The sequence below is a fragment of the Nocardia sp. X0981 genome, assembly GCF_977089955.1.
On sequence record NZ_OZ372435.1, the window covers coordinates 5,558,970 to 5,674,312 of the forward strand.

102 protein-coding genes, 2 pseudogenes and 1 riboswitch (2 of these 105 cut by a window edge) are annotated in these 115,343 nt (G+C 68.2%); of the genes and pseudogenes, 53 read left to right on the forward strand and 51 right to left on the reverse strand.

The window, feature by feature from the left end; genetic code table 11:
* Both ACYR7D_RS24530 and ACYR7D_RS24535 read left to right on the forward strand, forming a co-directional pair.
* Window positions 1–1,012 carry the 3' portion of a SulP family inorganic anion transporter gene (locus tag ACYR7D_RS24530; protein ID WP_459546877.1) on the forward strand. 512 nt of this gene lie to the left of the window's left edge, so the window shows 1,012 of its 1,524 coding nt (coding positions 513–1,524); its start codon lies beyond the left edge, outside the window; it ends in the stop codon at window positions 1,010–1,012.
* Between the two features lie 3 nt (window positions 1,013–1,015).
* Window positions 1,016–1,396 (forward strand): annotated as a pseudogene (locus ACYR7D_RS24535) (MerR family transcriptional regulator); the annotation flags it as partial.
* Window positions 1,397–2,009: 613 nt separating this feature from the next.
* Here the strand turns inward: ACYR7D_RS24535 and ACYR7D_RS24540 are convergent.
* The 3 genes from ACYR7D_RS24540 to metH form a co-directional block, all read right to left on the reverse strand.
* Entirely contained in the window at window positions 2,010–2,708 is a 699-nt protein-coding gene (locus ACYR7D_RS24540) for an HAD family hydrolase (protein ID WP_459546878.1), read from the reverse strand.
* A gap of 122 nt (window positions 2,709–2,830) precedes the next feature.
* Window positions 2,831–4,435, reverse strand: a complete 1,605-nt coding sequence (locus ACYR7D_RS24545; protein ID WP_459546879.1) for a serine/threonine-protein kinase — start codon at window positions 4,433–4,435, stop codon at window positions 2,831–2,833.
* Window positions 4,436–4,751: 316 nt separating this feature from the next.
* Complete coding sequence (gene metH, locus ACYR7D_RS24550; RefSeq protein ID WP_459546880.1) at window positions 4,752–8,348, reverse strand: methionine synthase; 3,597 nt, start codon at window positions 8,346–8,348, stop codon at window positions 4,752–4,754.
* Between the two features lie 164 nt (window positions 8,349–8,512).
* Here metH and ACYR7D_RS24555 point away from each other — a divergent pair, with 164 nt between their 5' ends.
* On the forward strand, window positions 8,513–9,400 hold the full coding sequence (locus ACYR7D_RS24555; protein WP_459546881.1) for a PAC2 family protein: 888 nt from the start codon (window positions 8,513–8,515) through the stop codon (window positions 9,398–9,400).
* 30 nt (window positions 9,401–9,430) lie between these two features.
* Here the strand turns inward: ACYR7D_RS24555 and ACYR7D_RS24560 are convergent, their stop codons facing one another.
* Window positions 9,431–9,736 (reverse strand): hypothetical protein, encoded by a 306-nt coding sequence (locus ACYR7D_RS24560; RefSeq protein WP_459546882.1) that lies wholly within the window; start codon window positions 9,734–9,736, stop codon window positions 9,431–9,433.
* A 212-nt stretch (window positions 9,737–9,948) separates the two neighbouring features.
* Here ACYR7D_RS24560 and ACYR7D_RS24565 point away from each other — a divergent pair, with 212 nt between their 5' ends.
* Entirely contained in the window at window positions 9,949–11,181 is a 1,233-nt protein-coding gene (locus tag ACYR7D_RS24565; protein ID WP_459546883.1) for a helix-turn-helix domain-containing protein, read from the forward strand.
* A gap of 20 nt (window positions 11,182–11,201) precedes the next feature.
* On the opposite strand, the gene ACYR7D_RS24570 is transcribed toward ACYR7D_RS24565, so the two are convergent.
* Entirely contained in the window at window positions 11,202–11,723 is a 522-nt protein-coding gene (locus ACYR7D_RS24570; RefSeq protein ID WP_459546884.1) for a M15 family metallopeptidase, read from the reverse strand.
* A 301-nt stretch (window positions 11,724–12,024) separates the two neighbouring features.
* Here ACYR7D_RS24570 and ACYR7D_RS24575 point away from each other — a divergent pair, with 301 nt between their 5' ends.
* Together ACYR7D_RS24575 and ACYR7D_RS24580 are read left to right on the forward strand one after the other, a co-directional pair.
* On the forward strand, window positions 12,025–13,527 hold the full coding sequence (locus tag ACYR7D_RS24575) for an FAD-dependent monooxygenase (protein WP_459546885.1): 1,503 nt from the start codon (window positions 12,025–12,027) through the stop codon (window positions 13,525–13,527).
* Window positions 13,524–14,084, forward strand: a complete 561-nt coding sequence (locus tag ACYR7D_RS24580; protein WP_459546886.1) for a TetR/AcrR family transcriptional regulator — start codon at window positions 13,524–13,526, stop codon at window positions 14,082–14,084. Before ACYR7D_RS24575 ends, ACYR7D_RS24580 begins: the two co-directional genes overlap by 4 nt.
* A 157-nt stretch (window positions 14,085–14,241) precedes the next feature.
* On the opposite strand, the gene ACYR7D_RS24585 is transcribed toward ACYR7D_RS24580, so the two are convergent.
* Together ACYR7D_RS24585 and ACYR7D_RS24590 are read right to left on the reverse strand one after the other, a co-directional pair.
* On the reverse strand, window positions 14,242–14,577 hold the full coding sequence (locus tag ACYR7D_RS24585) for a hypothetical protein (RefSeq protein WP_459546887.1): 336 nt from the start codon (window positions 14,575–14,577) through the stop codon (window positions 14,242–14,244).
* On the reverse strand, window positions 14,564–14,761 hold the full coding sequence (locus ACYR7D_RS24590) for a hypothetical protein (RefSeq protein WP_459546888.1): 198 nt from the start codon (window positions 14,759–14,761) through the stop codon (window positions 14,564–14,566). The genes ACYR7D_RS24585 and ACYR7D_RS24590 overlap by 14 nt, the downstream gene beginning before the upstream one ends.
* Window positions 14,762–15,079: 318 nt before the next feature.
* On the opposite strand from ACYR7D_RS24590, the gene ACYR7D_RS24595 reads away from it, so the two are divergent.
* The 4 genes from ACYR7D_RS24595 (at window position 15,080) to ACYR7D_RS24610 (ending at window position 17,797) form a co-directional block, all read left to right on the forward strand.
* A complete protein-coding gene (locus ACYR7D_RS24595) occupies window positions 15,080–15,967 on the forward strand; it encodes a helix-turn-helix domain-containing protein (protein ID WP_459546889.1) in 888 nt (295 codons plus the stop codon).
* Complete coding sequence (locus tag ACYR7D_RS24600) at window positions 15,954–16,163, forward strand: DUF397 domain-containing protein (protein ID WP_459546890.1); 210 nt, start codon at window positions 15,954–15,956, stop codon at window positions 16,161–16,163. The genes ACYR7D_RS24595 and ACYR7D_RS24600 overlap by 14 nt, the downstream gene beginning before the upstream one ends.
* A gap of 212 nt (window positions 16,164–16,375) precedes the next feature.
* A complete protein-coding gene (locus ACYR7D_RS24605) occupies window positions 16,376–17,377 on the forward strand; it encodes an Rpn family recombination-promoting nuclease/putative transposase (protein ID WP_459546891.1) in 1,002 nt (333 codons plus the stop codon).
* Window positions 17,378–17,575: 198 nt separating this feature from the next.
* Window positions 17,576–17,797: a hypothetical protein gene (locus tag ACYR7D_RS24610; protein ID WP_459546892.1), complete on the forward strand. Its 222-nt coding sequence runs from the start codon at window positions 17,576–17,578 to the stop codon at window positions 17,795–17,797.
* A gap of 370 nt (window positions 17,798–18,167) precedes the next feature.
* Here ACYR7D_RS24610 and ACYR7D_RS24615 read toward each other — a convergent pair whose 3' ends face one another.
* Window positions 18,168–19,652 (reverse strand): aminotransferase class V-fold PLP-dependent enzyme, encoded by a 1,485-nt coding sequence (locus ACYR7D_RS24615; protein WP_459546893.1) that lies wholly within the window; start codon window positions 19,650–19,652, stop codon window positions 18,168–18,170.
* 272 nt (window positions 19,653–19,924) lie between these two features.
* On the opposite strand from ACYR7D_RS24615, the gene rph reads away from it, so the two are divergent.
* Window positions 19,925–22,531, forward strand: a complete 2,607-nt coding sequence (gene rph / locus ACYR7D_RS24620; RefSeq protein ID WP_459546894.1) for a rifamycin-inactivating phosphotransferase — start codon at window positions 19,925–19,927, stop codon at window positions 22,529–22,531.
* A gap of 107 nt (window positions 22,532–22,638) precedes the next feature.
* On the opposite strand, the gene ACYR7D_RS24625 is transcribed toward rph, so the two are convergent.
* From ACYR7D_RS24625 to mftE, 3 genes are all read right to left on the reverse strand, one after another.
* Window positions 22,639–24,315: a fumarate hydratase gene (locus tag ACYR7D_RS24625; RefSeq protein ID WP_459546895.1), complete on the reverse strand. Its 1,677-nt coding sequence runs from the start codon at window positions 24,313–24,315 to the stop codon at window positions 22,639–22,641.
* 216 nt (window positions 24,316–24,531) lie between these two features.
* Window positions 24,532–25,758, reverse strand: coding sequence for a pre-mycofactocin synthase MftD (mftD, locus tag ACYR7D_RS24630; RefSeq protein WP_459546896.1), 1,227 nt, complete (start codon window positions 25,756–25,758; stop codon window positions 24,532–24,534).
* Window positions 25,755–26,453: a mycofactocin biosynthesis peptidyl-dipeptidase MftE gene (gene mftE, locus ACYR7D_RS24635; RefSeq protein WP_459550273.1), complete on the reverse strand. Its 699-nt coding sequence runs from the start codon at window positions 26,451–26,453 to the stop codon at window positions 25,755–25,757. Before mftE ends, mftD begins: the two co-directional genes overlap by 4 nt.
* A 330-nt stretch (window positions 26,454–26,783) precedes the next feature.
* On the opposite strand from mftE, the gene mftR reads away from it, so the two are divergent.
* From mftR to ACYR7D_RS24670, 7 genes are all read left to right on the forward strand, one after another.
* Window positions 26,784–27,401: a mycofactocin system transcriptional regulator gene (gene mftR, locus ACYR7D_RS24640; protein WP_459546897.1), complete on the forward strand. Its 618-nt coding sequence runs from the start codon at window positions 26,784–26,786 to the stop codon at window positions 27,399–27,401.
* A gap of 115 nt (window positions 27,402–27,516) precedes the next feature.
* Entirely contained in the window at window positions 27,517–28,419 is a 903-nt protein-coding gene (locus ACYR7D_RS24645; RefSeq protein ID WP_157107340.1) for an STAS domain-containing protein, read from the forward strand.
* A gap of 10 nt (window positions 28,420–28,429) precedes the next feature.
* Window positions 28,430–28,816: an STAS domain-containing protein gene (locus tag ACYR7D_RS24650; RefSeq protein ID WP_459546898.1), complete on the forward strand. Its 387-nt coding sequence runs from the start codon at window positions 28,430–28,432 to the stop codon at window positions 28,814–28,816.
* The gene (locus tag ACYR7D_RS24655) at window positions 28,794–29,219 is read left to right on the forward strand and encodes an anti-sigma regulatory factor (RefSeq protein ID WP_459546899.1); all 426 of its coding nucleotides are present in this window, start codon (window positions 28,794–28,796) and stop codon (window positions 29,217–29,219) included. Before ACYR7D_RS24650 ends, ACYR7D_RS24655 begins: the two co-directional genes overlap by 23 nt.
* The gene (locus tag ACYR7D_RS24660) at window positions 29,212–29,856 is read left to right on the forward strand and encodes a SpoIIE family protein phosphatase (RefSeq protein ID WP_459546900.1); all 645 of its coding nucleotides are present in this window, start codon (window positions 29,212–29,214) and stop codon (window positions 29,854–29,856) included. Before ACYR7D_RS24655 ends, ACYR7D_RS24660 begins: the two co-directional genes overlap by 8 nt.
* Before the next feature lie 16 nt (window positions 29,857–29,872).
* Window positions 29,873–32,206: a SpoIIE family protein phosphatase gene (locus ACYR7D_RS24665; protein WP_459546901.1), complete on the forward strand. Its 2,334-nt coding sequence runs from the start codon at window positions 29,873–29,875 to the stop codon at window positions 32,204–32,206.
* Window positions 32,207–32,252: 46 nt separating this feature from the next.
* A complete protein-coding gene (locus ACYR7D_RS24670; protein WP_459546902.1) occupies window positions 32,253–32,591 on the forward strand; it encodes an STAS domain-containing protein in 339 nt (112 codons plus the stop codon).
* A gap of 72 nt (window positions 32,592–32,663) precedes the next feature.
* On the opposite strand, the gene ACYR7D_RS24675 is transcribed toward ACYR7D_RS24670, so the two are convergent.
* Window positions 32,664–33,704, reverse strand: coding sequence for an LLM class F420-dependent oxidoreductase (locus tag ACYR7D_RS24675; protein WP_459546903.1), 1,041 nt, complete (start codon window positions 33,702–33,704; stop codon window positions 32,664–32,666).
* A gap of 130 nt (window positions 33,705–33,834) precedes the next feature.
* Between ACYR7D_RS24675 and ACYR7D_RS24680 the strand changes: the two genes are divergently transcribed.
* The 9 genes from ACYR7D_RS24680 to ACYR7D_RS24720 all read left to right on the forward strand — a co-directional run bounded on the left by ACYR7D_RS24680 (window position 33,835) and on the right by ACYR7D_RS24720 (window position 44,219).
* Complete coding sequence (locus ACYR7D_RS24680) at window positions 33,835–34,494, forward strand: cyclodeaminase/cyclohydrolase family protein (protein WP_459546904.1); 660 nt, start codon at window positions 33,835–33,837, stop codon at window positions 34,492–34,494.
* 219 nt (window positions 34,495–34,713) lie between these two features.
* Window positions 34,714–34,980, forward strand: a complete 267-nt coding sequence (locus ACYR7D_RS24685; RefSeq protein ID WP_459546905.1) for a hypothetical protein — start codon at window positions 34,714–34,716, stop codon at window positions 34,978–34,980.
* 273 nt (window positions 34,981–35,253) lie between these two features.
* Window positions 35,254–36,405: a glycosyltransferase family 4 protein gene (locus tag ACYR7D_RS24690; protein WP_459550274.1), complete on the forward strand. Its 1,152-nt coding sequence runs from the start codon at window positions 35,254–35,256 to the stop codon at window positions 36,403–36,405.
* Window positions 36,402–38,513 (forward strand): amylo-alpha-1,6-glucosidase, encoded by a 2,112-nt coding sequence (locus ACYR7D_RS24695; protein ID WP_459546906.1) that lies wholly within the window; start codon window positions 36,402–36,404, stop codon window positions 38,511–38,513. Before ACYR7D_RS24690 ends, ACYR7D_RS24695 begins: the two co-directional genes overlap by 4 nt.
* A 120-nt stretch (window positions 38,514–38,633) precedes the next feature.
* On the forward strand, window positions 38,634–39,386 hold the full coding sequence (locus ACYR7D_RS24700; protein WP_459546907.1) for a L,D-transpeptidase: 753 nt from the start codon (window positions 38,634–38,636) through the stop codon (window positions 39,384–39,386).
* Between the two features lie 78 nt (window positions 39,387–39,464).
* A complete protein-coding gene (locus ACYR7D_RS24705; RefSeq protein ID WP_459546908.1) occupies window positions 39,465–40,562 on the forward strand; it encodes a hypothetical protein in 1,098 nt (365 codons plus the stop codon).
* 58 nt (window positions 40,563–40,620) lie between these two features.
* Entirely contained in the window at window positions 40,621–41,613 is a 993-nt protein-coding gene (locus ACYR7D_RS24710; protein WP_459546909.1) for an Acg family FMN-binding oxidoreductase, read from the forward strand.
* Between the two features lie 87 nt (window positions 41,614–41,700).
* Entirely contained in the window at window positions 41,701–42,612 is a 912-nt protein-coding gene (locus tag ACYR7D_RS24715) for an ABC transporter ATP-binding protein (RefSeq protein WP_459546910.1), read from the forward strand.
* Window positions 42,609–44,219, forward strand: a complete 1,611-nt coding sequence (locus ACYR7D_RS24720; protein WP_459546911.1) for an ABC transporter permease — start codon at window positions 42,609–42,611, stop codon at window positions 44,217–44,219. The genes ACYR7D_RS24715 and ACYR7D_RS24720 overlap by 4 nt, the downstream gene beginning before the upstream one ends.
* A 33-nt stretch (window positions 44,220–44,252) precedes the next feature.
* Here ACYR7D_RS24720 and ACYR7D_RS24725 read toward each other — a convergent pair whose 3' ends face one another.
* From ACYR7D_RS24725 to ACYR7D_RS24795, 15 genes are all read right to left on the reverse strand, one after another.
* Window positions 44,253–45,494, reverse strand: a complete 1,242-nt coding sequence (locus tag ACYR7D_RS24725) for a cytochrome P450 (RefSeq protein WP_459546912.1) — start codon at window positions 45,492–45,494, stop codon at window positions 44,253–44,255.
* Between the two features lie 307 nt (window positions 45,495–45,801).
* A complete protein-coding gene (locus tag ACYR7D_RS24730; protein ID WP_459546913.1) occupies window positions 45,802–47,073 on the reverse strand; it encodes a cytochrome P450 family protein in 1,272 nt (423 codons plus the stop codon).
* A gap of 146 nt (window positions 47,074–47,219) precedes the next feature.
* Window positions 47,220–48,440, reverse strand: coding sequence for a cytochrome P450 family protein (locus ACYR7D_RS24735; protein ID WP_459546914.1), 1,221 nt, complete (start codon window positions 48,438–48,440; stop codon window positions 47,220–47,222).
* 11 nt (window positions 48,441–48,451) lie between these two features.
* Window positions 48,452–49,723, reverse strand: coding sequence for a cytochrome P450 (locus tag ACYR7D_RS24740; protein ID WP_459546915.1), 1,272 nt, complete (start codon window positions 49,721–49,723; stop codon window positions 48,452–48,454).
* Window positions 49,720–50,343, reverse strand: a complete 624-nt coding sequence (locus ACYR7D_RS24745; protein ID WP_459546916.1) for a GTP-binding protein — start codon at window positions 50,341–50,343, stop codon at window positions 49,720–49,722. Before ACYR7D_RS24745 ends, ACYR7D_RS24740 begins: the two co-directional genes overlap by 4 nt.
* Window positions 50,318–50,665 carry a DUF742 domain-containing protein gene (locus ACYR7D_RS24750; protein WP_459546917.1) on the reverse strand — a complete coding sequence of 116 codons (348 nt, stop codon included), beginning with the start codon at window positions 50,663–50,665 and terminating at the stop codon, window positions 50,318–50,320. Before ACYR7D_RS24750 ends, ACYR7D_RS24745 begins: the two co-directional genes overlap by 26 nt.
* Window positions 50,662–51,096, reverse strand: coding sequence for a roadblock/LC7 domain-containing protein (locus ACYR7D_RS24755; RefSeq protein WP_459546918.1), 435 nt, complete (start codon window positions 51,094–51,096; stop codon window positions 50,662–50,664). The genes ACYR7D_RS24750 and ACYR7D_RS24755 overlap by 4 nt, the downstream gene beginning before the upstream one ends.
* Window positions 51,096–52,661: an ATP-binding protein gene (locus tag ACYR7D_RS24760; protein WP_459546919.1), complete on the reverse strand. Its 1,566-nt coding sequence runs from the start codon at window positions 52,659–52,661 to the stop codon at window positions 51,096–51,098. Before ACYR7D_RS24760 ends, ACYR7D_RS24755 begins: the two co-directional genes overlap by 1 nt.
* An 814-nt stretch (window positions 52,662–53,475) precedes the next feature.
* Entirely contained in the window at window positions 53,476–53,862 is a 387-nt protein-coding gene (locus ACYR7D_RS24765; protein WP_459546920.1) for a metal-sulfur cluster assembly factor, read from the reverse strand.
* The gene (gene sufU, locus ACYR7D_RS24770; protein WP_459546921.1) at window positions 53,859–54,356 is read right to left on the reverse strand and encodes a Fe-S cluster assembly sulfur transfer protein SufU; all 498 of its coding nucleotides are present in this window, start codon (window positions 54,354–54,356) and stop codon (window positions 53,859–53,861) included. The genes ACYR7D_RS24765 and sufU overlap by 4 nt, the downstream gene beginning before the upstream one ends.
* A 3-nt stretch (window positions 54,357–54,359) precedes the next feature.
* Window positions 54,360–55,613: a cysteine desulfurase gene (locus ACYR7D_RS24775; protein WP_459546922.1), complete on the reverse strand. Its 1,254-nt coding sequence runs from the start codon at window positions 55,611–55,613 to the stop codon at window positions 54,360–54,362.
* Window position 55,614: 1 nt separating this feature from the next.
* Window positions 55,615–56,385, reverse strand: coding sequence for a Fe-S cluster assembly ATPase SufC (gene sufC, locus ACYR7D_RS24780; RefSeq protein ID WP_459546923.1), 771 nt, complete (start codon window positions 56,383–56,385; stop codon window positions 55,615–55,617).
* Between the two features lie 42 nt (window positions 56,386–56,427).
* Window positions 56,428–57,585, reverse strand: coding sequence for a Fe-S cluster assembly protein SufD (gene sufD / locus ACYR7D_RS24785; protein ID WP_459550275.1), 1,158 nt, complete (start codon window positions 57,583–57,585; stop codon window positions 56,428–56,430).
* A gap of 56 nt (window positions 57,586–57,641) precedes the next feature.
* Window positions 57,642–59,078 carry a Fe-S cluster assembly protein SufB gene (gene sufB / locus ACYR7D_RS24790; protein WP_459546924.1) on the reverse strand — a complete coding sequence of 479 codons (1,437 nt, stop codon included), beginning with the start codon at window positions 59,076–59,078 and terminating at the stop codon, window positions 57,642–57,644.
* On the reverse strand, window positions 59,075–59,923 hold the full coding sequence (locus ACYR7D_RS24795; protein ID WP_459550276.1) for a helix-turn-helix transcriptional regulator: 849 nt from the start codon (window positions 59,921–59,923) through the stop codon (window positions 59,075–59,077). The genes sufB and ACYR7D_RS24795 overlap by 4 nt, the downstream gene beginning before the upstream one ends.
* A 515-nt stretch (window positions 59,924–60,438) precedes the next feature.
* Between ACYR7D_RS24795 and mptB the strand changes: the two genes are divergently transcribed.
* From mptB to ACYR7D_RS24815, 4 genes are all read left to right on the forward strand, one after another.
* Window positions 60,439–62,097 (forward strand): polyprenol phosphomannose-dependent alpha 1,6 mannosyltransferase MptB, encoded by a 1,659-nt coding sequence (mptB, locus tag ACYR7D_RS24800; RefSeq protein WP_459550277.1) that lies wholly within the window; start codon window positions 60,439–60,441, stop codon window positions 62,095–62,097.
* A complete protein-coding gene (locus ACYR7D_RS24805; protein ID WP_459546925.1) occupies window positions 62,094–63,026 on the forward strand; it encodes an ABC transporter ATP-binding protein in 933 nt (310 codons plus the stop codon). The genes mptB and ACYR7D_RS24805 overlap by 4 nt, the downstream gene beginning before the upstream one ends.
* A 197-nt stretch (window positions 63,027–63,223) precedes the next feature.
* Window positions 63,224–64,015, forward strand: coding sequence for an ABC transporter permease (locus ACYR7D_RS24810; protein ID WP_459546926.1), 792 nt, complete (start codon window positions 63,224–63,226; stop codon window positions 64,013–64,015).
* 64 nt (window positions 64,016–64,079) lie between these two features.
* Window positions 64,080–65,048 carry a COX15/CtaA family protein gene (locus ACYR7D_RS24815; RefSeq protein ID WP_459546927.1) on the forward strand — a complete coding sequence of 323 codons (969 nt, stop codon included), beginning with the start codon at window positions 64,080–64,082 and terminating at the stop codon, window positions 65,046–65,048.
* 75 nt (window positions 65,049–65,123) lie between these two features.
* Here ACYR7D_RS24815 and ACYR7D_RS24820 read toward each other — a convergent pair whose 3' ends face one another.
* On the reverse strand, window positions 65,124–66,389 hold the full coding sequence (locus ACYR7D_RS24820) for a PucR family transcriptional regulator (RefSeq protein WP_459546928.1): 1,266 nt from the start codon (window positions 66,387–66,389) through the stop codon (window positions 65,124–65,126).
* A gap of 148 nt (window positions 66,390–66,537) precedes the next feature.
* A complete protein-coding gene (locus ACYR7D_RS24825) occupies window positions 66,538–66,888 on the reverse strand; it encodes a hypothetical protein (protein ID WP_459546929.1) in 351 nt (116 codons plus the stop codon).
* Between the two features lie 122 nt (window positions 66,889–67,010).
* Here ACYR7D_RS24825 and ACYR7D_RS24830 point away from each other — a divergent pair, with 122 nt between their 5' ends.
* Window positions 67,011–67,976, forward strand: a complete 966-nt coding sequence (locus ACYR7D_RS24830) for a quinone oxidoreductase family protein (RefSeq protein WP_459546930.1) — start codon at window positions 67,011–67,013, stop codon at window positions 67,974–67,976.
* An 8-nt stretch (window positions 67,977–67,984) separates the two neighbouring features.
* Here the strand turns inward: ACYR7D_RS24830 and ACYR7D_RS24835 are convergent, their stop codons facing one another.
* A complete protein-coding gene (locus tag ACYR7D_RS24835) occupies window positions 67,985–68,587 on the reverse strand; it encodes a TetR/AcrR family transcriptional regulator (protein WP_459546931.1) in 603 nt (200 codons plus the stop codon).
* 92 nt (window positions 68,588–68,679) lie between these two features.
* On the opposite strand from ACYR7D_RS24835, the gene ACYR7D_RS24840 reads away from it, so the two are divergent.
* Complete coding sequence (locus tag ACYR7D_RS24840; protein WP_459546932.1) at window positions 68,680–70,110, forward strand: FAD-dependent monooxygenase; 1,431 nt, start codon at window positions 68,680–68,682, stop codon at window positions 70,108–70,110.
* An 83-nt stretch (window positions 70,111–70,193) separates the two neighbouring features.
* Here the strand turns inward: ACYR7D_RS24840 and ACYR7D_RS24845 are convergent, their stop codons facing one another.
* A complete protein-coding gene (locus ACYR7D_RS24845) occupies window positions 70,194–71,183 on the reverse strand; it encodes a heme o synthase (protein WP_459546933.1) in 990 nt (329 codons plus the stop codon).
* 338 nt (window positions 71,184–71,521) lie between these two features.
* Here ACYR7D_RS24845 and tkt point away from each other — a divergent pair, with 338 nt between their 5' ends.
* The 9 genes from tkt to ACYR7D_RS24890 all read left to right on the forward strand — a co-directional run bounded on the left by tkt (window position 71,522) and on the right by ACYR7D_RS24890 (window position 82,390).
* Entirely contained in the window at window positions 71,522–73,663 is a 2,142-nt protein-coding gene (gene tkt, locus ACYR7D_RS24850) for a transketolase (protein WP_459546934.1), read from the forward strand.
* Between the two features lie 6 nt (window positions 73,664–73,669).
* On the forward strand, window positions 73,670–74,818 hold the full coding sequence (tal, locus tag ACYR7D_RS24855; protein WP_459546935.1) for a transaldolase: 1,149 nt from the start codon (window positions 73,670–73,672) through the stop codon (window positions 74,816–74,818).
* Window positions 74,819–74,847: 29 nt separating this feature from the next.
* On the forward strand, window positions 74,848–76,398 hold the full coding sequence (zwf, locus tag ACYR7D_RS24860; protein ID WP_459546936.1) for a glucose-6-phosphate dehydrogenase: 1,551 nt from the start codon (window positions 74,848–74,850) through the stop codon (window positions 76,396–76,398).
* A complete protein-coding gene (gene opcA / locus ACYR7D_RS24865; RefSeq protein ID WP_459550278.1) occupies window positions 76,395–77,306 on the forward strand; it encodes a glucose-6-phosphate dehydrogenase assembly protein OpcA in 912 nt (303 codons plus the stop codon). Before zwf ends, opcA begins: the two co-directional genes overlap by 4 nt.
* Window positions 77,296–78,051, forward strand: a complete 756-nt coding sequence (gene pgl / locus ACYR7D_RS24870; protein ID WP_459546937.1) for a 6-phosphogluconolactonase — start codon at window positions 77,296–77,298, stop codon at window positions 78,049–78,051. Before opcA ends, pgl begins: the two co-directional genes overlap by 11 nt.
* Window positions 78,052–78,114: 63 nt before the next feature.
* Window positions 78,115–78,573 carry a VOC family protein gene (locus tag ACYR7D_RS24875; RefSeq protein ID WP_459546938.1) on the forward strand — a complete coding sequence of 153 codons (459 nt, stop codon included), beginning with the start codon at window positions 78,115–78,117 and terminating at the stop codon, window positions 78,571–78,573.
* A gap of 89 nt (window positions 78,574–78,662) precedes the next feature.
* Window positions 78,663–80,864: a thiamine pyrophosphate-dependent enzyme gene (locus tag ACYR7D_RS24880; protein WP_459546939.1), complete on the forward strand. Its 2,202-nt coding sequence runs from the start codon at window positions 78,663–78,665 to the stop codon at window positions 80,862–80,864.
* Window positions 80,865–80,935: 71 nt separating this feature from the next.
* On the forward strand, window positions 80,936–81,337 hold the full coding sequence (locus tag ACYR7D_RS24885; RefSeq protein ID WP_459546940.1) for a hypothetical protein: 402 nt from the start codon (window positions 80,936–80,938) through the stop codon (window positions 81,335–81,337).
* Between the two features lie 174 nt (window positions 81,338–81,511).
* Window positions 81,512–82,390, forward strand: a complete 879-nt coding sequence (locus ACYR7D_RS24890; RefSeq protein WP_459546941.1) for a phosphotransferase enzyme family protein — start codon at window positions 81,512–81,514, stop codon at window positions 82,388–82,390.
* A gap of 202 nt (window positions 82,391–82,592) precedes the next feature.
* Here the strand turns inward: ACYR7D_RS24890 and ACYR7D_RS24895 are convergent, their stop codons facing one another.
* Window positions 82,593–83,567: an alpha/beta fold hydrolase gene (locus ACYR7D_RS24895; RefSeq protein WP_459546942.1), complete on the reverse strand. Its 975-nt coding sequence runs from the start codon at window positions 83,565–83,567 to the stop codon at window positions 82,593–82,595.
* A 54-nt stretch (window positions 83,568–83,621) separates the two neighbouring features.
* On the opposite strand from ACYR7D_RS24895, the gene ACYR7D_RS24900 reads away from it, so the two are divergent.
* Complete coding sequence (locus ACYR7D_RS24900) at window positions 83,622–84,470, forward strand: SDR family NAD(P)-dependent oxidoreductase (protein ID WP_459546943.1); 849 nt, start codon at window positions 83,622–83,624, stop codon at window positions 84,468–84,470.
* 8 nt (window positions 84,471–84,478) lie between these two features.
* On the opposite strand, the gene secG is transcribed toward ACYR7D_RS24900, so the two are convergent.
* The 3 genes from secG to ACYR7D_RS24915 form a co-directional block, all read right to left on the reverse strand.
* A complete protein-coding gene (gene secG, locus ACYR7D_RS24905) occupies window positions 84,479–84,712 on the reverse strand; it encodes a preprotein translocase subunit SecG (RefSeq protein ID WP_459546944.1) in 234 nt (77 codons plus the stop codon).
* A gap of 14 nt (window positions 84,713–84,726) precedes the next feature.
* Window positions 84,727–86,334, reverse strand: a complete 1,608-nt coding sequence (locus tag ACYR7D_RS24910) for an MFS transporter (protein ID WP_459546945.1) — start codon at window positions 86,332–86,334, stop codon at window positions 84,727–84,729.
* A 133-nt stretch (window positions 86,335–86,467) separates the two neighbouring features.
* On the reverse strand, window positions 86,468–87,817 hold the full coding sequence (locus ACYR7D_RS24915; RefSeq protein ID WP_459546946.1) for an MFS transporter: 1,350 nt from the start codon (window positions 87,815–87,817) through the stop codon (window positions 86,468–86,470).
* Window positions 87,818–87,952: 135 nt separating this feature from the next.
* Here ACYR7D_RS24915 and ACYR7D_RS24920 point away from each other — a divergent pair, with 135 nt between their 5' ends.
* Window positions 87,953–88,744 (forward strand): META domain-containing protein, encoded by a 792-nt coding sequence (locus ACYR7D_RS24920; RefSeq protein WP_459546947.1) that lies wholly within the window; start codon window positions 87,953–87,955, stop codon window positions 88,742–88,744.
* Between the two features lie 104 nt (window positions 88,745–88,848).
* Window positions 88,849–89,313 (forward strand): hypothetical protein, encoded by a 465-nt coding sequence (locus ACYR7D_RS24925; RefSeq protein ID WP_459546948.1) that lies wholly within the window; start codon window positions 88,849–88,851, stop codon window positions 89,311–89,313.
* A gap of 128 nt (window positions 89,314–89,441) precedes the next feature.
* On the opposite strand, the gene tpiA is transcribed toward ACYR7D_RS24925, so the two are convergent.
* From tpiA to gap, 3 genes are read right to left on the reverse strand one after another with little or no spacing between them, the layout of a single operon-like run.
* Window positions 89,442–90,227 carry a triose-phosphate isomerase gene (gene tpiA, locus ACYR7D_RS24930; RefSeq protein WP_459546949.1) on the reverse strand — a complete coding sequence of 262 codons (786 nt, stop codon included), beginning with the start codon at window positions 90,225–90,227 and terminating at the stop codon, window positions 89,442–89,444.
* Complete coding sequence (locus ACYR7D_RS24935) at window positions 90,228–91,451, reverse strand: phosphoglycerate kinase (RefSeq protein ID WP_459546950.1); 1,224 nt, start codon at window positions 91,449–91,451, stop codon at window positions 90,228–90,230. It lies immediately after the preceding gene.
* 8 nt (window positions 91,452–91,459) lie between these two features.
* Window positions 91,460–92,479 (reverse strand): type I glyceraldehyde-3-phosphate dehydrogenase, encoded by a 1,020-nt coding sequence (gap, locus tag ACYR7D_RS24940; RefSeq protein ID WP_459546951.1) that lies wholly within the window; start codon window positions 92,477–92,479, stop codon window positions 91,460–91,462.
* 128 nt (window positions 92,480–92,607) lie between these two features.
* On the opposite strand from gap, the gene ACYR7D_RS24945 reads away from it, so the two are divergent.
* Window positions 92,608–93,222, forward strand: coding sequence for a GNAT family N-acetyltransferase (locus ACYR7D_RS24945; RefSeq protein ID WP_459546952.1), 615 nt, complete (start codon window positions 92,608–92,610; stop codon window positions 93,220–93,222).
* 252 nt (window positions 93,223–93,474) lie between these two features.
* Here the strand turns inward: ACYR7D_RS24945 and whiA are convergent, their stop codons facing one another.
* From whiA to uvrC, 4 genes are all read right to left on the reverse strand, one after another.
* A complete protein-coding gene (gene whiA, locus ACYR7D_RS24950) occupies window positions 93,475–94,452 on the reverse strand; it encodes a DNA-binding protein WhiA (protein WP_459546953.1) in 978 nt (325 codons plus the stop codon).
* The gene (locus ACYR7D_RS24955) at window positions 94,449–95,504 is read right to left on the reverse strand and encodes a gluconeogenesis factor YvcK family protein (RefSeq protein ID WP_459546954.1); all 1,056 of its coding nucleotides are present in this window, start codon (window positions 95,502–95,504) and stop codon (window positions 94,449–94,451) included. The genes whiA and ACYR7D_RS24955 overlap by 4 nt, the downstream gene beginning before the upstream one ends.
* Window positions 95,501–96,376, reverse strand: coding sequence for an RNase adapter RapZ (rapZ, locus tag ACYR7D_RS24960; RefSeq protein WP_459550279.1), 876 nt, complete (start codon window positions 96,374–96,376; stop codon window positions 95,501–95,503). The genes ACYR7D_RS24955 and rapZ overlap by 4 nt, the downstream gene beginning before the upstream one ends.
* Window positions 96,377–96,600: 224 nt before the next feature.
* Entirely contained in the window at window positions 96,601–98,679 is a 2,079-nt protein-coding gene (uvrC, locus tag ACYR7D_RS24965) for an excinuclease ABC subunit UvrC (protein WP_459546955.1), read from the reverse strand.
* Window positions 98,680–98,803: 124 nt separating this feature from the next.
* Between uvrC and ACYR7D_RS24970 the strand changes: the two genes are divergently transcribed.
* The 3 genes from ACYR7D_RS24970 (at window position 98,804) to ACYR7D_RS24980 (ending at window position 102,711) form a co-directional block, all read left to right on the forward strand.
* Complete coding sequence (locus tag ACYR7D_RS24970; protein ID WP_459546956.1) at window positions 98,804–100,750, forward strand: gamma-glutamyltransferase family protein; 1,947 nt, start codon at window positions 98,804–98,806, stop codon at window positions 100,748–100,750.
* A 105-nt stretch (window positions 100,751–100,855) separates the two neighbouring features.
* Window positions 100,856–100,922, forward strand: a riboswitch (guanidine-III (ykkC-III) riboswitch).
* Between the two features lie 15 nt (window positions 100,923–100,937).
* Window positions 100,938–101,252, forward strand: coding sequence for a DMT family transporter (locus ACYR7D_RS24975; RefSeq protein WP_459550280.1), 315 nt, complete (start codon window positions 100,938–100,940; stop codon window positions 101,250–101,252).
* Window positions 101,253–101,352: 100 nt separating this feature from the next.
* Window positions 101,353–102,711, forward strand: a complete 1,359-nt coding sequence (locus ACYR7D_RS24980) for a DUF1254 domain-containing protein (protein ID WP_459546957.1) — start codon at window positions 101,353–101,355, stop codon at window positions 102,709–102,711.
* 23 nt (window positions 102,712–102,734) lie between these two features.
* Here ACYR7D_RS24980 and ACYR7D_RS24985 read toward each other — a convergent pair whose 3' ends face one another.
* From ACYR7D_RS24985 to ACYR7D_RS25000, 4 genes are all read right to left on the reverse strand, one after another.
* Entirely contained in the window at window positions 102,735–103,244 is a 510-nt protein-coding gene (locus tag ACYR7D_RS24985; protein WP_459546958.1) for a PH domain-containing protein, read from the reverse strand.
* Window positions 103,245–103,247: 3 nt separating this feature from the next.
* Window positions 103,248–103,727, reverse strand: coding sequence for a 6,7-dimethyl-8-ribityllumazine synthase (ribH, locus tag ACYR7D_RS24990; protein ID WP_459546959.1), 480 nt, complete (start codon window positions 103,725–103,727; stop codon window positions 103,248–103,250).
* Window positions 103,728–103,755: 28 nt separating this feature from the next.
* On the reverse strand, window positions 103,756–105,000 hold the full coding sequence (locus ACYR7D_RS24995) for a bifunctional 3,4-dihydroxy-2-butanone-4-phosphate synthase/GTP cyclohydrolase II (protein WP_459546960.1): 1,245 nt from the start codon (window positions 104,998–105,000) through the stop codon (window positions 103,756–103,758).
* 77 nt (window positions 105,001–105,077) lie between these two features.
* Window positions 105,078–105,698 carry a riboflavin synthase gene (locus ACYR7D_RS25000; RefSeq protein WP_459546961.1) on the reverse strand — a complete coding sequence of 207 codons (621 nt, stop codon included), beginning with the start codon at window positions 105,696–105,698 and terminating at the stop codon, window positions 105,078–105,080.
* Between the two features lie 641 nt (window positions 105,699–106,339).
* Between ACYR7D_RS25000 and ACYR7D_RS25005 the strand changes: the two genes are divergently transcribed.
* A complete protein-coding gene (locus tag ACYR7D_RS25005) occupies window positions 106,340–106,795 on the forward strand; it encodes a hypothetical protein (RefSeq protein WP_459546962.1) in 456 nt (151 codons plus the stop codon).
* 36 nt (window positions 106,796–106,831) lie between these two features.
* Here the strand turns inward: ACYR7D_RS25005 and rpe are convergent, their stop codons facing one another.
* On the reverse strand, window positions 106,832–107,503 hold the full coding sequence (rpe, locus tag ACYR7D_RS25010; RefSeq protein WP_459550281.1) for a ribulose-phosphate 3-epimerase: 672 nt from the start codon (window positions 107,501–107,503) through the stop codon (window positions 106,832–106,834).
* A gap of 192 nt (window positions 107,504–107,695) precedes the next feature.
* On the opposite strand from rpe, the gene ACYR7D_RS25015 reads away from it, so the two are divergent.
* The 3 genes from ACYR7D_RS25015 to ACYR7D_RS25025 all read left to right on the forward strand — a co-directional run bounded on the left by ACYR7D_RS25015 (window position 107,696) and on the right by ACYR7D_RS25025 (window position 111,334).
* Complete coding sequence (locus tag ACYR7D_RS25015) at window positions 107,696–108,118, forward strand: ATP-binding protein (RefSeq protein WP_459546963.1); 423 nt, start codon at window positions 107,696–107,698, stop codon at window positions 108,116–108,118.
* Between the two features lie 65 nt (window positions 108,119–108,183).
* A complete protein-coding gene (locus ACYR7D_RS25020) occupies window positions 108,184–108,957 on the forward strand; it encodes a SigB/SigF/SigG family RNA polymerase sigma factor (RefSeq protein WP_459550282.1) in 774 nt (257 codons plus the stop codon).
* A 205-nt stretch (window positions 108,958–109,162) separates the two neighbouring features.
* Entirely contained in the window at window positions 109,163–111,334 is a 2,172-nt protein-coding gene (locus tag ACYR7D_RS25025) for a molybdopterin oxidoreductase family protein (RefSeq protein ID WP_459546964.1), read from the forward strand.
* A gap of 61 nt (window positions 111,335–111,395) precedes the next feature.
* On the opposite strand, the pseudogene ACYR7D_RS25030 reads toward ACYR7D_RS25025, so the two are convergent.
* The 4 genes and pseudogenes from ACYR7D_RS25030 to ACYR7D_RS25045 all read right to left on the reverse strand — a co-directional run.
* Window positions 111,396–112,829, reverse strand: a pseudogene (locus ACYR7D_RS25030) (RsmB/NOP family class I SAM-dependent RNA methyltransferase); the annotation flags it as partial.
* A gap of 572 nt (window positions 112,830–113,401) precedes the next feature.
* Window positions 113,402–114,322, reverse strand: coding sequence for a methionyl-tRNA formyltransferase (gene fmt / locus ACYR7D_RS25035; protein ID WP_459546965.1), 921 nt, complete (start codon window positions 114,320–114,322; stop codon window positions 113,402–113,404).
* Window positions 114,322–114,864 carry a peptide deformylase gene (def, locus tag ACYR7D_RS25040; RefSeq protein ID WP_459546966.1) on the reverse strand — a complete coding sequence of 181 codons (543 nt, stop codon included), beginning with the start codon at window positions 114,862–114,864 and terminating at the stop codon, window positions 114,322–114,324. Before def ends, fmt begins: the two co-directional genes overlap by 1 nt.
* Window positions 114,865–114,980: 116 nt before the next feature.
* Window positions 114,981–115,343: the end of an esterase/lipase family protein gene (locus ACYR7D_RS25045; RefSeq protein ID WP_459546967.1), read on the reverse strand. The gene runs 660 nt beyond the window's last position; the window shows 363 of its 1,023 coding nt (coding positions 661–1,023); its start codon lies off the right edge, out of view — the gene reads right to left on this strand; the stop codon is at window positions 114,981–114,983.

Sequence of the window (115,343 nt, forward strand, 5' to 3'; positions counted from 1 at the left end):
CCTGCCGAAACTGACCACCGCGGTGCCGGCACCGCTGGTGGCGATCGTGGCACTGACGGCGGTGACGATGGGATTCGCACTGGACGTACCCGACGTCGGTGACGAAGGCGAGCTGCCCTCGAGCCTGCCCGCGTTCCTCATCCCGGATGTGCCCTTCACCCTGGACACCCTGTGCATCATCGGACCGTACGCGCTGGCGATGGCGCTGGTCGGGCTGCTGGAATCGCTGATGACCGCGAAATTGGTCGACGACATCACCGACACCCACTCCGACAAGACCCGTGAAGGCTGGGGGCAAGGGGTGGCCAACCTCGTCACCGGCCTGTTCGGCGGTATGGGTGGCTGCGCGATGATCGGGCAGACCATGATCAACGTCAAGGTTTCCGGCGCCCGCACCCGCATCTCCACCTTCCTGGCCGGGGTGTTCCTGCTGATCCTGGTCGTCGGCCTCGGCGATCTGGTCGCGCAGATCCCGATGGCCGCATTGGTGGCGGTGATGATCATGGTCTCGGTGGGCACGCTGGACTGGCATTCCCTCGCCCCGAAGACGCTGCGTCGCATGCCGATCGCCGAGACCACCGTCATGCTGATCACTGTCGCGGTCACGGTGGTCACCCACAACCTGGCCTACGGCGTGATCACCGGCGTGCTGGTCGCGATGATCGCCTTCGCCCACCGCGTCGCGCATTTCACCCAGGTGACCGCCTTCGACGACCCGCGTATCACCGAGGACGGAGTGCTGCGGGGGCGGCGGGTGTACAAAGTGCGCGGGGAGTTGTTCTTCGCCTCCAGCAACGATCTGGTCTACCAGTTCGCCTACACCACCGACCCGGACCATATCGTCATCGATATGTCCGAAGCCCATATCTGGGACGCTTCCACCGTCGCCGCCCTCGACGCCATCACCACCAAATACGCCGCCAAGGGCAGAACCGTGGAGATCGTCGGCCTCAACCCCGCCTCCGAAGCTCGCCGTGACCGGCTCTCCGGCTACCTGACCGGAGCACACTGACCGGTGAACGAACCTCGCGCGGAGGGTTTCCTGCGGATCGGGCAGGTCGCCGAGCGCACCGAGTTGTCGATCAAAACGATCCGCCACTACGAAGAAGTCGGGCTGGTCGACCCGGCGGCGCGCTCGGCCGGCGGCTTCCGCCTCTACAGCGGCGCCGATGTGGACCGGCTGCTGGTGATCCGGCGGATGAAACCGCTCGGATTCGGCTTGGCGGAAATGAAAGAACTGCTCGACGCCCTGGAAATCCTCGACGACCCCACCGCCACGGCCGAACAGCGCGCCCTGGCAAGCGAATACCTCCGGCGATGCCGGGACAAGGCCCGTGACAGCACTGAACGGCTACGGCGGCACCTGGCCTACGCCACCGAATTCGGTGATCTGCTCGCCCGTCATGCCGGGGTGAGCGATTGCCTCAGCTCCGGCGCGACCGGGTTCGCCGACGCTCCAGCACGAACCACAGGAAGCCACCGACGATCAGCTCGAACGGGAGGAACATCCAGCGCAGGTTTCCGGTCTGCCCGCCCAGGATGACACCCACCCCACTGATCAATCCCACCGGCAGTATGTACGAAAACAATTGTTTCCATTGCTGTAGGGGCTCCTCCACCGGCGACCGGGGTACGACGCCACCTGCCTTCCATACCCACTGCAACCAGGCCGTGAGACCGAAGACCAGGAGCGTCAACGTTATTCCGGCAGCGAAAGGCCGGGTGTCGATCCCCTCGGGAGCGAACAGGCCCATATAGACCAGGCTGATAGCACCGCCGCCCAGCACTCCCACCGCGGGTGGAAACCAGCGGGGCATGACCGGTGCCCGGCGCCGCTACCCACCCTGTCTCCGGCCACGACCGCCGCGCCCGTGCCGGAGCCCGGCGCTCCGGGGTCGCGCGGGACGCGCTCGAGCTCATGGGGTGCGGACAGAACCAGCACCGGCGGCTCCAGCGCGTACAGTGGCAGCGCCGCCACGGAACCGGCGGTGATGGCGGCCGATCCGGAATCAGGAAGCGGAAACCTGCCCCGGAACGAAGGCACGGCAGAGGTTCAGCACGCGATCGAGATCCGCGCGGGTGAGACCGGCGAGGCTCTCCCGGTGCACGCGGGAGGGGTGCGGCGGTACGGGGATCTCACAGGGCACCACCAGCACCGCGCATCCCGCGGCCGCGGCGGCCGCCACCCCGGTCACCGAATCCTCGACCGCGACACAATCGCCCGGATCGAGGCCGAGCAGCTGGGCCGCGCGCAGATAGACAGCGGGGTCGGGCTTACCGTGCGGCACCTCGTCACCGCAGACGGAGATATCGAACCGGTCGCGTCCCAGCGTTTCCAGCGCGAGCTCGGTGAGCGAACGTTTGGTGTTGGTCACGAGCGCGCAGGGCAGGCCGGCGGCGCGCACCATATCCAGCGCCTCCACCGCCCCCGGCCGCCAGGGAATCGGACCGGTCATCAACTCGGTGACCCGCTGCTCCAGGAAGCGGCCGGCCGCCGCGACCGCCTCGGGTTCCGGTGGCACGCCGAGTTCGGTGAAGATGATCCGCAGCGCGTTCGTCCCGGAGGCACCGATCAGCGCGTGCCGGATCTCCTGGGTCATCTCCCGGCCCAGCTCCCGCGCCAGTTCCCGGACACCGATATCCCACAGTTTCTCGGAATCGAGCAGCGTACCGTCCATATCCCAGAGCACTCCGGCGAGCTCGGCCATAGATGACGACCTTTCGTCGCGATGGATCATCTCGGTACCGGCGGATTCCCGGTACGGCGCCGCCCCCTCCCGGTGACGGTAGCCATATCGAGCGAGCCGGGGCAAACCGGGCGGGAGCGGGTTCACACCACCTGCGAGGCCGTGATGACCAACGCGCCACCGACCGGCGCCACCTGGAACGACCGGCTCTCCGACTGCACCGACCCGTTGCTCATGGTGTAGGTGAGCGTGGCGACGGCGGCACCGGTGCCGGTGGGGCTGACGGAGCCGATACTGACCGCGGAGATGGTCGACCAGAAGCGCGTGTACTCGCCGTACCCGCCGGTGGTTGCCTGGTATTCAGGGGAAAGCTGCGCCCAGGCGGCGGACGGGTTGCCGGGCAGCAGACCGTAGTAGCCGCGGACGAACTGCTCCACCCGGGCGGCCGAGGGCGGGCCGGTTTCGGCCGAGGTGGTGGTCGCCGGCGCCGCGCTGGGGCTTGCGGCCGACGGGCTGCCGGGGGCGGTCTCGCCGGAATCCGCCTCGTCGTCCGGGGCCATCGCCTGGCTGCTGTCCGGCCCCTGCGCGACCGGATTCTCGGTATCACCGCCATTGGCCAGGAGCAACCCGATGGCCACCACCAGGACCAGGGCCGCGGCCCCGGCCAGTACCGCCGTCCGGGTGCGGGAACCGCCATCCCCGGTATCCCCGGACGGGCGCTGCGGCGCGGGCGGCGCCGGAGGTGGCGCGGCGGGCGGCGCGGCCACCGGGGCAGCGCCGGACCGGCGCCCGGGATCACGGAAGGCGGGTGGGGTACCGGCTCCTCCGGCGGACGGGGCGGGCTCGGGGTCCTCGGCGGGCAGCGCCGCGGCGGCGCCGAGACCGGCGGGCAGAACCTTCGTGGCGGACGGCACCGCGGCGACCGGAGCCCGTCCGGCGGCCACCTCCTCGAGCATGACGCGGGCCTCGTCCATGGTGGGCCGGGTCGCGGGCTCGTTCTCCAGCAGCCGCATCAGCACCGGTCCCAGCGCGCCCGCACCCTCGGGCGGTTCGACCTGACCGCCGGCGACCGCGTGCAGGACGGCCAGCGGGTTGTCGCCGTCGCCGAACGGAGGACGGCCGGTGAGGGCGTGGTAGAGCGTCGATCCGAGTGCGAACACATCCGAGGCGGGGATCGGCTGCTCACCGCGGGCGACCTCGGGAGCCAGATAGGCGGGGGTGCCCGCCAGGAAACCGGTGGCGGTGACGGTGACATCGCCTGTGGCGCGCGAAATCCCGAAATCGGTGATCTTCACCGTCCCGTCGTCGCCCACCAGCAGATTCGCCGGTTTCACATCGCGGTGCACGATACCGGCGTCGTGCGCGGCGGCGAGCGCGGCGGCGGCCTGGGCACCCAGTTCGGCCACCTGCACCGGACCGAGGGTGCCGTCGAGATTGAGCCGGCTGGCCAGGCTCGGCGCGTTCATGTACTCCATGACCAGCCACGGCTGGCCGTCCTCGTCGGCGACGTCGAAGACCGAGATGGCATTCGGGTGGTGCAGACGCGCGGCGATCCGGCCTTCACGCAGGGCGCGTTTACGCGCCTCGGCGGTCTGCTGTTCGGTCAGGTTCGGGCCCAGCAGAACCTGTTTGACCGCGACGGTGCGCTGCAGGCGGATATCGAGCGCCCGCCACACCACGCCCATGGCGCCGGTGCCGATGGGATCCGTGAGCCGATACCGCCCGGAGATCAGCCGATCCTTGGTCATCTCTGTCGTGGCCCCTTCTGCTAGCCGCCGAGTCTCCAGCACTGCGCGCGTCACAGGCGACTGCCTACGGCTCCGCCACGGTCCGGCGCGGCCAACGCACCCGAGGAGCGCCGTCCGGACTTCTGGCTCGGCGGGAACCTCGGCGGAATTCCCGGAAATCCTAGCCTCCGGTACCTGGAAGCCGCGCGGGCAGTATGCGTTTGCCGGCCCCACCGGAGCCCGGCTACCTGCGTTTTCGATCACCGCTGCCGGTGCCGGAGCCACCCACCACAAGAGGAGGTGACCACAATCACACTGGCGGCAGGTTTATTCCGCCTCAGACACTGAAGTATTTGGCCTCCGGATGGAGCAGAACGAAAGCGTCCGTGGATTGCTCGGGATGCAGCTGCAGTTCCTCGGAAAGGGTCACCCCCAGGCGGCCGGCGTCGAGCAGGTCCACCAGCTTGGCACGGTCCTCGAGCTCGGGGCAGGCACCGTAACCGAACGAGTAGCGCGCGCCCCGGTATCCGAGTTTGAAGTACTCGGCGACCTCCGCCGGATCGGATTCGGCGATGGCGTGACCGTCGAGGGTGAGTTCCTCGCGGATCCGCCGGTGCCAGTACTCGGCCAGCGCCTCGGTCAGCTGGACGCCTATCCCGTGCACTTCCAGGTAATCCCGGTAGTTGTCCGCGGCGAACAGCTGGTTGGCGAAATCGGCGATCGGCTGCCCCATCGTGACCAACTGGAACGGCAGCACATCCACCCGGCCGGTCTCCCGGGCGTACTCCCGCGACCGGATGAAATCGGCGACGCAGAGGAACCGGTCCCGCTGCTGACGCGGGAAGGTGAAGCGATGACGTTGCGGCGCGTCGGGTTCCGGTTCGGTGAGCACCACGACATCGTCGCCCTCGGAAACCGCCGGGAAGTAGCCGTAGACCACCGCGGCATGCTGGAGTACCCCTTCGGTACTCAACCGGTCCAGCCAGGCCCGCAGGCGGGGCCGGCCGTCGGATTCCACGAGTTCCTCGTAGCTGGGCCCGTCGCCGCCGCGCTGCCCCCGCAACCCCCACTGCCCCAGGAACAGTGCCCGCTCGTCCAGCAGGCCCGCGTACTCGTGCACCGCCAGGCCCTTGACCACGCGGGTTCCCCAGAAGGGCGGAACCGGAACCGGGATATCCGCGGCCACATCCGAGCGGACCGGCACCTCCACCGGCTTTTCGGCCGCGCGGCGCTGCTCGGCGATCCGCCGTGAACGTTCGTGCCGCGCCTTGCGTTCGGCCGCCTTCTGCCGGGCGGCCACCGCCTCGGGGCTGTCCGGGTCGGCGGCTTCCCCGCGTTTGCGCGCCATGATCTCGTCCATCAGCCGCAGGCCTTCGAAGGCGTCCCGGGCGTAGTGCACATCGCCCTCGTAGACGTCGGTGAGATCGTTCTCCACATACGAGCGGGTGAGGGCCGCACCGCCGAGCAGTACCGGGAACTGCCCGGCCACCCCGCGGGAGTTCAGTTCTTCCAGGTTCTCCTTCATCACCACGGTGGATTTCACCAGCAGACCGGACATGCCGATGACATCGGCCTTCTTGTCCAGCGCGGCGTCGAGAATGCTCGCGATGGGTTGTTTGATCCCGAGGTTCACCACCTCGTAGCCGTTGTTGGACAGGATGATGTCGACCAGGTTCTTGCCGATATCGTGCACATCGCCCTTGACCGTGGCCAGGACGACGCGCCCCTTGCCACTGTCGTCGGTGGCCTCCATATGCGGTTCCAGATGGGCCACCGCGGCCTTCATGACCTCGGCCGACTGGAGCACGAAGGGCAACTGCATCTGCCCCGAACCGAACAGCTCACCCACGGTTTTCATACCGGACAGCAGCGTCTCGTTGATGATCCGCAGCGGCGGCACCTCGGTCATGGCCGCGTCGAGATCGGCTTCCATCCCGGCCCGTTCCCCGTCGACGATGCGTCGTTCCAGCCGCTCGAACAGGGGTAGCGCCGCCAGTTCGTCGGCGCGCGAGGCCCGGGAATCGGCCGTCGAGACGCCTTCGAAGAGCTGCATGAGTTTCTGCAGCGGGTCGTAACCCTCGCGGCGGCGGTCGTAGAGCAGATCCAGGGCGGTTTCGCGCTGCTCCTCGGGAATCCGGCTCATCGGCAGGATCTTCGAGGCGTGCACGATGGCGCTGTCCAGGCCTGCCTGGACGCATTCGTGCATGAACACCGAGTTCAGCACCTGGCGGGCGGCGGGATTGAGGCCGAAGGAGATATTGGACAGGCCCAGGGTGGTCTGCACCTCGGGGTAGCGGCGTTTGAGCTCCCGGATGGCCTCGATGGTTTCCAGGCCGTCCCGGCGCGATTCCTCCTGGCCTGTGCCGAGGGTGAAGGTCAGCGTGTCGATGATGATATCGCTGACCCGCAGCCCCCAGTTGCCGGTGATATCGGCGATGAGCCGCTCCGCGATGGCGACCTTGTGTTCCGCGGTCCGGGCCTGGCCCTCCTCGTCGATGGTCAGCGCCACCACCGCGGCGCCGTGCTCGGCGACCAGCCGCATGATCTGCTGGAAGCGCGAATCCGGGCCGTCACCGTCCTCGTAGTTCACCGAGTTGACCGCGCAGCGCCCGCCCAGATGCTCCAGTCCGGCGCGCAGCACCGGCGGCTCGGTGGAGTCGAGCATGATCGGCAGGGTGGAGGCGGTGGCCAGCCGGGAGGCCAGTTCCGACATATCGGCGCTGCCGTCGCGACCGACGTAGTCGACGCACAGATCGAGCACATGGGCGCCGTCACGGGTCTGGTCCTTGGCGATATCGAGGCATTTCGACCAGTCCTGGGCCAGCATCGCCTCCCGGAACGCTTTCGAACCGTTGGCGTTGGTGCGCTCGCCGATCATGAGCACACTGGCATCCTGCTCGAACGGTACCGCGGTGTACATACTGGACACGCTGGGCTCGGGGGCGGGCGAGCGGCGCTGCCCGATCGGGGGCAGGCCCGGTTCGACCTCGCGGACGGCCGCGGTGACCTGGCGGATGTGCTCCGGGGTGGTACCACAGCAGCCCCCGACCAGGGCCAAACCGTAGTCGGCGACGAACCCGCGCAGCGCCGCGGCCAGCTCCTCGGGAGTCAGCGGGTACTCGGCCCCGTGGGCGCCGAGTACCGGCAGCCCGGCGTTGGGCATCACCGAAACGGGGATCCGCGCATGCTGGGAGAGGTAGCGCAGGTGTTCGCTCATCTCGTCCGGGCCGGTGGCGCAGTTCAGGCCGATCACATCGATACCCAGCGGTTCCAGCGCGGTGAGGGCGGCACCGATCTCACTGCCCACCAGCATGGTGCCGGTGGTCTCCACGGTGACGTGGGTGATGATCGGGATCCGGCGGCCCGCCCGCTCCATGGCCCGGCGGGTGCCGTTGACGGCGGCTTTCACCTGCAGCAGGTCCTGGCAGGTCTCGATGAGTACCGCGTCGGCACCGCCGTCGAGCATGCCGAGCGCGGCCTCGGTGTAGGCGTCGCGCAGGGTGGCGTAGGGCGCGTGGCCGAGGGTGGGCAGTTTGGTGCCGGGTCCCATCGAGCCGAGTACGTAGCGGGCCACACCGTCGGGGCCGGGACCCATCTCGTCGGCGACCTCGCGGGCCAGCCGGGTGCCCTTTTCCGAGAGCTCCCGGATACGGTCGGCGATCTCGTAATCGCCGAGGTTGGGCAGGTTGCAGCCGAACGTATTGGTTTCCACGGCGTCGGCGCCGGCCTCGAAATAGGACCGGTGGATATGCCGCAGCAGGTCGGGACGGGTGTCGTTGAGGATCTCGTTGCAGCCTTCGAGGCCGCGGAAATCGTCCAGTGTGAGATCCGCGGCCTGCAGCATCGTGCCCATCGCACCGTCGCCGATCACAACACGCCGGCTGAGGGTGTCGAGCAAGGTGGTATCGAACTCGGCGGAACGAGAGGCAGACATGGATCCAGACTAGTGGGCGCGCCCGCTGAGCTGTTCGGCTAGCTCGCGCCCTGTGTGGGCGGCCACAGCCCGGGTCGCGGAACATACCCGCCCGGCCGCGTGCGACAGGCGTGGCGGCACCGATACTGCGCGCCGGTGGCGGCCCGCCCCGTAGGCTGGCAGAGGTGAGCTCGAGTGAATCTGCGGTGGATCGGGAACTGCCCGTCTTGCGCGACCCGGTGCTCGTTGCTGCCTTCGAGGGCTGGAACGATGCCGGGGACGCGGCCAGTGGCGCGGTGGAGCACCTGGAACTGATCTGGGACGCGCGGCCGCTGGCCGAACTCGATTCCGAGGACTACTACGACTACCAGGTGAACCGGCCGATGGTCCGGCAGGTGGAGGGTGTGACCCGGGAGATCGTCTGGCCCGCGACCGTCCTTTCGGTCTGCTCACCGCCCGGCAGCGACCGCGATGTGGTGCTGCTGCGTGGTATCGAGCCGAATATGCGCTGGCGGCGGTTCTGCGCCGATCTGCTGGAGTTCATCGATCAGCTCGGCGTACAGACCGTGGTCATCCTGGGCGCCCTGCTGGCCGATACGCCGCATACCCGCCCCGTTCCGGTGACCGGTTCCGCCTACAGCAAGGAGGCGGCCGAACGGTTCAACCTGGAGCAGACCCGGTACGAGGGCCCCACCGGTATCACCGGGGTGCTGCAGGACCAGTGTGTGAAGGCGGGAGTACCGGCGGTCTCGTTCTGGGCCGCGGTTCCGCACTACGTCTCGCAGCCGCCGAACCCGAAGGCGACGATCGCCCTGCTGCACCGGGTCGAGGAGGTCCTCGATATCGAGGTGCCGTTGCGGGAGCTACCGCAGCAGGCCGAGGAGTGGGAGTCGACGGTGAACGAGATGACGGTCGCCGACGAGGAGATCGCCGAGTACGTGCGTTCGCTGGAGGAGCGCGGCGATGCCGCGATCGATGTCAACGAGGCGATGGCCAAGATCGACGGGGATACCATCGCGGCCGAGTTCGAGAAATATCTGCGCCGGCGGGGGCCCGGCGGCTTCGGGCGCTGAGGGGGACGCCGCGCCGCCGGGCCCGGCGGTTCAGCCGGCCACCGACCAGATACGGGCGGCGGCGTCACTGGCCAGTTTCGCGATGAGCAGCTCGCGAGGGATCGTCTGGCCGGTGAGGTGATCGAGCGAAGGCACCACCACGTGGTGGGCATCCGCCCGGAGGAGTTCCCGGGTCAGTTCGGCGAACGCCGTACCGTCGCCGGCATGGGATTCGTGGAAGGTCGCGGCGAAGCACCATCCTTGGGCATCGGCCAGTTCGCGTAGCGCGGCTTCCATATCGTCGCCGTCGTCCGCGGCCAGATCGTCGCGTAAATACCCGTATACCAATGCTTCCACCCGAACCTCCTGAATTTCTTCCCCGCCTCGGCGGGGAACCATTTCCTGCTCCGGGATCTCCTCCCGCATTCGCGGGTGTGTTGCTCGAACCGGCACGGGACCGGCTCGATTTCAGCATGACCGAAGATGCCCGGGGACAGAAGAGGTCATGTGGGGGACATGCCGATGCCCTCTTCGGCTCCCGGGAAGTTTGCTGGTGCAATACTGGCGGCGTGACTGCTGCTGAAGATCGTCCGCTGTGGGCCATCCGGATGCGCTCGGAACGCGATGCGCGTGGGTGGTCACAGGCCGAGGCCGTACGGGCCCTGCGCGCCAAGTCTTCCCAGAACTTGCCGACCGACAGCACTCTGCTACGTAATTGGCGGCGTTGGGAATCGGGCGAATCGCGGCCGGACGATTTCTACGCTCCCCTGATCGCCGCCGCCTTCGACAGTGTGACCGCCGCTTTCTTCCCCAAGGTCCGGCCGAGCCGCGACGACGAATTGCTCACGGCCACCGGTATGGACACATTGGAATTCATGGGCCGGCTGCGGATGTCGGATGTCTCTACCGCGACCCTGGACGCGGTGCGGATCACCGCCCAGCGACTGTGTTGCGATTACGCCTCCGCCGATCCGCACACCCTGCACCGCGAGGCCGCCGGCTGGCTGCGCCGGATCGCCGCGCTGCTCGACAGCCGGCTCACCCTCGCCCAGCACAAGGAGGTGCTGGAACTGGCGGGCTGGGTGGCGCTGCTGCTCGGCTGCCTGGAATACGATCTGGGCCGGCGCAGCAACGCCGAGGCCACCCGCCGGGCGGCCCGTTCCCTCGGCCAGGAAGCCGAACATCCCGAGATCATCGGCTGGAGCGCGGAATTGGCCGCCTGGTTCGCCCTCACCCAGGGCAATCACCGCGGTGTCATCCAGGCCGCCGAGGCGGTGCCGTCGGAATGCGCGTCCAGTGGTGTGGGGGTGCAGCTCGCGGCCCAGCGCGCGAAGGCCTGGGCCCGCCTGGGCGATCGCGGCGCGGTCGACGCCGCCCTGCTCGAGGGCCGTACCCTGATGAATCGCCTCGGCCACCCCGACGATCTGGACAACCATTTCGTGGTGGACCCGCAGAAATTCGATTTCTACGCCATGGACTGCTGCCGGGTCGTCGGCGACGACGCGCAGGCGGAGGCCTACGCCCGTGCGGTCCTGGCCGATTCGGTCGGCCTGGACGGTGTGGTACGCAACCCGATGCGGGTCGCGGAGGCCCGTCTGACGCTGGCCGTGGTGGCCGCGCGGGGCCGGGATCTGGAACTGGCGGTGGCCGAGGCTGGGCGCGCGTTCGAGGCGAAACGACGTTCTCTGCCCTCACTGCTGTGTATCGGCAGCGAAGTGGCCCACGAACTGGTCACGAATTTCCCGGGCGATCCGCGCACCCGCGCCTATCTCGACGAACTGCGATCGCTGTCCGGGGCCTGAAGCCGCCGGGGGCGCTGGTCTCAGCGGTGCGTGGCGTCCGGTACGCGGGGCGGGCACGGCGTACCGGGCACCGTGACCAACTCGAAATGCCACCATTCGTTGTCGAAGGTCCGGCACAGCCCCCACCGATGGCCCTCGGCCTCCAGCCATGCGGCGCCCTCCCGTGGCGCGATATCCACCGCCCGGCCCGTGACGTGCGTGGATTCCTCGGGCGGCAGGACCCAGCGCCGGGCTTCCTCGGGCGTACCGTAAGTACGCAGCCCGTCCTCCCACAGCGCCTGCTGTTCACCCGGAGTGCGATAACCGGAATTGATCCGCATCGGCACCCCGGCGGCGTGGGCCTCCTGCTCGGCCATGGTGTAGGCGAGCGCCAGCAGCGGGTCCAGTCCCTCGGTCGCGGCGGCGGCCGTCTCGGTGAGCGGCGGGACCGGGAAGGGCGATGCGGCGGCTTCGGCGGCGCCGGAGAGGAGCACACCCACCGTCGTGAGTATCGCCGCCACGGTACCGGTGCTGCGGGACAATGCGCCTACGCGGTGGAGCATGCGGATGATCTTATCCGGGCCGCCGCCGCCGGACCGGCGCGTTGCACTCGAGCTGCATAAATGTGATCGCCCTCCGATCCGGAAGCGGTCACGTCCCGCCCCGGCACTCCACACGGAGCCGGGCCACGCCCTGCGCGTCATCCCCCGAGCGGACCACACACCACAGCGGTAGCCATCGCGCGCAGGTCTCCGTCGGTACCGCCTCACCCACTTTCGTATGTACCATTTGGTACATGTGGAAATTCCGACGGTCGCTCACGGCCGCATCCGATACAACGGCCTACATCCGAAGGAGCGCGCGGTGAGTGTTCTCGTGGCCGGCGCCGGGCCGACCGGGATGGTGGCAGCGCTGGTGCTGGCGGCCAATGGCGTACCGTGCCGGGTTCTGGAACGTCGTCCGCGACCGAGTTCCGGCTCGAAAGCGCTCGGTCTACAGGCCAGATCGATGGAACTGCTCGCCGGAGCAGGGCTGACCGAGGAGATCGAGCGGGCCGCCTATCCCCTCTCCGGGGCTTCCATCATGCGCGGCGACGCGGAACTGTCCCGGCTGGCGTGGGTCCCGCCGCAGAGCCCGTACCCCTACACGTATGTGCTGCCGCAAACGGGCCTGGAGGCGATCCTCCGCAACCGGCTACGCACGCTGGGGGTCGAGATCGAATACGACGCACAGGTAGCGACGATCACCCGCAACGACGAGCGTGTCGGCGTGCGACTCACCGACGGACGCGGCCTCGAGGCCGACTGGCTGATCGGTGCCGACGGGTCGCGCAGCCGAGTGCGCACGGCCCTGGACATCGCCTTCACCGGAGAAGCGACCGGCGAAACCTACTACCTCGCCGATATCGTGCTGGAAGCCGCGGCCCCGTTCCAGGACAGCGCGCTGTGGCTCGGTGCCGACGGCCCCTTCATGATGATGCGCCTGCCGGGCGACGGCGAACTCTGGCGAGTGTTCGTCGATATGACCGACCGAGCGCGGCGAGAAGAGCTGTCCGATCCCGGCCCCGCGGAACTCCAGCGTCTCCTCGACGAACGCGGCACCCCCGGTATGCGGATCACGCAGGTCTGCTGGACGTCGATATTCCGGACCCAGGTACGCCTGGCCGAGCGGTACCGCCGCGGCCGGGTGTTCCTGGCCGGTGACGCCGCCCATGTCTTCCCGCCGTTCGGGGGGCAGGGGATGAACCTCGGTATCCAGGACGCGGTGGGCCTGGCGTGGCGAATCGCGCGGGTGGAATCGGGCGCCCCGGCCGAAGTGCTGGACGACTACGAAATCGAGCGCCGGCCCGTCGCCGCGGCGACCATCCGAGATGTCGAGGGCCGACGGCGCCTGTATGCGTTGCGCGGGCCGCGGGCCCGAGCGCTGCGCGACGCCGTTCTCCGGCTCGGTGCGCGGATTCCGGGTGCCGCGCGCCGAGCCAGTCTGCAGAATTCCCAGCTCGCGATCGGCTACCCCGGCCGGTCACGGTGGCCGTTCTCGCGGCGGCCCGGCATCGGTGACCGCGCGCCCGATGCCACCCTCGCCGAGGGAACCGTGCACGACCGGCTGGGTTTCGACCACTTCACCCTGTTGCGCTTCGGCACCCCGAAGGGCGAAGTGCGCGCGCTTCCCCACCACGCCCCGAGCCCGGCCGTGGTGCGGATCGACCCCACGACGGACCCGGCAGGCGAGGCACGGGAGCGGTACCGTATGCGCCACGACGGATACGTCCTGATCCGCCCCGACGGCTATGTGGCCTACCGTGGTGACGACCCCGCCGCACTGCACCGAGTGCTCGCACGATTCACCGGAACCGGCCGCCCATGATGACGAATCCCCGCGAAGCCCTGCTCGAACGGGCGGTCGGCTGGTTCGCCGTCCACGGTGTGGGCGATACCAGCCTCCGGACGATAGCCCAGGAGATCGGCACCAGTCATCGAATGCTGCACTACCACTTCGGTTCCTGGGACGGGCTCCTGGCGGCCGTCGTCACCGCGTCCTGGGGACAACAGCATCGCTCCCTGGCAGCGCTGCTCGATACCTCCGCGGACCCCTACACCGCGGCCTACACGCTCTGGGAGCGAATGGCCGACGAGGCGTCCCGGCTGGGTCCGCTGTTCTTCGAGATCGCGGCCGCCGCCATGCAGCGCAAGCCGTGGGCGGTGCCGCTCGCCGAGTGGATCCAGGAATGGAAGACCGTACTGACCACCCTGTTCACGCGGGCCGGTTACGACCGGGAACGGGCTGAACTGCTGGCACAGACCACCCTGGCGACCGCCCGCGGCCTCCTGTTCGAACTCGCGCTTTCCGGGGACCACACGCGCGCCGCGGCGGATGCGGCCCTGCGACTGGTCCTCGAATCGACCCGCGCGGCCGGCCCCTGAACCCATGCCCCGCGGGGTCAGCCGTGCCGTGACGTACGGCGGACCCCGCGGCGCCGACCAGGTGGACGACCCCGGCGGTGTTCAGTGCCCGCCGCCGGGCCACCACAGCGCGACCGTCAACCCGAGCAGACCCAGCGCCAGTTGCACCAGCACCACATCAGCCATCCACCGGCCGATCCCAGCGGTGACCGGCCCCGGCCCAGCGGTGCCCGCGCGGATAGAGCCGCATCGGGGTGATGAGTGCCGCGATATCGGTGACCAGGTGCCGGACCACCTCGGCATGCTCGAATCCGGGTACGACGACCGCCCGGGCATCCCACTCCTGCGCGTGCCGGGCCAGCGCCAGCGCGGTCACCCGCGGACCCGCGTCCGTGACGACGGTGAACACCAGCCGGTATCCGTGCCGCGCCGCCAGTTCGTGCAGGTCCACGGCGGGTGCCGGGACATCACACCGGACCAGGGCGATAGCGGCGGGACGGTCACCGGTGACCATCGGGGCCGTCCGTCTCCGCACACCAGCGGCGAACGGCGTGCGCGAGGTATTCCAGCCGTTCGATGGACGGCAGCACCGCCACCGGCCCGTCCGGTATCCCGGTCGCCCCCGGCACGCGGGCGGGTAACCGCGCCGGACCCGAGGCGCCCGGTCTGTACTGGTTCGGCAATCCATTGACACGCATGAGGAATCACCTGCTCCTGGCATAGTGTTGGCGAGCACCCGGCGCAGGGTCCAACAGGGCATCAGCGACCAAACTGTGAATGCTGGACCACCAGTTCGCGGCGCTCCTGGCGTTGACCTGGTGTCCCCCAGGGTTTCTGGAGGTGGCCTGCGCCGGGTGCTTCCTCAGTAGACAAGGACGGCAACGGGTTCGGAAGCTTCCGGTGCGTCAATTCCTGAGAAAATTTGCAACATTCCAGTTTTTGCCCTCCGCGCATTCCAGTTCGAGGCAGACTGCGTTCCAGTGCGGGATGTGGAGGCCCGCGCAAAGGGGAGTGGGATGACAGACAGGGAGACCGACAGCACTTTCGCGCGACGGATGCTGGGGAGACAACTACGAAACCTGCGCGAGACTTCGGGAGTCAGTGTCCAAGCGGCCAGGAAGGCCATCGGCGTAGGGCATCAGACCCTATGGCGCTTGGAGACCGGACAGTCCACACGCATCTCGGCCTTACAGGTGCGGGAGCTGTGCCGGATCTACAAGGCGCCTAAGGAGGTTACAGATGTCCTGCTGGACCTTCTGAGTGGACTGTCGTACAAATCGTGGTGGCACGCCTACCGCGAGGCGGTACCGAAGGACTTCGACCTGTACCTGGGTTTGGAGGTCGCGGCCAGCCGATTCCTGACCTATGCCCCGACGCTACTTCCCGGACTGGTCCAGACACAGCCGTACCGGCGGGCGATGATCTGGACATCGAATCCAGGGATGCGCACTGTAGAGGTAGAGCAACACATCGAGATCGCGACCCGGCGGCAGTCGCGGTTACACGACGACCCCAACCTGGAAGTGGAGATCCTGGTAAGCGAGGCTGCGTTACGGCACCAGGTCGGAGGCCCTGCGGTAATGGCCGAACAGCTGGAGTATCTCGCCGAGTTGAGCGAGCTCCCCAAGGTATCAATCAAGGCTGTCCCCTTCACTGCTACTCACGTCGGCCTCGACGCGGGATTGTTCGTCCTGCTGGAGTTCCCACCGCATCGAACAGCATGGTTGTCAGAGCCGCCGGTTGTGTACGTTCAGGGCTACACCAGTGACCAGTACCTCGAGCGGCCAGAGGAAATCGACCGATACCAGATGGCAGCCGCCGGCATCAGGCGTGTGGCGCTCGACGAAGACCGAACCCGAGATCTGGTGAAGAAGATAGCGAAGGAGCACCATGAACAGCGCTGACCTAACCGGGGCACAGTGGTTCAAGAGCAGCCGAAGTTCCGGCACCAAAGAGTGCGTCGAGACGGCGCACCTGGACGGAGGGCTCGTCGGCGTGCGCGACTCCAAGAATCCGACCGGCCCGGCCCTGGTCTTCACACCCGGCGAGTGGGATGCCTTCTTGGCCGGTGCCAAGTCCGGAGAATTCGACCGACCGTAGTCCCTGAGTACAGGCCCCTGCCCGGAGGCGAGTCCCTCGGTCGCCGCGCCCCTCGAGAGGAGGCGGTGACGGCGACCGAGTTTCGCTTCCGGCCGGCGCCCCCGTATACGCTCCGCTCCTTCACTCACCAGCCGACGACAGGCGCGGCTCTTGAACCTGCGAACCACGATGCGCCAGTGAGGAAGTCGGAGCCTGCGGGTAGTTTCGCGGTCATGCCAGCCCAACCGTCGAACCCGCACGACGCGTACTTCCGGCACGTCCTGGCTCGCCCCGCCGACGCAGCCTCGGAGCTACGCGCCGCCCTCCCGGAGGCTCTCACCCGGCGGATCGACTGGAACCGGTTACAGCTACAACCGGGCAGCTTCGTCTCCACCGAACTACGTTCCCGTTACAGCGACCTGCTCTACCGCACCCACCTCGACGGCCACACCGCCTACCTCTATCTCCTCATCGAACACCAGAGCAGCAGTGACCGGTTCATGCCGCTGCGTATCCTCGAGTACCTGGTCAACATCTGGAACCAGCACCGCGACCATCACCCGAAGGCCCGCACCCTGCCCGCCGTCATCCCCCTGGTCGTCCACAGCAACAGCACCGGCCAGGCCTGGAACGCCCCCACCGAGATATCGGACCTCATCGACCTCGACCCCGGCACCCGGGACATCCTGCAGCCGCATCTGCCCCGGCTCAGATTCCTCCTCGACGATATCGCCGCCACCGACCTGGCCGCGCTGCGCGCCCGCGACCTCACCCCCGCTACCCGCGTCATGCTGGCCCTGCACAAGATCGCCCCCCGCAATACCGACCTCGGTTCCGATATGCTGGACCTGGTCGACGACCTGCGAGCCCTTGCCACGGGACCGCACCCGATCAGCGAACTCCAGGCCGTCATGACCTACATCCTCATAGTCGGCGACACCACCGAAGACGACCTCGACCCATTGATCGAGCAACTCGGTCCCCGAGCCAAGGAGGCCATCATGACCACAGCCGAACGGCTCCGCGCGGAAGGCCGCGCCGAGGGCCGCGCCGAGGGCCGCGCCGAGGGCCGCGCCGAGGGACTCGCCGAAACCTTGGTCAAACTGCTGACCATCAAATTCGGCTCGCTACCCGATACAACCATCAGCACAATCCGCACAGCCACCCCCGATACTGTCGACACCTGGCTGCAACGCCTCATCACAGCCTCCACCCTCGACCAGGTCTTCGCCTGACGACCCCACGAAACGCTCGGACCCTTCCAACCGCCGAGCGTTTCGTCGTCCGTGTATCGGACATGTCCGCAAAGTGGTTCGAGAAAGGCCGTTGCGGCGGCCGAGTCGTTTCGTCCCCAGCCGACGCAGCTGTGTACACGCCCCGGCGACCTCGACCCATTGATCGAGCAACTCGGTCCCCGAGCCAAGGAGGCCATCATGACCACAGCCGAACGGCTCCGCGCGGAAGGCCGCGCCGAGGGCCGCGCCGAGGGCCGCGCCGAGGGACTCGCCGAAACCTTGGTCAAACTGCTGACCATCAAATTCGGCTCGCTACCCGATACAACCATCAGCACAATCCGCACAGCCACCCCCGATACTGTCGACACCTGGCTGCAACGCCTCATCACAGCCTCCACCCTCGACCAGGTCTTCGCCTGACGACCCCACGAAATGCCCGGTCTCTCCGCTCGGCCGGGCGTTTCGCTCTCAGCTGGGTCGGCCCGGCGGCAGAATGCTCCGCTCAGCGCGGACCGCGGGGCCGCCACCGGCCGAAGCCACCTTCGGTGCAGATGACCTGTCCGGTGATCCAGGCGCCTCCTCGAACCGACCGTCACCTTCGCGGCCGCATACGCGACGAAGAGCAGGGGGCCCGACCCGTCCAGAGCATGCTCGGGCCCTGGTGGCCCTCCCGCGTAGGCCTTCACCACCGCACTGCAGCGCGGCACACCAGCCCACATTTCGGCATCGCGGCACGCGGGAAAGCAGCAGAGACCTCGACCGCACGCAGTCTCGGCCGTTCGCCGATTCCTCAGCATCGCTGCCTGGGCGGAAGGCGATCGAGGGTGGCGAACCGGTTCCGGTAGTTCGTCTCCGCGAAGGCGAGAAAACGCTGCACATCATCGATATTCGACGGTGTCCCGAAGGAGACGCGGACAGCGCCGCCGGTCGGCAGCCCCAGCGCCCGAAGGTATTCGTCGATGGTGTCGAAGCGGGTTCCGGCCAGACGACGAAGCAGGGACACATCGATATCGAAGGCGCGTTCACCCGCACCCGGGTTACAGAAGCAGCCGGTGCGCAGCGAAAACCCCGCCGCCGCGAACTCGTGTGCCACCAGGCGTTCGTCGACGAGGACACCATTCGGGTCGAGGAAGTTGAACGCCACTGTGCCCCCGCGCCGGACGGTGTCTCGGGGACCGTAGATCCGGGCCATCGGCGCCCCGTTGTCATGTGTCAGCGAGCCCAGCCGATCCAGTAGCCAGCCGGTGAGACAGCGGACTCGGCGGCGCACCAGATCGATGCCGATATCGTTGAGCCAGCGAATACCGAAGGTGACATCGGGAATCGACAAAAAGTTCAGTGTGCCGTCCTCGAAGGCGCTTTCGTCATCGGTGGGGGCATGCCAATCGCCGAGCGCGCTCACGGCTGTGACCGTGCCGCCGGCGAACCACGGCCTGCTCAGCCGGGCAAGCGCTTCCTTGCGCGCGACCAGGCATCCGACTCCGGTGGGATATCCGAACACCTTGTACCAGCTGATGGGTACGAAATCGGGCTGCACCACGGACAGATCGAGCCGATTGGTGGGCAGATAAGCCGCCGCGTCCAGCAGGACGTCGTATCCGTATTCGTGCGCGATATCCACCCATTCCAGGGGGTGCTGCACCCCGGTGAAATTGCTCTGCGCGGGATAGGCGAATACACCCTGGGGAGAAGGCGTGTCCTGGCGCGAAGCCGGGTGCGGGGTCCGCGCGTGCACGCTCAGCGCGGCGCGTACCGCGTCGTCGGTCGTGCGCAGGTCCGAGGTCGTGATCGGCACAGTCGCCACCGCGGAACCTCTCGCTCTGGCGAATTCCCGTATTCCGGTGACGGAGTTGTGATTGTCTGCGGTGAATACGAAACGGGTGCCCTCGGTGAACGGATAGGATTCGCCGAGGATCCGGCAGGCGGCGCTGGCGTTGGCGGTGAAGATCACCCGATATTCGCCGGCCGGTGCATGAAGATGATCGAGAACCGCCCGACGTGCCTGTTCGATCAGATCGGTGGCGGCCCGCGAAGTCGGATTCTCCGAATGCGGATTGCCGAAACAGCTCTGCGATATCCGGGCCAGGTGCGCGCGGTGTTGTGCCGTCGCGGCCAACCCGGATCCGGCGAAGTCGAGGTAGACCTGGTCACTGTGGTTCAGGTACGAATACTCCGTCAGGCGTAACCGGTCGAGCGCGCCCGTGGATTCGTAGTCCGGGTAGGCGGTGCGGAAGCTGTCCGGAACGCCACTCGGCGCAGTGACCTGCCTGCTCATAACTCGATCCCTTCTGCCGGGCAGCCGACCCTGTTCCTCTCGAACCTCCCGGAGGAGCGCAACCCGGGGGGTGTACGCCGGGTCCGGTCGAGACGATGAGGCCGCGGTAGCTCGGCGAGGCCGATGAGCAGATCGACACCGTCGCGTACCACCTCGGGCGCCGCTTCCCATCCCCCTTTTACGTTATACCCGATCCGGGCCCCTCATGAGGCTGCGAATTATCGCCCATAATCGCCCCCTGACGCGGGAACCTACAGGTCAGGAGCAGTGGAATGGGTTACGTATTGGGTTTCGAGGAGATCGATCGGACACGGGTTCCGGAGGTAGGCGGCAAGGGTGCGAACCTCGGAGAGCTTTCACGGATCGACGGTATCCGGGTGCCGGACGGCTTCTGTGTGACGACAGCGGCCTTCCGGCGGGCCGTGGCCGAAGTGCCCTCGCTCGACGAGCGGCTCGATCGATTGTCCGCTCTCGAACCGGAGGACCGCGAGTCGATCCGGGCGCTGAGCGCGGAAATCCGTTGTGCGATCGAGGCAGTCGCCGTTCCCAGCGATATGGCGACCGAAATTCTCGGCTCGCTCGTCCGGCTCGGTGAACACGACGCCTATGCCGTGCGATCCAGCGCGACGGCCGAGGACCTGCCGGCCGCGTCCTTCGCCGGTCAGCAGGACAGCTATGTGAACATCGCGGGACCGGCGGCGATCCTCCGGCACATCGGCCGGTGCTGGGGTTCGCTGTTCACCGAGCGGGCCGTCACTTACCGGCTGCGCAACGGCTTCGACCACCGCATGATCGATATGGCGGTGGTGGTGCAGCGGATGGTTTTTCCACGGGCCTCCGGGATCCTGGTCACCGCCGACCCCGTCACCTCCGATCGCAGGGTCGTATCCGTGGACGCCGGATTCGGTCTCGGCGAAGCCCTGGTTTCCGGCCTGGTGAACGCGGATGTGTACAAGGTGCGCGACGGCGCCGTCACCGACAAGACGATCGCCACCAAGAAGGTCGCTGCGCAGGCCGCGCCGGGGGGCGGCACACATATCCGCGAGATCGAACCCGGCCGGCGGGATCAGCCGGTGCTGACCGATGCGCAGATCGTGCGCCTCGCGCAGATCGGCCGGTGCATCGAGGCACACTTCGGCAGCCCGCAGGACATCGAATGGTGTTCGGCCGGCGACGAATTCCATATCGTGCAGAGCCGGCCGGTCACCACGCTCTTTCCGATTCCCGAGGCCGAGGACAGCGAGAACCGCGTCTACGTTTCCGTCGGCCACCAGCAGATGATGACCGACCCCATGAAACCGCTGGGAATCTCGGTGTGGCAGCTGACGAGCCCCGGGCCCATGCGCCACGCGGGCGGCCGATTGTTCCTCGACGTCACCCAGCGCCTGTCCTCCCCGGCGGCCCGCGAGGGCCTGATCGAAACCCTGGGCACATCCGATCCGCTCATCGGGGACGCGCTGCGGACCGTTCTCGAACGTGACGACTTCGTCCGGCCGGGCGCGGACGAGGCACCCGGCGGCCCACCGGCCGGCGCCACCGCACCGATCGCGACCGATCCGGCGATCGTGGCCGAACTGATCGCGCACGGCCGGGCCTCCCTCGACGCGTTGAAGCGCGATATCGCGACCAGATCCGGACCGGAGCTGCTCGACTTCATCCTGGCCGATATCCAGGAGCTGCGGCGAAACCTGATGGGACCACGCGGGCACCAGGTACTCATGGCGGGTATGGAGGCCGCCTGGTGGCTCAACGAGCGGCTCCAGGAGTGGCTGGGCGAGAAGAACACGGCCGATACGCTCACCCGATCGGTCCCCCACAATGTCACATCCGAGATGGGCCTGGCGCTGCTGGACGTCGCCGATGCGATCCGGCCGCACCCGGATATCGTGGCCTTCCTACGGGAGGTCGAGCATTCGGGAGCCGCGGGAAGGGATTTCCTGGACGAGCTGGTGCGGCTGCCGGGCGGGCGGGAGGCGCGGGCAGCCATCGACGCCTATCTCGAGGAATACGGTATGCGCTGTGTCGGCGAGATCGATATCACGAGGCCACGCTGGAGCGAGCACCCCGCCGCACTCGTGCCGGCGCTGCTCGTCGATATCGAGAACTTCGAGCCGGGCGCCGGCACGCGGCGCTTCGTGGACGGCCGGCGCGAAGCCGAGCAGAAGAAACACGAACTGCTCGAACGTCTCCGTGCCCTGCCGGACGGGGAACGGAAAGCCGAAGAGACCGAACGGATGATCGACCGCGTCCGTGCCTTCTCCGGCTATCGGGAGTATCCGAAATACAGCATGGTCAGCCGCTACTTCGTCTACAAACAAGCCCTGTCGGAGGAAGCCGATCGACTCGTGCGCGAGCACGTGCTGCGCGGGGAAGAAGATATCTTCTACCTGACCTTCGAAGAGCTCCACGAGGTCGTTCGCACGCGCCGGGTGTCCTACCGGCTCATCGACGAACGGAAGGCCGCTTTCCGCTCGTATGGAGCGCTCACACCGCCCCGGGTGCTCACCTCGGACGGCGAAGCGGTCATCGGAACGTACCGGCGCACAGACCTACCAGCCGCGGCGCTGGCCGGAATACCGGTGTGCGCCGGAATCGTCGAAGGGAGAGCCCGCGTCGTATCGGATATCGGGCAGGCCGAACTCGCGGCGGGCGATATCCTGGTCACCGCCTATACCGACCCGAGCTGGACTCCCCTGTTCGTCGCGATCGCGGGCCTGGTGACGGAGGTGGGCGGCCTGATGACCCACGGCGCGGTGATCGCCCGGGAATACGGCCTCCCGGCCGTTGTCGGTGTGGAGCACGCCACCCGGCGAATCCGCGACGGGCAGCGGATCCGCGTGCACGGTACGGACGGCTACGTCGAGATCCTGTCCTCCTGAGCCGAGTGCGGCAGCGTTTCGGTCCCGGCCCCTCGCTGGAGCCGAAACGCGGCCCGGCCGCTTCCAGCGTGCGGAGGCGCGGACGGATCGCCTCATCGGCGAGAAGTTCAGACCCGCTCTTTGGACCTCGTGCGCACGCGCAGCGCGATCGGTTTCTGGGTTTCGGCGAAGAAGTCGTTGCCCTTGTCGTCCACCACGATGAACGCCGGGAAATCCTCCACCTCGATCTTCCAGACCGCTTCCATACCCAGCTCGGGGTATTCGAGGACCTCCACCGATTTGATGCAGTCCAGGGCCAGCCGGGCGGCCGGGCCGCCGATCGAACCGAGATAGAAACCGCCGTGTTCCTTGCACGCCCTGGTGACCTGAGCGGAACGGTTGCCCTTGGCCAGCATGACGAACGAGCCGCCCGCCGCCTGGAACTGGTCCACATAGGAGTCCATCCGGCCCGCGGTCGTGGGGCCGAAGGAACCCGAGGCGTATCCGTCGGGGGTTTTCGCCGGACCGGCGTAGTAGACGGCCATATCGCGCAGGTACTGCGGCATCTCCTCGCCCGCGTCGAGCCGCTCCTTGATCTTGGCGTGCGCGATGTCACGGGCCACCACCAGCGGGCCGGACAGCGAGAGGCGGGTCTTCACCGGGTATTTCGACAGTTCCGCGCGGATCTCGTCCATCGGCCGGTTCAGGTCGATCTTCACGACGTCCCCGCCGAGGATCTCGTCGGTCTGCTCGGGCAGGTACTGCGCGGGTTCGCGCTCGAGCTGCTCCAGGAACACACCCTCGGGGGTGATCTTGGCCAGCGCCTGCCGGTCCGCGGAACAGGAAACCGCCAGGGCCACCGGGCAACTGGCACCGTGCCGGGGCAGCCGCACCACACGGACATCGTGGCAGAAGTACTTACCACCGAACTGGGCGCCGATCCCGAACGACTGGGTCAGCTTGAACACTTCCTGCTCGAGTTCGAGATCTCGGAAGGCGTGCCCGGTCATCGACCCTTCGGTGGGCAGATTGTCCAGATAGTGCGCGGACGCGTATTTGGCGGTTTTCAACGCGAATTCGGCGCTGGTACCGCCGATCACGACGGCGAGGTGATAGGGCGGGCAGGCCGCGGTACCCAGCGAGCGGATCTTCTCGTCCAGGAATTCCAGCATCCGGGTGGGATTCAGGATGGCCTTGGTCTCCTGGTACAGGAAGGATTTGTTCGCCGAACCCCCGCCCTTGGCCATGTACAGGAATTTGTAGGACGGGTGCGCCGGATCGCCGGGCGCGGAGTACAGCTCGACCTGAGCGGGCAGATTGGAGCCGGTGTTCTTCTCGTCCCACATGGTGAGCGGCGCCAGCTGCGAATACCGCAGGTTCAGTTTCGTATAGGCGTCGAACACACCGCGACTGATCCATTCGGCGTCGTCCACACCCGTGAGCACGCCCTCGGATTTCTTACCCATCACGATCGCGGTACCGGTGTCCTGGCACATGGGCAGGATGCCGCCCGCGGAGATGTTGACGTTCTTCAGCAGATCCAGGGCGACGAAACGGTCGTTGCCACTGGCTTCGGGATCGTCGATGATCCGCCGCAGCTGCGCCAGATGCGCGGGCCGCAGATAGTGGCTGATGTCGTGCATCGCCTCGGCGGTCAGCAGGCGCAGCACCTCGGGGTCGACCTGCAGGAAGGTGCGGCCACCGGACTCGAAGGTGCGTACGCCCTCCGTGGTGAGCAGCCGGTACGGGGTGTCGTCGGCGCCGATCGGGAGCAGGTCTGAATAACGGAACTCGGGAGCGGTCACCGATCGCACTCCTTCGGAGGTGGGCTGCGGGTAGAACAGATACAGCCACGGTGAACGCCGCTGTACCGGGGGTCGAGCACAGCGAGCTTAGCGGCCGAGCACCCCACCGCCGTTAGTAAGGCAAACCTAAATCGTAATCCGGTGAGCGCGTTCACACCCTCTGTTACGTACGAGGTTCCAGCGGCGGGTACGCGGCCGAGAACAGCCCGTGGGTGATCATCCCGCCGTGGTTCGTACCGCTTCGGCCGCCGAGCCCCCGACCCGCACCGGGGCCTCGGCCCCCAGCCGGCGTTCGAAACCCTCCGGAATCACGATATCGGAGCGGTCGAGTTCGGTGACCCTGGTCTTTCGCAGGCCGAGCAGCGCGGAATCTATACCGCCCCGCAGGATGTCGAGAACGTTCTCCACCCCGGCCTGCCCGTTGGCCGCCAGACCCCACAGGTACGCACGGCCGATCATCACCGCCCGCGCACCGAGCGCGACGGCCTTGACCACATCGCTACCCCGCCGGATACCGCCGTCGAGCAGGATCTCGATCTCCTGACCCACCGCGTCGGCGATCACCGGCAGCGCACGGATGGACGCCGGGGTGCCGTCGAGATTGTTCCCGCCGTGATTGGATACCGAGATCGCGGCCACACCGGCGTCGACCGCCCGCCGGGCGTCGTCCACCCGCATCACACCCTTGAGCATCACCGGCCCGTCCCACTGCTCGCAGACCCAGGCCACATCGGCCCAATCCGGCGGGGTGGTGCCCATCCATTCGCCGTAGGCCCCGAAGAAGCCGGGTGCGGGCGCCTCACCGAGCGCCATATTGGGCGCGGTGAGGTCGGGCAGGGTGCCCGATTTCAGATAGCGGGCCAGCCAGCGGGGTTTCGTCATCACCTGCGGGGCGAAACTCGCCATGGTGCGCAGATCCAGTTTTTCCGGAATCACCGGTGAGCCCCAGTCGCGGCCGTGCGAGAACGACCAGTCGAGGGTGAGGATGAGCCCGACCACACCGGCGGCCTTCGCCCGCGCCATCCGCGCGGAGATATCGTCCTTGCTGCCACACCAGTAGAGCTGGAAGAACGTGGCGGGGTTGGCGGCGACGACCTCTTCCACCGATTTGCTCGCGAACGACGACAGGCCCATGGCGGTTCCGCGGGCGGCGGCGGCCCGCGCCACCGCGACCTCTCCGTCGGGATGGACGGCCTGCACCCCGGTCGGCGAGATGAGCACCGGCATCGAGATCTGCTGCCCCAGGACGGTCGTGGACTGGTCGCGCTCCCCGATCGGGCCGGCCACATGCGGAGCGAATCCCAGTTCGGCGAACGCCGCCTGGTTGTCATCGATGGTCTGGCCACGCTCCGAGCCGGCGACGAGGGCGCCGTATACCGATTTCGGCAGCCGCTTCTTCGCCCGGCGATGCGCCTCGGCGACGGTTTCGAACCACGGGTTCATGGTCGGATCCTTTCCACTGGTTCCGGCCACCAGCGCCGGACCTGCTCGAACAACTGGGTGACGAGATCGGCGAGCAGCCGCGCGCCCTCCCCGGCATCGGCGCCGGTGGGATCACCGAGGACTCCGTTGGCGCTGACGGCGCGCACTCCACCCGTCCGCAACTGCGGCAGCACTTCGGCCAGCGGGCGGGTATCGCCGGGCCGGGCCCGGTCGCCGCGCACACGCTCCGGGGAAAGGCTCAGCTGTAGCGAGGTCTCGGTGCGGCCGGCATGGGCGTCGCCGGAGTAGCGCGGCAGGAACAGCTGGATATCGCGGGATTCGCTGCGCAACAGGGTCACCGCCCGGCGTAGCGGTTCCACATTTCCGCCGTGCCCGTTGACCAGCACGATCCGCTCGAAGGTATCGGTGGCCGACCGGCACAGTTCGACGATCAGCAATTCCAGCGCCGCCTGCCCGATCGAGAACGTGCCCGGGAATCCACGATGCTCGCCGCTGGCGCCGTACGCGACGGCCGGGGCGACCACCACGTCCGGGCGGCGAGCGGCCAGACCCGTGCACAACGCGATCGCCAGATCGGTATCGGTGGATATGGGCAGATGGGGACCGTGCTGCTCGGTGGACCCCACGGGCACCACGAGCAGCGCCCCGCTGTTGCCCAGATCACCCACCTCGGGCCATGTGAGGTCCGCCACCATCATGCCGCCGACATTAACGTCAGTCACTGACACAATCAACCCACTCCCGGAGGGGAACCCGGAAACCGCATGCAGCGACACCACCGGGCTCGGATCGACGGCCCTCGGTCTCGACGCAACCCGCAATTATTCGAAGGGCCTCTTCTACGGGTGGAATTCGTTGGGAGAAATTCGTTATTCGGCAGGATGTGGTCGCCGATCGACAGGCTCACTCGAAGGCCTGCCCCGGATGCCTTGTGGGATATGACGAACAGTGCCACCCGAGTTCATCGGCACCGCGAAAACGGCCCCGGACTCCCGCCCTGCCAAAGTGGGCGGCAAAATCGCACCGTGACGGCACAGCATCCGCGAGGACGCCCCCGGGGCACCACCAAACGCGAACTCGAACTGATCGCCATGCAGATGTTCAGCGAACAGGGGTTCGACGAGACGACGGTCGAGCAGATCGCGGCGGCGGCGGGGATCAGCGGACGCACCTTCTTCCGTTATTTCCCCGGTAAGGCCGAGGTGCTGTGGTACTCGTTCGACGACGAGGTCGCCGAGTTGCGCGCCGCCTTCGCGACCGTGGCACCGGACGAGCCGATGATGACGGCGGTGCGGCGGGTAGTGGTGAACGCCAACCGCTACCGCGCCGAGGACGTCGCGGAACTGCGTACCCGGATGAAACTGGTGGCCGATGTCCCCGCCCTGGCCGCCACCGCCGGCGCCCACTACGACGCCTGGGAACGCGCCGTGGGCGAGTTCGCGGCGTCCCGGCTGGGAGAACCCGCGGATTCACTGATCCCGATGGCTGTGGGCCGGACCACCCTGGCCGCCGCCCGTGCCGCCTTCGACGCATGGCTGGCCCGCGCCGATACCGATCTGACCGTATATCTCGATCGCGCCCTCGCGGCATTGGAGCGCGGCTTCGCCGGATCGGACGCGTCGCCGATCACAACCGAGGAGTAACCGGACCCACAGGTTTCACCGGCATAGCAGCGGGGGTATGACTAGGCTCGGTATCGGCACGACCGCCGAAGTCACTACGATGTACCGGACCGCCGTCGAAAGGGGCACAAGTTACATGTCCGAGGTGTCCATGGGCCTTTCGGCGGACTCATTGGCCGAGGTTTCCGTCGACAAGCTGCTTCCGCAGCTCGTCGAACACCTGCGCCAGAACCGCACCGCACTGCGGGAGGAGTGGGCACGGCGCATCAGCGAAGCACGGTTGCTCACGGCGATGACGCCCGAGGAGGTTTTCTCCGAGGCGACCTCCACGTACGACTATTACGTGGAAGTGCTCGAAACCGGCAGCGTCGAAGCGTTGCAGGGTTACGCCCGCGACCTGTCCGAGCGCATCATACCGAGAGGGGTGGAAACCGACGAGATCCTCGGCATGGTGCTGCTGTTGCGGGACGTATTGGCCCGCTCCCTGTTCGAGAAGTACCAGTCCAACTTCGACCTCCTCAACGCTGTCCTCGACGCGTACGAACCGGCCGCGAATCGAATCGCCAACACGGTGGCCATTTCTTTCGTACAAGAGCGCGAGCGTGTGATACGCCAGCAGCAGGAAGCGATCCGCGAGCTGTCCACCCCCGTGCTCCAGGTGCGCGAGCAGTTGCTGATCCTGCCGATAATCGGCGTTCTCGACAGCCAGCGGGCCCGGCAGCTCACCGAACAGCTACTGAGGGCGATACGCGACAATCGCGCCAAAGTCGTGGTCATCGATATAACCGGTGTGCCCGATATCGACTCCACCGTCGCCAACCACCTGGTACAGACCGTGGACGCCTCCGGTTTGATGGGTGCGAGCGTGATCATGACCGGGTTGTCCTCGGAGATCGCGCTGACCCTCGTGACCATCGGCTTGGACCTGTCCAAGGTGAACGCGGTCGGCGACCTCCAGGGCGGTATCGAAGAAGCGGAGCGGTTGCTGGGCTACGAAGTATCCCGGGCGACCGAGCGCAGCGAACGCGATTCGCGCTGACGGAATCGATATGCCGGTACCGATCCTCAAACAGGGCACATATCTGATCGCGTCGGTACAGTCCGCGCTGACCGACGCCGATACCGAGCGCCTGCAGGCCGACCTGATGAACCAGGTCAGCAAGTATCGCGCCCAGGGCATCATCGTCGACGTGACAGCCATCGATGTGATGGACTCCTTCGCCGCCAGATCGTTGCGCACCATCGCGCATATGACGCAGCTGCGCGGCGCGGAGACCGTTATCGTCGGCCTGCAGCCCGAGGTCGCATTCGCTATGGTTCAACTCGGCCTCACCTTCGAGGACATGCACACCGCACTGGACCTCGAGGAGGGCTTGGCTTGGCTGAACCGGAAGGCTTCGGCCCGGCACCGAGATGGTCGTGACAGTGGCCGCTGAGCAGGTGGTTATCGCGGTGAAGATGTCGAACGACATCGTGACCGCACGTCAGGCCGGGCGGGAGCTGGCCGAGGAACTCGGCTTCACACTCACCGACCGGACGATGATCTCCACAGCGATCTCCGAGGTCGCGCGGAATATCACCAGTTACGCCGGGAGCGGCGAGATCCGGTTGCAGGTGGACGAGCGCGACGGCCGCCGCGCGCTCGTGGTCCAGGCCAAGGACCAGGGGCCGGGGATCATCGATATCCCCCGCGCCATGGAAGACGGTTATTCCACCGGTCTCGGCCTGGGTCTGGGGCTACCCGGGGCCAAACGCCTGATGGACGGTATGGCCATCGAATCCGCGCCCGGCCAGGGCACCCTGGTGGAAATGTGGAAGTGGGTACCCAACGGTGCATGAGGACGGGTTCATCGGCCGGATCGAATGGGCGATGGCCGGCCGCGCCCTCCCCGGCCAGGATGTGTCCGGGGACCGCTGTGTCGTCCTCGATACCGGTACCGGAGCCGTACTGTTCGCGGTACTCGACGGCCTCGGCCACGGCGCCGCCGCGGCGGCCGCGGTCGATCGCGCCAGCCGGGTGCTCGCGGAGAACCGCGGCGAACCGCTGGACGTGCTCATGGTGCTGTGCCACCGGGCCATGTCGAACACCCGGGGCGCCGCGGTGACCCTGACACTCTTCGGCGCCGAGGAGGCACAGTGGCTGGGGGTGGGCAATGTGGAATCGCAGGTGCTCACCGCGGGCCCCACCGGACCGAAGGTCAGCGCCACCGCGCTGCAGAGCGGCGGAATCGTGGGGTATCGGTTGCCCTCCACCCTGCAGTCGCAGACCGTACCGGTCCGTCCGGGCGATCTGCTGCTGATGTCCACCGACGGGGTGGAGGTGAAGCCGGGTAAGAGCATCGACCTGGCCAAATCGACCGCGGATATCGCGCAGGGCCTGCTGGAACGGCACGCGAAGGACACCGATGACGCACTGGTCCTCGCCGCCCGGGTACGGGGTGTCTCCAGCGGGACCCCGCAGCGAGCAGTGTCGTGATGCGCCGGAGCCGGCGATGAGTGAGATCTTGGCGGCGTTCCTGGACGCCTACGCCGGTGCGCTACGCCGTCATCTCGCCGCGCCCGAAGGCGACGGTCTGGCCGAAGGCCACGAGCTCGGCCGGCGCGCGCTGGTGGAAGGCATCAGCCTGCTGGATCTCACCGAGCACCACTTCCGGGTGGTGGAACAGGTGAAAGCCGAGAACGCCCGTGCCGGACGCGCCCCGGAGGCCACATCGGTCCCGGGCGCCGGGACCACGGATCACACTGCCGAAGACGCGCTCGAATTCCTGCTACAGACCCTGATCACGCTCGATGTGGCCACCCGCGGTTACCTCGACGGCACCCGGCGCTACGAACAGCAGCGTTCCCGTGCCGACGATCTCGCCGGCCGCGACGCGTTCCGCACCGCGCTGGTCGAATCGCTGCAGGACGGTTTCTTCGTCGCCGACGCGCGCGGCACGCTCATCGAGGTCAACAAGGCGTTCGGAGAGCTCACCGGTTACGGTGCGGCCGGGGTGCCCTATCCGATCCCGCACCCGTGGTCGATTCCGGAGGGGCCCCGCTACCCGGATCTGGGCACCGAAGCCTCCCGTTTCGTGGTTCCCATCCAGCACCGGGACGGTCGGCGCCGCTGGATCGCGGTGAGTACCAGTGCCCTGGTGAAACCGGATGGCGAGGAGCACATCTTCGTCGGCACGGTGCGCGATGTCACCGCCGAACACGATGCCCAGGCCCGCGATCAGGCTGCCAACCGGCTGGCCACCGCGCTCGCCGCGGCCACCACGGTGGCGGAGGTCCTGGAGGTGGGTCTCGACGAACTGCGGCGTACCGTCGGCGCCGAAACCGCGGTGGTCGCGGTCTGGGCGGGTCACGCGGCGCCCGAGCTGTACGTTTCCGGGACGCCGGCCGAGACGGCGCAACTCGAGCCGGGCACGGAGGCCCTGCTCAAACGGGCACGGGTGCGCCCCGGGCGCACCCTCATCGCGGTTCCGGAGGGCGCGGGCAGCGCGGAGGGGATCGTCGCCCCACTCGGCGAGAAGAGCGATGCCGCGCTGTGGTTGCGCTTCGCCGTGCCGCGGGTGGTCGATGCCGCGGATTGGACGCTGTTCTCACTGCTCATCGGACATCTGAGCCTTGCCGTACAGCGCGCCCGCAACTTCGACCAGGCCCGGTCCACCTCGCTCACCCTGCAGCGGGCCATGCTGGGCCCGATCGAACTGCCACCGCGGTTCTCGGTGCACTACGAACCGGCCCTGCCGCCCCTCGAGATCGGCGGCGACTGGTACGACGTGGTACCGCTACCGGACGGAACCATCGGCGTCGTGGTCGGCGACTGTGTGGGTCGTGGATTGTCCGCCGCCGTCGTGATGGGACAGTTGCGGACCGCGGCGCGCGCGCTGCTGCTCCGCGGCGCCGGTCCGGCCCAGCTGCTCACCGAACTCGATCCGGTGGCCGCCCGGATACCGGGCGCCCTGTGCACCACCGTATGCGCGGCGGTGCTGGACCCGGTGCGCGGACTGGTGCGGTACAGCAATGCCGGCCATATGCCACCCATCCTCGCCGATGTGGACCGTAGCGGCCGACTGCTGGAGGGCGGCAGATCGGTGCCGCTGGCGACCTTCGACACGCCGCGCCGCCCGGAGGCCACCACTCCCCTGCCGCCGGGTTCGACCCTGGTGCTGTTCACCGACGGCCTGGTGGAGCGGCGGGGCGAGGATATCGACGAAGGTTTCGCCAAGATCGCCACCGTGCTGGCCGATACGGCCGAGAAGCTGCCCCGCGAGGTCGCCGACGCGGTGCTGTCGGCCCTGCGCCCGGAGGGTGGGTACGACGACGATATCGCCATGGTCGTCTACCGGCAGCCGCCGGCACCGCTACGGTTGGATGTTCCGGCCCGGCCGGATCGCCTGGCGATGCTGCGCCGTACCCTGACGGCATGGTTGTCCGCCGCGGCGGTACCGCACAATCTGACCGCGGATCTGGTGGCGGCCACCAACGAGGCGTGCAGCAACAGTATCGAGCACGCCTACCCGGAGCGGACCGGGGAGACGGAGCGGGTGGTACTCACGGCCGAATGTGTCGGCGGCCGGGTGGTCATCGAGACCACGGATACCGGGACCTGGCGGCCACGACCGGCCGACCCGGGCCCACGGGGCCGGGGTATCGATATGATGCGGGCACTCACCGAAGAACTCGAAATAGATCACGCCGGGCCGGGTACGCGGGTGCGGATGTCGGTGACCCTGCCGGCCATCACGTTCCCGGTGGCCGGTGCCCTCCGCGGGACACAGAAACCAGCCGGTGGCGAGACGATGCAGCGAGATCGAGGGACTCATGGCAGATTGTAATGATGTGACCAACACTTCTCCAGACGCGAATCCGCTCACGGATACGATGACGACTTCGGTCGCCGATCACGACGGTGTCACCGTGCTCACGGTGACCGGGGAGATCGATCTGGCCACGGCCCCAGCCCTGGAGACCGCGATCGACGCGGCGCTCGAGACGGGTCCGGCCGCCCTGGTCGTCGATCTGGCGGCGGTGAGTTTCCTGGCGTCGGCGGGTATGGCCGCGCTGGTCGCCGCGCATCAGCGAGCCGGGGACAAGACCACCATCGCTCTGGTCGCCGAGGGCCCGGCCACCAGCCGGCAGCTCAAGATGACGGCACTGGATCAGGTCTTCGCCCTGCACTCCACCCTGGATGCCGCTCTGGCGAGCTTACGGAACGGCTGAGCGAGGCCCCAGCACGGCGATGGGCCGGGTGCGGTGGAAGTCCCACCGCACCCGTCCCATCGCCTACCCCGGTCAGTCGCAGAGCGCGCGGAACTGTTCGATGAGTTTCACCCGCTCGGCCGGAGTGGCCGCCAGTGGCGCGACATTGAGCACGGTGACCCCGGCTTCGGCGAAGGCGGCGATCCGCTCCTTCACATATCCCGCGGGACCGATCAGCGAGATATCCCGTACCAGTGCGTCCGGAACCGCCTGGGTCGCCTCGTCTTTCCTACCGGCCAGGTACAGCTCCTGGATGCGGTCGGCTTCGGCACCGTAGCCGTAGCGGGTGGCGAGGGTGTGATAGAAGTTCTTGCCTTTGGCTCCCATTCCGCCGATGTAGAGCGCCAGCATCGGTTTGACGAACCCCAGCAGCGGTTCCACGTTCTCGCCGATGGCCAGGGCCGGCCCGGCGTAGACCTCGAGGGGGCCGAGTTCCGGATCCCGCCGCTGTTTCCCGGCGCGCAACGCGTCCCCGAAGACGGCATCGGCGCGTTCGGGCAGGAAGAAGATCGGCTGCCATCCTTCGGCGACCTCCGCCGCGAGCTGGACGTTCTTCGGCCCCAGCGCGGCCAGCAGCACGGGAATACGTTCGCGCACCGGATGATTGATGAGCTTCAGCGGTTTACCGAGCCCGGTGCCCTCCCCCTCGGGTAGCGGGATCCGGTAGTACTTGCCCTGGTAGTCCAGCCGCTCGCGGCGCCAGACCTTCCGGCAGATCTCCACGAGTTCCCGGGTCCGTCCGATCGGCGCGTCGTAGGGCACTCCGTGGAAGCCTTCGATCACCTGCGGCCCGGAAGCGCCCAGGCCGAGGACGAACCGGCCGTCGGAGACGAAATCCAGGCCGGCGGCGGTCATCGCGGTGAGCGTGGGTGTCCGGGTGTAGAGCTGCATGATGCCCGAGGCCAGTTGCAGCCGGGTCGTTTTCGCGGCCAGGTATCCCAGCGCGCTGACCGCGTCGAACGAGTACGCCTCGGGCACGAACACGATGTCCAGGCCGGCTCGTTCCAAATCGGCCACTTCGGCCGCCGCCTCGGTGAAGCCACCCGAGTAGTTGATGCTCAATCCGATCCGCATGCCCTCAACATAATCCCGGTTACGGGGTGGCCCGGCACCGGCCACGCCGGTCGAGGCGGTAGGTTGAAACCTGCAGTGCGATGAGCAGTGCAGCTAACTTCGAGCAATTATGATCGAGAAAGGCCGAACCGTGTCGCAGCCCACCCAATCGCCACAGCACACCGCCACCGGATTCAGCGGTTCACCGATCGGCGACTACCTGGGCGAACTCGCGGCGAAGGTGCCCGCCCCCGGCGGCGGCGCGGTAGCCGCGCTGCATGCCGCCCAAGGGGCCGCACTGGTCGCCATGGTCGCGCGCTACACCACCCGGGCCAAAGACGCCGAGCATCGTCCGGCGATCGACCGGATCATCGAAGCCGCCGACGCGGCGCGGGAGCGGGCGCTCGCCCTCGCCGATGCCGACGCCGCGGCCTTCACCGCGGTCGGCACGGCCTACAAACTGCCCAAGGACACCGAAGACGCGGCCACAGCCCGGTCCGCGGCCATCGGCGAAGCGTTGCTGGAAGCCGCCCGGGTACCCGCGGCCGTGGTCGACGAAGCCGACGAAATACTCTCCCTGGCAACCGAATTACTGCCCATCGGAAACCCGAATGTGGTCACCGATATCGGCGCCGCGGGCGCGGCCGCCCGGGCGGCCGCGGTGACCTCACAGCTCAATATCGAGGTCAATCTGGTATCGCTCCCTCCCGAACGAGGCGCCACGTTCGCCGGCGTGCTGGGACGCATCGAGGAAATCACCGCACGGGCGGATTCACTGCACCAAGAGGTTCTCCACGCGGTCCGCACCTGATCAGCGTGTACATATCAGCACGCGGCATTTGACCAGGTATATGCCGAACTGGGATTTTTCGAGATCAGACGAACAAGGGAGCGCGCGTAGAATGGGCGGCGTTCCTGATATTCACACTGCTCCACCGCTCGACCCAGGCTTCATCAGCTAGACCGGCCGGCGGGGGCACCGGCGGCCGGGGAACTGTTTGCCCCAGCTCGACGAGTGCAGGAGGTAACGGTGAGGATCGGGTACACATCGGCGCCGGCCGCGGCGGAAGCCCTCGAGCCGGGTATCGATGTCATCACCGAACACGGAGTCGTCTCCAATATCGCCGACTGCTCGGCCGATCCCGGAACGTTGACGCTCGGCCAGGCCCGGCGCGCACACGATATCCACCGACTTTGTTCTCCCGAATGCCTGGTCCGCAGACGGGCCGGTCTCACCTTGGCTATTGCCGCACCACCGGACCGGTCCCCTTTCGGTATTTCGCCCGGCCGGGAGTGACCGATTCCCGCAGTGGGTAAGAACAGTGTGACCGCAGCGTAACTTTCCCTGCCGGTTATTCCGGCGTGCTTTCGATAGCACCACCGCTCTTACGACGAATGGTTCTTGATCGGCTCCACCCCATTGGCCGGGCGGCGATTGCCCCATGCCGGACGGCCACAAAACGAGGAGGAAAAGTTGAGCACCATAATCACGAATGCGGATACCGAATCGGATACTCCGGCGCGAAAACCCGGGCGGGCCCGATTCGGCGGCGCGGGACGCAATAACCCCCTGAACATCGTGCTCGTCGCGCCACCGTATTTCGATGTCCCCCCGGTCGGCTACGGCGGTGTGGAGGCCGTGGTGGCCGAACTCGCCGACACCCTGGTGGCACGCGGGCACCGGGTGACGCTACTGGGCGCCGGAAAGCCCGGAACCGAGGCGGAGTTCGTCCCGGTCTGGGAATCCACCCAGGCCGAGCGGTTGGGCGATCCCTTCCCCGAGGTGGTCAATGCGCTCAAGGTGCGGCGCACGGTGGAGAAACTGGCACGCTCCCGGCATATCGACATCATCCACGATCACACCTTCGCCGGACCTCTCAACGCCCCCGCCTACGAGGCGCTGGGCATCCCCACCGCGGTCACCGTGCACGGTCCGGTGGACAACGATATGTGGGAGTACTACGGCGCGCTCGACGAGCACACCCGTCTCGTGGCGATCAGTGATCGGCAGCGGGAACTGGCACCGAGTTTCAACTGGATCGGCCGCGTGCACAACGCGCTGCGCCCCAGTGAATGGCCGTTCCGGACCGAGAAGCAGGACTACGCGCTGTTCCTGGGCCGCTACGCCTCGTACAAGGGCCCGCATCTCGCGTTGCGCGCCGCCCACGAGGCCGGGATAAAGCTCGTCCTCGCCGGTAAATGCAACGAACCGCCGGAAAAGGCCTTCTTCGCGCAAGAGATCGAGCCGCTGCTCACCGATAACGACCACGTCTTCGGTGAAGCCGACGCGGTGGCCAAACGAGAGCTGCTCGCGGGCGCACGCTGCCTGCTGTTCCCGATCCGCTGGGAGGAACCGTTCGGCATCGTGATGATCGAGGCCATGGCCTGCGGCACGCCGGTGGTCGCCCTGCGCGGCGGCGCGGTCGAGGAGGTGATCGAGGACGGGGTCACCGGCTTCATCTGCGATCACCCCGACGAACTACCTGCCGCCATAGCGCGGGTGGGCGAACTCGATCCGCATGCCTGCCGACGGCGTGTCGAGGATTATTTCGGCGTGGATCAGCTGGGTGCCGGGTACGAGGCGGCCTATTACCGCATACTCGATGCGTGGGACGAATCCCACAGCAGGGGCCAGACCTTTTCCGCCGTCGGTATGCGCCGCAATGCGGTACCCGCGATACGTGGCGACGCCGGCACGACACCGGTATGGAGCAGGGCATGAGTATACCGCCGAGAATTCTCAACTCCGGCCAGCCCGCCGCCGTCAACGGCGGCGGGGGGACGGTCACCCTGGTCGAGGCGAGCACCTTCTGCCTGTCCGACCCCCTCGGCGATATCCATTCCGGCACTTCCCAGGGCCTGTTCTACCGCGACTCCCGGGTGATCTCCCGCTGGGAACTGCGGATGGACGGTCAACCCACCGAACATCTCACGGTCGTGACGCCGGAGGCCTTCAAAGGCCGGTTCATCCTGCGTAAACCCCCGCGAGCCGGGGTGGCCGACAGCACCGTACTGGTGGTGCGCCGCCGGTTCATCAACAACGGCCTCAAAGAGGCCATCACCGTGCACAATCTCGGTCACGAGGACACGGGGATCACCATAACCCTTTTCGTCGACGCCGATTTCGCCGATCTATTCGCGGTCAAGGAGGGCCGCAACCACGGCGGGGGCGCCGAACACAATGCGGTGGACGGCGATCTGCATCTCACCGACCACAACGAACCCGGCCGTGGCCTGACCATCAGCGCCACGGCCGGGGCCGTTATGTTGCCCGGCACCATCACCTGGCAGGTGGTGGTGCCGGCGCGCGGCCGGTGGGATACCGAGATCCTGGCCCAGCCGGTACTCGCGCACCGCCGGGTACAGATGGCCTTCGGCGAGCACGAGGACAGCCCGATCAGCCGGCTCAAACGGTGGCGGGCCACCGCGACCGATCTCACCGCCTCCGATCCGGCCCTGTCGGAAATACTGCAACGCACCGAAAGCGATCTCGGCGCGCTCCGCATCGACGGTACCGGCGACGGCGCGCCGGCCTACGTCGCCGCCGGGGCGCCCTGGTTCATGGCCCTGTTCGGCCGGGACAGTCTGCTCACCTCGTGGATGGCGCTCCCCCTGGATTCCGAGCTGGCGGTCGGCACCCTGCGGCGGCTGGCGGAACTGCAGGGCAGAAAGGTCAATCCGATCACCGAGGAGGAACCGGGCCGCATCATGCACGAGATGCGGCACGGCCCGGCCAGCGGACAGGTACTCGGTGGAACGGTGTACTACGGGTCGGTCGACGCCACCCCGCTGTTCGTCATGCTGCTCGCCGAATGCTGGCGCTGGGGCGCCGGGGAATCGGTGGTCGAGGAGCTGCTGCCCGCCGCCGACGCCGCGCTGGCCTGGATCGACGAGTACGGCGACGCGGACGGGGACGGTTTCGTCGAATACCGGCGCAAAACCGATCGCGGACTGAGCAACCAGGGGTGGAAGGACAGTTTCGACGCCATCAACGACGCCATCGGGCACCACGCGGAGCCCCCCATCGCGTTGTGCGAGGTCCAGGGCTATGTCTACGCGGCGCGGCTGGCCCGAGCCCAGCTGGCCGAACATTTCGGTGACGCCGGTACCGCGCAGCGGCTGCGCGAGCAGGCCGAGAACCTCAAGGACCGGTTCGACGAAGCGTTCTGGGTCGCCAAGAACGGCTGGTACGCCGTGGCGCTGGACGGGCAGAAGAACCAGGTCGACTCGCTGACCAGTAATGCCGCGCAATGCCTGTGGACCGGTATCGTCTCCGACGAGCGCGCCGCCGAGCTGATCGAGCGCCTCGCCGACCCGGCGATGGACAGTGGTTTCGGTTTGCGCACACTGGCCGCCACCATGGGCGCCTTCAACCCGATGAGCTACCACAACGGATCGGTGTGGCCGCACGATACGGCCATCGCGGTGGCGGGTCTGCTGCGGTACCGGCATATCGCCGGTGCGAGCGAATTGGCCGAACGGCTCACCACCGGCCTGCTCGACGCGGCCGGCGAGTTCGGCAGCCGGCTCCCGGAGCTCTTCTGCGGTTTCGCGCGCACCGATTTCCGTTCCCCGGTCCCCTACCCCACCTCGTGCTCCCCGCAGGCGTGGGCGAGCGCGGCACCGCTGCTGCTGGTGCGTTCGTTCCTGGGGCTGTCCCCCTGTGCACCGCACCGCATCCTGCGCGTGACCCCCCAGTTACCGCGGGAATGGGGCGAGGTGGGCCTGACCGATCTGCGGCTCGGCCCGGCCACCGTGAGCATCTACGCGGAGGGCTCGACCATGCAGGTACACGGACTACCCGACGAGTGGACGCTCGTCACCGAATAGCGATCGCCCGGTGTGTCGATATCGCGAACAGATGCCGGGACGATATCCTGACTGGTTCAGTTGATCATGGCCCCTTAGGATGGACATCTGTCCACCAGTCCGTCCACAAGGGGTGGAACCATGAATATCGTTGCCCGGCATCTCTTCCTGGTGATCGCGATCGCGCTCTCGGTGATTTTCGTCCCCGCCGGGGCGAACGCCATGACGATCGGCGGCCCCCGCCTCGTACCCGTTTCCTCGGTGACCCCGTCCGACGGCGCCGTGGTGGGTATCGCCCATCCGGTCACCATCCGGTTCTCGTCCCCGGTCACCGATCGGGCCGGCGCGGAGCAGTCGCTGTCGGTCACCGCCGGCGATCCGCTGCCCGGCACCTATTCCTGGCGCGACGACCGGGAACTGACCTGGACACCCCGCGGCTATCTGCCCGCGAACAGCACTGTCGCCGTGAACTTCGGAGACCGCCGCACCCAGTTCGAGACCAACCCGGGAGTAGTGGCCGACGCGAACATGTCCGCCCACACCTTCACCGTCAGTATCGGCGGCATAGTGGTGCGCACCATGCCCGCCTCCATGGGCAAACCCGGCTGGGAGACCCCGGTCGGCACGTTTCCCGTCCTGGAGAAGTTCCGCAACATCATCTTCGATTCCCGCACGATCGGGATACCGCTCGATTCGCCGGAGGGTTATCTCATCGACGGTGAATGGGCGGAGCGGCTCACCTGGGGCGGCGTCTTCGTACACTCGGCGCCCTGGTCGGTGGACCAGCAGGGTAATTCCAACGTCAGCCACGGTTGTATCAACCTGTCCCCGGAGGACGCGGCCTGGTACTACGAGACCGTCAGTATCGGCGATCCGGTGAACATACACTGGTGATCGGTGTGGGCGCGACGCACCGTCCGCGCCCGGGAGAGGCCCCTCCGGCTGCGCGCCGTCGGCCGATCCACTAGAACAGTGGACAGCGACCGCGCGCCGGGAACCGATGAAGGGGGACGCGCCATGGACCGACCGGCCCCGGGTCCCTCCGGTGGGGAGCCGCCCCGATGGGACCCGACCCGCCCGCCGCGGATACCCGGCGGCACCGTACCGCCGGGCCCGCCATCCGGCGGTACCGGCCCGCAGGCTCCACCGCAGGCCGACCCGTACCGGCCCGCCCCGAATACCGGCGAGGAGTACACGGTCCCCGCCGACCCGACACCCACCGAGCCGATCCCCCGGCTCCCACCCGCGGGGCACGCCGGTTACGAGGGCGAATGGTCGGACTGGGTCGCGCGTACCGATGCGGACACGGACGCGACCGGCCACACGCGACCGGCCACACCGCACCCGGCCCAGGACGCCCGTTCCGGCCCCGACCCGCTCCCGGAGCCACCCCCACACCCGGACGACAGCGGCCCGGCCGAGACGAACGCGGTACCGGAACCCGAAGCACCCACCACCGCCCGGGAACGCCTGCGCCGGCGGCTCGCGCCAACCGCCGACACCACGCCCCCGCCGGTTCGGGCCGCACGCGGGCCCGCCCGCAACCGCGTCCTCCCCGTCCTGCTGGGCACAGCCGGTGCCGCCGCGCTGGCCGCCGCCGCCTATGTCCAGTTCGCGGTGATCGGTGGGGACGAGGCGTCCCCGCCGGTGGCCGCCGCACCCGCCACCACCGCATCGGCCGCTCCCACCGCGGACCCGCACTGTCCGGCCGAACGCACCGGCAGCACCGTACAGGGCAACGGGTCCGGGGGCACCGATTCCGGACCCGACGCGATCTTCGGGTTCCAGCACGCCTACTACGTCGCCCGCTCCGGTGAGCAGGCCCGGGCCCTGGTGGCTCCCGATGCCGCAGTGCCGCCGGCTCCCGATATCCAGCGCGGTATCGACACCATCCCCGCCGGGACCACCCACTGTGTCCGCATCACCCCGGGCGCGTTCGTCGGGCAGTACACCGTGGTCGTCACCGAGCACCGGCCCGGCTCGGCGCCACTGGCCTACAATCCGCAACTGGTCACGACGATACGAATCGGTAACCGAACCTTGATCACCGGTATCGGCCCCATGCCCTGACCGCCACGATTCGGTCCGGAAGGTGGTCCGGCGCGGTCGCGGAGCGCAGACTCGGAAGATGGACGCTATCGGCACGGTACGGGTCCCCGACCATCCGACGGTGCAGGCCGCGTTGTCGCTGGCCCGGCGGGCACCGTCGGTGCACAACACCCAGCCCTGGCGCTGGGTGTTCGACGGCCACCGGCTGCATCTCCACCGCGACACCTACCGGCAGCTGTCCTCGGCCGATCCGCAGGGCCGGCAGCTGGTGATCAGCTGCGGGGCCGTGCTCGACCATGTGGTCACCGCCTTCGCCGCGGCAGGCTGGGATACCACGGTGACCCGGTTCCCGGACACCGTCACCGATCATCTCGCCTCGATCGAGTTCGCGCCGGCGCATAGGGTCTCCGATACCGACCGGGCGCGCGCGGCGGCGATCGAACGGCGCTACACCGACCGGCTGCCCATGCTGCCGCCCCGGGATTGGGACCGCGTGGCGCCCGGGCTGTATACAACCGCGCTGCGCCACGGCACCCTCCTGGAAGTCCTCGACGATTCCGCCCGCCTACGGCTCGCGGCAGCTTCGGCCAGATCGGCCGCGCTGCGCGAATACGACCCGCAGTATCTGAACGAACTGCACTGGTGGGCCGGTAACGACTCACCCGCCGATGGGGTACCCCTCTCCGCGCTGGTCTCCGCGGCGGAACTGGCGCAGGTCGGGGTGGGCCGCGCGTTCCCGATCGCCCCGCCGTCGCTGCGGCGCGGCGAGCTCACCGATTCCTCCCGCCTGCTGGTTCTCGGTTCCACCACGGACAGCCCCCTGGACTGGTTGCGTACCGGGGAAGCGCTGTCGGCGGTGCTGCTCGATTGCACGGCCGCCGGACTGGCCACCTGCCCGCTCACCCATATCACCGAGATACCGGTCAGCCGCCGCGCCATCGCGAATCTGCTGCGCGAGCCCGCCGCACCGCAGGTGGTGGTGCGGGTGGGCACCGCGCCGGCCACTCCCGCCCAGCCGCCGACACCGCGCCGAGCCGTCGGCGATTTCCTGGAGGTGCATCGTGGCGGTTGAACCCGCGGCCCCCGTCCGCTCCCGAAGTCCCGGAAGTCCGGTGCGGGAAGACCCACGAGCCCACCGGAATCGGAATACTGTTCTCCCATGACTGCCGCGATCGATATATCCGGCCTGGTGAAGACATTCGGCCGCACCCGCGCGCTGGACGGACTGGATCTGCGGGTCGCCGCCGGAGAAGTGCACGGTTTCCTGGGCCCCAACGGGGCCGGTAAATCCACTACGCTGCGTGTACTGCTCGGGCTGCTGCGCGCGGACGGCGGCCGGATCCGGCTGCTCGGCGGCGACCCCTGGTCCCAGGCCTCGGCACTGCACCGCCGGCTGGCCTATGTGCCCGGCGATGTGAGTCTGTGGCCCGGCCTCACCGGTGGTGAGGTGATCGACCTGCTCGGCCGGCTCCGCGGCGGCCTGGACGAAAGCAGACGACGCGAGCTACTGGAACGTTTCGATCTGGACCCGACGAAGAAGGGCCGGACCTACTCCAAGGGCAACCGGCAGAAGGTGGCTCTGGTCGCGGCCCTGGCCTCCGATGTGGAACTGCTCCTGCTCGACGAACCCACCGCGGGACTGGATCCGCTGATGGAGGCGGTGTTCCAGGAATGCGTCGAGGAAATGCGATACGCCGGGCGCACGGTTCTGCTCTCCAGCCATATCCTGGCCCAGGTGGAGGCGCTGTGCGACCGGGTGACCATCATCCGGCACGGCAGGAGCGTGGAATCCGGCACCCTGGCCGAGCTGCGGCATCTCACCCGGACCTCGATCGACGCCGAAACCGAGCGCCCCGTGACGGGCCTGACCGAACTGCGTGGTGTCCACGACCTGGTGGACGACGGTACCCGGGTCCGGTTCCAGGTGGACACGGTCGAACTCGATGCGGCGGTGCGGCACCTGACCTCGTTCGGTATCCGCACCCTGGCCAGCCGGCCCCCGACGCTCGAGGAACTGTTCCTGCGCCACTACGGCGACGAACTCGCCGCCGCGGGGGTGCCGGAATCGTGACCGCGACACGCACTGCCCGGGAGCCGGGCACCTTCACCGGTACCGATGTACTGGCCCGGTTCGCACTGCGCCGCGAACGGCTGCCGTTGGTGGCCTGGCTCGTGGGCGGCACCCTGATCTACTGGTCCCAGGCGGTGGGGCTGGACGCCGCCTACCCGACCCAGGCCGAATTGGACGCACTCGCCCGGAGCCTGGGCAGTAATGCCGCCATGATCGCCATGGCCGGCCCGCCCCGCGTACTGGACACCGTGGCCGGCCAGGTGGCGTTCCAGTCCAGTGCGTTCGGGATGCTGGTGGCCGGGCTGATGAGTATGTTCCTCATCGGCCGGCACACGCGTTCCAACGAGGAAACCGGCCGCGACGAACTCATCCGGTCCGGAGTGGTCGGCCGCTATGCCCCGGCCACCGCGGCGGCCTCGCTCACGGTGGCCGCGAACGTTCTCCTGGGCTCGGCCATCGCGCTGAGCCTGATCGGGTACGGGCTGCCGGTGCCGGGCTCGGTCGCGCTGGGCGTCGGAGCGGGCTGCGCCGGACTGGTCTTCGGGGCGATCGCGCTGCTCGCCGCGCAGCTCAGCGCCAATACCCGCACCTGCTATGCCATCACCGGTACCGCGCTGGCCGTGGCATACCTGCTGCGCGCGGTCGGCGATGTGGGCGATGGGGTGCTGTCGTGGTTCTCCCCGCTGGGCTGGGGACAGGCGATGCGCCCCTATGACCACGAGATCTGGTGGCCGGCCCTGTTGTCGGTGGCGGTGGCGCTCGCCATCGGCGTGCTGGCAGCGCGGCTGCTGGACCACCGGGATTTCGGCGCCGGCCTTTTCCCATCGCGTCCGGGCCCACCGCGGGCCGCCGAATCCTTGTACGGCACGTTCGGCCTGGCCTGGCGCCTCCAGCGGGGCTCGCTACTCGGCTGGTCGCTGGGGATGTTCATCGGTGGATCGTCCTTCGGCACCATCGGCGACGATGTCGAGGGACTGCTCGGTGATATCGACTTGAACGAGGTACTCGGCCAGAATACGACCAGCCTCACCGACGCGTTCTACGCCATGGCGGTCGCGATCCTGGCGGTCATCGCCTCGGCGTATACGATTTCGGCCGGTCTCCGCCCGCGGGCGGAGGAAGCAGCCGGGCATATCGAACCGCTGCTCTCCACGAAACTGACCCGGATCCGCTGGCTGGCCGGGCATGCGGTGATCGTTCTGGCCGGTTCCGCCGTGGTGGTGGCGCTGAGCGGGTTCGGGATGGGGGTCACCTATGGTCTCCTGACCGGTGACCCCTCCCGCATCAGTGTCTTGACCGGAGCCGCGGTGGCCTATCTGCCCGCGGTCTGGGTGCTCGCCGGGGTGACACTGTTCCTGTTCGGGTTCGTGCCCCGGGCGACCGCGGCCGCCTGGGGCGCTATGGCGTTCTGTGGGGTGGTACTGATGCTCGGTGCCACGCTGAAATTCCCGGAGTGGCTGCGAAGCCTGTCCCCGTTCGACAACATTCCACTGGTACCGGCGCAACCCTTCGAACCGGCTCCGGTGCTCATCACCCTGCTGGTAGCGCTGGTGCTGTGCGCGGCGGGCGCCTTCGGGTTCCGGCAGCGGGACCTGCGGACCAGCTGAGTACCGGGGCACCATCCCTCCACTACCGGAGCATCACATATCGAACACCGGGATCGGCGGGCTCTTGGGAAACGTCACCGGTAGCGAGAACAGGGCGCGGTGGAAGGGGCCCGGCCGCCACCGCAGCTCCGCTCGGGGGACGGCCAGTTGCATTTCCGGCAGTGCGTCCAGCAGCTGATCGATCGCGTCCTGCACCATCAGCAGCGCCGCGGGACGGACGGGGCACGCGTGCGGTCCCGTACCGAAGGCCAGATGCGACCGGTTGTCGGTGAACCCCGCGGCGCGGATGGCCGGATCGTTGTTGCAGGCAGCCATGCTGATCAAAACCGGCTGGTGCGCGGGCAACCAGAAATCCTCGATGAGGATGGGCTGACGCGGATAACTGATGCAGTAGTTCTGCATCGGTGGATCGTTGAAGAGCACCTCGTCCAAGGCGTCCCGGGTCGACAGGCTGCCGCCGAGGACATTTCCGCCGAACCGTTCGTCGGTCAGCATCAGCAGCAGGGTGTTCGCGATCAGGTTCTGCGGCGGCGAGATCCCGGCACCGTACAGCGTTACCAGCTGGTGCAGCATCTCCTCGTCGTCCAGCTGCACCGGATGCTGTGCCAGCCAGCTGGTCACATCCTCGCCGGGGTCCGAGCGTTTGGTCCGGATGAGCTCCATCAATGCCTCGGACAGCATGCGGTTGCCCTCGGCGGCGTCGACGGTATCGAACAGGGCCAGCATTCCGGTCGCCGCCCGCTGGCCGATCTCGGGTGAGCAGCCGAGCAGCTCGTTGAGGGTCGAGAAGATGACGGGGAGCGCGTACTGGCCGAGGATATCGCAGTGTCCGTCCTCGCAGAACGAGTTGATCAGTGGGACCGCGATCCGTTCGATGGTGCTGTGCAAACGGTGCAGATCGATCTTGCCGAGCGCGCCCGCGGCCGCTGCCCGGTATCGCTTGTGTTCGTTTCCGGCACTGCGGAGGGGGTTGGGCCGCCACTCCATCATGGGCCGAATCGGGGAATCGGCGGGAATGTTCTTCTCCCAGGACCGCGGATCGGCCGGGAAATGGTCCGGATCGTTGAGGATCCGGACGGCCGCGTAGTAGCCGATCACCAGGGTTGCCGGTACGCCGGGTGCCAGCTCCACCGGAGCCAGTGAACCGAAACGGCTTCGCATCTCCCGGTAGATCCGGTGTGGATCGGCCGCGTACTCCTCCGTGTACAGAGGAACACGCGGCCCGTCGAAATCACTGGGTGCCGCGTTCGGTAGGGGTGCGCTGTCGATATGCAACTTCTGCTTGTTCCTGCGGGTGTGGTTCGGGGGGCCGGGGACCGGCCGCGGGCTGAGTTGGCGACTCTACCCGCAAACGTTTCGCGGCGTTCCGATATTACCGAGCCACAATATTTTCGAGGGACTCTTCGACCGGGCCGGATCGGCACCGAACCCGGCCGATGACGCCACGGCGACCTACCTTCTCCGCGCTCCCCGGCCCGAGCGCGCAAACCCACGGCATGCCGGTATCAGTGGCCGGGGCCCCCGAGGTGGCACCGAACATCTTCCGGCGGAATCGGCAGGGATATTCGAATGCCCCGATCCATCAGTGCTTCCCGATCCGGATGGGGGGGCTCTCCGGAAAGGTGACCGGCAGCGAGACCAGGGCACGATGGAACGGGCCCGGACGCCATCGCAATTCCCCCGGCGGTACCGCCAGGACCATCTCCGGTATCGCGTCCAGCAGCTGGTCGAGCGCGTCCTGCACGATCAGCAGAGCCACCGAACGCGCCGGGCAGCTGTGCGGACCGGCGCTGAACGCCAGATGCGACCGGTTGGCGGTCAGCCCCCCGGTATTGACGGCCGGATCGCTGTTACAGGCGGCCATGCTGATCAGTACCGGTTGATGTGCGGGCAGCCAGACACCGTCGATCAGAATCGGCTGCCGCGGGTAGCTGGCGCAGTAGTTGGCCAGCGGAGGATCGTTGAACAGCACCTCGTCCAAGGCATCCCGGGTGGACAGACTGCCGTCGAGCACCGTGGCCGCGAACCGTTCGTCGGTCAGCATCAGCAGCAGCGTGTTCACGATCAGATTCTGCGGCGGCTCGGTTCCCGCGCCGTACAGCAGCGCCAACTGCTGACGGACCTCCTCGTCGCTGAGCTGGGCCGGATGCTGTACGAGGCGAGTGGTGATGTCCTCGGACGGCTCGGCCCGTTTGAGGCGGGCCAGCTCGAGCAGGGCGTCTGCCTGGATGGCATTGCCCTCGGCGGCATCGACGGTATCGAACATGGCCGCCAACCCACGGGCGGCCCGGTGCCCGAGTTCCGGAGGACAACCCAGCATGACGTTGAGCGTGGCGAAGACCAGCGGCGCCGCGTACTGCCCGAGCACATCGCAGTAGCCGTCCGAGCAGAACGAGTTGATCAGGGGGATCGCGATCTCCTCGATGATGCCGTGCAACTCGTGCATATCCACACCGTTGAGGGCTGCCACCGCGGCCGAACGGTAGCGAACGCGGTCGTCACCGACGGTGCGCAGCGGATTCGGCCGGTACTCCAGCATGGGCAGTACGGGGCAATCCTCGGGTACCCCGCGCTGCCAGACGCGGGGATCGGCCGGGAACCGCTCCGGATCGTTGAGGATTCGTACCGCCGTGCGATAACCGATCACCAGGGTCGCCGGAACCCCCGGCGCCAATTCCACCGGGGCCAGCGAGCCGAAACGGCGCCGCATCTCCTGGTACACCCGGTGCGGGTCGGCGGCGAACTCTTCTGTGTACAACGGGATTCGCGGACCGGCGGCGGTGTCCACGGGGGAACCGTGGAAGACGAAACGCTTATCTGCCGCGAGGTACTGATCGGGTCGTGCTGTGGTCAAGGCGTCACACTCCGAGGTTCGTATGAATCGGTGGACAGTGCGTTTTCGCAGACCTATCCGCCGACCCATACATCCCGTTCAGCGACGTCCGCGACGAGCCATCAGCAATGAAGTTGTAGTAACCGGGTCTTCGTACGGTACCGGTCTCAGCCGAGATACACAGGCAATTCCTGGTGACCGTTGGAAACGAAACTCACGACCGGCTTCAGTTCGCTCACCTCGACCGCCAGCCGTATGTCCGGGAAGCGCCGGAACAGCGCGGGCAGCGCCAGTTCGCCTTCCATCCGCGCCAGCGGTGCGCCGATGCAGTGGTGTGCGCCGTAGCCGAAGGACACATGGTCCTTGACGGCCCGGGTGATATCGAAGGTATCGGTGGACGACCCGTGCACCTTCGGGTCACGGCTGGCCGCGGCGTAGGAGGCGAGAATGGCTTCGCCCTTGCCGATTCGCGGACCGCCCTCGATCTCGATGTCCTCCACCGCGAAACGCAGCGGCAGATGCGCGACCGGCGCCTCGTAACGCAGCGTCTCCTCCACCACATCCGCCCAGCTCGCCTGCCCCGTCAGGGCCGCGACCCGCTGCTGCGGATGGGTGAGCAGAGCGACGATCGCCTGATCCAGCAGATTGACCGTCGTCTCGTGGCCGGCGTTGATGACCAGCATCAGGGTTTCGATGATCTGCTTCTCGGTGAGCTGCGTACCGTCGTCGTCCCGGCTGCCGAGCATCACGCTGGTGATATCGTCGCCGGGGTTGTCGCGCCGGTATCGGACGAGTTCGGCTACCAGGCCGTACATTTCGACGAAGTTGGCCTGCGCGTCCTCCTGGCTGATGGTGGTATCGAAATACCGGTCCACACAGACCCGCAGCCCCGGCCCGAGCGAATCCGGGACACCGAGCAGCTCGGTGATCACCTGGATCGGCACCGGATAGGCGTAGCTCTCGCGCAGATCCACGACCTGCCCGGCGGGCGCGGCCGCCAACTGGTCCAGCAGCTCGGCGATCAGCGCCTCCACGCGGGGTCGTAGCGCGGCGGTCCGCCGGTGGGTGAACGCCGGCGACACCAGTTTGCGCAGTCGGCGATGATCCGCGCCGTAGGCGGTGAACATGTTCTCCACCGCGATCCACGGCAGCAGCGGCCAATCCTCGGTGATCTCCCCGTTCACGAACGCCGTCCAGTGCTGGCGCGGATCCTTGGACACCCGCGGATCGGCCAGCAGGCTTTTCAGTACCGCGGCGTCGGTGATCGACCAGGCGGGCACCCCGCCGGGTAACTCCACCAACGCGGCCGGGCCCTGGGCACGCAGCCGGACCGATTCACCTTGGATATCGGCGCCGGCCATATCCAGGACGATGGGTTCGCGTTGCAACGAGCATCTCCTTACACGAGATTCAACGGAGGAGAAGGCGGGAAGGCCACCGGAAGCGCCGCCAGTGCCCGGTGGAAGGGCCCGGGACGCCAGACGAGGTCTTCCACCGGAACCGCCAGCTCCAATTCCGGAAGCGCATCGAGGAGCAGGTCGATCGCCCCCTGGACCACCACGAGCGCCGGAGATTGCGCGGGGCAGGCGTGTGGTCCGATACTCCAGGCCAGATGCGAACGGTTACCGGTGTGGTCCCCGCCGCGCACGGCCGGATCGTTGTTACATGCCGACAAGCTGATCAGCACCGGCTGATGCGCGGGCAGCCAGGTGTTCTCGACCAGGATCGGCTGACGCGGGTAGGTGGTGCAGAAATTCGCCATCGGCGGGTCGTTGAACAGCACCTCGTCCAACGCGTCACGGGTGGACAGCGCGCCGCCGAGCATACTTCCGCCGAACCGGTCGTCGGTCATCATCAGCAGCAGCGTGTTGTTGATCAGGTTCTGCTGCGGTTCCACGCCCGCCCCGTAGAAGCTGATCAGATTGGACAGCAGTTCTTCGTCGTTCAGATTCGCCGGGTGGTGCACGAGCCGTGAAGTGACATCCTCACCGGGCTCGGACCGCTTCTGGAAGATGAGTTCCATCAACGCCTCGCTGAGGTGGTTCATCCCCCATTCGGCGTTGACGGTGTCGAACAGCGCGGCCATCCCGTTGGCCACCCGTTCTCCCAGTTCCGGTGTGCACCCGACCATTCGGTTGAGCACCTCGAACACCAGCGGGAAGGCGTACTGGGTGACGAGGTCGGCCTTACCCGATTCGCAGAAGGAGTTGATCAGCGGCACCGCGATCTGCTCGATTGTCTGGTGCAGTTCGTGCAGATCGATACCGTCGATCGCGTGCACATAGGCCTGGCGATACCGCTGGTGCAGCTCACCGCTGTTGCGCAGCGCGTTCGGATACCACTCCATCATCGGCCGGACCGGCGAATCCTGCGGGATACTGGTCTGCCAGGTGCGCGGATCGGCCGGGAACCGCTCGGGATCGTTCAGGATGCGAACGGCGGCTTCGTAACCGATCACCAGGGTGGCCGGCACATCCGGGGCCAGATCGATGGGTACCAGCGAGCCGTACCGGCTACGCATGGCCGCGTAGGCACGGTGTGGATCGTTGGCGAATTCTTCGGTGTAGAGGGTGAAACGTGGGCCAACGCCTCCGGTGGGTTCTCCGTGGATCACCGGGCAACCGGTGAAAGGAGGTTGTTGTTGCGGAACCGGAGAGAACTGCGTGGTCAAAGACGAGACTCCAATCGATGGAACAAATATTCGACCAGCGTGATCAGCGATTGGAGGCAGGTACGCCGATCACGCGCGTCGAGAGCGACCAGCGGAGTGTCTTCTGTCAGATCGAGTGCTTCCCGGATTTCCGAGAGCGGGAAGCGGTTGGCACCCTCGAATTCGTTGACCCCGACCGCGTACGGGACCCCGCGCTCCTCGAGCACGGCCAGCACTTCGTCGGCCTTCTCGATACGCCGGGTGTCGACCAGGACCAGGGCCCCGAGCGCGCCCTTGGCCAGCTCTTCCCACAGCGGAATGAACCGCTGCTGACCGGGGGTACCGAAAAGGTACAGCGCCAGTTCGGGGTTGAGCGTGATACGGCCGAAGTCCATCGCGACCGTGGTCTGGGTCTTCGATCCCAATCCACCGAGATCGTCGATCCCCACGCTGGCCTCGGTGATGGTTTCCTCGGTGCGCAGCGGTTTGATCTCGGAAACACTGCTCACGAAGGTGGTCTTGCCGACACCGAAATTACCGGCGACCAGCAATTTCACCGATCGGGTCACCGTCTCCGCCACATAGTCGACCGCGCGGCCGTATTCCGCGGGCCGATCAGGCCGGGAGAGCACGGAGCCCATTGAGTACCTCCTCGAGCAGGGCGATCTCCGGCATGATTTCCGCCGGGGTCGGGATATTCAGATGTCCGCTGTCCAGCAGATCGGAGACGACGATGGTCACCACCGAAGGCGGGAGGTCGAGATAGGCCGCGACCTCCGCGATCGATAGGGCGCCCCGGGCACAGACGTCGACCACCCGGCGCGCGTCCGGAGTGGCGCCGGGAGCCGGGTCACCGACGGCGACGACCAGCGTCACCAGACCGAGCTCACGTGTCGGACGGGAGCGTCCGCCGGTCCGCACATACGCGCGGACCAGGTCTGGATCACGCCGCGACCGGCTCATTGCAGATCGCCGCCGTGTGCGTTTCTGCGGGGTTCGCTACCGAGCTCGTGACCGACGCGCCCTGCCAGCTCGTTCATCCGGTGCGCGATCAGACCCACATCGATATCGGTCATGGTCGCCACCCCCAGCAGCGCTCCCTCGCCGGCCGCGGTGATCATGATCATGCCCTGGTCGTATTCGGTCATGTTCTGCCGCACATCGTTTCCGTTGCTACCGCAGAATTCGCCGAGCGCCTTACCGAGCGAACGCAGACCGGAGGCGGCGGCTGCGAATCGTTCGGCATCGTCTTTCGCGATGCTCGCCGAATGTGCGATGCGCAGCCCGTCCTCGGACAGCAGGACGGCGAATCGGACGCCGGGAACCTCGAGATCGTCCAGTAACCAGCCCAATTTGTTGGTGCTGTCGGATACCACTGTCCTCGGTGAACCCATCAGGATGTCATCCCTTCGGTGTGTTCGGATGCGGCGGCACGGCCGCTCTTGGAGCCGCTCTGCCAGGCGGCGGCGATATCGGGGCGGGCCTGCCCCGGTTCGGTCCTGGATTGTCCGGACACGCGATCGTTGATATCTGCTGGGACGGCCGCGGCCCGGCGCCGACGCCGGGGCAGACCGCCGCTGGTGATGTCGTGGACTGTCGTACGCTGCTCGCTCTCATTCTCATCCGCATATGCCGGACCACCCGGCACGGAGGCCTCGGCCGGAGCCGGGACCGCGGCGTGGGCACCGGTAACGGGGGCGGAATGCGCTCCGCCGACCGATGATACGGAGTTGCCGGTCAGGGGGTGGCCGGTGGCGGTCGAGATCGACGGGGCCTGCCCGCCCGGCACCGCGGCGAGCTCCCGCTGGGCCGGGACACCGTTGGGCGCGGCGTCGTTGTCCTGGTCGGCCTTGGGTGCTACCAGCAGTGCCTCCGGGATGTAGACCATGGCGCGCATACCACCATAGGCGTTGGGACCATCGATGTAGACGGTGAACCCGTAGCGGCGGGCGAGCGCGGCGATACCGGGGAAACCGACTTTGGGGGCCGGGCCGAGCTGGTGGATGTCCACCGAACGTTCGTTGGCCAGGACCTGCCGGGCCTCTTCCATCTGCTCGGCGTTCATCCGCACGCCGGCATCGTCGACGATCACGGTCACCCCGTGGTGACCTTCCTGGAAGGTGACGTCCACGAAGGAGGTCGGCGGGGAGTAGCGCAGCGCGTTGTCGATGAGCGAGGCGAGGGTGTGCACCAGCGGTTCCACCGCACGGCTGATGACGACCCGGTCCAGCTGAGAGGCCCGGACGCGCAGGTAGTCACGGACACGCCCGGTCGCGCCGCCGACCACGTCGGTCAGCGACTGGGCGGGCCACCGGCGGCCGGGAAGACCGCCACAGACGATCACGTAGGACTGCGCCTGACGGATCATCTGCTGCACGGTGTGGTCGATACGGATGAGGGTTTCGTAAACGCGGTCGTCCCGGTGCTCACGCAGCGCGGAGCTCACCACCTGGCTCACGTCCGCGCCCAGGCTGACCACCGAGGTACCGAACGAACGCACGGCGGCGCTGGTCGCTTCCCGCGACAGGCTCTCCGCGCGCTCCCGGGCGGAATCGGCTTCGGAACGCACACTGTGCTCGGCGGCCGCGACCGCGGTGCGGATCCGTTCTTCGGTTTCCTGGGTGACGGTTTCCCGGGTTTCGCTCTGAACCGCGCGCAGATCCTCCGATACCCGATCGATGATCCAGCGCAGACCTTGCGCGAAACGTGAGTTCTCCAGCCCCGGCGGCACTTCGGGGGCGACGGCGGTCTGTTCGGCTCGGCGCACCGAGTCCGAGACCGCGGGGAGCGTGCTGGCGACCAGATGCTCGAGCGCATCGTCACGCACAGCCAGTTCCCGCTCGAGCACGTCCAGACGGCTCTGTTGTTCTCGCACGGCCCGAACGGCGTACCACGCCACGCCGAGCACCAGTATGGGGGCGAGGATCCAAGGAAGCAGCACGGCGGTATTCAGATTCATCAGCTTTCTCGTCGTTGACGGGGCTCGAGGCGCGCCACGCGGTGCCGTGGCATGCCACGGCGCTTCGTCTCGCCTTCCTCGCGACGCCGACCATGTTTGCCCCTGGCCGGATGAGGTCCCTGTCGGGTACCGGCAGCTACGGTCGGTGACATATCCCTTAGTTACTTTCGCCTACTCGAAAGTAACTAAGGGACAAGTCATTCGGCCGATCGCTGGCGTCGGAGCACATCCTCCGACGGCCGGGAACCCGACGACTCGCTCACAGTAGCAGCATTGTCGTGAAGTCTCTCAATAACCACCGATAATCGATTGTCACCGTTCCGTGATAGGGCCGCGACCTCGTTGAATGCGGAAGGTATTGCGCGGGCGAAGATCACGGCGGCGAGAACCGGCCGGACACCGTCGCGGACCGCGGCGTGCTTCAGCGCACAGCCGCCCGGCATCCCCTATCACCAGCAAAGGAACCCGAGTACGAACCGGACGGTCGGCGATTGGCGATGGGACCGAAAAATTGATAACAAGGTGGATCGAATGTCTCCACACCACCCGGCCCTAACCACTCGGGCCGACGGCCGAAATCCCTGAAACACGGATGCGCGAACCTCGTTCGGCCCGCTTCGGCCGGTATGTGAAATGGCCGCAATACCGAACCACTCCGGCAATAGGGATGGAATACCACCGGAACACCACATCGGTCCGTACCAACAGTCTGCTTCGCGGTCGCCGGCGGAGCAATTCGACGACAGACCGATCGCGGCGGCGACCCGATGGTCGCCGCCGCGATCGATACCCGGCCCGGAAGAACTACCGGTTGCTACACGGTGAAACCGAGAGCCCGCAACTGTTCCCGGCCGTCCTCGGTGATCTTGTCCGGACCCCACGGCGGCATCCAGACCCAATTGATCTTCAGATCGTCCACCAGGCCGCTGCGCACGAGGGCGTTACGCGACTGATCCTCGATCACATCGGTGAGCGGACAGGCCGCGGAGGTCAGCGTCATATCCAGCACCGCGGTGGTCTCCTCGACCCGCATACCGTAGACCAGCCCCAGATCCACGACATTGATACCGAGTTCGGGGTCGACGACATCACGCATCGCCTCCTCGATATCGGCGAGCTGCGCGAGCTCATCGGCCGACAGTTCGTTCTCGGCGGTGCCCGCCGCGGCCGCGGCGGATTCGGTGGCAGGAGTATCGGTCATGCTGTTTCCCCGTTCCGTGCTCGGTCGGTATCGGGCCCGGAGGTCACGGCATCGGCCGCACCATCGATCCGGAGCACCGCGTCCTTGAACGCCATCCAGCCCAGCAGCGCGCATTTCACGCGGGCCGGGTACTTGGCGACACCGGCGAAAGCGATTCCGTCACCGATGACTTCCTCGTCGCCCTCGACGGTCCCCCGGCTGCCGATCATCTCGTTGAACGAATCGACGACGCCCAGCGCCTCGGCGACCGGCAGGCCGATCACCTGCTCGGTCAGCACCGAGATCGATGCCTGGCTGATCGAACACCCCTGGCCGTCGTAGGAGACATCGGCGACATCACCGGCGTCGCCGATATGCACCCGCAGGGTCACCTCGTCACCGCAGGTGGGGTTGACATGGTGCACCTCGGCGCCGAACGGCTCGCGCAGCCCGCGGTTGTGCGGATGCTTGTAGTGATCCAGGATCACTTCCTGGTACATCTGCTCCATACGCATGTGCTAGCCGACCCCGAAGAAGTTCTGGGCTTTTCGCACCGCGGCCACCAGTTTGTCCACCTCGTCCACGGTGTTGTAGAGGGCGAACGAGGCACGTGCGGTGGCGGCGACACCGAAACGCCGGTGCAGCGGCCAGGCGCAGTGGTGACCCACCCGGATCGCGACACCCTCGTCGTCGAGGATCTGCCCCAGATCGTGCGCGTGGATACCTTCGGCGAGAAACGCTACCGCGCCCCCGCGATCGACATTCTCGGTGGGACCGATGATCCGGATCCCCGGTACCGCCCCGAGCCCCGCGAGCGCAGCCTCGACGAGGGTGTGCTCGTGCGCGGCCACCGCCTCCATACCGAGCTTACGCAGATAGCGCACCGCGGCACCGAGGCCCACCACCTGAGACGTCATCGGCACGCCGGCCTCGAACCGCTGCGGCGGTGGGGCGTAAGTGGTCTGCTCCATGGTGACGGTCTCGATCATGGAGCCGCCGGTGATGAAGGGCGGGGTATCGGCCAGGATCGCCGCTTTCCCGTACAGCACACCCACTCCGGAGGGACCGAGCATCTTGTGCCCGGAGAACGCCGCGTAGTCCACGTCCAGGGCCCGGAAGTCGACCGGCATGTGCGGAACCGACTGGCAGGCGTCCAGCACCACCACGGCACCGACAGCGCGGGCCCGGCGCACCAGTTCGGCGACGGGCGCCACCGCCCCGGTGACATTGGACTGGTGGGTGAAGGCCACGACCTTGGTGGCCGGGGACAATTCCAGCGATTCCAGATCGATACGGCCGTCCTCGGTCACCCCGTACCAGCGCAGCGTGGCGCCGGTACGACGGGCGAGTTCCTGCCAGGGCACCAGATTCGCGTGGTGTTCGAGTTCGGTGATCACGATCTCGTCGCCCGGGCCCACATGATGCGGGAACCGGTCGTCGGCGAAGGCGTAGGTCACCAGGTTCAGTGATTCGGTCGCGTTCTTGGTGAACACGATCTCCTCGGCGGCGACGCCGACGAAATCCGCGATCTCGGCGCGGGCGTCCTCATAGGCGTCGGTGGCTTCCTCGGCGAGCTGGTGTGCGCCCCGGTGCACCGCGGAATTACGTTCGAGCAGGAAATCGCGTTCGGCGTCCAGCACCGCCAGCGGCCGCTGGGCGGTGGCCCCGGAATCCAGGTACACCAGCGGCTTCCCGTCCCGGACCGTACGGTTCAGGATCGGGAAGTCGGCCCGGATCCGGGCGACATCGAAGGCGGGGAGGATCGCTGTCATATCAGGCTCCGGCCCCCGCGGTCCGGGTGAATTTCACATAGCCGTTGGCGTCGAGTTCCTCGGCGAGTTCCGGGCCGCCCTCGGCGACGATGCGCCCGTTCACGAACACGTGCACGAACTGCGGCTGGATATAGCGCAGGATACGGGTGTAATGGGTGATCAGCAGGACTCCGCCGTTCTCCCGCTCCCGATAACGATTGACACCGTCGGAGACGATACGCAGCGCGTCCACGTCCAGGCCGGAGTCGGTTTCGTCGAGGATGGCGATCTTCGGCTTCAGCAGCCCCAGCTGCAAGATCTCGTGCCGCTTCTTCTCACCGCCGGAGAAGCCTTCGTTCACACTGCGTTCGGCGAAGGCGGCGTCGATATCGAGTTCGTTCATCGACTCCTTCACCTCCTTGACCCAGTGCCGCAGCTTCGGCGCCTCGCCACGTACCGCCGTGGCGGCGGTACGCAGGAAATTGGACATGGACACACCGGGGACCTCGACCGGGTACTGCATGGCCAGGAACAGTCCGGCCCGCGCCCGCTCGTCCACCGACATCTCCAGTACGTCTTCGCCGTCGAGGGTGATCGAACCCGAGGTGACGGTGTACTTGGGGTGGCCGGCGATGGCGTAGGACAGGGTGGACTTACCCGAGCCGTTGGGTCCCATGATGGCGTGCGTCTCACCGGAGTTCACGGTGAGGTTCACGCCCTTGAGGATCTTGACGGTGTCCCCGTCCGGGGTGGCGACCTCGGCGTGCAGGTCCTTGATTTCCAGGGTGGTCATAGGATGCTGTTTTCCTCTTCGGGGCTGGGGGCTGGAGGGCGGTCAGACACCGATGGCGGCGAGTTCGGCCTCGATGGCCGCCTCCAGCCGCTCGGCGACCTCACGGACCGCGATCTTCTGGATGATCTCGTGGAAGAAGCCGCGTACCACCAGGCGGCGGGCGGCGTCCTCCGGGATACCGCGGGCACGCAGGTAGAACAGCTGCTCGTCGTCGAACCGGCCGGTGGCCGAGGCGTGCCCGGCACCGACGATCTCACCGGTTTCGATCTCGAGGTTGGGCACCGAATCGGCGCGAGCGCCGTCGGTGAGCACGAGATTGCGATTGATCTCGAAGGTATCGGTGCCCTCCGCGGCGGCGCGGATGAGCACATCGCCGACCCATACCGTGCGGGCATCGCCCTTGGGGGATGCGGGGTCACCCTGCAGGGCGCCCTTGTACAGCACATTCGATTTGCAGTGGGGGACGGCATGGTCCACCAGTAGCCGCTGTTCGAAATGCTGACCGGCGTCGGCGAAATAGAGACCGAGCAGTTCGGCGTCGCCTCCCGGCCCCGCGTAGCGCACGTTGCCGGTGAGCCGCACCAGATCACCGCCGAGAGTGACCGCGGTGTGCCGCAGTACCGCGTCACGGCCGAGAGTGGCGTGGTGCGCGGTGGTGTGTACCGCGTCGTCGGCCCAGTCCTGCACCGCGACCACGGTGAGCCGGGAGCTGTCGCCGAGTACGAATTCCACGTTCTCGGCGTAGGTTCCGCTGCCACGCTGATCGATCACCACGGTGGCCGCGGCGAATTCCGCGAGCCGCACCTGCAGGTGCCCGTAGGCGGTCTTCCCCACCCCGGGACCGGTGATCCGCACGACCACCGGTTCGGCGACCTCGGTCTCCTTGCCCACCGAGACGATCGTCGCCTGCTCGAACCCGGAGTACGCCTGGGCGGCGACCCGGTCGGACGGGGTACCACCGGCGCCCAGCCGGGCGTCGTCGCGGCCCACCGTCTCCACGGTGACTCCGGCCGCCTCGGCGATCTCGACACCGGCCTGTCCGTCGCGGGTGGCGGTGCCGTTGTGCAGACCACGCAACCGGCGCAGCGGGGTGAACCGCCACGCCTCGTCCTTACCGGAGGGGATCTCGAAGGCGTTCACATCGAAGGAGGTGAACACCTCGCCCTTGTTGATCGCCGGCGTACGAGCCTCGGCGGCCACGGCGACATTCGTCGGACCACCTGCGGTATTCCTCTGTTCGCTCGCGAGCTCGCTCACTAGCCGACGGCTCCTTCCATCTGCAGTTCGATCAGGCGGTTGAGCTCCAGCGCGTATTCCATCGGGAGCTCCTTGGCGATGGGCTCGACGAACCCGCGCACCACCATCGCCATGGCCTCGTCCTCGGTGAGGCCGCGGCTCATCAGGTAGAACAGCTGGTCCTCGGAAACCTTCGACACGGTCGCCTCGTGCCCCATCGTCACGTCGTCCTCGCGGATATCGACATAGGGGTAGGTGTCGGAACGGCTGACGGTATCGACGAGCAGCGCATCGCACTTCACCGTCGACTTCGAGCCGTGCGCGCCCTTGTTCACCTGGACCAGGCCGCGATAGGAGGCCCGGCCGCCGCCGCGCGCGACCGATTTGGACACGATGGTCGAGGAGGTGTGCGGGGCCAGGTGCACCATCTTGGCGCCGGTGTCCTGATGCTGGCCCTCACCGGCGAAGGCGACCGAGAGCACCTCACCCTTGGCGTGCTCACCGGTCATCCACACGGCCGGGTACTTCATGGTGACCTTGGAGCCGATATTGCCGTCGATCCACTCCATGGTCGCGCCCGCCTCGGCCTTGGCCCGCTTGGTGACCAGGTTGTAGACGTTGTTGGACCAGTTCTGGATGGTGGTGTAGCGGCAGCGGCCGCCCTTCTTCACGATGATCTCGACCACGGCCGAGTGCAACGAATCCGATTTGTAGATCGGCGCGGTACAACCCTCGACGTAGTGCACGTAGGCGTCCTCGTCGACGATGATCAGGGTGCGCTCGAACTGGCCCATGTTCTCGGTGTTGATCCGGAAGTAGGCCTGCAGCGGGATGTCCACGTGCACACCCGGCGGCACATAGATGAACGAACCACCCGACCACACCGCGGTGTTCAGGGCGGAGAACTTGTTGTCCCCGGCCGGGATGACACTGCCGAAGTACTCCTGGAAGATCTCCGGATGCTCACGCAGCCCGGTATCGGTGTCCAGGAAGATCACGCCCTGGGCCTCCAGATCCTCGCGGATCTGGTGGTAGACGACCTCCGACTCGTACTGGGCGGCGACACCGGCGACCAGCCGCTGCTTCTCCGCCTCCGGGATACCCAGCTTGTCGTAGGTGTTCTTGATGTCCTCGGGCAGGTCCTCCCAGCTCTCGGCCTGCTTCTCGGTCGAGCGCACGAAGTACTTGATGTTGTCGAAATCGATACCGTCGAGGTTCGAGCCCCAGTTCGGCATCGGTTTGCGATCGAAGATCCGCAACGCCTTGAGCCGGTTCTCCAGCATCCAGGCCGGTTCGTCCTTCTTGGCCGAGATATCGCGGACGACCTCCTCGGACAGACCCCGCTGCGCACTGGCTCCCGCCACGTCCGAGTCGGCCCAGCCGTAGCCGTATTTACCCAGTGAGGCGATCGCCTCCTCCTGGGTGAGCGGTGGCACCTGGTCGGTGGTGGTCGTCATTCGGCACTCCTTCCGGAGTCGTTCGTTACGTCCGTTGCGGGCTGTGCAACGGCTGATGGTGACGTGTCGTCGGTTCGGGCGACCGCCGGGGTCGGCAGCACCGTCAGGGGTACGTGCGTGGTGCAGGCGCAATCACCGTTGGCGATGGTGGCCAGCCGCTGCACATGGGTACCCAGTACCTCCCGGAAGACCTCGAGTTCGGCCTCGCACAGCTCCGGGAATTCCTCGGCCACATGGGAGACCGGACAGTGGTGCTGGCAGATCTGCACCCCGGCACCGACCCGGCGGGTACTCGCCGCGAAGCCCGCGCCGGACAGCGCCGTGGCGATCTCCTCGGCTTTGGCCGCCGTCCCGGACCGCGCGGCCTCGTCCCCGGGGGCCACGACATCCGCGGCGGGCTCGTCCCGCTGGGTGGGCAGCGCTTCGATGCCGTCCACCAGGGTGCGCGCCCGTTTCCGCGCGAACGCGGTGACCGCCTCTTCGCCACCGATCTCCCGGAGCTGCCGGATGGCCGCACCGGCCAGATCGTCGTAGGCGTGCCCCAGCATGCCGCGTCCGGCAGCCGTGAGCTGGTACTGCTTGGCCGGCCGGCCGCGGCCCTTCTGTTGCCAGGGCGCGGAACGGCCCGCGCGCGCCTGCCCGGATTCGATGAGCGCGTCGAGATGCCGGCGCACCCCCGCGGGGGCCAGCCCCAGCGCACGCCCGATCGCGGTAGCGGTGATCGGCCCCTCTTCCAGCAGCAGCCGTACGATCGCGGCCCGGGTATGGCCCTCGGTGACGGGGACGCCGACAGACCCGGTACCGGCCCGGTGACCAGCCCTTTCGTCTACATTCGGCAAACCCACAGTTTTCACAACATCAGTGTGGCGGAATTCGTTCCCGAAATCTAATAAGGGTGCCCTGAGCAGGCGGGGAGCGCCGGTGCGGCGATTCGTGCGCCGATACCGGAAATGCCCTGCTCCGACGCCGGAGAAGGCGAGCGCCGGCGAGCGCGCCGAAGCCGGTAGTGATGTGCTTCACCGCACGTCTCGTCGGCGGTACCGCCTGACCCGTACGAGAGGATTTGCTGTCCGGCTGCACCGGCGCTGCGGCCGAGCCGCCGCCCGAGGGCGTTCCGGCCGACCGCGCGCGGCGGACACCGCAAAAGCGCGGACGGGACGGCGGGAGCCGGGCGGGAAGCCGCCACGGAGACCGGTAGCCGGGTGGTGGCCGCAGTCGGCGGTCGGCGCGGCCACCGCCCCGCGGATGCGCGCCGCGCTGTGGCCGGGAGGCCATCGGCACGTCCGGCGAACTAGTGTCGGAGACCGTGGCAGGACAGGTAGGCGCGTCGGTGTCGCTCGAGCAGCGGGCGCGGAAACTGATGCGGCGCGCTCTCGGACTGGACGTCCCGCCCTCGGATCACACCATCGCGGTACTGCACAGCGACGAATCCGAGGTCCCCGGGCTCGACCGCCGGGAACGCAGACAACTCGACCGGATCCGTCTGATGGGGGCCACCGGCACCGTATTGATGGCCATCAGCGCACTCGGTATCGGCGCGCAACCGGTGCACCAGAATCCGACTTCCGGGATGCGCGTCCTCGGGATCTTCGCGCGGGCCCATACCGGGTCGCTGGCCATGTGCATGGTCGGCACGGTGACCGTGGTGCTGGCATGGCTGTTGCTGGGACGGTTCGCGGTCGGCGGCCTGGGCGGTTCACCCCGGCACCGGCTCACCCGGCGCCAATTGGACCGCACCCTGCTGCTGTGGATCGTTCCGCTGTGCGTGGCGCCCCCGATGTTCAGCAACGATGTCTACTCCTACCTGGCGCAGAGCGAGATCGCCGCACGCGGTATCGACCCCTACCAAGAGGGCCCGGTCGCGGGGCTGGGCATAGACAACGTTCTCACCAACAACGTTCCCAATATCTGGCGCGAGACCCCGGCCCCCTACGGCCCGCTCTTCCTCTGGATCGGCCACGGGATCGCCGAGATCACCGGGGACAACATCCTGGCCGGAGTGTGGGTGCACCGAGTGCTGGCGCTGGCGGGAGTGGCGTTGATCGTCTGGGCGCTGCCGCGGCTGTCGATCCGCTGCGGGGTGGCGCCGGTGAGCGCGTTGTGGCTGGGCGTAGCGAACCCGCTGGTGTTGTTCCACCTGGTCGGCGGGGTACACAACGACGCGCTGATGCTGGGGCTGATGCTCGCGGGCCTGGAGTTCGCGCTGCGCGCGATCCACGGAGTGCCCGGCAACGGCGGACCGCCCCCACTGGACGCCCGCGGGTGGTCCCTGCTGATCGCGGGAGCGGTCATCATCAGCCTGTCCTCGTCGGTCAAGATCACCTCGATCATCGCCCTCGGTTTCGCGGGAATGGCGTTGGCGCGGCGCTGGGGCCCGGGTCTGCGGCCGGTTCTCGCCGCCGCGGCACTGCTCGGTGTCATCGCTGCGCTCACCACCCTGGTGATCAGTACGGTGAGCGGACTCGGTTTCGGCTGGATGAACACCCTCGGCACCGCCAACGCGGTGCGCAGCTGGATGTCGCTGCCGACCGCGCTGGGCATCATCACCGGATTCGGTGGCGTCCTTCTCGGCCTCGGCGACCACACCACCGCGCTGCTGAGCATCACCCGGCCCATCGCCGCGGTGGTGGCGGGTTTCCTCACGGTACGGATGCTGGCGGCCACCTGGACCGGACGGGTGCACCCGGTGGGAGCGCTGGGGGTGTCCCTCGCCGCGATCGTGCTGCTGTTCCCCGTAGTGCAGCCCTGGTACCTGCTGTGGGCGATCGTGCCGTTGGCGGCTTGGGCCACCCGGCCGGCGTTCCGCGCACCGGCCGTCGGTATCTCCGCGGTGGTCAGTGTGATCCTGATGCCGCGCGGCGCCGACCTCGAGGTGTTCCAGATCGTGGGGTCGGCCGTGGCGACGGTGATCGTCTCGGTGCTGTTCATCGTGGTCACCCGGAATGCGCTGCCCTGGCGTGCCGAGCAGGGGGTGTCGGCCTCGTCACAGCCGGCCGGGGCCTACGGTGTGACCTCGTGACCTCTTCCCGGGTACCCGCCGTCCAGGTGGACGCTGTCGCCAAACGATACGGCGAGACGACCGCGGTGGACGGTATCGGTTTCACCATCGAACCGGCGCAGGTGTTCGCCCTGCTCGGACCCAACGGCGCCGGTAAGACCACCACGGTCGAGATGTGCGAGGGGTTCGTCCGGCCGGATACCGGCAGTGTCCGGGTGCTCGGCCTCGATCCGATCGCCGATTCCGAGCGGCTGCGGCCCCGGATCGGCGTCATGCTGCAGGGCGGCGGCGCCTATCCGGGCGCCCGCGCCGGGGAGATGCTCGACCTGGTGGCCTCCTATTCGGCGAATCCGCTGGACCCTGATTGGCTCCTGGGCGTACTCGGGCTCGCCGACAGCCGCCGGACCCCCTACCGCCGGCTGTCCGGCGGCCAACAGCAGCGGCTCTCCCTGGCCTGCGCCCTGGTGGGGCGGCCCGAGATCGTCTTCCTGGACGAGCCCACCGCGGGAATGGATGCCCAGGCCCGCATCCTGGTGTGGGAGTTGATCGCCGCGCTGCGCCGCGACGGAGTGAGCGTCCTGCTCACCACCCATCTCATGGACGAGGCCGAGGAACTGGCCGACCATCTGGTGATCATCGATCACGGGCGGATCGTCGCCTCCGGGACACCGGCCGAGGTAACCGCGCACGGCGCCGCCGGGCAGCTGCGTTTCGCCGCGCCGCCGAAATTGGATCTGGAGCTGCTGCAGCGAGCGCTACCGGAGGGCTTCACACCCAGGGAGGTCGGGCCCGGCTCGTATCTGGTGGAGGGTGAGATCAACCCGCAGGTGCTGGCGACCGTGACGGCCTGGTGCGCCCGGGTGAACGTGCTCGCGACCGATATCCGGATAGATCAGCGCCGGCTCGAGGACGTCTTCCTGGAACTGACCGGACGGGATCTGCGCGCATGATGCGATACCTCCGCCTTCGCTGCGGCCTCCGCGGACCACAGCCACCAGGTCCTAAGGAGCACACCCCGTGATGCGATACCTCCGCCTTCGCTGCGGCCTCCGCGGACCACAGCCACCAGGTCCTAAGGAGCACACCCCGTGATGCGATACCTCCGCCGCCGCGGACCGCGTCCATCAGGCCCGAAGGAGCACACTCGGTGAGCGAACCCGATCCGACGGCCAACCGGTTCGAACCGGGTACGTTCGCGCCGGGGCCGCGGCCCGCCGCGCGCGGCGCCATGCTGCTGGCGCAGACCCGCCTCGACCTGGTGCTGCTGCTGCGCAACGGGGAGCAGCTGCTGCTCACCATGTTCATTCCGATCACCCTGCTGGTCGGCCTGGCGTTGCTGCCGTTCGGCGATATGGGTCCGGACAAGATCGACAAGATCGTGCCGGCGGTGATGATGGTGGCCGTCATGTCGACCGCGTTCACCGGCCAGGCCATCGCCATCGGGTTCGACCGCCGCTACGGCGCGCTCAAACGGCTGGGCGCCACACCCCTGCCACGCTGGGGGATCGTGGCCGGTAAGAGCGGCGCGGTACTGCTCGTGGTGATCCTGCAGGCGGTGCTGCTCGGGTTGCTCGGGGTGGCTCTGGGCTGGCGGCCGGGCCCGGCCGGGCTGGTTCTGGGCGCGGTACTGATCGCGCTGGGCACCGCCACTTTCGCGGCGATGGGCCTACTGCTGGGCGGCACCTTGAAGGCCGAGATCGTTCTGGCGCTGGCGAATATCCTCTGGTTCGTCCTACTCGGTATCGCCAGTGTGGTGTTCGCCTCCGATGAGCTACCCGAGGTGGTGCACACGCTGGTCCGTCTGGTGCCTTCGGGAGCGTTGGCGGTGGCTCTGGAACGGGCACTCGACGGCGGGGTGGACTGGCTCGGTATCGCGGTGCTGGCGGTATGGGGCACCGTGGCGGGGCTGCTGGCCGCCCGCTGGTTCCGTTTCGAATGAGCCCCACGACGACTTGTAGTAGTCCGGTCGCGGGTGGTATCGATCCGCCCGCTACCATCGTGACGTGCTCTATCGCGCGTTCCTGCGACTCGTCGACCGGTTGCCGTTGCCGTCCCGGCGCACCCAGCTACTGATCGCCCTGGCGGTTATCGCCTCCCAGGCCGGCATCTCGGTGACCGGCGCGATCGTCCGGGTCACCGCCTCGGGCCTGGGGTGTCCCACCTGGCCGCAATGCTTCCCCGGTAGTTTCACCCCCATCGGGGTCTCCGAGGTGCCGGTGCTCCACCAAGCCGTGGAGTTCGGCAACCGGTTGCTCACCATCGTGGTCACTCTGTTCGCCGCGCTCATCGTGCTCGCGGTCACCCGGGCCCGCCGCCGCCGTGAGGTACTGATCTACGCGTGGCTGATGCCGGCCGGCACCCTCCTGCAGGGGATCATCGGTGGTATCACGGTCCTGTCCGGGCTGATCTGGTGGACCGTGGCGCTGCACCTGCTGGCCTCGATGCTGATGGTGTGGCTGGCCGCTGTGATGTACGCGAAGGTCGCGGCACCCGACGACGGGGTGGAGACCGTCCGTGCCCCGGCGCCACTGCGGTGGCTCACGGTCCTCAGCGGAGTGGCGCTGGCGGGAGTCCTGGTCGCCGGCACTCTCGTCACCGCCGCCGGACCGCACGCCGGGGACAAGAGCATCGACCGGCCGGTGGCCCGGCTCGAGGTGGAAATCGTCACGCTGGTGCACCTGCATTCGCAGCTGCTGGTCGGCTATCTGGCCCTGCTGATAGGTCTCGGTTTCGGCCTGTACGCCATCGGGATCACCACACCGGTCCGCAACCGCCTGTTCGTCCTGCTCGGACTCGTCGTCGCCCAATCGCTGGTCGGTATCGTCCAGTACTTCACCGATGTACCCGCCGCCCTGGTCGCCATCCACGTGGGCGGGGCGGCCCTGTGCACCGCCGCCACCGCCGCCCTGTGGGCGTCATTGCGTACACGGGAAACACTGCCCGCCACGGCTGTGGACCCCCAGCCCGCCTGAGGTCGCTTCTCGGCTCCGCACGCCGGGCGGCTCGGCTGCCCGGCGCGCGGCCGACGAAACCGTCGCGCGGCCACCCTATCGGGCGACTGCGGTTCCCGGCCGCGCAGATGAGCTTCCGGGCGTGCCCGTCCGATAACTCCGGGCCACCAGCGCCGAGGTCAGGTACCACAGGCCGGTGGGAACCGCCGGGTCGAAGCCGGTGAGCAGCCGAACCCGCTTGAGCCGGTAATCCAGCGTATTGGTGTGCATATGCATGAGCCGGGCGGTGCGCTGACGGTTGAAATTGTTCGCGATGTGCTGCCGCAGGGTTTCCAGCAGTTCCGGATGTTCGTCCAGCGGATCCAGGATGGCGCTCAGATGTTCCCGTGCCGGGCCCGGCCGCGTGATCTGGAATTCCAGGGCCAGATCCGTGAAGCGGTACAGCCCACCGCCCTCGGTGATGCGTTGCACGGTGTCGAGGAGTTCGTGGGCGCGGTCGGTGGCGTCCGGGATATCGGCGGTGGCCGCGGTGATCACGGTGCCGGTCACCTGGACCTGCGCGGCATGCGAGAGCCGTGCGATCAGATCGTCGAGGGTGTCGTCGGGGAAGAGATCCGCGGGTAGCAGCACGGTGCCGCCGTCGACGCTGAGCAGCGACAGCGCGCGCTCACCGCAGCGATGGGCGAGTTCGGCCTGTACCCGGCGGAGTTTGCGGCGGGCCACGATCCGGCCGTCGACCTGCGGCGCGGATTCGTCGGGATGCGGCGGCAGCGCCAATGCCAGCACCTGGTACGACTCGGAGATCTCGATACCGCATTCGCGGGCCATGGTGGCGGTGCTGTGCCCGCCGAGCAGCGCCGAAGTGAGGGTGTGCACGGCGGTGTGGTGCTCGGAGACCACGCCCCGGTACTCCCCCACGTAGGCCAGGGCGACCTCCGAGGTGATCGTGTCCAGTATTTCCAGCATCCGCCGCGCGGTGGCGACCAGGGTCGCCGAATCCGACGGCCCGGCCGTGGCCATGATGCGGTCGAAACCGAGTTTGAACCCCTCGTGGATGGCGTGGTTGATGGTGTCGATGGGGATACCTTCGCGCGCCCATTCGGCGGCGGCTTCGCGAACCTGCTCGATCTTCTCCGGGAGTTCCCGCCCGTCGAGCCGGCTCAGCGTGAGTTCGAGACACAGCCGGGTCACCGCGGTCACATCCCCCTGCAGAGCATCGCCCGGTAACGTCCCGCACGGCGCGACATTCTCCACGAAATGACCGACCATCTGGCGCGACAATGTCGATACATCCCGTAGATGGTTGGAAATCGGACGGCCGGACACCGTGAGTCTTGAACGGGTCGGACTACTGACCGTCATATCGGCTCCTTCTACCCCGGAGTGACGCTCGAGGCACCAACGGTAGCGCGAAGTGGTTACTCGTCAGTAGTTTTTGCCCACGAAACTGTTCGGAACACCCGAAGTCCGCGGCGGTGGCCTGTGAGCGCCCACAGGCCGCGCGGCGGGTTCACCTCTCGTTGCGGGCCTTGGGAAAACGGGTCTGACCAGCCACCCAACCGGCCATCTTCGCCCAGTGCCCGGTACGCGGCTCGGTCTTCGCCACCAGATCACGCCCCCAGCCGTCGGCCGTGGTCAATTCGGCGACTCCGGCCACCACGGCCTGCGCGGTGGCGATATCGGCGACCATCCGGTCCCCGAGCACACCGTCCGCGCCGACGAGGGTGAGCCGGACACCCCGCCGGCCCACCGGCTGCAAGACGGCCTGGGCCGAACCCCCGTGCGCGGCGACGAACTTCCGCACCGAGTCGACGGTTTCCTTCGGCGCGCGAACAGTGGCGGTGGCGGTATCTGCACTCATGATCCGGAGTTTACCGGCGAGTAGGACCGTGTCCACCGCCCCGGCCCGGGCGCCGGCCCGCGGCACTCCGCGCCGACCGGACCCGGGTATCGCAGGCCGCTGCGCCGGTGTAGAACTGGACCATGCGCGCCATCCAGGTAGACCGGCACGGCGGTCCGGAAGTGCTGACCCTCGCCGAGGTTCCCGATCCGGAACCGGGCCCGGGCCAGCTACTGGTCGATATCGATGCCGTGGGCGTCAACTACATCGACACCTACTTCCGCACCGGCACCTACCCGCGCCCCGTTCCCTACATCCCGGGATCCGAGGGCACCGGCGTGGTGGCCGAAACCGGTTCGGGCGTCACCGGGTTCGCGGTCGGCGATCGGGTGGCCTGGGCCGCCGGGCCCAGCAGCTACGCACCGCGCACCGTGGTGGACGAAGCGGTCGCGGTGGCCGTACCCGAGAATATCGATCCGGCGGTGGCCGCCTCGGCGCTACTGCAGGGTATGACGGCCCATTACCTGATCGAATCGGTCTACCGGCCCGAACCCGGCGAGACCGTCCTGGTCCATGCCGGCGCGGGCGGGGTGGGGCTACTGCTCACCCAGCTCGCCGCCGCCCGGGATATCCGGGTGATCACCACGGTGTCCTCCGACGAGAAGGAGACCCTGTCCCGGAGCGCGGGCGCATGGGAGGTGCTGCGCTACGGTCCGGACCTCGCCGACCGAGTCCGTGAACTGACCGGGGGCGCCGGGGTGGCCGCGGTGTACGACGGTGTCGGCGCGGCGACCTTCGACGCCAGCCTCGCCTCGCTGCGGGTACGCGGCATGCTGGCACTGTTCGGAGCCGCCAGCGGCCCGGTGCCACCGGTCGACCTGCAGCGTCTCAACGCGGCGGGTTCGGTGTTCGTCACCCGCCCGAATATCGCCCACTACACCCGTGACCGCGCCGAATTGGACTGGCGGGCCGGCGATGTTCTCGAGGCGATCGCCGACGGTTCTCTCACCGTCCGGATCGGTGCGACCTACCCCCTCGCCGAGGCCGCCCGGGCCCATCGCGATCTGGAGAGCCGGAAGACGACCGGCTCTATCGTCCTGTTGCCCTGACCGGCACGTCAGTAGTCGCGTCCGGTGAGTCCGCGGTAGACGAAACGCGTCAGGCCCTCCACGGCCTCGGCGTCGGTCAGCTCCACCGCCCCGTCCTCGACCGCCGCGAAAATACTCTGCGCCAGAGAGAACATCATCGCCAGGCTGGCGTCGGGCGTACTGGGTAATCGCAGGCCCTTGTCGACCACTCCGTCGAGATGGTCGGCGATATCGGCACGCTGTTCGATACCGAATCGCGTCATGAGCGCGGCGAAATCCTCGTTGACCATCGCCGCCTGCCCCATGGCCCGCAGCACCGGTGCGTGGTCGCGGGCGAACCGCCAGTAGGCGGCGATATGGAAGCGCACCGCTTCGGGGTCGCTGAAATCCGGGTTGTGCCCGGCTTGTTCGGCCCCCGCGTCGCCGGCTTCGCCCAGATCGACCAGCAGCGCCTGGAGAAGTTCCTCTTTCCCGGCGAAATGGTTGTAGAACGATCCCGCCGCCCGGCCCGCCGCCGCGGTGATGTCGGTGATCTTGGTGTTGAGATAGCCGCGCTCCGCGAAGACCCGCCGCGCGGCGGCCTTGAGCGCCTGTTCCGTTTCTTCCGCCCGTTCCCGACGGCTCGATACCACCGACCTCACCTCCTTGACAGGGCAACCTACCAATCGGATACTGAATTCATATTCACTGAATATAGATTCAGCATTTTTCGACAGGAGCGTCCATGTCTCCCCTGGTCCTCATCGCGGGTGCCGGCCCCACCGGTCTCACCCTCGCCATCGACCTGGCCCGCCGGAACATCCCCGTGCGCGTCATCGACAAAGCCACCACGTTCGGTATCGGCTCGCGCGGTGACGGCATCCAGCCCCGCACGCTCGAGGTCTTCGACGATCTGGGTGTCCTCGAGGCGGTGCGCGCCGCCGGCCGTGCGGTACCGGTGATGCGGGCGTATCTGGATGGGCAGTTCGTCGGCGAACAGCGGATGAGCGAGCCCGTGGCCCCGACCCCGGCCGTCCCCTACCCCAACCCGTGGGTCCTCGGCCAGGCACAGACCGAGGCGATCCTGCGTACCCGCCTGGCGGAGTTCGGTATCCCGGTCGAACTCGGCACGGCGCTGATGTCCTTCGAACAGGACGATGCCGGGGTCACCGCGCGATTGACCGGCCCGGACGGAACCGAAACCGTACGGACCAGCTACCTCGTCGGCGCGGACGGCGGTCACAGCACCGTGCGCCGGGCGGCGGGGATCGCATTCGAGGGAAGCACCGACGAATCACTGCGTATGTTGCTCGGGGACGTCCGCGCCGACCTGCTCGACCACGATTTCGGTTACTGGTTCGCCGCGGCAGCGGATCCGATGCGCGGCATCGCGCTCTCCCCGCTACCCGGTGGCCGCCTGTTCCAGTTCGCCACCCCCGCCGAGGAGACCACCGAACCGACCCTGGCGGCCCTGCAGGCCGCCGCGGACCGCTACTCCGGTCCGACGGGCCTCACCCTCACCGATCTCACCTGGGTCACCGTGTGGCGGCCCAATATCCGGCTGGCCGCACGGTTCCGGGCCGACCGGGTGTTCCTGGCCGGAGACGCCGCCCACGTCCATCCACCCACGGGCGGGCAGGGTATGAACACCGGCATCCAAGATGCCTACAACCTGGGCTGGAAGCTCGCGGCCGCGCTGGGCGGCGACGAGGAACCGCTGCGGACCTACGAGCCGGAACGACGGGCGGTGGCGGCGCGCGTACTCGGAATCAGCACCGAACTGCTCGACAAACTGTCCGAGGGCGCCGAGGACGCGATGGAGCGCGGCGCACAGACCCGGCAGCTCGATATCAGCTATCGCGATCCTGCCGATCCTCGCCGGCTCGCAGCCGGCGACCGCGCACCCGATGCCCCACTGAAGGATTCCGGTGGTCGTCCCGTACGGCTGTTCGATCTCTTCCGCGGCCCGCACTCCACCCTGCTGTGCTTCGGGGCCACCGGCGACCTGCCCACGCTACCGGGGGGCCGGGCCCACGCCGTGCTCCGGCCGGGCAGCGCGGCGGGCACCCCGGCGGCACTGGTGGATGTCGACGGTCACGCCTACGCGGCGTACGACGCGAACGACGGCACCCGGGTCCTGGTGCGGCCGGACGGCTATATCGGCCGGCTCGACTGACGCCGAGATCCACAACCCGGCGATCGGTGCGGCACCATCCGGGGAACGGCGGCCGGGGCAGGGCCGGTATCGCCGCGGCGGGCTCAGCCGAAGAAGACCTCACCGAGGGTGGTCCAACCGAGTACCGAATCGACGGCCAGACCGCAGAAGATCACCGCGAGATAGTTGTTGGACTGCAGGAACAACCGCAGCGGCTTCACCGATTCCCCGCGGCGGACCCCGGCGTAGAGCTGATGCGCCATCAGCAGGAACCAGGCACCCGCCACCAGCGCCACCGCCGTGTAGATCACCCCGGTGGCCGGGACCAGGGCCAGGGTGGTCAGCACCGTCAACCAGGTGTAGATCACGATCTGTTTGGTGACGACCTGTTCGGTGGCCACCACCGGCAGCATCGGCACCCCGGCCACGCGGTAGTCCTCCTTGTACCGCATGGCCAGTGCCCAGGTGTGCGGCGGAGTCCAGAAGAAGATCACCCCGAACAGCGCCAGCGCCGGCCAGCCGATCGTGCCGGTCACCGCCGACCATCCCACGAGCGCGGGCATACAGCCGGCCGCCCCACCCCACACCACGTTCTGCGAGGTACGCCGCTTCAGCCCCAGGGTGTAGACGAAGACATAGAACAGGATGGTGGCCACCACCAGCGCGCCGCTGAGCAGATTCGCCTGCCACCACAGCCAGGCGAACGAACCGATCCCCAGGGTGACGCCGAACACGAACGCATGAGAGGTCGGAACGGCCTCGCGGGCCAGCGGCCGTTTGGCGGTCCGCTTCATCACCTTGTCGATATCGGCGTCCGCGACACAGTTGAGCGTGTTCGCGCTCGCCGCACCCATCCAGCCGCCGAACAGGGTGGCCAGAATGAGCCCGATATCGACCTGCCCGCGGTCGGCCAGCAGCATGGTCGGAATCGTGGCCACCAGCAGCAGCTCGATCACGCGGGGTTTGGTGAGCGCGATATAGGCCAGGGGCCGGCGGGCGATCCGGGCGAGCGTCACGCTGCCGAGGACGCGGTCCGCAGGCGCCGGGGCGGAATCGTGGGCGCCGCCGACCCCCGGGTCATGACCGATCCGCACTATCTCTCCTCGCACGCTGTGCTTCGCATCCGGCTGTAGGACGAGCAGCGCGCGGCTGCGACGCGGCTACTACTACAGACGATGGTAGACCCACGCTCGCCGCTCGCCGCCGCTCACCCCCGCGCGCACGGGCACACCGGGCGGCACGTCCCGTCACACCGTAGCCTCGGTCATGCCGGGAAACACGGGCTCAACGGACTTGCCGGGGGGCGTGCACGGGGGCGGCCGGACGCAATTAGGGTAGGGGGTGTATGCGGCGCCACAGTCACCGTGCCGCACCGGTTCGCCGCCTTGCCCGCCACCTTTCGACGCCCCGAAATGTCAGGAGAAACACGGTCGTGTCAGTGACAGACGACATCCGCGCCCTCACTCAGCCGAATCTGCCGGACGACTGGACGGATCTGGACACCAAGGCCGTCGACACCGTCCGGGTCCTCGCCGCCGATGCCGTGCAGACCGCGGGCAACGGCCACCCCGGCACCGCCATGAGCCTGGCGCCACTGGCCTACACACTCTTCCAGCGCACCATGCGCCACGATCCCGCGGACCCCGAATGGGTCGGCCGCGACCGTTTCGTCCTCTCCTGCGGCCATTCCAGCCTCACCCTCTACATCCAGCTGTACCTGGCGGGTTTCGGTCTCGAACTCGACGATCTGCGTAATCTGCGCAAATGGGGTTCGCTGACCCCGGGCCACCCGGAGTACCGGCACACCAAGGGCGTCGAGATCACCACCGGCCCGCTGGGTCAGGGGCTGGCGTCGGCCGTGGGTATGGCCATGGCCGCCCGGCGGGAACGTGGTCTGTTCGATCCGGAGGCCGCGCCCGGTACGAGCCCGTTCGACCACCACATCTACGTGATCGCCTCGGACGGCGATATGGAGGAGGGCGTCACCTCCGAGGCCTCCTCGCTCGCCGGGACCCAGCAGCTGGGCAACCTGGTGGTGATCTACGACGACAACAAGATCTCCATCGAGGACGACACCACCATCGCCTTCACCGAGGATGTGGCGGCCCGCTACGCGGCCTACGGCTGGCATGTACAGGTGGTGGAGGGCGGCGAGGACGTCGTGGCGATCGAGGCCGCGCTGGCCGCCGCCAAGGCCGAAACCGGTAAGCCGTCGCTGATCCTGCTGCGCACCATCATCGGCTACCCGGCGCCGAACAAGATGAACACCGGCGCCTCGCACGGCGCGGCGCTCGGAGCCGAGGAGGTGGCCGCCACCAAGCGCGCCCTGGGTTTCGATCCCGAGCAGAGCTTCCAGGTCGACGAGGACGTCATCGCGCACACCCGGAAGGCCGCCGAGCGCGGCGCCCGGGCGCACGCGGAGTGGACCGTAGAGTTCGACGCCTGGGCCCAGCGCTCCCCCGAGAACAAGGTTCTGTTCGACCGGTTGTTCAACGGGCAGCTGCCGGAGGGCTGGGCCGACGATCTGCCCACCTGGGAAGTGGACGCCAAGGGCCTGGCCACCCGTAAGGCCTCGGCCAAGGTGCTCGCCACCCTCGGCCCGGTACTGCCGGAGCTGTGGGGCGGCTCGGCCGACCTCGCCGAATCCAACAACACCACCATCCCCGATTCGCTGAGCTTCGGGCCCGAAACCATTTCGACCGGTATGTGGAAGGCGAGCCCGTACGGCCGCACCCTGCATTTCGGTGTGCGCGAGCATGCGATGGGCTCGATCCTCAACGGTATCGCCCTGCACGGGCCCACCCGCCCCTACGGCGGCACCTTCCTGGTGTTCAGCGATTACATGCGCCCGGCGGTGCGGCTGGCCGCACTGATGCGGGTCCCGGTGACCTACGTCTGGACCCACGATTCGATCGGTCTCGGCGAGGACGGCCCCACCCACCAGCCGATCGAACATCTGGCCGCACTGCGCGCCATCCCCGGGTTGTCGGTGGTACGGCCCGGCGACGCCAACGAAACCGCCTATGCCTGGCGCGCGGTGATCGAGAAGCACAGCGGTAAGCACAATTCGCCGTTCGTCTCCAGCGACGCCGTGGGTACCGGTGGGCCGGCGGCACTGGCGCTGACCCGCCAGAACCTGCCGGTACTGGCGGGCACCAGCCAGGAGGGCGTCGCGAAGGGCGGCTACATCCTGGCGGAGGCGTCCACCGGCGTACCGCAGGTGATCCTGATCGGCACGGGCTCGGAGCTCCAGCTCGCCGTCGCCGCCCGCACTACGCTGGAGGAGCAGGGCATCGGTACCCGGGTGGTCTCGATGCCGTGCGTGGAGTGGTTCGACGCACAGGACAGGGCCTACCGCGACGAGGTGCTTCCCCCGGCCGTCGCCGCCCGGGTGGTCGTCGAGGCCGGTATCGCCATGCCGTGGTACCGGTTCACCGGCGACGCGGGTGAGATCGTGTCGATCGAGCATTTCGGCGCCTCGGCCGACTACCAGACCTTGTTCCGCGAGTTCGGCTTCACGCCGGAGGCCGTCGTGGCCGCCGCGCAGCGCACGCTCGACAACGTGAAGGGATAGGGGCTCATGGCACAGAACGAGAACATCGCCGCCCTGGCCGCGGCCGGCGTATCGGTGTGGCTGGACGATCTGTCACGCGACCGGATCGACTCCGGTAACCTCGCCGAACTGATCGAGACCCGCGGGGTCGTCGGGGTCACCACCAACCCGACCATTTTCCAGGGCGCCCTCAGCAAGGGCCACGCCTACGACGAGCAGGTTCGCGCGCTGGCCGCCCAGGGCGCCGATACCGAGGCCGCCATCCGCACCATCACCACCGACGATGTGCGCTCGGCATGCGATGTCCTGACCCCGGTTTTCGAGCGGACCGGCGGAGTGGACGGCCGGGTCTCCATCGAGGTCGATCCACGGCTGGCCTTCGACACGGACAAAACCGTGGCGCAGGCGGTCGAATTGTGGAAGATCGTCGACCGGCCGAATCTGTTCATCAAGATCCCGGCCACCGAGGAGGGCCTGCCCGCGATAACCTCGGTGATCGAGCAGGGCATCAGCGTGAACGTCACGCTGATCTTCTCGGTACAGCGCTATCGCTCCGTGATGGGCGCCTATCTGGACGGCCTGCGCAAGGCACGCGTCGCCGGCCAGGACCTGGCCCGGATCCACTCGGTCGCCTCGTTCTTCGTCTCCCGGGTGGACACCGAGATCGATAAGCGGCTCGAGGCGATCGGCACCCCCGAGGCCCTGGCGCTGCGCGGTAAGGCGGGTGTCGCCAACGCCCGGCTGGCCTACGCCGAGTACGAGGATGTCTTCGCCGCCGACGGCAAACACGCCTCCACCTACAAGCATCTGGCCTCCGCCGGCGCCAACCGGCAGCGACCGCTGTGGGCTTCCACGGGCGTGAAGAACCCCGAATACCCGGACACGCTCTATGTCACCGAACTGGTCGCGGCGAATACGGTGAACACGCTGCCGGAGAAGACTCTCGAGGCCGTCGCCGATCACGGTGCGGTCCGCGGGGATACGGTTTCCGGTACCGCCGCCGAGGCCGCGCAGGTGTTCGAGCAGCTGCGCGCGGTCGGTATCGACCTCGACGATGTCTTCGTCGTGCTCGAACGCGAGGGCGTGGACAAGTTCGAGAAATCCTGGGCGGAGCTGCTGGAGGCCACGACGGCCGAACTGCGCGCGGCCGGCTCCGCGGACACCGGAGGTAACTGACCCCGATGGCCGGCGCTCCGGAGAGCACAGTGACGGCATCCGGCACCCCGTGGCGTAACCCGCTGCGCGACAGCCGGGACAAACGGATTCCGCGGATCGCGGGCCCGTGCAGCATGGTGATCTTCGGGGTCACCGGGGATCTGTCCCGGCGTAAACTCATGCCGGCCATCTACGATCTGGCGAACCGGGGGCTGTTGCCCCCGGGTTTCGCGCTGGTCGGTTTCGCCCGGCGTGATATGTCGGATCAGGATTTCGGCGAGATCGTCCACGACGCCGTACGCGCGAATGCGCGGACCCCGTTCCGCCAGGAGGTCTGGGACCATTTGGCGGAGGGGTTCCGGTTCGTCCGGGGGACCTTCGAGGACGACGCCGCGTTCGCCCGTCTCGCCGAGACCCTGGCCCGGCTGGACGCCGAGCGGGGAACCGGCGGTAATCACGCCTTCTACCTCTCCATACCGCCCGATACCTTCCCCGTGGTGCTGGACCAGCTGCACCGGCACCGGCTCACCAGCCGGACCGGCGGCCACGGGCGGGCGCCGTGGCGGCGGGTGGTGATCGAGAAACCGTTCGGGCACGACCTGGACAGCGCACGGGAGCTCAACGCCCTGGTGAACCGGGTGTTCCCGGAGGAGACGGTGTTCCGGATCGACCACTATCTCGGTAAGGAGACGGTGCAGAACATCCTGGCCCTGCGCTTCGCCAACCAGCTGTTCGATCCGATCTGGAACGCCAATTATGTCGACCATGTGCAGATCACCATGGCCGAGGACATCGGTCTCGGTGGCCGGGCCGGATACTACGACGGTATCGGCGCGGCCCGGGACGTGATCCAGAACCATCTGCTGCAGTTGCTCGCGCTCACCGCCATGGAGGAGCCGATCAGCTTCGAACCCCGGCAGCTGCAGATGGAGAAGATCAAGGTCCTGTCCGCCACCAAACTCGTCGAACCGCTCGACGAGACCACCGCGCGCGGCCAGTACGCGGCCGGCTGGCAGGGTGGCCAGGAGGTCGTGGGCCTGCTCGACGAGGAGGGTTTCGATCCGCAGTCGCGCACCGAAACCTATGCCGCGCTCACCCTCGAGGTCGATACCCGGCGCTGGGCGGGGGTGCCGTTCTATCTGCGCACCGGTAAACGCCTGGGCCGGCGGGTCACCGAGATCGCCGTGGTGTTCAAACGCGCCCCGCATCTGCCCTTCGACCAGACCATGACCGCGGAACTCGGAGAGAACGCCCTGGTCATCCGGGTACAGCCGGACGAGGGCATCACCATGCGGTTCGGCTCCAAGGTGCCCGGATCGTCCATGGAGGTGCGCGATGTGAACATGGACTTCAGTTACGGCGAGGCGTTCACCGAATCGTCCCCGGAAGCCTACGAACGGCTCATCCTGGATGTGCTGCTCGGCGAGCCCTCGCTGTTCCCGGTCAATGCGGAGGTCGAATTGTCCTGGCGCATCCTGGATCCGGTCCTGGCCCACTGGGCCGCCGACGGAAAGCCCGAACAGTACGAGGCCGGGACCTGGGGCCCAGATTCCGCCGATGCGATGCTGGCCCGCACCGGCCGGGAATGGCGGCGACCGTGATCATCGATATTCCGGACACCACCACCGGCGCCGTGACCAAACGCCTGGTGACCCTGCGCGAGAGCAACGGGGTGATCACCATGGGCCGGGTGCTCACGCTGGTGGTGTGCACCCTGGACAGTTCCGAGGCCGAGGACGCCATCGACGCCGCCAACGACGCCAGCCGCGAACATCCGTGCCGAGTGGTGGTATTGGCCCGCGGCGACCGCTCGGCCGCCACCCGGCTGGACGCGCAGATCAGGGTGGGCGGGGACGCCGGTGCCGCCGAGGTGATCGTGCTGCGTTTGCAGGGGCAGCTGGTGAACCACGAGAGCAGCGTGGTGATCCCGTTCCTCCTGCCCGACACCCCGGTGGTGGCGTGGTGGCCGCGCGGCGCCCCGGCGTTTCCGTCCAAGGATTCGGTGGGCCGGTTGGCGACCCGCCGTATCACCGACGCCACTTTCGCCGCTGATCCGCAGGCGACGATCAGGAAGCGCCACGGCTCCTATGCCCCCGGTGATTCCGATCTGGCGTGGAGCCGTATCACCTACTGGCGGGCGCTGCTGGCGGCGGCGCTGGACGAGCCCCCGTACGAACCGGTGGAATCGGTGACCGTATCCGGGCTGCGCACCGAGCCCGCCCTCGATATCCTCGCGGGCTGGCTCGCCGCGCGCCTGGACTGCCCGGTACACCGCCGGACCGGGGAGCTGCGGGTGGAGCTGCACCGCCCGTCGGTTTCCGTGGCCATCGCCCGCCCGCAGACCGGCGTCACCGCGACACTGACCCGCACCGGCGACCCCGAGCAGCGGATCGCGCTGGCGCGCCGGGAAACCCGTGACTGTCTGGCCGAGGAACTGCGCCGGCTGGACGCGGACGAGATCTACGCCGAGGCCCTGGCCGGAATCGAAAGGGTGACCTATGACCACTAGCTCCGACACGGCGGTACCGGAACCCACCGTGGAGGTCCACACCGACGCCGACGCCCTGACCACCGCCGCCGCCCGCCGGTTCACCGAGATACTGGCCGCCGCCCAGGCCGAGCGCGGTTCCGCGTCGGTGGTGGTGACCGGCGGCGGCACCGGTATCACGCTGCTGGAGAAGGTACGCGCGGATTCCGGGGCCCTCGACTGGTCGAAGCTGGATGTGTTCTGGGGCGACGAACGTTTCGTCCCGGCCGGTGATCCCGAGCGCAACGAACTGCAGGCGCACCGGGCGCTGCTGGATCACGTTCCGGTGGACCCGGCCCGGATCCACACGGTCGCGACCTCCGATGGCGAATACCCGGATCCGGTGGAGGCCGCGGCCGAATACGCCACCGCGGTCCGTGCCTATCTCGCCGCGCACGGCGCCTTCGATCTGCACCTGCTCGGAATGGGCCCGGACGGGCATATCAATTCGCTGTTCCCGCGGGCCGCGGCCCTCGGCGAGGACAGCGAACTGGCTGTCGCGGTCACCGACTCCCCCAAACCGCCGCCGGTGCGGGTGACGCTCACCTTCCCCGCGATCCGCCGGTCCCGGCATGTGGTGCTGGTGGTCTCCGGCGCGGGCAAGGCCGATCCGGTGGCCGCCGCGTTGGAGGGCGCCGCCCCGCACGAGATCCCGGCGGCGGGTGCGCACGGTATCGAGTCCACGACCTGGCTGCTGGATCACGGCGCGGCTTCCGGCCTGCGCTGAGACCCTGCCCGAAGCTTCCCTGGCCGGCCTGGTACTGCACATACAACAGAACGGAGCCATCCGGTGAGCCGCCATATCCAGATCACTTTCGACGCCCGGGATCCGCTGGCCCTGTCCACCTTCTGGCGCGAGGCACTGGGGTATATCCATCCCGGCCCGCCCGGGGTCGAGCTGCCCGCCGATGCCGACCCGCTGGCCGCGTGGGACGAGTTCCTCGACCGGATCGGTGTACCGCCGGAGCAGCGCACGATGGCGGCCATCGAGGATCCGGAGGGCCACGGTCCACGGGTGTTCTTCCAGCAGGTGCCGGAGGACAAGGTGGCCAAGAATCGCGTCCATCTCGACGTCCGTGCGGCTCCTGACCTCCAGGGGGAGGAACGGATGGCGGCATTGGAGGCCGAAGGCGATCGGCTCGTCCGGCTGGGCGCGACCCGGGTGCGCCGCTACGAACCGGATCCCCCGCTGGGCACCGGTTTCCTCGTGATGACCGACCCCGAGGGCAACGAGTTCTGCCTGGACTGACCGATCCGGCGCGACCCGCCGTAGCACGGTACGCGCCTTTCACCGATTGTCACCGCAGCTCCGCTTAGGCTGGTGGCGGTGATGATCCGGTGAACGTTCGGGAGGCCGATCAGCGACTACGCGCGGAGATCGCGGGACTGCGGGCGCCGGACGCCGCGCTCCCGCTTCCTCCGGGCCGCACCGGTGAGGACTGCCTGGCGCTGTTCGAATCCCAGCTGCTGAGCCGGCTCGCCGACCTCGCCGCCCGGGAACTGGGCGCCGCCGGGCGTGGGTTCTACAGCATCGGCTCCGCCGGCCACGAGGGCAATGTGGCGCTGGCCGCGGCGAGCCGAGTCACCGATCCCGTTCTCCCGCATTACCGGTCCGGCGCGTTGTTCCTGCATCGGGCCCGGCGGGCCGGTATCGGCGATCCGGTCCGGGATCTCCTGCTGGGGGTGGTCGCCGCCGCGGCCGATCCCATCTCCGGCGGGCGGCACAAGGTGTTCGGCAGCGCGGCGGCGCATATCGTTCCGCAGACCTCCACCATCGCTTCCCAGCTGCCGCGGGCGGTCGGGCTGGCCTTCGGGATCGCTCGCGCCGCCCGCCTCGGTATCTCCTGCCCGTGGCCGCCGGACGCGGTGGTGCTGTGTGGTTTCGGGGACGCCTCGGCCAACCATTCCACGGCGGCGGGCGCGATCAATACCGCGGTGCATACCGCGCACCTCGGGGTACCGGTGCCGGTTCTGTTCGTCTGTGAGGACAACGGGATCGGTATCAGCGTGCCCACCCCGCCCGACTGGATCGAATACGCCTACGGGCACCGTCCGGGGCTACGGTATCTCGCGGCCGACGGGTGCACGCTGTACGACACCGTCACCGCCGCCGACGCGGCCGTGAACTGGGTCCGCGCGCATCGCCGGCCCGCCTTCCTGCATCTGCGCACGGTGCGGTTGTTCGGGCACGCCGGCTCCGATGTGGAGAGCGCCTACCGTACCCCCGGCGATATGGAGGCGGATCTGGCCCGCGACCCGCTGCTCGGTACCGCCCGGCTGCTGGTCGGCGCGGGTGTATGCACCCCGGACGAACTCCTGAACCGTTACGACGAGCTGGCCGGAGACGTCGCGGTGACAGCTGAACAAGTGTGCCGGGAGCCGAAACTCGGCACCGCCGAGGCGGTGATCGCCCCCTTGGCGCCCGCACGCCCGGAGGAAGTGCGCCGGGATGCCGGGCGCGGGGGCCCGGCTGGACGAGCGGCGGGCCTGGCGAACGGCGCGCCGGCCGCGGCTCGGGAAACCCTCGCGCAGGCGGTCAACCGGACGCTCGGCGAGATGCTCGAACGGGACCCGGATGTCCTGGTGTTCGGGGAGGACGTGGCCCGCAAAGGCGGGGTATACGGCGTGACCAAAGGGTTGCGTGACCGGTTCGGTGCCCGCCGGGTATTCGATACGCTGCTCGACGAGCAGAGCATTCTCGGTACCGCGCTCGGCACCGGTCTCGCGGGTTTCGTCCCGATCCCGGAAATCCAGTACCTGGCCTATGTGCACAATGCCCTCGACCAGCTACGCGGTGAGGCCGCGACGCTGTCGTTCTTCTCCGCCGGGCGGTATCGCAATCCCATGGTGGTCCGGATCGCCGGGTACGCCTATCAACGGGGTTTCGGCGGGCATTTCCACAACGACAATTCCGTCGCCGCGCTCCGCGATATCCCCGGCGTGGTCGTGGCCTCGCCGGCGCGCCCCGACGACGCCGCGGCCGTGCTACGCACCTGCGTCTCGGCCGCCCGGGTGGACGGGCGGGTATGTGTGTTCCTGGAACCCATCGCGCTCTACCACACCCGCGATCTGTACGAGAGCGGCGACGGCGAGTGGACGTCCGCGATCACCGGCACCCATGTGCCCATCGGACAGGCCCGGGTGTACGGCGACGGAACCGATCTGACCATTGTCGCCTTCGCCAATTCCGTGCCCATGAGCCTGCGTGTCGCCCGGCGGCTGGCGCGGCGCGGTATCGGCGCCCGGGTACTGGACCTCCGCTGGCTGTCCCCGCTCCCCCGCGCCGATCTGCTCCGGCATGCCGAGGCCACCGGGCGGGTTCTCGTCGCCGATGAGACCCGCCACGGCGGCGGTGTCTCCGAATCCGTCTGCGCGGCCCTGATCGACGCGGGATTCGCCGGCCGGCAGATCCGCGTCACCAGCGCCGACAGCTTCGTCCCGCTCGGCCCCGCCGCCACGACCGTACTGCTGAGCGAAGCCGATATCGAGGCCGCCGCCGAACGCCTGCTCGCCGGTAACAGAGACGAGCCCGGGGCATAGTTTCCATCCGGAATCGACCGTTTCGCCGGATCTCTTTGTGCCGCAGAGCTTTCTCGGGCACTATCTCGTACGTGGTCCACAGACGATTTCATGGAGCGGTCCGGCCGGCCGTATCCGCCGCAGCCGTAATCTTCGCCCTCTTCACCGCCGCGCCGGCGGCCGCGGACACGCCGTTCACCGCGCCCGAGGTCACCTTCGAAGGCACCGCACCGGGGACGGTTACGGCAACGCTGCACAACCCGAACGACCGGGGCCAGTGCTGGGCGGAGGCCGGAGTGGGCCCGGAGAACAACCACGTCTTCTTCGGTGAGAGCAAACCGGAATCGCTGGCGAATCCGGGGCAGACGGTGACGACTTCGCTCACCGGGCTCGAGCCGGGGTCCACGATCACCGCCAGGGGCGGTTGCGCCGATACCAGCCCCGCCGGGGGGTTCGAGCTGGGCGAGACGGTCACGGTAACCGTCCCTTCCTGAGGGTGACCCACCTGCGGTGAGACCGGTGCCGAGAACTCGCCCCGGATCCGCAGGGACAGCACCGAGAGCGGGCGCTTCGATGGGTTCGGCGATTCCACGGCCGTAATCGATCGGGGCGACCGCTCCGGGGAAAACCGGCTGCGCCGCGCTCGTCGGCGCGGTAGATCTGGACGGGTGGTCCAGATCGATATTCCGTTCACCGACAATATCCGGTACACGGTCGCCGTGGCCTGGGGGTACACGGGCGAGGGCGAGCGCCTGTACGGGGGTGAGGAATCGGCCGCCTACCGCGTGGGTGAGGTGGTCGTGCGGATCGGGGCACCGGACCGCGATCCGGCCGAGATACGGTGGTGCCACGGAATCGCCGCCGCGGCGCGGCCGGTTCCGGAGGTGGTGGCGCCGCTGCCGTGTGCGGACGGATCGACGGTGGCGGTGGTCGAGGGCCGACCCGTCACGGTGTGGCCACTGGTCGAGGGGCGGTGGGCCGACAGCGCGGACCCGGTCCAGTTCACCGAGGCAGCCGAGCTCCTGGCTCGCCTGCATCACGCCCTGGCCGACCACCGGCCCCCGGCCCGGCCGCGGCCCTCGTTTCTGGAAATCGGTCTCGACGGCGCGCCTTCGGCCGAACTACCCGACCCGGGCCTGGACCGTTGGCTCGCCGGGTTCACGGCGGCCGCGCGCCGGCAACCGCTGCACGGCGACTATTACGAAGGCAACCTCCTGTCCCGCGATGGTCACGTGGTCGCGGTGATCGACTGGGACGAGGCGCTGATCGGCCCACCCGAAATCGAACTGGCCTCGGCCGCGCTGGAATTCGCCGACGAATACGGTCGTGATCTCACTGCCGCTCGCCGCTTCACCGACGCCTATTACGCCGCCGGTGGCACCGCCGGGGAACTGGACGACACCGCGCTTGCCCAGCTCATGCGGCATCGACTACGCCGAGAAGCAGTGTATTTCGGCCGCGCTGTCGCCCGCGGCATCGAACACGACGAGGACGACCTCGAATACCACCGCCAGCGGCTGACGGCCTTCCACCGGCTCGCCCCTTGAACGAACAACCCTGATACCGGCCCACCCGGATTTCAGGTGCGGCCGGCGCCCCCGCGCGGGCGCCGCCACTCGTCCGGTGGGTTCCGCTGTCTCGGTTCCGCCGAAAGATCGCGGCGTGTGGTACCAGGACGCCATTCGAGCGGTGATCCCGGTCGGTGATCCCGGTCGTCACGGAGTTCCTCCGGCAACGCGCCCGACCGGACTACGGTGAGCCGTCGATGATATCTTCCAGCGCCCGCAACAAGAAGGCATTCACCGCCTCGGTCGCCTCCAGCTGTACCAGATGCCCGGCACCGGGTATGCGGTGGATCGCCCGCAGGTCGGGCAGGGCCGCGCGCATGGTGGCGAGCGGGTCACGGCCGCTGAAGCCCTCCATATCGGGGTCCTTCTCGCCGTAGCCGAAATACACCGGTACTTCCGGAACGGCGCCCGTGTATTCCGCCGTGAGTTCCCAGTTGCGGTCGATGGCCCGGTACCAGTTCAGGCCGCCGGTGAATCCGGTCCGTTCGAAAGCCTCGGCCAGGATGTCGAATTCGGCGGCGGAAAGCCACGACCACGGCAGTTCCGGGGCCTGGGGCAGGGCATCGATATAGCGGGTCCCGGGGGGATGCTGCCACACATCCAGATAGTGGAAATCCCCGCTGAGAGCGTAATAGACGCGGGAGAGGAATTCCCGCGGCTGTGCGGCGAGGTGCGCGTCGGCCACACCCGGTTCCTGGAAGTACTCCAGGTGCAGGAAATGCCGCTCGGCCATTTTCGCCCAGTAATATCCGGGCGGTTTCGGCGCGCGCGGTGCGAAAGGATTGTTCAGCACCACCAGGCCGCGGACCCGGCCCGGCGCGCGCAGGGCGAGTTCCCAGAGCAGGGCCGCACCGAAATCGACACCTACGAACACCGCCTGCCGGGCACCGATATCGTCGAGTAACGCGAGCAGATCGTCGATCACCGCGCGGTTGGTGTACGCATCGATCGAATCCGGTGCCTCGGTGCGGCCGGCACCGCGTAGGTCGGGGGCTATGGCCCGGTATCCGGCCGCGGCGAGCGCGCCGAGTTGGCGATGCCACACATAGCCCGTATGCGGGAAGCCGTGGCAGAAGATCACCGGGTGACCCCGGCCCTGTTCGGCGAGGTGCATACGCACGCCGCCGGTGGTGATGAACCGGTGTGTCGGCTCCACCGCACCTCCCGAATACTAGAACACGTTACAGTTTCACGGTAACGTCCCGGGACTGTGAACGGAACACCACACCCACTGACGGATCGGATCGCGGTGGTCACCGGCGCGAGCCGTGGCATCGGCAAAGGTATCGCCCTGGAACTGGGCGCGGCGGGCGCGACCGTGTATCTCACCGGGCGGTCGGCCGAACCCGGTAAGTTACCGGGCACCGTGCACGAAACGGCCGCCCGGATCGGCGAACTCGGCGGTACGGGCATACCGGTGGTCTGCGATCACCGCGACGACGCGGCCACCGCCCGGCTCTTCGAACGGATCGACGCCGAGCACGGCCGGCTCGACGTACTGGTGAACAACGTCTACAACTCCCCCGCCGCGGCCCGCTGGCTCGGCCGCAAGTTCTGGGAGGTACCGCCGAAGGCCTGGGACGAAACCTTCGACGTGGGAGTGCGCTCCCACTACGCCGCCGCCGTCTACGCGGCGCCGCTCCTGCTACGGGGCGGTGGGCTCATCGTCAACATCTCCTCCCCCGGTTCGCGGCGCTATATGCACAACGCGATGTACGGGGTCGCGAAAACCGCCCTCGACCGGATGACCGCCGACTTCGCGCATGATCTGGCCGATACCGAGGTCAGCGTCGTCTCGATCTGGCCCGGTCTCGTCGATACCGAACTGCTCCAACTGATTCCCGCCGACGAGCAGGGAAAACGTGTGGTGACCCTACCGGGCGAAGGCAGCTTCGACCTGAACGAGGCGGAAAGCCCCCGGTTCGCCGGACGGGCGGTGGTGGCGCTGGCCGGCGATCCCGCCCGCAAGAAACGCTCCGGACAGGCCTGGCGAGTCGCCGACCTGGCGGAGGACTACGGATTCACCGATGTGGATGGCAGAATCCCCCGGCACGACTGAACCCGGGCTCAGGAGAACTTGATCTCCAGCCCGATCCCGAGAATGGCGATGAACCACACCAGGCCGGTGAAGATGGTGATGCGGTTGAGGTTCTTCTCGGCGACGGTCGACCCGGACAGGCTCGACTGCATACCACCACCGAACAGGCTGGACAGACCCCCGCCCTTGGCCCGGTGCAGCAGCACCAGCAGCACCAGCAGCAGGCTGGTGATGATCAGGAGGATATCCAGGAACATCCGCATGCGGGACAGTCTAACTACGCCCGCGGTTCCACCGACACCAGGTGGGTGAGCGTCTCGTCGTGCGCGAATTCGGCGACGGCCCGCTCACGCATCAGATCCTGCGCGGTCAGCCGCACCCTGTGCTGCTGCATATGTTCGGACCAGGACCGCACCACGAACGCCTCCACATACCGGTCCTCGGTGCCCACATCCCGGTACAACCGCCACTCCATCGCACCGGTGCGCTGCCGGGACCGGCCCACGAAACCCATCGCCGCCAGGAAATCCGGCACCCGGTCCGCGGGCACGTCGTAATCCTTGAGCACCAGTACCGGGCCGTCGTCGGGGTCCGGCTCCACCACCAGCTGCGGTTCGGGCCAGTAGGCCTGCGGGGTCAGATCGAAACCGGCGGTGAACTGCCGCAGCGGCAACCAGACCACGCTCACCGCGCAGAGACCGAGCAGCGCGCCCGCCACCAGCAGGGTGGTCACCGCGCCGTAGGCGCCGGCGACGAGCCCCCACACCACCGACCCGATCGCCTGACCGGCCATGAAGACCAGCAGATACACCGACAGCCCCCGGGCCCGCACCCACCCCGGTAGCAGCAACTGCATGGTCGCGTTCATGGTCGCCAGGGTGAGCAGCCAGGCCGCGCCCGCGAAAACCAGCAGGGCCAGCACCAGCGCCTCGACTCGCAGCACCGCGGTACCGCAGCAGGCCACCCCGAACACCGCCGCGGCGACCGCGATCTGCTGGGTCGGGGTGAGCAGCGCGCGCACCCGCGCCAGGCTCACCGCGCCGAGTACCGCGCCCACCCCCAGCGCGCCCAGCAGGAGACCGTAACCGGAGGAACCCATACCCAGCTGGTTGCGGGCGATCACCGGCAGCAGCGCCCACAGCGCGCTGGCGGGCGCGACGAACAGAATCGTGCGCAACAGCACCCGCCGGATCGCCGGCGCGGACCGGATGAACCGTGTTCCCGCCTGCAAGGCCGCCAACGGTCGTTCGCTGGGCAGTTCCTTCTCGACCTTCGGCCGTCGCCAGAACAGCAACGCCGCGACGATGGCGGCGAACGAGAAGGCATTGAGCGTGAAAACCAGAGCCGGGCCGGACAGGGCCACCAGTACACCGGCGATCGCCGGACCCACCGCGCGGCCGATATTCATGTTCATACTGCCCAGCGCGGCCGCCGAGGGAATCTGATCGCGCGGCACCAGCTCGGGCTGGATGGCCTGCCAGGCCGGACCCACCAGCGCCTGCCCGCAGCCGAGCAGGAACAGCAAGGTCAGCAGCACCGAGGGAGTGGTGTGTCCGGTGGCGGTGGAAACGGCCAGGGTCGCCGCGAGCAGGGCCATGGTGGACTGGGCGCCGAGCAGCAGACGGCGGCGGTCCAGTAGATCGGCGAGCACCCCCGACGGTATGGCCAGGATCATCACCGGCAGCGTCGTCGCGGTCTGCACGAAGGAGACCAGCGCGGCCGCATTGGGTTCGTCGACCATCACCCACTGCGCCCCGACCATCTGCATCCAGGTCCCCAGATTGGAGACCAGTTGCGCGATCCAGAGCGCCCGATACACCCGCGACCGCAACGGCGCCCACGTGGAAACAGGTTTCGAGGCGGCGGTAGTCACTCCGGACAGCATAGCCTCGTGCTCTCACCGGACCGGCAGGTGAAGGACCACCCCACCGCTGCGCGGTACGGCCCGGACCGGGTGTGCCCCGGCCCCACACCGAGGGCCGGAGGAAAACGGTGCGGGGAGCCGGTACACCGCCCGATCAAGCGGTGAGCCGATCGTCCTCGCTGATCAACAGTGTGGCGAACACACTCACCAGCGCCGTGGCCACCAGATACGCGCAGGCCAACCATGGCGTCGAGCCTCCGACGGCGATCAGGGCCGTAACGATCATGGGTGTCAGGCCCGACGCATAGATCCCGGAGAACTGATAGACGAACGACAGACCGGTGTACCGCACCTCGGCCGGGTACAACCCCGCGTACAACGTGCCCTGCGCCCCGTAGAACACCGCGTGCGCCACACCGAAAACCGTGATGATCGCGACGGTGAAGACCACGATGTTCCCCGTACCGAACAGCGCGAAGACCGGATACACCAGTATTCCGTAGGCCGCGATTCCGGCGATATAGACCCGGCGGGGCCCGAAACGGTCGGTGAGCAGGCCGGAGACCGGAATGAGCGCCGCCATCACCAACGCGGCGGCGGTAACCGCCACCAGCACCGGAACCTGCTCGAAACCGAGCTGTCCGGTCGCGAAGGTGATCGCGAAAACACCCCAGGTGTTGAACGCCGCGCCCTCACCCCAGCGCGAGAGCAAGCCGAGCACAGTGTTGCGCCGGGCGCGCGCGTTGCGGAACAACTCGACCACGGGCACTTTCGATATCCGGTTGAGCCGGTTCACCTCTCGGAACGCGGGAGTCTCGTCGATCTTCAGGCGCACCACCAGCCCGATCAGCACCAGTACCAAGCTGGCGCCGAACGCGATCCGCCATCCGTAGTCGAGGAACGCCGTTTCGCTCAGCGTGGTGCGCAGCAGCGCGAACACCCCGGTCCCCAGGGCGAGACCGAGTGCCAGACCCACCTGCGGATAGCTGCCGAACAACCCCACCTTCTTGCGGGGGCTGTGTTCGACGGCCAGCAGCACCGCACCGGCCCATTCCCCACCGAGCGCGAAGCCCTGCAGCATACGCAGCACCAGTAACAGGACCGGCGCCGCCACCCCGATCGCGGCGGCGGTGGGCAAGACGCCCATCAGGGCGGTGGACCCACCCATGATCGCCATGGTCAGGGCCAGCGTTCGTTTCCGGCCGATGCGGTCGCCGATATGCCCGAAGACGAGCCCGCCGATCGGCCGCATCACGAAACCCACGGCGAAGGTCGCGAACGCCAGCATGGTCCCGACGAACGCACTGGTGTTCGGGAAGAAGAGCTTGTCGAAAACGATGCCCGCCGCGGTGGCGTAGAGGAAGAAGTCGTACCACTCGACGGTGGTGCCGATCAGGCTCGCCGCGACCGCCTTGCGGGTATCGGCGGCCCCGAGCCGGTCGCCGGCCGTCCCGGGACGTTCGTCCGTAGGTGCGGGTGCCGCCCCGGCCTCCAGCACTGACATGATGTCTCCTTCGCTCCCGCATGGACTGGCCGGGCGAGAATATGGTGGTACGGGCCTGGTCGGAACGGTTGAAATCAGTGAGATTCCCGGTCGCCGGCAGGCGACCCGGCGCCGGTGGCCCGGTAGCATCGCGGTATGCGGGGACGAGCACTTCGATTCGGCGCGGCGCTGTCGTTGGTCCTGCTCACCGCGGCGGCCTGCTCACCCGAGAACCAACCCGCGCCCCCCGGCCCCACACCGATGGGGCATACCTATATCTCCACCGAGGTCACGGGGACCCCGATTCCCGGCGGCGGTCCCCTCACCCTCACCTTCGCCGACAACCGGGTATCGGCCGAAGCCGGCTGCAACACCCACAGCGGCGCGGTGGAACTCGACGGCCACGTCCTCCACATCTCCGATCCGGCGAGCACCCTGGCGGGCTGTCCCGGCGAGCGGGCGGAGTCCGACACCTGGGTCGGTGAACTGCTGCGCGCGGACCCCACCTGGGAGCTCGACGGGGACCGGCTGACGCTGACCGCGCCGGAGACGACGGTGGTCCTGACGGATAAGAAGATCGTCCGGCCGGATCGCCCGGTCCGGGGTACCGAATGGGTGGTCACCACCTTGCTGACCCCCGACGCGCGGATCCAGTCGCGCACCCTCGACGAGGTCCGGCCCACGCTCACCATCACCGCCGACGACGCGCTCACCGGATTCGCCGGTTGTAACCGGATAACCGGCCGGGCCGTGGTCACCGAAACCCCGGCCGGCGCGGATATCGCGTTCACCGCGGCCACGACCCGGATGATGTGCGCACCGGAGATCATGGAGGTCGAACAGGCGGTACTGGCAGCCCTGGACGGCACCGCACAGGCCACGGTCGACGCCGACACCCTCACTCTGCGCAACCCGAACGGCCACGGCCTGACCCTGCGCGCCCGGTAACACCGCGCATTCGGGTCGCCTTGCCGCCCGGAGGCGGGCCGTGGAAGGCGGTCCGTCCGGGCTCCGGGCGGCGCGACAGCGGCCGGGACGGGAGAATCCAGAGCATGTCTTCCGGGGTTCTCTCAACGTTCGTTACAGGCTTGCTACCACTGCTGGGCGCCGGCTTCGGTGCGTCGGCAACCCTGCTGGTGCAGCGGAGTACGGCGCGCACCACGAAACTCAAATTTCTCGCCGAGACCCACCTCGCCCATCGTGAGGAGTTGAAGTCGGCGATCATCGACTATTTCGAGTCGGCGCAACGATTACAGGGAGAACTGGATATCCGGGAGCGCGGCGGGAACCCTACCGATCTGAAACGGCTCATGGAAAACGTCTGGCTCGCGGAGAAGCGGGTCGAGATCATCTGCTCGGATGCGCTGCGGGATCGTATGGTCGCTCATGCGCGAGGGCTACACGACGCCGTCCGCGACGCTGCCGCCCATCCCGACTGGTGGGCCCACTGCGCGGAGCTGCAACGTGATCTGCTGACGGAAGCGAAGGCGGAGCTGGTGCCGAAGCACGAGTGGTGAGGAAGGCACGGTGCGGTCCACGGGGCTCGACGACCCGGCTCCCGGCGCGATCGCGGCCCCACCGGTCGGCAAAAGCGACGAGGTCCGCCGGGCGCGCGCCCGGCGGACCTCGAGGAGTGCGCAGCCACTCAGGGCAACGGTCCACCCGCCGCGATAGCGGACAGGGTGGCGAATTCATCGCCCTTGAGGGAGGCGCCACCCACCAGGGCGCCGTCGATATCGGCCTGCTGGATCAGCTCGCCGACATTCTTGGCGTTCACCGAACCGCCGTAGAGCACACGGACGGTTTCGGCGACCTCCGCGCCGGCCAGCTGCGCCAGCTCGCCGCGAATCGCGCCGCACACCTCCTGCGCATCGGCCGGAGTGGCGACCTTCCCGGTGCCGATCGCCCACACGGGTTCGTAGGCGATGACGACCTTCCCGAGTTCGGCGGCCGACAGCCCCTTCAGCGAACCCCGCAGCTGTTCGAGGTTGTACTCGACATGGGTGCCCGCGTCACGCACGTTCAACCCCTCACCGATACAGACGATGGGGGTGAGTCCGTGCTTCAGCGCCTGCTTGGCCTTGGCGAGCACGGTGGCGTCGTCCTCGTTGTGGTACTGGCGGCGTTCGGAATGCCCGACCACCACGAACGTGCAACCCAGCTTCGCCAGCATGGCCGCGCTGACCTCACCGGTGTAGGCGCCGGATTCGTGCACCGACACATCCTGCGCACCGTAGGTGATACGCAGTTTGTCGCCTTCGACCAACGTCTGCACGCTGCGGATATCGACGAACGGCGGCACCACCGTGACGTCGACCTTGTCGAAGTACTTCTCGGGCAGCGCGAACGCGATCTTCTGCACCAGAGCGATGGCCTCGAGGTGGTTGAGGTTCATCTTCCAGTTGCCCGCGATCAGCGGTTTCCGGGCCATCTACGATTCCTCCGCCTCGTCGAGCACGCTGATACCGGGGAGCTTCTTGCCCTCCAGATATTCCAGCGAGGCACCACCGCCGGTGGAGATATGCGAGAAATCGCCCTCCGGAATACCGAGCGCCCGCACGGCCGCGGCCGAATCGCCGCCGCCGACCACGGTGAAGGCGCCCTTACCGGTGGCCGCCGCGATGGCCTCGGCCACCCCGCGGGTACCGGCCGCGAACTTCTCGAACTCGAACACACCCATCGGGCCGTTCCAGAACACCGTCCGCGCCTCGGTGAGCAGCGCGGCGAAGCGCTGCACCGATTCGGGGCCGATATCCAGGCCCATCCAACCTTCCGGAATCTCGTGCGCCGGCACGGTCTTCGACTCCGCGGTGGCGGCGAAGGAATCGGCGACGACGATATCCCGGGGCAGATGGATGACGTCCGCGTAACGTTCGAGCAGCCCCTTGCAGGTGTCGATCATCTCCTCCTGCAACAGCGAGGAACCGACCGGCAGCCCCTCGGCGGCGAGGAAGGTGAAGCACATACCGCCACCGATGACGAGGGTATCGACCTTGGGGGCCAACGCCTCGATCACGGCGAGCTTGTCCGACACCTTGGAGCCGCCGAGCACCACCGCGTACGGGCGGTCGGTGGATTCGGTGAGCTTGGCCAGCACCTCGGCTTCGGCCGCGACCAACCGACCGGCGTAGTGCGGCAGCAGCTTCGCCACGTCGTATACCGAGGCCTGCTTGCGATGCACCACCCCGAACCCGTCGGAGACGAACGCGCCGTCCTCACCGACCAGTTCCACCAGGGCGGCGGCCAGCTTCGCCCGATCGGCGTCGTCCTTGCTGGTCTCCCGCGGATCGAAACGGATGTTCTCCAGCAGCAGCACATCACCGTCGGTGAGGCCCTCGGAGCGCGCGAGCGCGTCCTGCCCCACCACATCGCCGGCGAGCTGCACATTACGACCCAGTTCGGCACTCAGCCGGGTGGCCACCGGAGCCAGCGACAGCGCCGGATCCGGAGCGCCCTTCGGGCGGCCGAGATGGGCGGTGACGATCACCTTCGCGCCGGCTTCCACCAGCGCCCGCAAGGTGGGCACCGAGGCGATGATCCGGCCCGGATCGGTGATCTCGCCGTTGTCGAGGGGAACGTTGAGGTCGGAGCGCACCAGCACGCCACGGCCCTCGACGCCCTCCGCGAGGAGATCCTCCAGAGTTTTGATGCTCACACCGGTCCTTACAGGGACTTGCCGACGAGACCGATGAGGTCGGCGAGGCGGTTGGAGTAGCCCCACTCGTTGTCGTACCAGGACACGACCTTCACCTGATCGTCGATCACCTTGGTCAGCGGCGCGTCGTAGATCGACGAATGCGGATCGGTGACGATATCGCTGGAGACGATCGGATCGGTGTTGTACTTCAGGATGCCCCGCAGCGGCCCCTCGGCGGCGGCCTTCATCGCGGCGTTGACATCGTCGATGGTGGCGGACTTGGCCAGATTCGCGGTCAGATCGGTGACCGAACCCGTGGGAACCGGGACACGCAGCGCGTAACCGTCGAGCTTGCCCTGCAGTTCGGGCAGCACCAGGCCGATGGCCTTGGCGGCACCGGTGCCGGTGGGCACGATGTTCAGCGCGGCGGCGCGGGCGCGGCGCAGATCCGAATGCGGACCGTCCTGCAGGTTCTGATCCTGCGTGTAGGCGTGAATGGTGGTCATCAGGCCCTTGACGATGCCGAACTCGTCGTGCAGCACCTTCGCCAGCGGGCCGAGGCAGTTGGTGGTGCAGGACGCGTTGGAGATGATGTTCTGGCTGCCGTCGTACTTGTCGTCGTTGACACCCATCACGATGGTGATGTCCTCACCCTTGGCGGGCGCGGAGATGACGACCTTCTTCGCGCCGGCGGCCAGATGCCCCTTGGCCTTGGTGGCGTCGGTGAAGATACCGGTGGATTCGACCACGACGTCCACGCCCAGATCGCCCCACGGCAGCGCCGCCGGGCCCTCCTTGACGGCCAGCGCCTTGATGCGCTGGTCGCCCACCACGATGGTGTCCTCGCCGTCCAACGAGACATCCTTGGGCAGCCGGCCGAGGATCGAGTCGTACTTGAGCAGGGTGGCCAGGGTCGCGTTATCGGTGAGGTCGTTGACCGCCACGATTTCGATATCGGTGGTGCCGAGCGCCTTCTGCGCCTCCACCGCCCGGAAGAAGTTGCGTCCGATCCGGCCGAAGCCGTTGATACCTACCCGGACAGTCACGTTATCGCTCCTCAGCTGTCAAGCGGATCATTCCGATGCCCCTTTCACCCTAATGCCTCGGTGCTGTCCCACCGACAGGCACCTGGGGGTGTTGGCAAGCCGGCCCGGCACACAGCAAGATGGCCGGGATGTCCAGCAAACCCACCCCGGATCCACGGTCCGGCGCCGTCGTACGTCCCGCTGCCCCCGCCGATACCGCGCGCGCGACCCGCACTCTCACCAGAGCCTTCGCCACCTACCCCTGGACCCGGCACACCATCGCCGCCGACGACCACGAACGCCGCCTCGCCACCTTCCAGAACCTCTTCCTCACCCGCATCGGGCTACCCCACGGCAAGGTATGGGTCGCCGACGACGGCGACGCGGTCGCGATATGGACCACCCCCGCCACCGACGCCGCATCGGTGTTCACCGAACTCGCCCCACGCTTCGCCGAACTGGCCGGTGATCGCGCCGAAGCACATCGGGCGGCCGAGGCGGCCCTGGCACCGCACCGCCCGAGCGAGCCCGTCTGGTTCCTCGGCACCGTCGGCGTGGACCCCGCCCGCCGGGGCCGGGGCCTGGGACGTGCCGTCATCGAACCCGGCCTGGCGGCGGCGGACCGGGAAGGCGTTCCGGCGTTCCTGGAAACCTCCACCACCGGCAATGTGCGCTTCTACGAACGCCTCGGCTTCCGGGTGACGGCGGAGGTGGAAATCCCCCACGACGGCCCCCGCACCTGGTGCATGCTGCGCCGAGCTTGACCGGGGCCGACGCACACTCCCGCACCGAGAGGCCACTCGCGCTCCCCGGACACTCGACCTCGGGAACCGGTGGTCCACACCTGACGTAACCACACAGCGCCGAGTCTTACGAGGCCCACAAAGGGTTGAGCCCGCGTCGTGCTTGGGCACTCGAAGCGCATGCGCCGCAGGCGCGAGTCTCGAGTGCCCAAGCACGACGCCAAGGGGGCTCAACCCCGCGGCGCCGCAGGCGCCGCCGATAAACACAGCATCCTATGCTTCGTCGAGCAGCTCCGCCGTCACCGCCGACTCCGTATCCGGTACCCCCAGCTCCTTGGCCCGCCGGTCCGCCATGGACAGCAGCCGCCGGATCCGTCCGGCCACCGCGTCCTTGGTCATGGGCGGCTCGGCGAGCTGGCCGAGTTCCTCGAGCGAGGCCTGCCGGTGTTCGACGCGCAGCTTCCCCGCTGCCGCCAGATGGTCCGGCACATCGTCGCCGAGCAGTTCCAGGGCGCGTTCCACGCGGGCCGCCGCGGCGACCGCGGCACGGGCGGAGCGGCGCAGGTTGGCGTCGTCGAAGTTGGCGAGCCGGTTGGCGGTGGCCCGGACCTCCCGCCGCATCCGCCGTTCCTCCCACGTGAGACGAGTGTCCTGGGCGCCCATCCGGGTGAGCAGCGCACCGATGGCTTCCCCGTCGCGGACCACCACCCGGTCGGTACCGCGCACCTCGCGGGCCTTGGCCGAAATACCCAGCCGCCGCGCCGCACCGACCAGCGCCAGCGCGGCTTCCGGCCCGGGGCAGCTCACCTCCAGCGCCGAGGACCGGCCGGGTTCGGTCAGCGACCCGTGCGCGAGGAACGCCCCGCGCCAGGCGGCTTCCGCATCGGCCACGCTGCCGCCGACCACCTGGGCGGGTAGGCCGCGCACAGGCCGACCGCGCACATCGAGCAGACCGGTCTGGCGGGCCAGCGCCTCACCTTCCTTCGCGACCCGCACCACATACCGGGAGGATTTACGCAGACCGCCCGCACTCAGTACGTGCACATCGGATCCGTATCCGTAGAGTTCGAAGATCTCCCGCCGTAGCCGCCGGGCTATGGACCCCATATCGACTTCGGCTTCGACGATCACCCGCCCGCCGACGATATGCAGACCGCCGGCAAAACGCAGCAGGGCGGACAGTTCGGCTTTGCGCGCACTCACCTGTGTTACGGCGAGCCGGCTCAGCTCGTCTTTCACTTCGGCTGTCATCGCCACGAGACGTGCTCCTTTCCACCCAACCCGGACCGCACATCCTGACCCATGTGCCGTCCCTCGACTCGAAGCCCCGGCAACCGTGGCCGGGGCTCGCGGATCAGTTGATCCAGTGCGGCGGCGAGCTTTCCGGGGTCGTGCCGGTCCGTTCCCGCGTCGGCGACATCGGAGAACACTACTCGCGCACGTAATTGCCCCGCAGCTCTGGCCACATGTTCACGCTCACGCCCCTCGGGCACACACCCCGAATCGACCAGAACCTCGTCGACCGCGAAATCCGGTGCGTGCTGGGACAATACATGCAGGTGCCGTTCGGCGGAGAACCCCGCGGTCTCACCGGGCTGTGCGGCGAGGTTCAGGATCAGCACTTTACGCGCCCGGGTGTAGACCAGCGCGTCCCGCAGTCCGGGAACCAGCAGATGCGGGATGACACTGGTGAACCACGAACCCGGGCCCAGGATCACCGCGTCGGCGTGTTCGATCGCGGCGACGGCCTCGGCGCAGGACGGCGGGTCGGCGGGCAGCAGCCGCACCCGGCGTACTTTTCCGGGAGTGGTGGCCACCGCGACCTGTCCGCGGATACAGCGGCTCACGCGCGGGTCCGCCTCCAGGCCGGATACATCGGCCTCGATATCCAGCGCAATGGTGGACATCGGCAGCACCCGGCCGCTGACCCCCAGCAGCGCGCCCACCTGGTCGAGGGCGGCGACCGGGTCACCCAGTACCTCGGTGAGACCGGCCAGGAGCAGGTTGCCGACCGAATGCCCGGCCAGCGCGCCGGTGCCGCCGAAACGATGCTGCACGGTGCGGGTGAGCGCCCCGTCGGTATCGGCGGCCAGCGCGGCCAGCGCCATCCGCAGGTCCCCCGGCGGCAGCAACCCGAGCTCGGTACGGAGCCGGCCGGAGGATCCGCCGTCGTCGGCCACCGTGACGACCGCGCTCACCCGGCGGGTGAGCCGGCGCACCGCGGACAGCGTGGCGTACAGGCCGTGGCCGCCGCCGAGCGCGACGACCGCGGGACCGGCGGAATCGGGGGTGGAGCCGGTCATTCGCGCCCCAGATCCCGGTGCAGCACCCGCACCGCGTCCACCGGACCGTCCGCTCCGGCCTCGATACGGTCGCCGGTGAGCTTGCCGAGGGCCTCGGCGATCGCGACACTGCGATGTCTGCCGCCGGTGCAACCCACTGCGACCGTCATGTAACGCTTCCCCTCTTGGCGGTAACCCCGGGTGGTCAGCCCGATCAGGTGGTCGCAGGTCCGCAGATAGTCCTCCGCACCCGGACGTGACAGCACGTAGTCGCTGACCACTTCTTCCTGACCGGTGTGCTGACGAAGTTCCGGTACCCAGTGCGGGTTGGGCAGGAAACGCACATCCAGCACCATGTCCGCGTCCAGCGGGACACCGTACTTGAATCCGAAGGATTGCACGGTGAGCTGGAGTGCTGCGGGCGTGCCGCCGCCGTAGACCTCCTCCAATTTGCGGTGCAGCTGGTGAATCGAGAGTTCGGTGGTGTCGATGACCACGTCCGCTGCGGCCTTCACCCCGGCGAGCCGGACCCGTTCGGCGGCGATACCCGCGGAGAGGGTGCCCTCGGCGCTGTCGTTCTGCAGCGGATGGCGGCGGCGGGCGAAGCCGAACCGGCGGATCAGCACATCGTCGGACGCTTCCAGGAACAGGATCCGGGTGGGGACCCCGCGGGCGCGCAGTTGTTCGGTGACGGCGGGGAGGTCGCCGGTGAAGAAACGGCTGCGGACATCCATGACGATGGCCAGGCGCCGGATGGGCGGGTCGGCCGAGGCACCCAGCTCCACCATCCGGGCGATCAGTTCCGGGGGCAGGTTGTCGGTGACGTACCAGCCCAGATCCTCCAGGACCCGAGCGGCCGTGCCGCGGCCCGCACCGGACAGACCGGTCACCATGACGACCTCGACCGGGGTGTTCGGGCCCGGATCGGCGCCCGGCACCACTGTCGTCCTGCTGTTCGATTCGACGCGAGTCATGTACCACCCGGATCTGTGTTCGGGAATGCGTTTTCGGTCACCTTGCGGTAGGTCCGCGCCCCGGTCGCTGCCGTGACGCGCAGAAACAAACGTACGTGACCGGCGCGGGCCGGCGCGCGGTTGCGCGGCCCGCCGCGCCGGGGCTATCGATCGCGCAGGGCGGCCAGCACCGCCTCGGCGGTCGCGCGGCCTATTCCCGGCACCTCGATGATCTCCTCGACGGTGGCCTCCTTCAGCCGGGCCACCGAGCCGAAATGCGTGACCAGGGCGGTGCGCCGGGTCGCGCCCAGACCCCGGACCGAATCCAGCACCGACGCCGTCATCCGGCGGGAACGCTTGCTGCGATGGAAGGTGATGGCGAAGCGGTGCGCTTCGTCACGGACCCGTTGCAGCAGGTAGAGGGCCTCACTGGTGCGGGGTAGCACCACCGGGTCGGGCTCCCCGGGTACCCACACCTCCTCGAGCCGTTTGGCCAGGCCCACCACGGCGATATCGGTGAGCCCGAGTTCCTCGAGTACCTCGGCCGCCGCCGCCACCTGCGGGGCGCCGCCGTCCACCACGTACAGGTTCGGCGGATAGGCGAATCTCCGGGGCTTGCCGGTCTTCGGATCGATTCCGGGACGGGTGGTGAGCTCGTCGTCCTCGGGTCCGGCCCCGTCCGGCTCCACACCGGCCGCCGCCGCGGGCCCCGGGTCCGGCGGCGCGGCGGAATCCGGTACCGGTGCCGAACCCGCGAGCTCGGCCTGTTCGGTGGCGTCGCGTTCCCGGCGCAGCCGGGCGAACCGGCGCCGGGTGACCTCGGCGATACTGGCGACATCGTCGGAGCGGCCCTCGCCCGCGGCCTCTCTGATCGCATAGTGCCGATAGTCGGACTTCTTGGGCAGGCCGTCCTCGAACACCACGAGCGAGGCCACCACATCCGTACCCTGCACATGGCTGATGTCCACACATTCGATACGCAGGGGGGCGGTATCGAGGTCCAGTGCGTCCTGGATGTCCTGCAGAGCCACCGACCGTGCGGTCAGATCACCGGCACGGCGGAGTTTGTGCTGGGCGAGGGCCTCCTGCGCATTCCGGGTCACGGTTTCGGCCAGGGCCTTCTTGTCACCACGCTGAGGTACCCGCAGCCGCACCGCCGCGCCCCGCAGCGCCGACAGCCAGCGCTGGACCTCCTCGGCCTCGGCGGGCAGCTCCGGGACGAGCACTTCCCGGGGGACCACGGCGGCCGGCTGTTCTCCGCCGGTCTGCGCGGCCACCGCCGCCTGCTCGCCGTAGAACTGGGTGAGGAACTGTTCCACCAGTGCGGCCAGCTCACCGCCCGATTCGGGCGTGTCGACCGCGTCACCGGATTTGTCGACCACCCAGCCACGCTGACCGCGGACCCGGCCGTCGCGCACGTGGAAGATCTGTACCGCCACCTCGAGGTCGTCGCCGGCGAAGGCGATCACATCGGCGTCGGTACCGTCGCCCAGCACGACGGCCTGCTTCTCCAGCGCCCGGCGCAGCGCCTGCACATCGTCGCGCAGCCGGGCAGCGGTCTCGAAATCCAGCTCCTCGGCAGCGGCCTGCATCCGGCGCTCCAGATCCCGGACCATCCGATCGGTCCGGCCGGCCAGGAAATCACAGAAATCGTCGACGATACGCCGGTGTTCCTCCGCCGAGACCCGGCCCACACAGGGCGCCGAGCATTTATCGATATAGCCCAGCAGGCACGGCCGGCCCATCTGGCTGTGCCGTTTGAACACACCGGCCGAGCAGGTGCGGGCCGGGAACACCCGCAGCAGCAGATCCAAGGTTTCCCGGATCGCCCAGGCGTGGGCGTAGGGGCCGAAGTAGCGCACCCCCTTCTTCCGGGCGCCGCGGTAGACGAACAGCCGCGGATATTCCTCGTTCAGCGTGACGGCCAGCACCGGATAGGATTTGTCGTCGCGATACCGGACGTTGAACCGCGGATCGAACTCCTTGATCCAGTTGTATTCCAGCTGTAGCGCTTCCACTTCGGTGGACACCACCGTCCACTCCACGCTCGCGGCGGTGGTGACCATCTGCCTGGTGCGCGGGTGCAGCGCGGCCACATCGGCGAAGTAGGAGTTCAGCCGGTTACGCAGGCTTTTCGCTTTGCCGACGTAGATGACCCGGCCGTAGGAATCCCGGAATTTGTAGACACCGGGTTCGACGGGAATGGTGCCGGGCTGCGGCCGGTACGTCGCGGGATCTGCCACGTATCCAGCGTAGTGGCGCCCCCGGACACCTTTACCGACGGCCGGGAAGGCCACGGCCCACCGTTTCCGTCCGTGGCGCGAGTTCACCCACCGGCCCGCGCCCCCGGCGGCTAGCATGCGGAATATGCGCCCGACACAACGGATTCGGTACGCGCTGATGGTGACGGCGCTGCTGGTGGCAGGCTCGCTGAGCGGATGCGCGGACGACAGCGGCGCGGCCGGACCGTGCATTCCGGCACCCAACGGCACACCCGTCACCGCGGCCCCCGGACCGACCGCCCCCACCTCCCGGGATCTGGCGACCAACCCGGAGATCGCCTCGGGCTACCGCAGCGATATGACCGCCGTCCGTACCGTCGGCTACGCCGTGTCCACCGCGAATTCGCACGCGACCCGCGCCGCCTGCGAGGTATTGCGCGCGGGCGGTACCGCCGTGGACGCGCTGATCACCGCCCAGACCGTGCTCGGGCTCACCGAGCCGCAGGCGTCCGGGCTCGGCGGCGGGGCGTTCCTGCTCTACTACGACGCGGAACACGAAACCGTGACGGCCTACGACGGCCGGGAGACGGCGCCGGCCGCCGCGACCGAGAACTATCTGCGCTGGATCAGTGATACCGACCGCACCGAGCCCCGCCCCGACGCCCGGGCCAGTGGGCGCTCCATCGGTGTCCCGGGCGTCCTGCGCATGCTCGAGCTGGCGCATACCGAGCACGGGCGCACCGAGTGGCGGGAGCTGTTCGACCCCGCCGTCGCGCTGGCCGACCAGGGGTTCGAGATCAGCCCCCGGCTGGCCGGCCAGATCGCCGATTCCGCGAGTGAACTGGCCCGCGATCCGGCCGCGGCCGAGTACTTCCTGAACCCGGACGGTTCCCCCAAGCCCGCGGGCGCAATGCTCACCAACCCGGCGCTGTCCAAAACCTTGACCGCGGTCGCCACCGAGGGGGCGGACGCCTTCTACACCGGCCCCATCGCCGCCGATATCGTGGCCGCGGCCACGGCGGGCACCCACGGGCGCACCCCGAGCCTGATGAGCGCCGCCGATCTCGGCTCCTACCGGGCGGTGAAACGGACCCCGCTGTGTACCGGTTACCGGGAGCACGAGATCTGCGGGATGCCGGGGCCCTCCTCCGGCGGTATCACGGTGGCCGCCACCCTGGGGATCCTGGAGAACTTCGATCTGCCGGCCCTGCCACCGGACCGGGTCGACCGCAACGGCGGCGTACCGCGGGTCGAGGCGGTGCATCTGATCGCGGAGGCCGAGCGGCTCGCCTACGCCGACCGGGACAAGTACATCGCCGACCCGGATTACGTTCCGCTGCCGGGTAATGCGCCGGAAACGCTGGTCGATCCGGAATACCTGCAACAGCGTGCCGGGCTCATCGACGCCCATCACAGTATGGGCACCGCGAAACCGGGGGAGTTCGGGCAGACCCCACTGGGCGTCGGACCGCAGCCGCCGGAGCACGGCACCAGCCATATCTCGGTGGTCGACTCCTACGGCAATGCCGCGGCCATGACGACCACAGTGGAATCGGCGTTCGGTTCCTTCCACATGGTCGACGGGTTCCTGCTGAACAACCAGCTCACCGATTTCGCCGCCGATCCGGCCGGTACCGACGGGAAACCGGTGGCCAACCGGGTCGAGCCCGGGAAGCGACCGCGCAGTTCCATGAGCCCGACCCTGGTGTTCACCGGCGGCGACGGCGGGTCGCCGGGCAGGCTGACCCATGTGGTCGGATCCCCGGGCGGCTCGGTGATCATCCAATTCGTAGTGAAAACCCTCGTCGGCATGTTGGATTGGGGCCTGGATCCGCAACAGGCGGTATCCGCGGTGGCGTTCGGCGCCGCGAACACCCCCGTCACGAATGTGGGCGGGGAGCATCCCGCCATCGACGCGAGCGACGACGGTGCCCACGAACCTCTCGTCACCCGGCTGCGTGAACGGGGGCACGAGGTGTCGGTGGCCCCGCAGACCAGTGGGCTCAGTGTGCTCGGCCGCGACGGCGAAATCGGCTGGGTCGGGGGCGCGGACCCCCGGCGCGAGGGCGAGGTGCTGGGCGACAACCGCTGATCCGGCCGGCTTCTGTGGCCGCGGGACCGCCCGGCGGGTGTGAGCCACCTCGCCTCGGAGCCGTACGGAGTTGCCCCTGGGCAATCGCTGTGCCACCGTGAAGGCCAGAGCCCACGACACGTGGGTTTCCGGACGAGGGGGTCGTACCCGGCGTGCGACAAGACGACCCGTGGAGGACGTCGTGTCGATATCGTGGCTCGTTCTGGTCGTATCGGGGACGCTGGAAGCAGTGTGGGCCACCGCGCTGGGCAAAACCGAGGGTTTCACCAAATGGCCGCCCACCGTACTCTTCGTGCTCGCGCTCGTCGCCAGTATGGCCGGACTCGCCTACGCCATGCGCGACCTGCCGGTGGGCACCGCCTACTCGGTGTGGGTGGGGATCGGTGCGGTGCTGACCGTGGTCTACGCCATGGCCACCGGGGAGGAGCCGGTCACCGTGCTCAGGGCCGTGTTCCTGGTGATGATCATCGCGGGGGTGGTCGGGCTGAAACTCGCCCACTGAACGGGTGCGACCACGGGCCGGCGGCCCAGCACCGGTCCGGGCGGCGTAACCACCCGCTCCGGGTGAACCGCCGCGGCCGGACCCGTAGTTGGCTGGTGGTATGCCGAGAACCGATCCGATCCGGCTGACCCGGTCCGACCTCACGATCTTGGCCGCCGAGGCCTTCGTCTACGGTTTCCCGCTCGTCTTCGATCTCCAGCAGGTCGCTCGGTTCACCCGGGAGGGGCTGGGCGGGCATTCGCCGACGCCGAGGAACGTGTTCGGTCATGCCGCCACACCGCTCGGGCCGGAGACGACGTTCGTCTCGGTCGGCAGTGACACCCTCTACTCGATCGCGATCATCGATACCGGCGGCGGTCCGGTCCTGTTGGACGTCCCGGATTCGGCGGGCCGCTACTACGTTCTGCAGTTCGTGGACGTCTGGACCAATAATTTCGCCTACGTGGGGCGCCGGGCGACCGGCACTCTGGCCGGGTCGTACCTGCTGGTGCCGCCCGGCTGGGACGGTATGCCGCCGGTGGGTGTCACCGCGATCGAGTTCCCCACCACGATCGCCACCATCGTCGGCCGGTGGGCCGTGGAGGGTGAGCAGGATCTCCCGGCGGTCCACGCGCTGCAGAACCGGCTGCGCCTGACCCCCACGGCACCCGGCCCGGGACTGCCCACCCCGGCACCGGACGTACCGGCCGACCTCCGCTTCTTCGAACAACTGCGGACCGGGATGCGGGCCTTCCCACCCGCCGAACGCGACCGCCGCTACCAGCGGCGGTTCGCGCCACTGGGCCTGCTGGACGCCGTCACTCCCTACACCGATCTCGATCCGGTCCTCGCGACGGCACTACGCGACGGTTTGGCGGACGGCAAGCAGCAGCTGGAAACAGCGCTCGAGCACAGCAGCGCGCCCCAGCAGAACGGCTGGAACCTCACCTACCACATCTACGACTACAACCTGGACTTCTTCGAGGTCGGCGCCCGCGACGATCCGCACTGGAAACTTCCCGACGATCCGGATCGCTATCGGCTCCGGGCCGGTGCGGCCCGCGGTGGGTTGTGGGGCAACCACGGTTACGAGGCCGCCTACGCGATGGCCCATATCGACGGTGCCGGACGTCCGCTGGACGGGTCCCACCGTTACGAACTGCGCTTCACCGAAATGCCACCCTGCGGCGCGTTCTGGTCGGTCACCATGTACGACGTACCGGATTTCCACCTCGTGGAGAATCCGATCGATCGCTACTCCCTCGGCGACCACACTCCCGGTATGCGGACGGCGGCGGACGGTTCGCTGACCATGGCGTTACAGCACGACGAACCCGGCGCCCCGGACCGGCGGGCCAACTGGCTGCCGGCACCGGCCGGACGTTTCCGCCCGCTCCTGCGCATCTACGAGCCGCGGGACGCCGTTTTCGACGGCACCTACACCCTGCCGCCGATCCGGCGCGTCGGGCCGCGGGACTGATCATATTCGCGTGCGCGGAGGATTCACTTCGATTCGCCACCGGCGCTGTACTTCGCACCGAGTTCGCGGAGCCGGTCGAGCGCCGCGGCGGCGTGGTCACCATCGTTGGACCGTACGGCCAGCATCGGCACATAGTCGTCGTTCACCAGTTCCAGCCGGGCCCAGGCCTTGCGATCCGGGAACGACACACCGCGGATGTGTTCCCAGGAGAACTCGTTGTCGCCGAGCACATTGCGCACCACGACCCCCTGCTTCCCGGCGCGCACCCGGGGCCGGGTGAGCAGCAGCACGGCCCCGGCACCGAAAACGCCGAGAGCACCCATGGCGAACTGATCCACCACCCGGAAGTACACCCCGGTGTACTCGACGCGCAGGAAGATCCCGAGCAGGACGAACGCCACCACCAACCCGACGGCGACGATCACCGCGGTCCGCCGCGCCTTACGCGGACGCACCTCGAATTCCCAGGCCGGTGGTTCCGCCGCACCGGCACCCGCACCATTTCCCCGGCGCCATATCCGCACCACCGGCATGGCTCAGCCTGCCGCGCGCAGTCCGCGCAGGGTGAGGGCGGCGTCCAACGCGGCGGCAGCCGCCTGCTCACCCTTGTTCTCCGCGGAACCGGGTAGCCCGGCGCGATCCAGGGCCTGCTCCTCGTTGTTCGTGGTGAGTACGCCGTTGGCCACCGGAGTGCTCTCGTCCAGCGAGACCCGGGTCAGGCCCGCGGTCACCGCGTCACAGACGTATTCGAAGTGCGGGGTATCACCGCGGATCACCACGCCGAGCGCGACCACCGCGTCGTGTGTGCGGGCGAGTTCCTGCGCCAGTACCGGAAGCTCCATGGCTCCGGCACAGCGGGCGACCGTCGTATGCCGGACACCCGCGTCGGCGGCCACCCGCTCGGCATTGGCGACGAGAGTGTCGCAGATCTCGGTGTGCCAGCGTGAGGCCACGATCGCCAGCCGCAGGTCTTTCGCATCGGCGAGCGCGAAGCTCGGGACGCCGGTACCGCTCATCGGTTTCCGCCTTTCGATCCGGCCGTCGTCACTGCGCGGTCTCCCCCAGGTCGAGATCGTCCAGGCCCACCAGGTCGTGCCCCATCCGGTCGCGTTTGGTGCGCAGATACCGCAGGTTCTCGGCATTGGCCCGGACCGGCATGGCCACCCGCTCGGTGATCCGCAAGCCGTACCCGTCGAGCCCGACCCGTTTGGCCGGGTTGTTGGTGAGCAACCGCATCGACCGGATACCCAGGTCGACCAGGATCTGCGCGCCGGTCCCGTAATCACGAGCATCGGCGGGCAGGCCCAATTCGATATTGGCGTCGACCGTATCGTGCCCGGAGTCCTGCAGCTGGTAGGCCTGCAATTTGTGCATGAGGCCGATACCACGGCCCTCGTGACCGCGCATGTACAGCACCACGCCCCGGCCCTCGACGGCCACCATCTCCAGAGCCGCGTCCAGCTGGGGGCCGCAGTCGCAGCGCAGCGAACCGAAGACATCGCCGGTGAGGCATTCCGAATGCACCCGCACCAGCACATCGTCACCTTCGCCGAGATCACCCCGCACCAGGGCCACATGCTCGACATCGTCGTAGATGCTCTGGTAGCCCACAGCGGTGAACTCGCCGTGCCGGGTGGGGATCCGCGCCTGGGCCACCCGCACCACATGCTTCTCGTGCTTGCGCCGCCAGGCGATCATCTCCGCGATCGAGATCAGCGCCAGTTCGTGTTCGTCCGCGAAGACGCGGAGCTCGTCGGTGCGGGCCATATGCCCGTCTTCCTTCTGGCTGACGATCTCGCAGATCACGCCCGCGGGCCGCAGACCGGCCATCCGGGCCAGGTCCACGGCGGCCTCGGTATGGCCGGGCCGGCGCAGCACCCCGCCCTCCTTCGCCCGCAGCGGCACCACATGCCCCGGCCGGGTGAAATCGTTCGGTTTGGCGTCGGCATCGGCCAGCAGCCGGATGGTGGTGGCACGGTCGGCACCGGAGATACCGGTGGTCACGCCCTCCTTGGCATCCACCGAAACCGTATAGGCGGTGCCGTGCTTGTCCTGGTTGACCGCGTACATCGGCGGCAGGCCGAGCCGGTCGCAGTCGTCACCGGTGAGCGGTACACAGATGTAGCCCGAGGTGTAGCGGATCATGAACGCCACGAGCTCCGGGGTGGCCTTCTCCGCGGCGAAGATGAGGTCGCCCTCGTTCTCCCGGTCCTCGTCGTCGACCACGACGACCGGTTTACCGGCCGCGATATCGGCGACGGCCCGCTCGATGCTGTCGAACCTGGTCACGTCTGCACTGCTCCATCTCGATAGGTGCCGCTCACACTACTGGGTCCCTCCGGCCCGCCCGGGCGCGGCCGGAGGTATCAGCCGCGCTGGTACAGACGCTCGACATACTTCGCGATCACGTCGACCTCGAGGTTCACGACGCTTCCGGCGGTGGCTGTGCCCAGGTCGGTGAGACTCAGCGTGGTCGGTATGAGCGACACCTCGAACCAGTCGCGGGTACCGTCGGCGGCTGCGGTATCGGAGCGGCCGAGCCCCGAGACGGTCAGCGAGATACCGTTCACGGTGATGGAGCCCTTCTCCACCACATACTTGGCGATCGGCTCCGGTAACGAGATCCGCACGACCTCCCAGTTGTCGGCGGGGGTCCGGGACAGGATGGTGCCGGTACCGTCGACATGGCCCTGCACGATATGACCGCCGAGCCGGCTGTTGACAGCAGCGGCGCGCTCCAGGTTGACCCGCGCACCGGGCGCGAGATCGCCGATGGCGGACCGGCGCAGCGTTTCCCCCATCACATCGACGGTGAAGGCGTCGTCGATCACGTCGACAACGGTCAAGCAGACACCGTTGACGGCGATCGAATCGCCGTGCCCGGCATCGGAGGTGACCAGTTTGCCGCGGATCGTGAGCCGGGCCGCATCGGCCAGCTGTTCGCGGGCGACGATTTCGCCCAGTTCCTCGACGATGCCCGTGAACATGTCTTCTCCCGTTCGCGTCGGTGTTCCGCATACGGAACGGCGGGAGTGGTCTCGAGTATTCCCAGTTCGCCGTCCACGACCAGACTAGTGGCCTCCGCTCTCTCGCACCCAGGCCGCCGCAGGCCGCCCGGCTCGTCCCGGCCACCCGTATCCACCACGAAGCTGTCGGTCGGAAATTTTCCGGCTCGGCGATGAGCGTCGCTCGACCGCTGACCGTCGCCCTCGATCCGAAAGTGGTCAGCGAGGTCGCCGGCATTGTCCACACCGGCCCTTTTCCCTTCCGAGATCACATCGAAACCTGAAATATTCTTTGATTTGCGGACTCACCACAGCCGCCGCAATATTGTGAGGTGACCGGTCCGCCGCCTCGACCACCCCGCGGCGCGGCCGGGCGCAGCGTCCACACCGCACCGGCCACCGCCGCGGAACACCGTGCGCCACAAGCCCTCACCGCCCACAACTGGATGCGCCCGCGCAGTTCCGGCCGTACGGATCCGTAGCCGGTCGGCGATCCGATGCCCCTCGGGCCGGCCGGGTATCGGTTGTGCCGAGGACAGCGCCGGGCGGCAATCGCGGTATCCCGCACTTCCGGGATGTTTCCCCTACCGGGCACGCCCCCACTCGAGGAAGCCGAACCCGCTATGACCACATTCACCGAGTCCGCCCTGGAACGGCACTGCCGGCGGTATCGGGAGAAGGATCTGCTACCCGCCGAGGTCGACTCCACCGGCCAGCGCATCCTGTTACACGTGGGCGCGACCCACGGCGCCGTCACCATGCCCACCGAACTCGGGGAGCGGGTGCTGCAGCGACTCCGGGCGTCCGGGATCACCGGGCCGGTATTCGCCCACCCTCGGGCCCGCCGCTGGACCTTCCTGACCGGCCCCACCCGTCACGACGTGTTCACCGCCGCCGCGGCCGCCGAACTGTTCCGGCTGTACACCACCGTCGCGGGCACCGGAAGCCAGATCGTGCTGCCCTCGGCCGAGGACGAGCTCAGCGGCTACCGGATCTGGATCGCCGGCCCCGACGCTGTCGGCACCCGCCCGCCACAGGAGGCGGTGATCGACGCGGCACGCGAGAGCGGGCGGCCCTAGGGCTTCCGCGCCGTCACCACCTCCCGGGTGGAGGAATCACCCCCGGGCGTGATGGGCCGAACGCGCCGCGGCGGCCTGCCGGCGCAATTTCTCCACGGTCGCACCGGGATCGTCGGTGTTGTAGACGGCCGACCCGGCGACGAAGCAGTCGATACCGGCCTCCGCCGCCTGTTCGATGGTGTCGGCGTTGATACCGCCGTCGATCTCCACCACCAGCCGCAACTCGCCGGCGTCGACCAGCCGGCGTACCGCCTTCGCCTTGTCCAGCACCTCCGGTATGAACGACTGCCCCCCGAACCCGGGTTCGACGCTCATGACCAGCAGCGTGTCGAAATCACGCAGGATCTCCAGATAGGGCTCGATCGGGGTGTTCGGCTTCACCGAGAGCCCCGCCTTGGCGCCCGCCGCCCGGATGTCCCGGGCCACGGCCACCGGGTCATCGGTGGCCTCGGCGTGGAAGGTCACGTTGTAGGCGCCCGCTTCCGCGTAAGGGGGCGCCCACCGGCCCGGATCCTCGATCATCAGATGGCAGTCCAACGGGATGTCCGTAGCCTTCAGCAGGCTCTGCACCACCGGCAGCCCCAGAGTCAGATTCGGCACGAAATGCGCGTCCATCACATCGACGTGCAGCCAGTCCGCCGAGGAGACCGCCGCGGCTTCCTCGGCCAGTCGCGCGAAATCCGCGGACAGGATGGACGGGGCGATCATCGGGGCCGCGGGACGGGTGAACAGGGGCTCGGACGCAGTCACAGGCGGAGTATAGGGGCGTGTCTCCGGCACCCGGGGCCGAGCCCCTGAGCCTTCGCCCCTCCGGCCCCGACCGGCCCACCCGCGCGTACCGACGCGCCACAACGCTGCCCCCGCCACCTCGCTGTCGACGGCGAGCCATAAACTCACCGTGTGATCAATACTTCGGCGGAACAGGGGATCCACAGCTCCCCGGTGGAGATTCGGGTGGCAGCGTCGGTGACACAGCTGCCGATCGTGCGCGGTCTCGCCGAAACACTGGTCCTGCTCAGCGATTTCACCCTCGACGAGGTGGCGGATATCCGGCTGGCGGTCGACGAAGCCTGTTCCACGCTGATCGGCGTGGCGGCGCCGGAAACGAGTCTGCGCTGCGTGTTCACCATCGGGGACACCGAATTGCGGGTACAGGTGAGCGGAGTGGCCGCACACGAGGGCCTGCCCGACGCGCGCAGTTTCGGCTGGCATGTACTGCGTACGCTCACCGATGCGGTGGACTCCCGGCAAGAGCCTTTCGACCAGCAGGTTTCCGGATATCCGACAACGGTCGTGTTCCGTCGGGTCCGGGGGAAAGCGTAGTGGTCGACCAGGAGAAGCCGCTCGAATCTCCCGACGACGAGCAGGAAACGGACACCGAGGCCGATCTGGAGATCCCTCCTCAGGTGAGCGGGTACGACGATGTCGCCGATCTGTTCACCAGACTCGCGGCCACCGAACCGGAGTCGGCCGCGCACGCGGCCCTGCGCAACGAATTGATCGCGCGCTGCATCCCGCTGGCCGACCATATCGCCCGGAAGTTCAGTGGCCGTGGCGAACCGTTCGACGATCTCACCCAGGTGGCCCGGGTGGGGCTCGTGCACGCGGTGGACCGGTTCGATATCTCCCGCGGCTCGAACTTCCTGTCCTTCGCGGTGCCCACCATCATGGGCGAGGTGCGCCGGTATTTCCGCGACAACACCTGGGCGATGCGGGTGCCACGGCGGGTGAAGGAAACCCATCTGCGAATCGGCGCCGCGGTCGACGCGCTGTCGCAATCGCTGGGGCGCTCCCCCACCGCCAAGGAGATCGCCGCCGAGCTCGATGTCGACCCGGACGAGGTGACACAGGCCGTGATCGCCGGGAACGCCTACCAGCCCACGTCGATCGATGCGGCCTCGGTCGGCCGCGATACCGACGCTTCGCTGCTGGACACGCTCGGCGAGGAGGAAGCGCAGTTCGACCGGGTGGAGGAGTATGTGGCGATCCGGCCGCTGCTGGCGGGCCTTCCGGAGCGGGAACGCCGCATCCTGACCATGCGATTCTTCGAGTCCATGACCCAAACCCAGATCGCGCAGCAGATGGGGATTTCCCAGATGCACGTATCGCGCATTCTCGCCAAGACGCTGGCGCGCCTGCGGGAGCAGTCCGCTCGCGAATAACCGCCCGCGGCGACCTGTTGTGCCCGCTTCGCCGATCGGTCTACTCTCATCAATGAGAGCATGAGTGGGAATTCATCTCAGACGACCATTCCCGTCGGGGCCCGCTTTTCTCCACGAACCAGAGCAACCGATCAGCCGGACCGGCCCGTTGTCCGGCGCTCCTGCGGGTAGCGCGTCGACGACGACGCGGCGGAAGGTGATGTTCATGACCGCTGAAACCATCGCCCGGCAATGCACTCTGTGCGAAGCCCACTGCGGCATCCTGGTGACCGTCGAGAATTCGAAGGTGTCCCGGATCGAAGGTGATCCCGACGATGTGCTGTCCAAGGGATACATCTGCCCCAAGGCCACCGCCATGGCCGGCCTGCACGAGGACCCGGACCGGTTGCGCACCCCGGTGCGGCGCGTGGGTGACCGGTTCGAACCCATCGGCTGGGACGAAGCCTTCCGGGAGGTCGGCGCTCGGCTGCGGCAGATACGGCGCGCGCACGGCCCGCACTCCGTGGGGATGTACCTGGGCAACCCGGCCGCGCACAATTCGGCGATCATGTACGCCTTCGCCCTGCGTGCCGGCCTGATGACGCGCAATTTCTACACCGCCTCCTCCATCGACCAGTTCCCGCAGGAATTCGTGGCCTGGCAGATGTACGGCTCGAACTACCTCATGCCCGTCGCCGATATCGACCGCACGGACCGGCTGGTGATCATCGGCGCGAACCCAGCGGTCTCCAACGGCTCGGTCACCACCATGCCCGGCGCCAAGAACCGCATCAAAGAGGTACGGGCCCGCGGCGGAAAGGTCGTGGTGATCGATCCACGACGCACCGAAACCGCTCGGCTGGCGGACGAACACATCTCGGTACTCCCCGGCGGCGACCCCTACCTCCTGCTGGCCGTACTGCATGTGCTGCTCACCGAGGATCTGTGCGACCGGACCGCGGTCCACGCCCAATGCGGCGGCCTCGGTGAACTACGCGAACTGGTCGCCGATTTCACGCCGGAGGAGGCCGCCCCGCACGCCGGGGTCGACGCCGATACCATCCGCCGGCTGGCCCGGGAACACGCCGCGGCGAAATCGGCGGTCGTGTACGCGCGCATCGGCGTCTGCCAAACTCTCACCGGCACGCTCACCCACTGGCTGGTCAACACCATCAATGCCGTCACCGGCAACCTCGACCGGCCCGGCGGCCAGATGTACGCCACACCCGCGGTCGACCTGCTGCCGCTGGCCCGGCGGGTACCACCGTTCTACGGCGCCTGGACCGATCGCTCCGGAAAGTACAAATCGTTCCGCTTCGAACTGCCGGTGGCGGCGCTGGCAACCGAAATCCTCGACGAGGGACCGGAACAGATCCGCGCCATGATCACCTACGCCGGCAACCCGGTACTGTCCACTCCGCAACGTGGACAACTCGACAAAGCACTGAGTTCACTGGACTTCTATGTGGCGGTGGACATGTACATCACCGAAACCACCCGGCACGCCGACATCATCCTGCCGCCGCTGTCCCCGCTCGAACGCGAAGATCTCGACATCCTGCTCACCATGTTCAGCGTGCGCAACAACATTCGCTACAACGCGCGGGCGGTCGAGCCGGACGAGGAAGGCCTCGAGGACTGGGAGATCATGGCACGGCTGACCACCGAAATCCTGCCGCTGCCCCTGCGTTCGCTCACCGGCCGGGCCCTCGACGCGGTATTCGCCCGGTTCAGTCCGATGCGGGCGGCGGCGCTCGGTATGGCGATGGGCCCGCACGGGGTGCTGCGCCGCGGCCGCAAGGGCGTGACCCTGCGAAAAGTACGCGCGGCGCGCGGCGGAATCGACCTGGGACCGCTGCGCCCGCGGCTGCGCTCCCTCATCACCACCGACGACCGCAAGGTCGCGCTGGCACCGGCCCGATTCGTCGCCGAGGCACGCCGCCTCATCGACGAGGCCCGCGATACGGTCGCGCCGGCCGAGGGCAGCTACGATCTGCGCCTCATCGGACGACGACACCTGCGCAGCAACAATTCCTGGCTGCACAACGTACCGGCCATGGTGAAAGGCCGGGCCCGGTGCACCGCGCTGATGCACCCGCGGGACGCGACCGCGCGCGGCCTGTCCGACGGTGCCGAGGCCACGATCAGCTCATCCATCGGATCCATCGTCGTACCGGTGGAGATCAGCACCGATATCCGGCCCGGTACGGTCGCGATCCCGCACGGGTGGGGTCACCGGGAACCGGGAGTCGGCTGGAAGGTGGCGGCCTCACTGCCGGGGGCCAATGTCAACCTCCTGCACGATCCGGAGCAGGTGGACCGGATCTCGGGCAACGCGGCGGTGAACAGCACCTGGGTCAAGGTGGAAGCTGTATCCATGGCGGCGCCGCGGGGTTGAGCCGTTGTGGCGTTGTGCTCCGGCCCAACCCGCCCACCGGAGGCTGGACGAACGAACACACCTACCTCGGTTTGCGCAGGGCGGCCACGAACATGGCGTCGGTACCGTGCCGATGCGGCCACAGCTGGGCGGCGGGGCCCGCGCCGAGCCCGGTGACGCCGGGCAGCAGGGGGCGGGCGTCCAGTTGCTCGGCTCCGGTGCGGCGGACCGTATCCGCTACCACGGCAACGGTTTCCGGTAGGTGCGGGGAGCACGTGGAGTACACCACCACCCCGCCGGGGCGTAGCAGCTCCCAGGCGGCGGTCAGCAACTGGCGCTGCAGGGCGGTCAGGTCGGCGATATCGGCGGGTGTGCGGCGCCAACGGGCCTCGGGACGGCGGCGCAGCGCGCCCAGACCGGTGCACGGGGCATCGACCAGGATCCGGTCGTAGCCGGGGGTGAGACCACTGTCGCGGCCGTCGGCGATATGGACGTCGACCGGCATACCGCGGGTGGCCGTGCGGACCAGTTCGGCGCGGTGGGGTGCCGGTTCCACCGCATCCACCCGGTAACCGTCGATATCGGCGAGCGCGCCCAGCAGCGCGGTTTTCCCGCCCGGGCCCGCGCACAGATCCAGCCAGCGGCCGCCGTCCGCGCCGTGCAGCGGCGCCCGGGTGAGCGCGAGCGCTACGAGCTGGCTGCCCTCGTCCTGAACGGCGGCCATCCCCTCCCGCACCGGTTCCAGTGCGCCCGGGTCACCCCCTTCCAGATAGACGGCGTAGGGCGACCAGCGCCCCTCCTCCCCTCCGGTGACCAGCGCCAGTTCCTCGGCGGTGATCTCGCCGGGACGCGCCACCAGATGCACCACCGGGCGGGCGTCGTCGGCGGCGAGCAGGTCTCGCAGTTCACCGGCCTCGGTACCCAGCGCATCGGCGAATGCCCGGGCGATCCATTCCGGATGCGCGTATTCGAAGGCGAGCCGGCCGATCGGGTCCGCCGGGGCCAGCCGCCGCACCCATTCCTGCGGCGTCCGCTCGGTGACCCGCCGCAGTACAGCGTTCACGAATCCGGCCCGGCCCGTACCGGATTCGGCGCGGGCGAACTCGACCGAGGTGTGCACCGCGGCATGCGATTCGATCCGGGTGCGCAGAAGCTGGTAGACGCCGAGACGCAGGATGTCCAGTAGTGGGCCGTCGATCTCCGTGATGTCGCGCCCAGCGCAGTCGGCGATCACCGCGTCCAGCATGCCGAGCGTGCGGCAGGCACCGTAACCGAGTTCGGTGGCCAGGGCGGCGTCGCGTCCCTGCACCGCGTATTCCCGTAGGAGCGCCGGAAGGACCAGATTGGCGTACGCATCCCGGTCGCGCACCGCACGCAGGGTTTCCAGTGCGACGCGCCGGGCCGGATCAGCGGTCGCGCCGGAGCGCGCCGGGGCGGTGCCGCGACCGCTTCGCGCCGGGCCCGGCGCATCGGTAGAGCGGCCACCGCCGCGGGCCCGCCGCTCCGGCGGCTTCCGCCGGGCGTCACCGCGGGTACGGCGTTCACCCCGTCCACCCTCCGCCGGCCCGGTGTCCCTACCGCCCGCGGACGGCGCCTGCCCACGGCCGGACCGGGCACCCGCGTCGCGGGTCTCGCGCTCCCGGCCGCCGCGCGTCTCACGGCCACCGGAGCCGCCCGCTCCGGCGCGCCGGTTCCCTCCGGCGCCCCGCCGACCGGATCCGGAACGGGTGCCGCCGGAATCCTGCGGATCGGGCCGGGTTCTCCCCTCGGCCGCTTTCCCGTGGTTTCGCGACCGTGCCGGAGACTCCGCGCCGGAATCACCTCCGGCGGTACGACGCGCACCCGAGCGCTCACCTCGGGTTCCGGCCGCCCCACCGCGGCCCGGGGCATCGCCGCGCCCGGCAGGTTCGTCGCCGCGGCCGCGCCGTTCCGGGCCGACCGCACCGGACCGATCGGACACGCTTCGGTCCGTCCCGCGCGGGGGTCCCTGCGGCGTATCCGCCGAGCGGTCCGGTTCCGGGCCGCCGGGTCGCGCATCCGGCTTCGGGTAGCGGCGGAATCCGCGGGGCCGATCGCCCGCCGAACCGGTCATTCGGCCACCGTGCCGGGCTCCAGGCGCGCGCCGCGCGCCCAGTCCAAGGCGGCCATCACGCGTTTACCTTGGGGCTGGACTCTGTCCAGTCGTACCGCGGTGGTGGCGGTACCGATGTATACGCCGGTCTTGCGCACATCGATATGGCGTTCCGGCAGCACGTCCTCGGCCAGTTCCACCGGACCGAGCTTGAGGCGGGTACCGGCCACCGTGGTCCACGCCCCGGGGAAGGGAGTCACCGCCCGGATCGCCCGGCCGACCGCCAGTGCCGGTTGGTCCCAGCGCACCTGCGCCGCCTCCACGGTGATCTTGGGTGCGTAGGAGATACCGTCGACGGGCTGCGGAACCGCCTGCAGCGTCCCGTCCTCGACCCCGTCGAGGGTCTGTTCGAGCAGCGCGGCACCGCTGTCGGCGAGCCGTTCCAGCAGCGCTCCCGCGGTATCGGTGACGCCGATCCGCTCGGTCACCACACCGTAGACGGGTCCGGTGTCCAGCCCGGTCTCGATCCGGAAGGTGGACGCCCCGGTGATCTCGTCGCCGGCCGCGATCGCCGCCTGGACCGGCGCGGCGCCGCGCCAGGCGGGCAGGAGCGAGAAATGGAGGTTGATCCAGCCGTGGCGGGGGATATCGAGTACCTCGGCGGGTAACAGCGCCCCGTAGGCGACCACCGGACAGCAGTCGGGCGCCAGCTCCGTGAGAACCTCGGCGAATTCCGGTTCGGCGGGTTTCCTGGGTGTGAGCACCGGGATACCGTGCTCGTCGGCGAGCTGCCCCACCGGGGAACGTTTCAGTTTGCGGCCCCGCCCGGCCACCGCGTCCGGCCGGGTCACCACGGCGACCACCTCGTGCCGGGATTCCAGGAGCCGCCGCAGGGACGGTACGGCCGGTTCGGGGGTGCCGGCGAAGACGACGCGCATCAGCGACCTCGCTCGGCCAGCGCACGACTCGGCCGCACGGTGATACCGGCGGTGAACCAATCGGATTCACGGATGGCGCGCATGGCTTCTTTACGCAGCGGTGGATCCAGCCGGTCGATGAACAGGATGCCGTCCAGATGGTCGGTTTCGTGCTGGACACAACGCGCCAGCAACCCCTCGGCCTCGAATTCCACCGGAGCGCCGTGCATATCGACGCCGGTGGCACGCACCCGCAGCGCCCGCCGCGTGTCGTGGTTCACTCCGGGAATCGACAGGCAACCTTCCGGACCGATCTGCTCCGCCTCGCCGAGTGCGGTCCAGACGGGATTGATCAGATGACCGCGCGCATCGTGGGTGTCGTAGACGAAGACCCGCAGGCCCACACCGATCTGCGGGGCGGCCATCCCGACCCCGCCGTCGTCGTACATGGTGTCGGTCAGATCGGTCACCAGCTGCCGCAGCTCGGGGCCGAATTCGGTGACCTCCGCCGCGCGGGCTCGCAGGATGGGATCGCCGAAGAGGCGAACGGACTGGACGGTCACGGCAGCTCCCGAAGACAGGTGGCAGGGCAGGAATAGTTCATTCTAGTGACCCGCGAGGCGCCGCTACCCACCCCGCACCGCACCCGGGCGGAGCACCGCCGCGGGGCCCGCGGCACTCAGATATTGCCGCCGATGATCACTTGCGGGACACCGGCGCCGAGCGGGACCGGCACGCAGACCGGCTCCGGCGCGTGCACCGGGTCCAAGGCTTCGAGCAGCAGACCGATGACGAAGGGGTCGTACACCATGTGGAAGTGCCCGGTGAGATCGACAGGGCACCGGTCCTGGACGACGATGTTCTGCGCGCCGGGCCCGCGCAACGCGATATTGGAGAACGGCTGGATCATCTCGTCGACCCGGCTGCCGATCGTCACGTACCGGACTCCCGGCACGGTATCGCCGCCCGCGTTGAGTTCCCGCATGAACGGCGAGTCCTGCGCCTGCTGGACCGCGGCCACCGACAGCGCCCGCGCGGCCAG

What these genes read in the sequence shown, in the direction of transcription:
- ACYR7D_RS24540 (WP_459546878.1), bottom strand. Translation starts at nt 2,708, where the DNA reads ATGGCCGAGCTCGCCGGAGTGCTCTGGGATATGGACGGTACGCTGCTC.
- ACYR7D_RS24545 (WP_459546879.1), bottom strand. Translation starts at nt 4,435, where the DNA reads ATGACCAAGGATCGGCTGATCTCCGGGCGGTATCGGCTCACGGATCCC.
- metH (WP_459546880.1), bottom strand. Translation starts at nt 8,348, where the DNA reads ATGTCTGCCTCTCGTTCCGCCGAGTTCGATACCACCTTGCTCGACACC.
- ACYR7D_RS24570 (WP_459546884.1), bottom strand. Translation starts at nt 11,723, where the DNA reads ATGCTCCACCGCGTAGGCGCATTGTCCCGCAGCACCGGTACCGTGGCG.
- ACYR7D_RS24580 (WP_459546886.1), top strand. Translation starts at nt 13,524, where the DNA reads ATGATGACGAATCCCCGCGAAGCCCTGCTCGAACGGGCGGTCGGCTGG.
- ACYR7D_RS24585 (WP_459546887.1), bottom strand. Translation starts at nt 14,577, where the DNA reads ATGGTCACCGGTGACCGTCCCGCCGCTATCGCCCTGGTCCGGTGTGAT.
- ACYR7D_RS24590 (WP_459546888.1), bottom strand. Translation starts at nt 14,761, where the DNA reads ATGCGTGTCAATGGATTGCCGAACCAGTACAGACCGGGCGCCTCGGGT.
- ACYR7D_RS24595 (WP_459546889.1), top strand. Translation starts at nt 15,080, where the DNA reads ATGACAGACAGGGAGACCGACAGCACTTTCGCGCGACGGATGCTGGGG.
- ACYR7D_RS24600 (WP_459546890.1), top strand. Translation starts at nt 15,954, where the DNA reads ATGAACAGCGCTGACCTAACCGGGGCACAGTGGTTCAAGAGCAGCCGA.
- ACYR7D_RS24605 (WP_459546891.1), top strand. Translation starts at nt 16,376, where the DNA reads ATGCCAGCCCAACCGTCGAACCCGCACGACGCGTACTTCCGGCACGTC.
- ACYR7D_RS24610 (WP_459546892.1), top strand. Translation starts at nt 17,576, where the DNA reads ATGACCACAGCCGAACGGCTCCGCGCGGAAGGCCGCGCCGAGGGCCGC.
- ACYR7D_RS24615 (WP_459546893.1), bottom strand. Translation starts at nt 19,652, where the DNA reads ATGAGCAGGCAGGTCACTGCGCCGAGTGGCGTTCCGGACAGCTTCCGC.
- rph (WP_459546894.1), top strand. Translation starts at nt 19,925, where the DNA reads ATGGGTTACGTATTGGGTTTCGAGGAGATCGATCGGACACGGGTTCCG.
- mftD (WP_459546896.1), bottom strand. Translation starts at nt 25,758, where the DNA reads ATGAACCCGTGGTTCGAAACCGTCGCCGAGGCGCATCGCCGGGCGAAG.
- mftE (WP_459550273.1), bottom strand. Translation starts at nt 26,453, where the DNA reads ATGGTGGCGGACCTCACATGGCCCGAGGTGGGTGATCTGGGCAACAGC.
- ACYR7D_RS24645 (WP_157107340.1), top strand. Translation starts at nt 27,517, where the DNA reads ATGTCCGAGGTGTCCATGGGCCTTTCGGCGGACTCATTGGCCGAGGTT.
- ACYR7D_RS24650 (WP_459546898.1), top strand. Translation starts at nt 28,430, where the DNA reads ATGCCGGTACCGATCCTCAAACAGGGCACATATCTGATCGCGTCGGTA.
- ACYR7D_RS24655 (WP_459546899.1), top strand. Translation starts at nt 28,794, where the DNA reads ATGGTCGTGACAGTGGCCGCTGAGCAGGTGGTTATCGCGGTGAAGATG.
- ACYR7D_RS24665 (WP_459546901.1), top strand. Translation starts at nt 29,873, where the DNA reads ATGAGTGAGATCTTGGCGGCGTTCCTGGACGCCTACGCCGGTGCGCTA.
- ACYR7D_RS24670 (WP_459546902.1), top strand. Translation starts at nt 32,253, where the DNA reads ATGACGACTTCGGTCGCCGATCACGACGGTGTCACCGTGCTCACGGTG.
- ACYR7D_RS24675 (WP_459546903.1), bottom strand. Translation starts at nt 33,704, where the DNA reads ATGCGGATCGGATTGAGCATCAACTACTCGGGTGGCTTCACCGAGGCG.
- ACYR7D_RS24695 (WP_459546906.1), top strand. Translation starts at nt 36,402, where the DNA reads ATGAGTATACCGCCGAGAATTCTCAACTCCGGCCAGCCCGCCGCCGTC.
- ACYR7D_RS24700 (WP_459546907.1), top strand. Translation starts at nt 38,634, where the DNA reads ATGAATATCGTTGCCCGGCATCTCTTCCTGGTGATCGCGATCGCGCTC.
- ACYR7D_RS24710 (WP_459546909.1), top strand. Translation starts at nt 40,621, where the DNA reads ATGGACGCTATCGGCACGGTACGGGTCCCCGACCATCCGACGGTGCAG.
- ACYR7D_RS24715 (WP_459546910.1), top strand. Translation starts at nt 41,701, where the DNA reads ATGACTGCCGCGATCGATATATCCGGCCTGGTGAAGACATTCGGCCGC.
- ACYR7D_RS24745 (WP_459546916.1), bottom strand. Translation starts at nt 50,343, where the DNA reads ATGGGCTCCGTGCTCTCCCGGCCTGATCGGCCCGCGGAATACGGCCGC.
- ACYR7D_RS24750 (WP_459546917.1), bottom strand. Translation starts at nt 50,665, where the DNA reads ATGAGCCGGTCGCGGCGTGATCCAGACCTGGTCCGCGCGTATGTGCGG.
- ACYR7D_RS24755 (WP_459546918.1), bottom strand. Translation starts at nt 51,096, where the DNA reads ATGGGTTCACCGAGGACAGTGGTATCCGACAGCACCAACAAATTGGGC.
- ACYR7D_RS24760 (WP_459546919.1), bottom strand. Translation starts at nt 52,661, where the DNA reads ATGAATCTGAATACCGCCGTGCTGCTTCCTTGGATCCTCGCCCCCATA.
- ACYR7D_RS24765 (WP_459546920.1), bottom strand. Translation starts at nt 53,862, where the DNA reads ATGACCGATACTCCTGCCACCGAATCCGCCGCGGCCGCGGCGGGCACC.
- sufU (WP_459546921.1), bottom strand. Translation starts at nt 54,356, where the DNA reads ATGCGTATGGAGCAGATGTACCAGGAAGTGATCCTGGATCACTACAAG.
- ACYR7D_RS24775 (WP_459546922.1), bottom strand. Translation starts at nt 55,613, where the DNA reads ATGACAGCGATCCTCCCCGCCTTCGATGTCGCCCGGATCCGGGCCGAC.
- sufC (WP_459546923.1), bottom strand. Translation starts at nt 56,385, where the DNA reads ATGACCACCCTGGAAATCAAGGACCTGCACGCCGAGGTCGCCACCCCG.
- sufB (WP_459546924.1), bottom strand. Translation starts at nt 59,078, where the DNA reads ATGACGACCACCACCGACCAGGTGCCACCGCTCACCCAGGAGGAGGCG.
- mptB (WP_459550277.1), top strand. Translation starts at nt 60,439, where the DNA reads ATGCGGCGCGCTCTCGGACTGGACGTCCCGCCCTCGGATCACACCATC.
- ACYR7D_RS24820 (WP_459546928.1), bottom strand. Translation starts at nt 66,389, where the DNA reads ATGACGGTCAGTAGTCCGACCCGTTCAAGACTCACGGTGTCCGGCCGT.
- ACYR7D_RS24825 (WP_459546929.1), bottom strand. Translation starts at nt 66,888, where the DNA reads ATGAGTGCAGATACCGCCACCGCCACTGTTCGCGCGCCGAAGGAAACC.
- ACYR7D_RS24830 (WP_459546930.1), top strand. Translation starts at nt 67,011, where the DNA reads ATGCGCGCCATCCAGGTAGACCGGCACGGCGGTCCGGAAGTGCTGACC.
- ACYR7D_RS24840 (WP_459546932.1), top strand. Translation starts at nt 68,680, where the DNA reads ATGTCTCCCCTGGTCCTCATCGCGGGTGCCGGCCCCACCGGTCTCACC.
- tal (WP_459546935.1), top strand. Translation starts at nt 73,670, where the DNA reads ATGGCACAGAACGAGAACATCGCCGCCCTGGCCGCGGCCGGCGTATCG.
- pgl (WP_459546937.1), top strand. Translation starts at nt 77,296, where the DNA reads ATGACCACTAGCTCCGACACGGCGGTACCGGAACCCACCGTGGAGGTC.
- secG (WP_459546944.1), bottom strand. Translation starts at nt 84,712, where the DNA reads ATGCGGATGTTCCTGGATATCCTCCTGATCATCACCAGCCTGCTGCTG.
- ACYR7D_RS24910 (WP_459546945.1), bottom strand. Translation starts at nt 86,334, where the DNA reads ATGCTGTCCGGAGTGACTACCGCCGCCTCGAAACCTGTTTCCACGTGG.
- ACYR7D_RS24915 (WP_459546946.1), bottom strand. Translation starts at nt 87,817, where the DNA reads ATGTCAGTGCTGGAGGCCGGGGCGGCACCCGCACCTACGGACGAACGT.
- ACYR7D_RS24920 (WP_459546947.1), top strand. Translation starts at nt 87,953, where the DNA reads ATGCGGGGACGAGCACTTCGATTCGGCGCGGCGCTGTCGTTGGTCCTG.
- ACYR7D_RS24925 (WP_459546948.1), top strand. Translation starts at nt 88,849, where the DNA reads ATGTCTTCCGGGGTTCTCTCAACGTTCGTTACAGGCTTGCTACCACTG.
- tpiA (WP_459546949.1), bottom strand. Translation starts at nt 90,227, where the DNA reads ATGGCCCGGAAACCGCTGATCGCGGGCAACTGGAAGATGAACCTCAAC.
- ACYR7D_RS24945 (WP_459546952.1), top strand. Translation starts at nt 92,608, where the DNA reads ATGTCCAGCAAACCCACCCCGGATCCACGGTCCGGCGCCGTCGTACGT.
- whiA (WP_459546953.1), bottom strand. Translation starts at nt 94,452, where the DNA reads ATGACAGCCGAAGTGAAAGACGAGCTGAGCCGGCTCGCCGTAACACAG.
- ACYR7D_RS24955 (WP_459546954.1), bottom strand. Translation starts at nt 95,504, where the DNA reads ATGACCGGCTCCACCCCCGATTCCGCCGGTCCCGCGGTCGTCGCGCTC.
- rapZ (WP_459550279.1), bottom strand. Translation starts at nt 96,376, where the DNA reads ATGGTGACCGGTCTGTCCGGTGCGGGCCGCGGCACGGCCGCTCGGGTC.
- ACYR7D_RS24970 (WP_459546956.1), top strand. Translation starts at nt 98,804, where the DNA reads ATGCGCCCGACACAACGGATTCGGTACGCGCTGATGGTGACGGCGCTG.
- ACYR7D_RS24980 (WP_459546957.1), top strand. Translation starts at nt 101,353, where the DNA reads ATGCCGAGAACCGATCCGATCCGGCTGACCCGGTCCGACCTCACGATC.
- ACYR7D_RS24985 (WP_459546958.1), bottom strand. Translation starts at nt 103,244, where the DNA reads ATGCCGGTGGTGCGGATATGGCGCCGGGGAAATGGTGCGGGTGCCGGT.
- ribH (WP_459546959.1), bottom strand. Translation starts at nt 103,727, where the DNA reads ATGAGCGGTACCGGCGTCCCGAGCTTCGCGCTCGCCGATGCGAAAGAC.
- ACYR7D_RS25000 (WP_459546961.1), bottom strand. Translation starts at nt 105,698, where the DNA reads ATGTTCACGGGCATCGTCGAGGAACTGGGCGAAATCGTCGCCCGCGAA.
- ACYR7D_RS25005 (WP_459546962.1), top strand. Translation starts at nt 106,340, where the DNA reads ATGACCACATTCACCGAGTCCGCCCTGGAACGGCACTGCCGGCGGTAT.
- rpe (WP_459550281.1), bottom strand. Translation starts at nt 107,503, where the DNA reads ATGATCGCCCCGTCCATCCTGTCCGCGGATTTCGCGCGACTGGCCGAG.
- ACYR7D_RS25025 (WP_459546964.1), top strand. Translation starts at nt 109,163, where the DNA reads ATGACCGCTGAAACCATCGCCCGGCAATGCACTCTGTGCGAAGCCCAC.
- fmt (WP_459546965.1), bottom strand. Translation starts at nt 114,322, where the DNA reads ATGCGCGTCGTCTTCGCCGGCACCCCCGAACCGGCCGTACCGTCCCTG.